The following is a 114,785-nucleotide window of genomic DNA, read 5'->3' on the forward strand; positions in this document are numbered from 1 at the left end:
GCACCCATACCGTGTAGTCTGTGACGGCGATGTTAACGAAATCATTGAGATAGTACGGGAGATAAGCCAGGACAAGGATGGTGGCGCGGCTCATTCTTCCTCCGATGAAGGGCGCGGCTCCCGGAGCCGGGCATAGACCTTGGCATAGTCGGCGATCATGCGCTCCACCGTGAACCGTTTGCGGCCCGAGGCAAAGGCGTTGGCCCCGAGCGCCCGGCAGCGGGCCGGGTCGGCCAGGAGCGCGGCCGCAGCCTCGACAAAGCCAGCCCGGTCGCCCGGCCCGACCAGCAGGCCGGTCGTGTCGTGGGCCACCTGCTCCGGCACCCCGCCCACGCCGTGGGCCACCACGGGCAACCCCTGGGCCATGGCCTCGAGGATGACCAGGGAGTGGTTATCGGCCAGGGTGGGATAGAGGAGGACATCGGCGGCGGCCATGAGCAGGGCCAGGCGTTCGCGCTCCACATAGGGCCAGATGACCAGATCTCCGTCGCGGCTCTCGCTGTCGCCGCCCACGGCAAAGCAAAGAGCCTGGGGCACCCGCGCCTTGATCCCCTGCCACAGGGAGCGCCAGGCGCTCCCTGCCTTGTAGGCCGCGCCGAGGCCCCCGTGGGCCGCGAACACGGCCACCCGTGCCGCCGGAAGAATGCCCAGCCGGACACGCGCCTCTCGGCGGGACATGGAGCGGGCGGGCCAGGGGATGCCGTTGGGAATGACGGCCACGGGCAGCCCGAGGTGCTCCCCGGCCAGCCGGGCCAGCCAGCGCGACGGCGCGACCAGGGTCGGACCGAGCCGACGCAGCGACAGGCGCTTGACCTGACGCACCCGGCGGCTGTGGGGAAATTTGCGGGGGCAAGGGTCGGCGCATTCCCGGTCCAGGGCCGGACAGTCCAGAGGATAGGGGCAGCCCCCGGTGAACAGCTCGCAGTCGTGCAGGGTGATTACCGCCCTGGCTCCCTCTGGAATGGCGTTGAGCAGACCGGGCCAGTCGCCGGTACAGTGGATGTGGGCCGTCTCGCCCGCAGCCAGTTGCGGGCCGAAGCCGCACGGCGCGACCATGGTCGCCGACAGGACCGAGGCCGCCTCCCCGTGCGGTCCGGGCTCGGCCACCTCGCAGGTCAGACGCACACCAGCGCCCGTTTCGGCCATTCCAGAGGCCAGCAGCCGGGCCACACGCGTGGCCCCGCCGGTCCACTCAAGGCCCGTGTGATGGACCGTGGCCGGGGCCGCCGTGGATTGCCCCGAAGCCTCGGGCAATGAATCGGACGACGATTCCGTCAGGCGCGGCACGGCCTACTCCTTGACCGTCTCCAGGTCCAGGACCATTTCCACCAAATCCTCGTCGTGGGGGTCCGGCGTGACCACAAAGCCAAACTTGCGGGCCAGCCCCTGCATGGCCTTGTTCTCGAGCATTGTCTGGCCCGTCAGACGGAGGGTGCCCCGGTCGCGGGTATAGCGGATACCCTTGTGGAAGAGCAGGCTGCCCAGGCCCTCGCCCTTCTGATCCGAACGGACCACTATGGCGAATTCGGCCTCGCTGTTGTCCGGCTTGGTGTTGGTACGCATGACGCCCAGGGTCTCGGGATCGCCGCGCAGATCAAGGGCCGTGGCGATGAAGGCCATCTCGCGGTCGTAGTCGATCTGGGTGAAGCGGGCGATGTCCTTGTGGTCGAAGTCGCGCTGGACCACCCCGAAAAAGCGCAGCCGAAGGTCCTCGTCCGTGAGGTTGGCCAGGAAGGCGCGATGGGTGGACTCGTCCTCGGGCCGGATGGGCCGGATGGTGACATGGCGGCCTCCCTTGAGGGTAACGCATTCCTCAAGCTCGCGGGGGTAGGGCCGGATGGCGAGGCGCCGCTCGCCCTCGCCCTCAAAGGGCGCGATGGTGATCTTGCCGCCCAGGGCGAGGACGCCCTCGCTGTCGGCGTACAGGGGGTTGATGTCGATGGACGCGATCTGGGGTACGTCCACGATGAGCTGGGATATCTGGATCAGCGTCAGGGAGAGGTCGTCGATGTCAGCGGGCGGGTGCGACGGCGTACCCCGGAGCAGGGTGGCGATGCGGGTACGGCCGATCAACTCGCGGGCCAGGCTCATGGACAAGGGCGGCAGGGCCAGGGCCGAGTCCTGGATCATCTCACGGGCCATGCCGCCGTGGCCGAAAAGCAGCACCGGGCCGAAGACCGGGTCCACCTCGGCCGAGATGGCCAGCTCGTGGGCACCGGGCCTGCGCCCCATCTTCTGGACCGTGAAGCCCTCGATATAGGCGTCGGGCCGTTCGCGGGTGGCCCTGGCCAGGATGGAGGCCGCCCCTTCCCAGACCCGTTCCGGGGTCTCCAGGTCGAGGAGCACCCCGCCCATGTCAAAGGGCTGGGGAATCTGGGGGCTTCTGAGCTTGATGGCCACCGGATAGCCCAGTTCGTCGGCCGCGATGACCGCCTCCTTGGCCGACTGCGCGATGCGCGTCTCCACCACCGGGATGCCGTAGGCGGCCAGGATGTCCTTGGCCTCGGGCTCGGTCAGTCCCGAACGCCCGGCATCCAGGGCCTTGCGCACGATCTCCCTGGCCCGGCTCGTGTCCGGGAAAAAGTCCGTGGGCAGGGAATCGGGGGTTTCGATGAGCATTTCCTGGTTGCGCTGGTATTCGGCCATGTAGAGGAAGGCGCGCACCGCATGGGTGGGCGTTTCATAGGTGGGCACTCCCGCCCGGCTGAAAATCTCCCGCGACTGCACTGCCGTGCCCGAGCCAAGCCACGCGGTCAGCACCATGCGGTGCGCCCGCTTCAGCGCCTCGCACAGGGCGGTGGCCACATCCAGGTCCGGCACGGCCGTCCAGGGCACGTGCATGACCAGAATGCCGTTGGAGCCCTTGTCCCTGAGCAGCAGTTTGACCACCTCGGCATAGGCCTTGCCGTCAGCGTTGTAGGGGATGCCCACAGGATTTGAACGCGACCAGTTCTCCTCGCCCAGCAGGGCGTCGATGGCGGCCACGGTCTCATCGGCCAACGGAGCCAGCTCGCCACCGCCCGCCAGCAACCTGTCCGCGGCCAGGATGCCCGCGCTGGTGCCGTTGGTCAGGATGGCCAGCTTGCGGCCGTAGACATGACGCAGGGTGCCCAGGGTCTGGGCGGCGTCGAAGAGTCCGTCGATGTTTTCCACCCGCAGCATGCCAGCGCGCCGGAAGGCCACATCGTAGACCGCGTCGCAGAGCCGGTGCGGGCCGTCTTCTCTCCGCCAGTGCTCGTCGTGCACGATATCCAGTGCCTGGCCCGGCCGCACCACCAGCACCGGCTTGTTGCGCGAGGCGGCCCTGGCAGCGGACATGAACTCGCGGGCGTCCTTGAGGGACTCCACATAGAGCATGATGGACCGGGTCTGCGGGTCCGAGGCGAGGTAGTCGAGGATGTCGGCAAAGGAAACATCGATGCGGCTGCCCAGAGCGATCATGTGCGAAAATCCAACGCCCTTGGCCTGGGCCCAGTCCAGGACCGTGGCAAAAAGCGAATCCGACTGGGAGACAAAGGCCACCTTGCCCGGCGCGGCTCCCACATGGGCCAGGGAGGCGTTGAGGTTGAGGGAGGGGACCATGAAGCCAAGCGACTTGGGCCCGAGAATGCGGATGTCCGGCGGGGTGGCGATCTTGAGGATGGTGGCCTTGATATCCTGTCTCTCCTCAAGGCTCATGCCCGAAAACCCCGAGCCCATGAGCACCGCCCCCCGGGTGCCGCCCTGCCGGAGGGAGTGGACGATCTCGGGCACCTCGTCCAGCGGCGAGCAGACCACGGCCAGGTCAGGCACCTTGGGCAGGGCCTTGACCGATGGATAGGTCAGCACCCCCGCAATGGCCTCGGCCGTGTCCGACACGGGCATGACCGGCCCGAGAAACCCGCCGGCCATGAGGTTGCGCATGACGATGTTGCCTGCGTTGCGCGGATCGTTGGTGGCGCCGATGACCGCGACGGAGCGGGGCTTGAAGAGATATTCCAGGTTGATGACGCTCATGGGGCTCCTTGCTTGGATGCAATGCGCTGGGTATGGGCCACGCTACCTTGTTTTGTCCCTGCGGCGCAACCGCCTTGTGCCGCCCTGTCGCCCTAAAGAAATGGCGCAAGACCGCCGATACGACCCATTGAAGAACCCGCTTTCACGCAAAGGAGACAGCCATGGTTATCGAACTCGGCATGATGCAGGGACAGGCACAGTTGTCCGAGGCTCTGGATATCCGCACCGCGCCCACACTGGAAAAGACAGCCGACGAACAGGCCCGGGCCGCCAAGACGCCGGAGCAGCAGGGCGACACCCTGACCCTCTCCCAGGAGGCCCGCGCCCTGGCCGCAACGGTCAAGAGCGAGGAGACGGAATCCGGGAGCGAGGACAGCGAGTCCCCCCAGGAGCAGATCGTCAACAACCTGAAAAAGCAGATCGAGAAGTTGGAGGAGGATATCGACGAGCTCGAAAAGTCGGACCTGCCGGAAAAACAGAAGCAGCAGCAGATTCAGGCCAAGCAGGAGCAGTTGATGCAGCTTAACGACCAGTTGCTCAAGGCGCAGGAGAAACTGCGCGGGGCGGGAGGTCAGGTGTCGGGCGGCACCAGAGCCGAAGTGGTCGGCAACAGCGTGGCCGATTTCTAGCCTTTGCCGGTGCAGCGCATGCCCAGGGCAGGGCTTCATGAAGCGCGGAGGACTGGAGTCCGCCGCGCTTTGTTGCGTCCATTCGCCGGGGCCGGGCCAGGAAAGATTGCCGTTCACCGGGCGGATTCGGACCGTTCACCTAAAAACGGTCACGATTGCCCGCCGGGTCCGATACATGGTAGCGCACAGACGTGACGCCACGGCCAGCGGGCCGCACGGGCCGTCACCTTTCGCCGCAGTTCAACAGGATAGTCAGGAGATGCACATGAGCGAAGAGAAAAAAATCGAGAGCTTGCAGAAGGAAGGACAGATTTTCCACCCCGACCCGGCCATGCAGCCCCGGGCCTGGATCAAGAGCATGGACGACTACCGGGCCGTCCACGAGCGCGCCCTCAACGACCCGGAAAGTTACTGGGGCGAGCGGGCGAAAGAACTGATCACCTGGTTCTCCGATTTCGACACCGTGCTTGAAACAGACTACGACACCCCGCAGTTCAAGTGGTTTTCCGGCGGCAGGACCAACGTCTCGTACAACTGCCTTGACCGCCACCTGACCAACGGCCGCCGCAACAAGGCCGCCATCATCTGGCAGGGCGAACCCGAGGCGGATGTCAAGGTCTACACCTATCAGATGCTCCACACCGAGGTCTGCCGCTTCGCCAACGTGCTCAAGAAGAAAGGCGTCAAGCGCGGGGACCGCGTGGCCCTGTACATGCCCATGATCCCGGAGCTGGCCATCGCCATGCTCGCCTGCACCCGGCTGGGCGCGGTCCATTCCATCGTCTTTGCCGGATTCTCGGCCATTGCCCTGCAATCGCGCATCAAGGACAGCGAGGCCAAGGTGCTGATCACGGCCGACGCCGTGCTGCGGGCCGGCAAGACCATCCCGCTGAAGCCCAATGCGGACGAGGCCCTCAAGGGGTGCCCCAGCGTGGAGCAGTGCATCGTGGTCCGGCGCGGCGGCAACGACATCGCCATGGTCGAGGGCCGCGATTCCTGGTGGCATGACGAGGTCGGCGCGGACGACATCACCGCCCATTGCCCCCATGAGGAGATGGAGGCCGAAGACCCCCTGTTCATCCTCTACACCTCCGGCTCCACGGGCAAGCCCAAGGGAGTGCTGCACACCACCGGAGGCTACCTGACCTACGCGGCCCACACCACCCAGTACGTTTTCGACGTCAAGGACGACGACGTGTACTGGTGTACGGCCGACGTGGGCTGGATCACCGGCCATTCCTACATCGTCTACGGCCCTCTGGCCCTGGGCGCCACCTCGGTCATGTTCGAGGGCGTGCCGAGCTATCCCAAGCCGGACCGCTTCTGGCGCGTGGTGGACAAGTTCAAGGTCAACATCTTTTACACCGCGCCCACGGTCATCCGCGCCCTGATGCGCGAGGGCGACGAGTGGGCCAGGCATTACGACCTCTCCTCCCTGCGTCTGCTCGGCAGCGTGGGCGAGCCCATCAATCCCGAGGCGTGGCTTTGGTATCACTCGATCATCGGCGGCGGCAGGCTGCCCATCGTCGATACTTGGTGGCAGACCGAAACCGGCGGCATCATGATTTCAGCCATGCCCTTTGCCACGCCGCTCAAGCCCGGCTCGGCCACCCTGCCCCTGCCCGGCGTCTCGGCCAGGATCGTGCGCCGCGACGGCACCCCGGCCGAACCCAACGAGGGCGGCCATCTGGTCATCGACAAGCCCTGGCCGGGCATGCTGCGCAACGTCTACGGCGACCCCGAACGCTACAAGACCACCTATTTCGCGGGATTCCCCGGCGCCTATGAAGCCGGCGACGGCGCACGCGTGGATGGCGACGGCTACTTCTGGATCATGGGCCGCCTGGACGACGTGATCAACGTCTCGGGCCACCGCATGGGCACCGCCGAGATCGAATCCGCCCTGGTGGCCCACCCGGACGTGACCGAGGCCGCCGTGGTCGGCATGCCCCACGAGGTCAAGGGGGAGACCATCTACGCCTATGTAACCCTCAAGGCCGGCATCGAACCCTCCGACGAGATCATGAAGGATCTCAAGGTCTGGGTGCGCAAGGAGATCGGCCCCATCGCCACACCCGAGTTCATCCAGTTCGCCGACGGCCTACCCAAGACGCGCTCGGGCAAGATCATGCGCCGCGTGCTGCGCAAGATCGTCGAAGGCTCCAGCGACTTCGGCGACACCTCCACCCTGGCCGATCCGGGCGTGGTCACCGATCTGGTGGAAGGCAACCGCGACCTGCGCCGCTGATTCACCGACGCCACGGCCTGAAAACTCACCGGCCCGCCGTCCCGATGGGGATGGCGGGCCGCTTTCGCCAAGTTTCACCATGGATGCGGGCCACCGAACCGGCACCGCAACTCCGACCACTTCCTCCTGTCGCCAGTGATAACGATAATGGCGTGACTGACCTGGGCAAGAAGAAATCAGGAGATCACAGCCCTATTCCGCCCATCGCGACCGCAGTATTTCCGGTCTCCGTTTGCCCCGGCTATTGCGCCTCCTAAGAAGAAAAGCTAGCCAAACGAGAATTGCGGCTCTTCGCCTTCTCTCCCTTGATCGGCCCACCCCACCGCCAGGAAGACATTCCCTGCCAAATCCGGTACACCCCGTTCATGGGCATGCTTTTCAAGATCATCGTCATCCTCGGGCTCATCTTCCTGATCGCCGGGCTGTTCACCAAGGGCAAGGCCGAGCGGGCCGCCCGGCGCAACCGGACCACCAACATCCTGCTGGCGGTGCTCATCGCCATGCTCGCCGTCTCCACCCTGATGGGCTTCCTCAACCGCTAGGCCAACCGACCATGACCCGGCCGCCCCATCCGCACATACCCTGGTCAGGCGGCCAGGGTGTAAGGCCCCTCCGGGTGCTCGGCATCAACCCGTGGATCACGGATTTCGCGGCCTTCAACCTGTGGTCGCGGCCGGTGGGGCTGCTGGCCTGCCTGTCCATGCTCCGTAGCGCAGGCGCGGCCGTGGCCCTGATGGACTGCCTGGACCCCACCTGGGACGGGGTGGCCTGGCCGCGGCCCGGCCGATACGGCACCGGGCACTATCCCAAGACCGAAATCGAGCCGCCCCCTGCCCTGGCCTTCACCGGCCGCCGATACAGCCGCTACGGCCTGGACCGGGACATGGTGCGCCAGGGGCTGGCCCGGCTTGATCCGCCGCCGGACGCCGTTCTGGTCTCGTCGGTCATGACCTACTGGTATCCGGGTGCCCTCGACGCCCTGGAGATGGCCGCCGGGCTGTGGCCTGACGCGACGCGCATCCTGGGCGGCCCCTACCCGACCCTGTGCGCGCAACACGCCGCCCGCCACGCCAGGGCGGACCTGCTGGTACACGGAGCGCTGGAAAGACCCGAAAACTGGACGAGACTGTGGCGCACCCTGGGCCGCGAGGTCCCGCCCTTGCCCGATGGGGCAGGGCTGCGTCTTGCCCTGGACCTTTACCCCGCGCCGGAGTTTGCCCCGGTGCTCGGCTCACGCGGCTGCCCCTTTGCCTGTGATTATTGCGCCAGCCGGGCACTGCACCCCGGCTTCATCCAGTCCGACCCCGGCCCGGTTCTGGCTTCCATGGAGGTCGAGCAGATGCGCGGGGTGCGCGACTTCGCCTTCTATGACGACGCCCTGTTGGTGGCCCCGCAACGCTGGCTGTGGCCCGTGCTCGACGCCGTGGCCACCCGGTGGCCCGAGGTGCGTCTGCACACGCCCAACGCCATGCACGTGCGCAGCCTCACGGCCGACACCTGCCGCCGTCTCAAGGCCGGTGGCCTGACCACCGTGCGCCTGGGGCTCGAAACCACGGACTTCGACCACCGCCACGACATCAAGCTGACCCGGCGCGAATGGGAGACCGGAGCCGCCAACCTCGTCAGCGCTGGCTTCGAGCTGGCCGACATCGGCGTGTACATCCTCTTTGGCTTGCCCGGCCAGGATCTGGCCCAAGTGGAACAGGCCGTGCGCCATGTGCACGATTTCGGCTTCCGGCCCCATCTGGCCCACTACACGCCCATCCCGGGCAGCCCCATGTTCAATGCTGCGTGTCTGGCCAGCCCCTATCCCATCGCCGAGGAGCCGTTGTTTCAAAACAACTCCATCTGGCCCTGCGTTCCCGGCGGTTTTGCCTGGGACAAAGCCGCCCGATGGAAGGCCCTGCTCCGGGGATGACCAACACCCGCGCCGCGACACCCCTGATCCGGCGGCACGGCCAACCCCGCCTGGGATGGCTGCTCAATCGCTGCCGGAGCAATTGGATTTAGATTAATTCTAGACTCTTCCCTGTCGGGTATGCTACTGGCACAGGCACGGAAGGACCAACGCAAGAGGGCGAATCAAATGATGAATGCTAAAAAAAACGGGATGATGCTCGCTGTCTGTCTGGCGGCAGCCCTGACCCTTGGCGGCTGCGCTCGGCAGCATATCGTTTCCTCGCCTCCGGCCGAACGGCCAACGGCGCGGGCCACGCCTCTGCCCGCCGAGCAGACGCCCGAGCCGTCGGCCACCAAGGGGCCGGAAGATGAGCGGCGCGAAAACGAAGGGGTCTATGTGGTGGATGCACCCGTCGCAGAGCAGGCCGGACGGAGCGTGGCCGAAAGCGAGCTGGGCGAGGAGCCTCTGCCCGCCGAGGCGGCGCCAGCCACGGCGGCGACTGGCCCGGTTGCGGCCGACGAAGCCTTCGACGCCCCGGCCGCAGCCCACGCCCCTCTTACCCACGAGACGCACCCCGGCGCCACGGCCGCGGCCCTGCCCGAGGTTGTCGAGGGCGGGAGCTTCTTTGTGCAGGTGGGCGCGTTCTCAGACCTTGAAAACGCGAACAGAGCCCTCGCACGCCTCATTGCCGACGGGTACAAGGGCTCCAGGCTGGACGCCACCGGAGACGGGTTGATCCGCGTCCAGGCCGGGGCCTTTGGCGACCACGGCTCTGCCGAGGCGGCCCTTGACCGGCTCCAAGCGGAATACCCCAAGGGGTTCGTGCTTAAGACGGATTAAGTTCCGAGCGGAACTTGCGGGACAGCCGGAACACGACCACCTTGCGCGGCGGCAGGGTGATGGTCTGGCTTGTCTGGGGATTGCGCCCCTTGCGCGCCCGCTTGTCGTAGGCCTCGAACTTGCCGAACCCGCTGATGAGCAGCGCGTGGTCCTTTTTGACCGCGCTTTTCATGATGTCGAGAATGGTTTCGACCAGATCCTTGATCTCGGCGCGGTTGCTTTCCGTGCGCTCATAGATGTAGTCAACGATGCCGGCCTTGGTGAGGGTACTCATTGGGTCGCCTCCGAAAAAAGGGTTTCAAAGCTTATTTCAGCAGGCCCGCGATGGTCTTCGCCAGGCCGCTCATCTCGTCGGGAGTCTTGTATCCCGACTGGGGCCACAAGGTCAGGCCATCGCCGGAATGCCTCGGAATGAGATGAAAATGCGCGTGGTGGACCAGTTGGCCCGCCGCTTCAAAATTGTTCTGCATCAGGTTGAGGCCGTCGGCGGCCGTGGCCTCCATCACCGCCCGACCCACCCTGGAGAGGGCGTCGGCCAGATCCGTCCCCAGCTCGGCCGGAATATCCATAAGCGTGGGGTAGTGCCCTTTGGGCACGACCAGAACATGGCCCGGATGCACGGGAGCGATGTCCAGAAAGGCAAGGATATGCTCCGTCTCAAAGACCCTGGCGCAGGGAATGGCCCCCTCCACGATCTTGCAGAAAATACAATCCTTGTCCCTTGGCCGCATCGCTCCCCTCTCGAATAAATGACCAGATTCGCCCGAAAAAGGGGCGTTATCCCGGCCTTGCGCCCGGCCTCCAGACCGGGCGCCGCCAAGGACGTAACCATTCCTAGCAGTATTACTAACCGCGAAACTCATTTAAATCAAGTCGGTTGACCTGATTTTCTCGAATAATCCACAAAGCACCCCGCCGACGAAGTCTAGATATCTTCTTGAAAATCGGCCGGTTGCCCGAAAACAGCACGGCTTTTGCCCCCATCCACGCGATCAATGCAAAGAAAACCGGCTAGTTGCCCTCCGGCGCATACTCGGGGACAAGGCGCTTGAGAATGGTCCTGATGGCCTCGCCGTCGTGGGCCTCGGCCGCCCGGCACAAGGCGTCCAGCTCGCTGTCCAGGTCCTTGGCCCGGACCGTGTCGGCCGACCCCACCACCAGGATCTTGTCGTGCTCGGTACGCACGATGCCCTCGCCCTCGGTGATCAGCTCCTCAAAGAGCTTCTCCCCCTCGCGCAGTCCGGTAAAGACGATCTCCACATCCACGTCCGGTTCCTTGCCCGAGAGGCGGATGAGGTCGCGGGCCATGTCCGCGATGCGTACGGGCACCCCCATGTCCAGGACAAAGACCTCGCCGCCGGTCCCTGCCTCGCCCATGCTGCCCGCCTGGAGAATGAGCTGCGTGGCCTCGGAGATGCTCATGAAGTAGCGGGTCACATCCGGGTGGGTCACGGTGACAGGCCCCCCCGAAGCGATCTGACGCCGGAACAGGGGCACCACCGAGCCGCTGGAGCCGACCACGTTGCCGAAACGCACAGCCATGAACCGGGTGGGCCCGCCGCTTAGGGCCTGCATCAGCAGCTCGGTCACGCGCTTGCTCGCGCCCATGACGTTGGTGGGCCGCACCGCCTTGTCCGTGGACACCACCACGAACCGCTCCACCCCGGCCCTCACGGCCGCCTGCATGACCGTGCGCGATCCTTCAATGTTGTTGCGAACGGCCTGCCACGGGTTGCGCTCCAGCATGGGGACATGCTTGTAGGCCGCAGCGTGGAAAACCGCTGAAGGCCGATGCTCCCGGAAAGTGCGTTCCATGAGCGGCGCATCGGCCACCGAGCCGAGTATGGTGGTGCAGCGGTCAAAGCCCAGGGCGTGGCGCAGCTCCATCTCGATTTCATACAGATTGTATTCGGAGGCATCCACCAGCACGAGACGGCCTGGCCGGTAGCGAACGATCTGGCGGCACAGCTCCGACCCGATGGAGCCCCCGCACCCGGTGATCAGCACGGTCTGATCGCAGAGATACTGCCTGATGCCGGCCGTGTCGAGGCTCACGGGGGAACGGCCCAAAAGGTCGAGATAGTCGATGTCGCGCAGCGTATTGACGGCCACCTTGCCGTCGATGATCTCGGCCATGGCGGGCAGGGTCTTGTAGGGAAGCCCCGTGGCCTTGCATGTTTCCACCATGCGCCGCATCTCCTCGGCCGTGGCCTCGGACACGGCCAGAAAAATCTCGTCCACCCCGAAGCGCTCGGCCACCTCGCCCAGGCTGGCCACCGGGCCGAGCACCGGCCTGCCGTGAATGGTCCGGCCCCTGAGGGCCGGGTCGTCATCCAAAAACCCGATGAGGTTGTGCTGGCCCTGGCTGGTGGTCAGCTCGCGCCCGATCTTCTCGGCCGCGTCCTTGGCCCCGACCACGAGCACGTCCTTGCGGCCCGGTGCGGAACGGGCCAGGGAGAGAGTGCGGGCGTAGAAGGCGCGGATCAAAAGCCGAAGCCCGCTGCACAGAACCAGGGTCAGCACCCAGTCGATGACAAAGATGGAGCGAGGCACTCCGACAAAGGAGAAGCGAAAGACCACAAAGGAGACCAGGATGAGGCTTTGCAGCGCCGTGACCCGCAAGAGCCGCCAGTAGTCGTCAAGGCTGGTGTACCGCCACATGCCCCGATACAGGCCGAAAAAAAGGAACAGCGCCACCTTGAAGGCGATCACGTACTTGAGCAGCCCCTGGTACTGGACCGCGAAAAAGTGCGGCACCTCGAAATCGAAGCGGAAAAGATAGGCCGCATACAGGGCCACGGCAAAGATGACCATGTCCGCCAGGAGCATGGCATAAAAGTTCAGGTTGCGGAAATTGGGCAGGCCAAGCTTCATGGGGTGCCCCTCCCGCCCCGAGGGGACGTGGCCGTCATGGCCGCGACTCTCCGGGCCACGCGATCCAGCTCCGCCTCGCTCATGGCCGTGCCCGAGGGCAGGCAAAGGCCGCGGCGGAAAAGCCCCTCGCTCACCGCACCGCCGGAGCAAGGCACGTCCCTGAACACGGGCTGCATGTGCATGGGCTTCCAGACCGGCCGGGACTCGATGTTCTCCGCCTCCAGGGCGAGGCGAACGTCCTCGGGGCCGGCCCCGAACTCCGCCTCGTCAAGGAGGATCACGGTCAGCCAGCGGTTTCCCAGGCCGTAGGCGGCCTCGGGCATGAAGGAAACCCCCGGCAGCCGACCGAGCGAGTCGACATACCAGTCGAAGATGGCCCTGCGCCGGGCCACGCGCTCGGCAAGCACGTCGAGCTGCCCCAGGCCGATGGCCGCGGCCACGTTGCTCATGCGGTAGTTGTAACCGATGGTGGAATGCTGATAGTGGGGGGCAGGATCGCGGGCCTGCTGGGAAAGCCTGCGGGCCTCGTCTATGAGCGCCTTGTCGTCGCTGGCCAGGAGCCCTCCCCCGCCTGTGGTGATGATCTTGTTGCCGTTGAAGGAATACACGGCCGCATCCCCGCCGCGTCCGGCGTGGCGATCCTTGTAGGCCGCGCCCACGGCCTCGGCCGCATCGACGAGCAGGGGGATTCCACGCGGATGGCACACGGCCAGCAGGGCGTCGTAGTCCGAACACTGGCCGTAAAGGTCGGTGGGGATCACCGCGCCCACCCGGCGGCCGTCGGCCTCGACTTGGTCCACGGCCTCGGCCAGCAGGGCCGGGTCCATGGTCCAGGTGGCCGCGTCGCAATCCACGAAGTGCAGGTCCGCGCCCAGGAACGTGGCCGGAGTGACCGAGCCGATGAAGGTCAGGGTGGAGGCGATGACCACATCGCCCGGGCCGACACCGAGCTGGCGCAGCCCCAGGTGGATGGCCGCTGTGCCGCTGGAAAGCCCCAGACAGTGGGCAAACCCGGTCAGCCGCGAAAACTCCGCCTCGAACTCGGCCAGCTGTGGTCCCAGGGGCGCAATGAAATTGGACTCGAAAGCCCGGTGGACGAAATCCAGTTCCGCGCCGCCCATGTGCGGGGGGGAAAGATAGAGTCTGTCGCTGGTCGGCATGGCTTCCTGCTATGTTCTCTCGCGGGCCGGAACGCCGACCACGGACCTGCCCGAAGGCACGTCGCGGACAACCGCCGCGCCCGCGCCCACCACGGCCCACTCGCCGATGGTCACACCCGGAATGGCACATGCGCCGATGCCCACAAAGGCACCCCGGCCCACACTCACGCCCCCGGCCAGGTTCACTCCGGGCGCGATGTGGGCGTGGTCCCCGATGCGGCAGTGATGATCCACGGTGCAGCCGGTATTGAGAATGACGTTTCGGCCTATGCTGCATCCCGGATTGACTACCACGCCGGCGCAGACCACGCAGCCAGCGCCGATGACCGCGTCCCGTGCGATGACGGCAGATGGGTGGATGGCCGAAGCCAGAACCTCGCCCTCGTCGGCCAGACTGTCGGCCACGGCCATGCGCGTCCGGTTGTCGCCAATGGCCACCACCACCGCATCATGCGGTACAGTGCCCAGGGACGCTATCCCGCCGTGCAGGGGAAGACCCGACTGGGCCACGGACCCGGAACCGGCATCCTTCTCCACGTGTCCCAGGGGGGCCATCCCTTCGGCGCAGGCCAGGATGTCGGCCACCACCAGGGCGTGGCCGCCGTTGCCCACTATCAGTACCCTCACAGGCAACACCCTGCCGCAAAGAGCGAGACGCTCCGGCGGATATTCTTGATTATCAAAGAGGTACCCATCCCCGTCATCTACCCCTTTGTGATTTTTACTGTCAACCACTGTGCGCCGATACGGACGGCCATGGCCGCCTTGACGCGGCTCGCCCGGGCGGGCTATCCCCTTTGCCAGCACGGCTTCGTGTCGCACGGGCACGAACGGGCTGCCACCCCAAGGAGACGACAATGACCAAGACAGCGATACTCTTTCCCGGACAGGGTTCCCAGGAGCAGGGCATGGGCCGCGACGTGGCCGAGGACGCGGCCGAGGCCATGGACCTGTGGATTCTTGCCGAAAAGGAATCCGGCCTGCCCCTGCGCGACATCTACTGGGACGGCGCCAGCGGCGACATGGCCGACACCCGCGCCCTGCAACCCGCCCTGACCGTGACCAACCTCACCCTGTGGCTGGCCGTGCGTGACCGGCTCGCTCCGGCGGCTGCCGCCGGGCACAGCCTGGGCGAATTCGCGGCCCTGGCCGCCAGCGGCGCACTGGACGGCCGCGACGCCATCCGGGCCGTGTGCCTGCGCGGCAGGCTCATGGCCGAGGCAGGAGGCGAGGGCCAGGGCATGGCCGCAGTGGTCAAACTCGATCAGGCCACGGTGGAGGGCATCGTGAAACAGGCCGTGGCCGGGGCCGGCGGGCAATTGCGCATCGCCAACTACAATTCGCCTGCCCAGTTCGTCATCAGCGGAGAGGGCGAGGCCCTGGCAAGGGCTTCGGCCCTGGTCAAGGAGGCCAAGGGCCGGGCCATCGCCCTGGCCGTGTCCGGCGCATTCCACAGCCCCCTGATCCGCGAGGCGGCCGACGAGTTTGCCGCCTTCCTGGCCGGGCTCAACTGGAAGGCCCCGGCCTTCCCGGTCTACCACAATGCCACGGCACTGCCCGAACCGGACCCCTCGGGCATCCTGCCGGTCATGCAGCGCCAGATGACCTCGTCGGTCCTCTGGGTCCAGACCCTTCAGGCCCTGTGGCTGGCCGGGGTACGCCACTTCGTGGAGATCGGGCCCAGGAACGTCCTGACCAAGCTCCTCGCGCCCAACCTCGCCGATCTTGCAGGAGACGGCGAGTGGACAGCGGCCAACGCGGGCAGCCTGGATCAGGCCAGAGCCCTGTGAGCCCGCAAGGCGCGACCATGACCGCCCGCCACGGCATCATCGGCTGGCCCCTGGGTCACACCCTGAGCCCGGCCCTGCACAACTGGGGATTCGCCAGCCTGGGCCTGGACGCCGACTATCAGGCGTGGCCCACCCGGCCCGACGAGCTTGCCGGATTCATCGACCGGGTTCGCGAACAGTCCATCCGGGGCGTGAGCGTGACCATCCCCCACAAGCGGACGGTCATGCCGCTGCTCGACCGGCTGACCCGGCGCGCCCAGGCCGTGGGCGCGGTCAACACCCTGTTCTGGTGCGACGGTCTGCTCTGGGGCGAGAACACGGACGTGACCGGCCTGGCCGCCCCTCTCAGAGCCCTGGAAAAGCTGCCGGACACGGCCCTGGTCCTGGGCGCGGGCGGCGCAGCGCGGGCGGCAGTGGCGGCCCTGGCCGAACTGGGCATGCCTGAAATCCTGGTGGCCAACCGCACCCCGGAAAAGGCCCACGAACTCGCCCGCGACCTGTCGGCACGGGCCGTGCCCTGGGAAACGCGGATGGATCAGGGCGCTGGGCTCGTCTGCAACACCACGCCCCTGGGCATGAGCGGCGAACTGCTCGACGCCACCCCGTGGGACGCCCTCCGCTTCACCCCCGGCATGATCGTCTACGACATCGTCTACAACCCCCTGCGCACCCGGCTCCTGCGCGAGGCCGAGGCCGCCGGATGCGTCACGGTGTCGGGCCTGGAGATGTTCCTGCATCAGGGGCTGGCCCAATTCCGCCTATGGACCGGACGCGAGCCTGACGAGGCCGGGGCCAGGGCGCTGCTCCTCAATCGGCTCGCAAGGCCCAACCGTTGATTCGCCGAGCCTTTTCCGGTAGGTTCGCCGTTCACGACATCAGGAAAAAGGGGAAGAACCATGCGCAAGATATCACTTCTTTTCGGAGCTCTGCTCCTGGCCTGCCTGCTGGTCCTGCCCTGCGGCGCCCAGGCCCAGGGAGGCCCCAACCCGGTGGTTATCTTCGAGACGACCCTGGGCCGGTTCATCGTCATGCTCTATCCGGGCGAGGCCCCGGCAACGGTGGAAAACTTCATGCGCTACGTGGACGAGGGGTTTTATGACGGCACCCTGTTTCACAGGGTGGTCACGGACAAGGACTTCCGGCAGAAGAGCCTAGCCGGGGGCAACCCCATCCCCTACAACATCATCCAAGGCGGCGGCTTCGAGATGGGCATGCGCTTGAAGCAGACGCATCCGCCCATCCCCAACGAGTCGTCCAGGGCCATGTCCAACAAGCAGGGCACCATCGCCATGGCTCGCGGAACAGCCCCGGACTCGGCCACGGCCCAGTTCTTCATCAACGTCAAGGACAACCCGGCCTTTGACTACAGGGACCAGAAGGACCCTCGGGATGAGACCAAGATCATCAGCCATCCGGGCTATACCGCGTTCGGCAAGGTGATCCGGGGCTGGGATGTGGTGGAGGCCATCAGCCGGGTGGAGACATCCAGAATGGGCCAGCACGAAAACGTGCCGGTCAAGCCGGTGTTCATCATCAAGGCGTACAGGCCGCAATAGGAGACCTCGGGGTCAGGCTTCGCGGCTTCGGATCAAACCCACGGGCCGGGAGCGTTTTCGGACGCTTCCGGCCTTTTTCGCTGCTACAGGGGGCAGGCGTCCTCGGCGCACTGCACGAACAGGTGCCGCACGGAGCGCAGCTCCTCCACCACGTTGGCACAGACCCGATCCACGATCTCGGCCGTCAGGCCCAGGCGCTGGATGACCGCCACGGACGGGACGTAGTTGAGGCCGTCCACGCCAAGTCCCACCCCGATCATCTTGGCCAGGGCGTTGCCGATGTGGACCAGATCGAGAACCGTGTCGATCTCCGGGGCCTTGTCGGGCCGCAGATGGTGGCGGACAGGGCCGGTAATTTCAGGGGGCAGCCCCCAGGATTCAAGCAGGATGCCACCCACTTCGGCGTGGTTGATGCCCAGCACGGCGTCTTCGGCCTGATCAAAACTCAGTCCCTCCTCCATGGCCAGATCCAGGATGGCCTTGGCATTGACCTGGACGTACACGCCCAGCAAAATCTTGCCTACACCGGAAAGCAATCCGGCAGTGAAGGTGTGATCCGGCGCATCCAGGCCGAGCGCCTTCCCCAGCTCCCTTGCGGCCATGGCCACTGTCACCGAGTGTTGCAGGTGCATGCTCGGGGCCAGATCATACCCGTCGATGCGGTGGACAAAGGAGGGGGCGACTCCGGTGGAGAGAATGAACTGAAGCACCTCCAGAGTCCCCAGGCGGCTTATGGCCTCGCCTGCGGTGCGCATGGGCTTGCCCCCGCCGAAAAAGGAGGCATTGACGATCTTGAGCAGGTTGGCGGTCAGACCGGGATCGTGCTCAATGATCCTGGCCAGCTCCGACATCTCGGCGGCCGGATCGCCGAGCAGGGCCGCCGCCTTGCCCGCGCAGGACGGGATGGCCACGACCCGGGACACGGTCTCGAGAATCTCTTGGCGTCTGATCATAGGTCTTTCTCCTCCCCCAGCGATCGGACCACAACGCGGCCGGTGTCGAGGTGCAAGAACATGGTTCGCGGAACAACGCCGCCCACATCCGAAGCCGCCAGGGTCACGGAGTTGCGCTCAAGCAATCTGCCCAGGGCCTCGAAGTTGCGCTCTCCGGTGTTGAAAAGATTGTCGCCGCGCATGTTGGCCCCGCCTGCTGCCTTGAAAACCAGACGCCGCTTCTCGGCTCCCCGGTCCATGAGCCTTCTGACCATCATGGCCACCCCGGTGTTGACGAACATGAAGGGATTGGCACGCGCCTTTTCCCTGGCCGCCCCGGCGTGGGGCAGCAGACAGTGGACCATGCCGCCCACCCCCGCCTTGGGGTCGTGGGCCGTGACCCCGAGGCAGGACCCGAGGGAATAGGTGACGATGACATCCTCCGACGCGCTTGAAAGCTTCATGTCGGATATGGTGACGATATGCAGGGTCATGGGCGGTCCGGGTGCGCAGGCGCGGCGTTGCCTACCGGATGGAGTCGTCGAACTGCATCTGGTAGAGGCGGTTGTAGAGCGGGCAGGAGGAGAGCAGATCCCTGTGGGAGCCTGTGGCGACCACCCTGCCGTGTTCCATGACCACGATGAGATCGGCCGTGAATATGGTGGAGAGGCGGTGGGCAATGACCAGGGAAGTGCGGCCGCGCATGAGGTTCTCCAGAGCGTCCTGGACCACGCGCTCGGACTCGGTGTCCAGGGCGCTGGTGGCCTCGTCGAGGATGAGCAGGGAGGGGTCCTTCATGATGGCCCTGGCAATGGTCAGCCGCTGTTTCTGGCCGCCCGAGATCTTTACGCCGCCCTCGCCCACCATCGTGTCATACCCGTGGGGCAGCTCCATGATGAAGTCGTGGGCATAGGCGCTGCGGGCGGCCCGCTCCACCTCCGCCTGATCGTACTCCTCGCGGCCGTAGGCGATGTTTTCGCGCACCGACAGGTTGAAGAGAAAGGTGTCCTGGGAGACCAGCCCAAGGCCCATGCGCAGACTGCTCAAGGTGTACTCGCTCACGGGAACGCCGTTGAGCAGGATGCGTCCCTGCTGCGGGTCGTAGAAACGGGGAATGAGGTTGACCAGCGTGGTCTTGCCCGAGCCGCTGGGGCCGACGATGGCCACCCGTTGCCCGGCCCTGATGGTCAGGGACACGCCGCCAAGGGCCGGAGTCGATCCGCCGGGATAGGTGAAGCGGACATCCTCCAGGCGCAGCTCCCGGAACGGGCCCTCAAAGACTGTTTTGCCCTCGTCCTCCACCGTGATTTCCGGGGAGTCGAAGATGTCGAAGACGCGCTCGGCGCCAGCCAGACCGGCCTGAATCTGGTGGTTGGACATGTTGATCTTCTTGACCGGCTCGTACAGCTGGACCAGACAGACCAGAAAGGCGGTCAGTTCGCCCGGGGTGATGACCCCGTCGATGACCCGGCTGCCCCCGATCCACAGCACCGCTGCACCGGCCCCGGCAGCCACGAAGTCCATGACCCTCGACGAACTCTCGTTGTAAAAGATCTGGCGGATGATGATCCGGCTCAGTTTCTCGTTTTCCGCCTTGAAGCGCAGCCCTTCGCGCACTTCGTTGGCAAAGGCCTTGATCACCTTGATGCCCGAGAAGCCCTCCTCAAGGGTGACGTTGATCCCGGAAAGCTCGGCCTGGATCTTGCGGCCGTACTTGCGCACCTTCCTGCCGAAAAAGACGATGGGGTACAGGGCGACGGGCATGACCACCAGGCTCCAGAAGGCGAGGGACGCATCCAGATAGATGACCGTGCCGATCAAGCCGAGCAGGGTGAATATCTGGCGCACGAACATGATGATGCTCGGCAGACTCTGACGCACGGCCACCACATCGTTGATTATCCGGCTCATGAGCATCCCCACCTCGCTTTCGGCGAAGAAGGAAATGGGCAGCCGCACTATCTTGGCGTAGAGGTCGCGGCGCATGTCCTTGAGCACCAGGATGCCGGTGGCGTTCATGATGTAGGTCTGGGTGAACTGGAACACGCCCTTGAGCACGATGAGCACCACCAGCCCGACGATGCACAGCTTGAGTGTGCCGAGATCCCTGGCCACCAGGACATCGTCGGTGATGTACTTGGTCAGCCAGGCCAGGGCCGGAGCGATGGGCGCGTACAGGAGCATGGCAACCACGGCAAGGAGCACCCGCCCCTTGTAGGGCGCGAAGTAGCCCAGGCTGCGTTTGAGCAGGTAGGCGTTGCCAAGATAATGCAGGTTTTCGGAACGGGCCAAGGCGTCTCCTCGTCACGGTTGGGACGGCGCTCCCCAGCGATGCGCCGTCACGCCCTCTGTATATGGTTGCCGCCCGCGAGTAAAGCGCGGGCTCGGCCGGAAAAACCTTGCCTCCGGAACGTTTTCCACCCAATCTCAGGGTATGGAAACCATGCCTCATCTCTCCGGCCAAAACACGGCGGTTGCCGTGCTGGCCGACATTCACGGCAATGCCGACGCCCTGCGGGCCGTGCTGGCGGACGCCGCCCGGCGCGGTGCGACCCGGTTCATCAACCTGGGCGACTCCTTCTATGGCCCGCTGGAACCGGCCGCCACCTGGCAACTGCTGCGCGACACGCCCATGGACACCGTGCTCGGCAACCAGGACCGCGTCCTGCTCGACCCGGCGTCGCCCATGGCAGGGCTGCCCGGCTTCCGGGCTGCCCGCGAGGGGCTGGGCCTTGAGGGGCTCCAATGGCTGGCCGGGCTTCCGGCCACCCGCACCGTGGACGGGGCGCTCTTCCTGTGCCACGGCACCCCGAAAAGCGATACCGCCTACCTGCTCGAAGACGTGACCTCGGGTCGTCCGCAGCCCCGCCCCTGCGAGGCGGTCGAGGAGGATCTGGCCGAAGTGCCGACAGGGTGCCCCGTGGTTCTGGCCGGGCACAGCCATTTTCCCGGCGTTGCCGTCTGCGGCCGGTTCACGGTGGTCAATCCCGGCAGCGTGGGCCTGCCCGCCTACGCCGACGACACTCCGCCCCACGCCATGGCCGCGGGCTCACCCCACGCCAGATACGCCCTGCTCACCCCGCCCTCCCGGCCGAACGCCCCCTTGAGCGCGCCGTGGACCGTGGAACTGATGGCCGTGGACTACGACTGGGACCGGGCCGCCCGGCTGGCCGAAGCCAACGGCCGACCGGACTGGGCCCGGTGGCTGGCCACCGGCCAGCCCTGATCCCCGCTCCGGCAAAGCGGAGGCGCCGCAGCAACAACAACACGATACGCGCCGAAATCACTGACAGTTTGCCAGCCATTGACTTCTCCGGCCAGGACAACCTCCCACAGCCCCTTTGGCCGGGACAAAGATTCGACAGGGAAACCGCATTATTCTCTGGACTTTTTTTAGATTATTCTGAACACTACGGAAACGCTGTGGCATCTCAACGCCCACGAAGCGCCTTATGGCGGCGCGTGTGGTTCTTCCTGCGGAAATCATCTGGAGAACGATGCGGCTCAAAACTATGGAATTGCAGGCAAAAAAATATCTTCCCCTTTGCCTTTCCGCGTTACTGGCGCTGGCAATGCTGCTGGCGTGTCCCGATCTCGGCGCAGCCTCCACGGCTCAGGCCCACTTCAACAAGGGCCATGCCGCGTTCCATGCGCTGATCAAGGACTCCAAGCGCGTCAAATTCCGGGCCAACTGGGAGAACGTCGAGCGCCACTTCAGCAACTGCCTGCGGGCAGACCCGGACGGTGCCTACGCGCCCAAAGCCCTCTACTACATCGGACGAGTCCACGAAGAGCTTGGGGTCCAAAGCGGCCGCAAATCCGATTTCCGCAAGGCCATCGACTACTTCGGGCGGGTCGTGGCCCGCTATCCCCGCCACGGCTGGGCCGACGACTGCCTCTTCCGCAGGGCCGAGATCCAGGCCCGGCGGCTGGGCGAGACCGAGGCGGCGCGCCTTGATCTGGCCCGCATCCTGGTGGAATACCCACGGGCAGACATGTACTCGCGGGCCGATGCCGCCCTGCGCAAGCTCGGCGGCTATGACGCGGCCGTGGCCAAGGTCTCGGGCAAGGCGGTCAGGCAATCCCTGGACGAAGTGGCCAAGCGGGTGGCAGAAAGCCCCAAACCCGCCCCGCAGGAGACCGTTGCCGACGAAACCGGCGAACGGCGCGTGGTGCCCAGGGACCCCTCCGGCCTCGCCCATCTGGACATGGTCCGCTACCGCTCGAGCGACGAGTACACCCGCGTGGTGCTGGAGCTGGACAGCCGCGTCACCTACCGCTACCAGGTTCTTGAGCCCAACCACGAGGTGGGGCGGCCCCACCGCCTCTATGTGGACCTCATCAACTCCCGTCTCGGTCACGACGTGACCGCGTCCACCTCGGTCTCGGACGGCATCCTGCGCTCCATCCGCACCGGCCAGTACAACAAGGACACCACCCGGGTGGTCCTCGACTTCCTGTCCATGCAGGAATACAAAATTTTCCCCCTGGACAACCCATTCCGCATCGTCATCGACGTGTATTCGCCCGACCAGGAGGTGGCCCAGGCCCAGGCCGAGGCACGGGCGGCGCGGGCCGCCCAGAAGGCCGGACATGCGGAGGCCCAGTCCAAGCAGATCACCTACCGCGCACCCGGAGGCGGCAAGCAGTCCGTGGGCGACCTGCTGGAGCAGCTGGGCCTGACGGTCAAGACCATCATGATCGACCCCGGCCACGGCGGCAAGGACCCCGGCGCAGTGGCCAACGGGCTGCGGGAGAAGGACATCAACCTCCGCTTCTCCACCATCCTGGGCAAAAAACTGGCTGAAAAAGGCTTTGCCGTACACTACACGCGCACCACGGATGTCTTCCTCCCCCTTGAGCAGCGCACGGCCATGGCCAACGTCAAAAAGGCCGACCTTTTCCTCTCCATCCACTGCAACGCCAACCACAGCACCCGGGTCAGCGGCCTGGAAACCTACAGCCTCAACCTGGCCAAAACCAACGACGCAGTACGCATCGCGGCCCGGGAAAACGCTGTGGACCCGCGAGCCATCTCGGACCTCCAGTTTATCCTGACCGACCTGATGGTCAACTCCAAGATCAAGGAAAGCCGCGATCTGGCCACCGACGTGCAGAACAACACCCTGGCCCATGTGCGGCGCAAGTGGCAGATACAGAACAACGGTGTGCGCGAGGCCCCCTTCTACGTACTCATGGGGGCCAAGATGCCCTCGATCCTCATCGAGCTTGGCTACATCACCAACCCCACCGAGGCCAAAAGGCTCAAGACCGACGCGTATCTGGAATATCTGGCGCGGGGGATCGTGGACGGTGTGCTCGCCTACAAGGGCAAGATCGAACGCTACGCCGAGCGCTGATCCCGGCCTCCTCCGGGCTCAGAGCAGCACGAATCCCGCGGAGTCCGCATAGCGGATCGCCCTTTGAGGCAATCCCAAGGCGGCGTATTCACCCCGCAGCTCGCCACCATGGCCGAACAGCTCCCCCTGATACCGCCGGGGCACGTTAAGCCGCATCGGCCTTTGGCCAAGGCGTTTCGCCGCATCCTCCACCAGCCCCAGCAGCGCCAGCCCGCGCACCGACTGCCCCAGGGCAGGATGCCACGGCCCGGCCAGGATATCCCGCTCCAACGCCCCCTCCGGGGCCAGTCCCACCCTGACGACCCGCACCCCTGCGGCCCAGAGGACGGGCAGGGCGGCGGCCAGCTCCCGGCGGGTCCGCTCCAGGGTCCAGGGCGCGTAGCGGCCACACTCCCACGCCGATGCCAGCCCGGTTCCCCGGATCACGAGGCAGGGATAGAGCCGGGCAATTTCCGGTGCCAGACCGGCAACGATCCCGGCGTCGCGGCGAAACACACCGGGCCGATCGCCGGGCAGACCCGGGAGCAGCTGGATACCCAGCGCCAGCCCGGCCTCGCGCACGGCCCGGCACCCCTGCCGGGCGGTCTCGCCGCCATAGCCCCGGCCCGAGGCCGCCAGGGCCTGATCATCAAAGGACTGGACGCCCAGCTCGACCATGTCCAGCCCAAGAGAGCGCAGCCGCGCCAGACTGGCCGGGTCCGCGCAGTCGGGTCGGGTGGAGCAGCGTACGCGGCTGATCAGCCCGGCGTCCCGAAAGCGTGCGGCCAGGGCCAGGAAGGTTTCGGGCCACGGCGCGGGCAGGGCGGTAAAGGTGCCGCCGTAAAAGGCCAGCTCATAGGGGCCGTGCCCGGCGGCCAGGGCGGATTCGAGATCGCGGACCAGACTGTCGCGGGCCTCGCGCAGGGTGGCAGCGTCGCGGCCGGTCTGCCTATCCTGAGCGCAGAACAGACAGCGATAGGGGCACCCGGCAAAGGGCAGGAACACGGGCCAGACGCGCCCTGTCCGGGGCAGCGGCTCGGGGTGGAGGAACTCGATCTGCCGGGACACGGCCGCCCTACCTGTTCATCCAGTTCCAGGCATGGCCGATGGTTTCGCGGATGTCCGTGAACTTCGGCTCCCAGCCCAGGGCCTTGCCCGCCAGGGCGCGATCGGCCACCAGCCGGGGCGGGTCGCCGGGACGACGCCGACCGTATATGGGATCTATGGGCAGGCCGGTCACGGCTTGGGCGGCCTCGATGATCTCGCGTACCGAGTTGCCTGTGCCGGTGCCGAGATTCACGGCCAGGGACGGGTTGTCGGCCAGATGGTCCAGGGCCAGGATGTGGGCATCGGCCAGATCGCAGACATGGATGTAGTCGCGGATGCAGGTGCCGTCGGGGGTGTCGTAATCGGTGCCGAACACGGTCACAGGCCGGTCCGGCTGCCTCGCGGCCCGCAGCACCAGGGGGATGAGGTGGGATTCGGGGTCGTGGCTCTCGCCGGTCTCGCCGTCCGGGTCGGCCCCGGCGGCGTTGAAGTAGCGCAGGGCGCAGTGGCGGATTCCGTGGGCGCGGCCAAAATCCTCAAGCATCCGCTCGACCATGAACTTGGACCAGCCGTATGGGCTGACCGGGCACTGGGGATGGTTCTCGGTAATGGGCACCTGCCTGGGCTCGCCGTAAACCGCGGCCGTGGACGAAAACACGATGCGTTCGCAGCCGTGGTCGCGCATGGCTTCGAGCACGGCCAGGGCCCCGGCCGCGTTGTTGCGGTAGAAGGCCCCGGGGTTGCGCACCGACTCGCCCACCTCGATGAAGGCCGCGAAATGGATGACTCCCTCGGGCCGATAGGTGTCGAACACCGTATCGAGCAGGACACGGTCCGCAATGTCGCCGCGCACCAGTGGCCCCCACTTGACGGCCCGCTCATGGCCGTTTGACAGGTCGTCGAGGGCAACGGGCATGTAGCCGCGCAGGGCCAGTTCCTTGCAGGTGTGGGAGCCGATGTATCCGGCCCCGCCAGTGACGAGGATGGTCTTGGTCATGGGTTTTCCTGTTCGACGAAAGGTGGCTTGATCCTCGCGACCGGAAGACCGCAGCCGATCTTCGCCGCCCTGACTGTGCATGATGGAAGACCTCCTGTCCAGCTGCGACATGCCCAGACGAAACCAGAGTTCTGCCCATTGACCGTTTCATTCCTGGAGGATCGACGCGCCGGGCCCGCCACCCTGGTTCGAAGTTTGCATAAAATACTCGCTGTCAACGATTCGCCGACATTCCCGCTTCGTGCAACATTTTTTTGGTGAACAAATTATGCCACAGCCCTTAAGCTTTTTGGCTTTTTCCCCGAATAATTGTATACTCGGAGAGCGCTGGCAAACCTCGCGCACCATACCCAGACTCCTAAGGGCCACCGCACCAACCAGCACTTTTTCCGGCACATCGTGACCCTGTAACGGTCTAGGATTTTCTGGACACAGCTTTAAAATTCTCAAAGAATGCTAAACTTGCCACTATTAAGGCGGGTTTTAACCCTCCCAAGCTGAGACAAAAAGGTGTATCGCCATGAAAGTATTAGTCTGCAAGCAATCCACTTCATTTATCGAGCCATGTTGCGCACAGCCAACAAACATCAAACCATCATTATATGTTTTTTCAAGCGATGTATGGGCTATATATGCCTTGTTGCGAAAGCATTCCATACAGTCCGATTATGTTGAGCTCGAGCCGCTTCATGAGAGTGATGATTTCTCTATATTTGAAAGCTATAGTCATATTATCTACTTCACTCCTTTCCCAAGAACGGTTGACCAATTACAATACATGCGTTCAATTACCGAGAAGGCGAAAAAGCATGCCAATGTTGTCGTTATTGCACGGGACATGGGCTTTGGTTGCGCCATGCTGTCGCAAGGACATATTGCCTGCGATGTGCTCGTGACCGCATTTGATACTTCCGCCGCTGTCTCCGCACTGATGGAAGAGGGATTTTTCGCCAAGAAAAATGATAGCCCTCAGCGACTGCTGGGTAACGAAGACATCCGAACCTTCGACTTTACGCACGAAGCGGCGAGCTTTCTGGATGTGCTCGAAGATGTCGAGAGGTATGACTACCGAAGTCTGCCAGCCATGGAAAAGCAGCGTTCCCTGTCCGCGGGTTCAGGTTGCTCCCATGGCTGCACCTACTGCTTGAGCAGGTGCACCCCTTGGAGGGTTGTCAAGCCCGCCCAGTTGGCAAAGGAGATTGCATATTGGGACTCTATGCCGCTTTACCTTTTTCATAACGAACTCTTCCACAAACGCGATTGGCTGGAAGAATTTATTCACGAAATGTCACATTTTCAGCCCAATAAAAGGATGCTCTCATTAGGTCGGATCGATTCGATGTATCGTTGCATTGATTTGCTTCCCGATTTGGCCAATCTTGGGCTCAAGTCGTATTCAATTGGCCTTGAAAGCGCAAATGAAAAAATATTGAAGTCAATGAAGAAAAGCAAGAATGAGATTTGGAAGCTCAATAAGCTTTTCGAGGAAGCAGACAGGCTTGGGATTGAGCTGAACTGTAATATTCTTTTAGGCATGCCTGATGAAGACAATACGTCCATGCTTGAAACATTTGAATTTGTAAAGAACTATAAAAAAACACTCAACATCACCTTGCTGATGCCGCTTCCAACTACACCTGTCTATGAAGAGTTGTTGCAACTCGGCATTCTAGGAGCAGAGAGCATGGATGTGTATCGTTTTGTATCCACATTCCAAAACATAAATGATAACGTCCCGCACGTTAGAACAAAGCACCTCTCTTGTGACGAAGTCATGGAATGGCACAGAATGTTCATGAAAGTTCGTAACAGCTATGCTCCAAAATTTCAAAAACTCAATGCGTAAATCAAAGAGTAACTATATTTCAGGTTCGTCCAGCTCAATCGTTCTTTTGAAAAATGAAAGAACATGGCGTCCAACCTATGATAACAACCTGCGAATGTTGTTTATCAACTAAAGCAAGTGGTTAAAAAGCATATGGGTTAGTCATTTTTTAAAGTCATCCGGGACGGCAAAACCGCGGGCAACCTGGGTTCATCTTCAGAAAAGCCGCCTGACGCAACGGGATGCTGTTCCGAGCTTGCAGGAGGATCAATGCAGCAAACGATCGACAGGGCCGGAGACCTGGCCGGGGGGGCTAGGTTGATCTCCATCGTGATACCGAGCTACAACCACGCCCAATACATTGAGGCGTGCCTCGACTCCGTTTATTTCCAGGACTATCTGAACCTTGAGATAATCATCGTGGATGATTGCTCCCAAGACGGTTCGGGTGAGGTTATCGAGAAGTGGCTTGAGGGAGTCGGGACTCACACGGCGTCGTACCTTTCCAATTATAACGAGGAAACAGGCGAGTTGGTTCGCACCACCCACAAGCGCTACGACCGGCAACGGTCCATCTCTTTCCTGCGGAACGAGAAGAACCTTGGATCCACCAGAACCTACAACCGGGGCTTCCGCGAGGCGACAGGGGAGTACTGCTCCTTCGTGGTCTCGGATGACATCTGCCACCCTCAGATGCTCTCCACCTTGGCCAAACCCCTCGACGAGGACCGCGCTGACTTCGTCTATTCCGACATGTTCATCATTGACGACGCCTACCGCGTACTCAAGGAGTTCCGCCTACCCGACTATGATTTCGAAAAATCTTTCTGTAACTGGTATTTGTGTGGCGTGGCCACTCTTTACCGACGCTCCCTGCACCTTGATTTCGGCTATTACGACGAAACGGCCATGGCCGACGATCATGAGTGCTACCTGCGTTTTGCTATGAACGGGGCGCGGTTTCTGCACATCCCGAGGATTCTATACAGCGTCCGCAGCCACGAGAATCGGCAGGAGGGGCTGCACTCCACGACGCGCTTCAACGCCCTGCTCGACCATTCCAAATCGCTGGTCCAGAAGGCTCGCCGCTGGCGAAAGGAAAACAGCTAGGTTTTTACAGGGCTCGCAGCAGCGCGTCCGCAAGGGCTGTGAACTTTTGGCCGCCATGGATGTTCAGGTGCGAGGTGTCGTAGAAGTCCTGATCGATGAAGCCGGTCATTTCGTATCCGTTCAGGGTCCGGCAGCCGTATTTGCGCTCAAGCCCGGCCACGAACTCGAAGCACTCGTCGGCCAGTTCGGTACGGATTGGATAGGATGCCGGGAATGGGATAAAGGTCAGGATAGGCGTGATGCCATTCTCCAACAAGAGTTGAACGAATGCCTTGAGGATACCCTTGTTTTCGGCCACGGTCCCGGGATACCACTTATTCCCGTCGGTCCGGGCTTGTAGTTGAGTCGCGTCCGACCCGCCGAAATCGAACGTCCCCGTGTTGTCCAGGACCAGGCTTCTATGCTCCTCGCGAGCCAGGTTGTCCAACACGGTTGAGGGCAGGCTGTCGGCCACGGCAACCGAGTCGAAGCGGTTCAGGTAGTATTCTTTCCGTGTCTCTTCCAGATGGTGGTAGCCAAACAAGTCCTTGTAATAGAAGACGCACGGCCAGGTCTTCGACAAGCTCATGTCGTAGTGCAACGAGTAGTAGGTTAGCCCGAGCAGCCACGCCGCGGGACGATCCACGCCCGTGCCGAGCATTGCTCTGGCAATGGCCAGGTCGAAGTACAGATCCTGCGAAGTCGAGGCGGCGTTGAAGATGCTGAATTCCGAGAGCTCGGGGACCACTGCCTGACGGTGGTAGGACATGCCCGTGACGCAGGCGCGCACCCCCGCGCTTTTCCCATAGCAGCGGATACGGTGGGTCATGTTGTTGGTCAGCAGGGTCCGTGGGACGATCTTGTCTGTCGGGACGCCGAGTTCGAGCAGCGTTTTGCAGATGGCCTCTTCGTAGACGGTAGCAGAGGCGATGATCAGACGATCGAAGTCGTGGCGGGAAACATTTTTGGGCGCATCCACGGGCACTCCGCCCAGGACTCTGCCCTGCTTGGCCGGATCGCCGTCGAAATAGACCACGGCCCGGCATCCGGTGCCATCCAGGCAGCGCCGGATCAACTCGCCGCCACTGCCCGCTCCGTAGATGGCCACCTGTAGCTCATTCGGCATGGCACCCTCCCTCTTGATCTGTCTTGGGCCAAGCCTCCTCGGGTTCGACGTGCTCATAGAGGCAGAAATTCGTGTTTCGGTTGACCCCGCCGGAGGCCAACCGCAGGATGGTCGTCATGGTCCCGCCCCGGACGATGGCTTCGTAGAAATAGCCGCTTGATGCACCGAGTCTTGGCGCCGCGTGCGCCCAAGGTAGGCAGCTGTGTCCAGCTACAGCCAAACCGTCCAGTGCGATGAAGTGTATCCCGGCGAAATCGCAAACCACCACTCCCTGCGCAAGCACGGACACACCCATGGGGCGGTCCAGCATGGCCGTGACCGCCAGGACCGCGCCGTCCGGGTGTAGCCAGAGCAGACCGCCACCCTGGTTGTTTGGCGGGGTGCTCTCTGAAAGCAGTACGCCGCCCCGGTATCCGACGAGATCGTGGACAACCATGGCGCCGGGCAGATGGATGTCGGCCTGGATCTCCAGGTCCGGGGTCAGAAAGAGGACCTTACGGGCGTCGGGCAGGGCCACGGCGAGCAGGTCCCTGACCGCGGTGATTCGCGATCCCAGGGCCAGGGTGATGTTCAGTTCGTCGGCTCCTCTCCGGAAGGCCGGCACGAGGTCGTCGTCCAGCAGGACAATCTGTTGGTTCTTGGCAGACAGTCCTGCAAAGCCTGTTCTGGTGGCCGTCAGGGCGGAGAGCCCGAATGACACGGGTGCGGGCGAAAACCCCTTCGCCATATCGGCGATGGTAAGTTGCTGGCCGCAGACCTCCACGCCAAGAAGCTTTCCGTTCCGCCACGGCGTCAGGTCGCGGAAGCCCGTATGGGGCGGGGCGATCAGGCTCCGACCGGGTTTCAACCCCGGTGCGGCCAAAACGGCGACATCCCGCGTCGGAAGACAGGCACTGACGTCCCGATACAAATCCGACAACGACTCGGAATTGCGTTGAAATCCGGCAAGAGCCCTCAGACAGAGCTGCTTCACAGCGAGATGCTGCATGCGTTTTTCGGCGTCGAGCCGTCTTGCGTTCATCGCGCTCCTCCCGAAGTCCTTTCGGCCGACAGCCGAACCTGCGCATTGTAACGCAACATATCCAACGGACTCTGGATTATGCAGGCGCGGCCCAGATCATAGCCGCGAACACCGCCCGTAGCCAGACGCCCGGAGAGCTCCTGAAGCTGCGCGGCCGTGCCCACGAACAGGCTGGGGTCGACTCGGTATACGGATGGGAAGCACTGGCGGCCTGACAGTCTGTGTCCGTCCGCTCCTCGCTGGGTTTTGGCACACCAATTCTCCCGGTTCGGGGAGAACGGACTCTCCTGATTGTAGAGGCCTTCCTCCATTGAGTGCTGCACCGTATAGGCGAAGCCCGTGATCGCCTCGTCGAAGTCTCCAGCGTGGATTGGCTCATGGTCCAGAGGGACCAAAAGGGCCGCCTCCGGGACCAGCCCCTTGCGGGAGAATGGCACCAGACGCACGGCCGCGTTGCCACGCCCCAGGCCATGCACTAAATATTTGCCATCCGACAAGGACAGATATGGCGAGTCCTCCCCGGCAACAAAACCGCATGCCCCGGGCTGTAGGTCGCGGGTCACTGCGACCCGGGCCGAATCCGGGCCATCCTTGACCCAGACCACCGCATCCTCCCCGGCTTTATCCGGCCTCGCCGGGACCAAACGGTCGCCACGAACCCGAAACAGCATGCCGGGCGCATCCTCGCCAGCCGCCGCCCAGTCAAAAGGAAACGACGAGGACACGGTTCGCCCTTCGAGCCCCCTCACAGACGGCGGGTTCAGCTCGACCAGGTGGATGAGCCCAGTCTCCTCGACAGTGTACAGGGTGCGCAACTGCACTGGATGGTCCTTCGGGACTGTGATCGAAACCACTGGTGACACGGCATTCTTCAAATACAGGTCCGCGGCCTCGCACATGGCGAAGGCAGTCAGCAGCGGGTTACGTTGGTCCAGGAGGAGCAGCGGCTCATCCGTGCCAAGGCGCTCCTTGATCAGGTCGGCCAATGCCTCGCGGGTCCAGGTCTTGTCAGCGGGTGCCCAAAACTCGACCTGGCCGACGCAGACCCCCTGGAGCTGACTTGCCAGCGGCGAGGAGTCGACGAGCACCCAGGACTCGTGTTCTGGGGCCAGGCAAGACATCTCGCGGACCAAGCGCCGGAGCATCCCCAGAAACGGTTCGCGCTCCCAATCCATTCCGGCGCAGCCCGCCATGATCGGCAACAATACTTTCATAGCTCAAAGTCGTACAGGCCCCGGGCGATTACCTCTTCGGCCAGATAAAAGTCTTCCCATTCGTCGATGTCGATATACTCGATTTCATCGGTCAGCACTCTGGCGTAACGGGGCACAGGCTCGAACAGGTTGGAGCGGACCAGGACCGAACCGTAAAAACGGTAATAGGCTCCGCCGCCGAATCGCTTGCTGTCCAGCAGGGGTTTGAGCCTTGCTTCCTCGTCCTTGACGAAATAGCCGTCGCCCTGAAGGTCAATTTTTCGGACAGTGGTCGCCGTGTAATATCGGCCCTCGAATAGGGTGCGGACCATGTCGTCCACCAACGAGACCTTGCGAAACAAATGTGACGGGTAGAGTAGCACATACGCGTCGGAACGGTAGCCCTCCTTGTCGAACAAGGTCTGCATGGTGTGATTGACGCATTCAAAAATTTCGGCGGAGTCCGTGGCCATGTCTGCGGGGCGCAGGAACGGCACTTCTGCGCCGTACTCGCGGGCCACTGCTGCGATTTCTTCGTCGTCGGTGGAGACCACCACCCGGTCAATGGTCCGAGCGGCCAGGGCGGTTTCAATGGAATAGGCGATCAGTGGCTTGCCGCAAAGGAGGCGGATATTCTTGTGCGGAATACCCTTGGAGCCGCCTCGCGCCGGGATGATGGCCAGGGTTTCCTTGCCGGTTGTCGTCTTTTTGTCCATGCCCACCCTCTCTCTACCCTCAACGCAGAGAATACAGGGTATATCTGCCGTTATGCCCGACCAATTCGGCCTCGGCCAGGGCGGCCTGGGTCGGCTTGGGCAGCTTGCCGCACTGGTCGTTGACCGCGACCACCGTGTTGACCCCGTACTCGGACCGTATGAAGTCGAAGTCGAACTCCAGGGCCTCGTAGTGCCTGAATGCCCGCTTCATGTAGCTAAATCCGTCGATGCGGCTGGTGACAAAGTAGAGCAGATAGCGGATTCCCGCATCCCTCGGTGTCAGGGCGGCCAAACGGAAGGCGTACTTGGTAGGTATCACCAGCACCTTGGGTTCCTCCACCGGCAGACCGCGGATGCGCTCGACGATGTCCAGGTCCTCGGGGTCCGCCTCCGAGGCCCGGAAGGCCTTGAGATACTCGAAGCGGTGCTTGAAGAAGAGGATGCAGAAGACCACGGTCACCTGGTACAGGACCAGGCTCATGGCTCCGGCCGGACCCAGCCTGCCTGTTTCCAGAAGAGGGATCATGAGCAAGCAGGAAAAGGGGAAGGCGTACTCGAAATACCGCTCGGCTTCGCCCAGGAAACGGAAATACCGGGTCGAGGTGACCACGAAAAGGATGAACGAGGCGAGCAGGATCAGAGCATAGTATGTGTAGGCCGGATCGGAGGCCACCAAGCTGGCGAACGCGCCGTCCGTGGCCAGGAAACAGGCCAGGACCAGGAAGGTCGGCAGGGAGTAGAGTGCAATGATAACGCTCTGGGTCATAAACAGGTGGTAGAGGATGACATTGTAGCGCCGTTCGTTGCGCAGCTCGCGCCAAAGTCCCCTGAAGTCGTTGCGGCCATTCGCCGTCGTGCCCGCGTAGCTGTCGAAGTACCACATGTAGTGGTTGATCTTGTGGTGGACGACTTCTTTCAGGCCGAGACCGGGGATGAAATAGGCAATGATCACCGGGACCACGGCGGCCAGAAGCGGAGCTGGCGTCAGATAAAAAATGGACAAGCAAAGGGAAAAAAAGACGACAACCTGCATGGCGAAGGCCGCGCAGAGTACGGACAGGATAGCGAGGACGCCGCACACGGCGTAGTAGCCGGGATGTGCGTAGAGCAAGGCCTGCTCCAGGGCGAGCAAGTACAGGAAGGCGATCAGGCCGCCCAGGGTGCGCGCCTTGACCCCGGTCAGCCGGGCCGTGGGCGGCAAAAGAATGGGGGCCGAGGCGTATAACGCCCCCACCAGCAGAGCGGCGATCCCGGTGTTGCCCTCGGCCATACCCCGGGCCAGGCCGTAGAGCATGGCCATCACCATCAAATCGTAGGCGATGTTCAAAAAATTACCGGCAGCTGTGCGGTATTTGCCCGGAAACAGGCTGACCAGGTAGTATTGCAGTTTGGGCGAGGCCACCACGCCGTCCACCAGGGAGTTGTAGGCACGGTGATTGAGCCAGGGCTTGGTCTGGTTGTTGATGTTGTACCAGACCAGCCAATTGTCCGAGGCTCCCGCGCTGAGCGGCAACACTCTGGCGATAAAGGCGAAGACGAGTAACAAAACGAATTCCATAACGAGATCTCTAGTTCCCAGTTTCCTGCCAGGTTACGTTGCGCCGAGATACTGCTTCGGCACGTCCACGCCGAGAGTCCGGGCGTATTCTTGAAATCGTTTGTTGTCGTGGTGAAAATAGGCCTCAAGCTCCCGCCGTTTTTCCTTACACACGTCTCCGTCGAAATAGGCGATCCTGTCGAGACCGCGTTTCATCAGGCTCCTCCAGCTCAGACTCATGCGTATGGAGTCTGCAAAGGACAATTTCGGATATCCTGCCGGTCGGATCTCCTCGCCGTCGCGCAGGAATCGCTCGCCCCAGTAAGGCTCGACGGGAAGGGACGAAAGCTCCTCGAATCCTGCGGGAATGCCGTCCTCGCCGAAAAAGAAGATAGGCCGATGCACAAGCCTTTTTTCCAGGCCGAGCTTGCGGAGCATCCGGTAGCGCCATAGCGAAAGATTGATGGCCAGAGCAGAATATCCCCGGTTGGGGATGGTACCCTGGTCCCGTATCTCCGGTTCTCCCTCAAGGCCCAGCACACTGTACATCTCCCTGACGGCCCCGACCTTGTCCGCAGTGAATCGCTCGAAGAATGACACATGGACGTGCCTGCTACCGAACCGTTCGCAATATGTTCGGAGAATGCCGGTCCAGTCGAGTGTTCGGTAGTCGGCATGAGCGAAACCGTTGTCTGCTATGCCGGGGGAGGTGTTGAGAAATTCTGACAAGGTCTGGAAATGGTGCTCATGCACGGTCTCGCGATAGCAGGATACGATCCACTCCGGCTGAAAACGAAAAGCCAGCAGGATCTCCGCTTCCTCAAAGGCTCTCGACAGCCGCGAGATCGTCTCCTCGTAATCCTTGTAGAAACTGAACAAATCACCGGACATGATTTCGCGGGACATGAGCACATCCCTGCTCTCGCGCTGCAGCTTGGCTTTTTCGGCAGCAATGGCGTCAATAACCATGTCAACGTCCTCGGGAGCAGCCTTCATCAGGTCGCATACGAGTTGGGTCAGCTTGGCCGGGTTGTAATTGATCCGCTCCCCAGGAAGGAAGGGAAACACCCTGTGCTGAAAGAATTTAGTGGCGGTTTTATGCAAACCGACATGCAGATAGTATTTCATATCAATCAGCCAGTGCTTGTGACAGTTCTTCCTGGGCGGGAAAATTCACCAGGACGCCCATGCCCTTCTTTTGCAACACAACCATGCTGCCGAGCCCCACGGCCGAGGCCTTCCCGCGTTTTACGGCCTCCCCAATGTGTTTGACGCATCCGGCTCCTCCGTGAGCGATAACCGGAATGGACACTGCGTCGCTTACCGCACGAACCAGATCGAGATCGAACCCTTCCCAGGTCCCCTCCCGATCTATGTTTGTCAATAAGATCTCCCCTGCACCAAGCTCCTCGACCCTGCGAGCCCAGGACACCGGGTCCTCGCCGGTATTCTTCCTGCCTCCATTCCGAAAAACCTTGGGGCTACCCCAAAAAGACTTGCGGACATCCATGGATGCAATGACGGCCTGGGAACCGAAGTGACCGGCGATTTGGGAAATGATCCGAGGATCCCTGAAGCAGGCCGTGTTGAGCGCGACCTTCTCGATGCCGATGTCGAAGACCTGTTTGGCCTGTGCAAAGGAATGAATGCCTCCGCCGTAGGAGATGGGCATGAAACACTCCATGGCAACCTCGGCGAGCAGCCTGAAGTTGGGCCCGGAGCCTCGCCGGGAAGCCAGAATATCCAAAATGATGAGTTCGTCCACCTCCAGCTCATTGAAAATCCGTATCGTATTGCACGGATCGCCAATGTATACAAACTTGCCGAACCTGGTGGTCTTGACCAGGCTTTCGTCGTGCAGCAGCAGGATAGGAATAACGCGAGCGAGCAGCATCATATCTCCGCAAACCATGAAAAAAGGCGCATCCCGAACTTGTGGCTCTTTTCGGGGTGGAATTGAAACCCGTAAATGTTGCCGTGATGTATGCCCGAGTCGAACGTCAGGCCGTAACGGGTCTTGAACAGGGAGTCAGCCTCGTTCGCCACTTGCACATAGTACGAGTGAACGAAGTAGAAGCGCTGCTCTTCCCGAGGGGGCAAGGCCCAAGGGCAATCGCCGACACACTCCACGGTATTCCAGCCTATGTGTGGGACCTTGAATTCCTCGCCCTTGGGAAACCGCTTGGCTTCCGCGTCGATCCAACCGAGGCCGGGCCGGACGCCCTCCTCGCTACCCCTTGTCAACAGCTGCATACCCAAACAGATGCCCAGGGTCGGGGTCCTCTCTACCAGAGCTTTCTGGGCAAGGATTTCGGTCAGTCCGGTCTCGCTCAATGTCTTCATGGCCGCATCGAACGCCCCCACTCCCGGAAGGATCAGCTTCTCAGCCCGGGCCACCACAGCGGGATCGCCGGTAATGACCGATGAAACGCCGATGCGACTGAACATGTTGCGGATAGAGCCGAGATTCCCCATACCGTAATCCACGATGATGATCATCGGCTTCCCTCCGAAAAGCAGTACTTCAGATAGAAGCTGTGGGGCACAAGGCCACGCCTTAGCAGAAAGGCGAAGAGCGGCCGCAAATGTTCAAACCGCTTCTTGTAGGTAGGAAATTCGGTCCACGAACGGCTTGGCGCACGCATGATGGCCTCAAACTCATCCTCGGAAAATCCCAACCGTTTGCAGAAATAGGAGACAAGGCCCGCTTCCGTGTTGCGAGGGGCGTTGTATCGGTCCCACGCTTCCTCCCGAGACAGCTTTCCCTGACGGGCGAGGGCGGCCAGGGTGTTGTTGCGGAAGTCCACATTGAACTTGCCTGGGAGATATACGTTGTGCGCGAAGGCGGTCATGCGGTTCTCCAAGTGGTGGCCCCCATAGTATTCCCAGCCGTACTTCTCCTTGAGCAGTTCCATTGCGCCCTCTTTGGAGTAATGAATGTACCAGTACGGCCGGACACGCTGCACCCGACGGACAACGGCCCACCAGAGAAAACGGGAAAAGGTCATCAGCGGGTAGGTTTTCATGGGCCGGCTGCCGTATCTCGCATGGATGGCGGCGATGTACTTGCCGTCGAAATAATTGCTTCCCAGCGGGGTGATGCCCTCAGTAACGAACGAGTGCCCTTCCAGAGCGTAGCGAATGCCCCATTTTGCCGCCGCCCGGTACATGACCTCGGCTAGAGCCAGATCGGTGGAGGCCTCAATCTCGGGTACGCCTGCAAGAAAGAAGGCGCGGAAGATGTCGTCCGCCTCCTTGTTGTCGATCACGTGGGTGTAAAGATCCACATCCAGAGCAGCGAGCATCTTGCGGATGTTCTGTGTCGAGACGGCAGTGTTCCAGGTGTTATCGTAGTGCACGGCCAGCGGACGCAGACCCCGCTCCTTGGCTAAGTGGAGCATGTAGGAGGAATCTGTCCCGCCGCTTACGCCGACCACGCAGTCATACCTTCGTCCCTGGCCGTGCCGTTTTATCTCCTCGACGATACGGTCGAATTTGTTCTCGCCCTTGCTTTGCCCCGTTCCATAATACTCCATGAGTTCGTCTTGCCGGTGGCAATAGCTGCACACTCCGTTCCCGTCGAACGAAATGCCGTCCACGCGCTCGTCGTAGATGCAACGCGAGCAGACCTGAAACTCGACGTTACTCAAGTCAGAGTTGATCCTGGCCATGCCTATCCTTCCTCTCGATCGTACTTGAGCGAAACCTGCTCGCCGTCGATCTCCACCCTGCCCACAGGACGAGCCGGGGTTCCGGCCACGATGGTCCGGGGAGGGATATCGCGGTTGACGAAGGAGTGGGCCGCGACCACGCAGTGGTCGCCAATGGTCACGCCCGCCTTGACGATGGAGTGGGGGCCGATGAAGGTGCATCGGCCGATGGCGACCGGGGCGTGGTGCAGTGGGGCCTTGCGCCCGGACAGGGCGTGGGCCACGCTGTCGTGGGTATAAAGATGCACACCGGCCGAGATGCTGCAACAGGGGCCGATGGACAACCCGCCGCCGGTACCGTCCAGGATGGTGAACGGCCCGATCCATACGTTCTCGCCCACCGAGATTTCACCAAAAACCAGCGATGAGTCGTAAATGCTCGATCCCTTGCCGAAGCCAAGCAGCTCGGCCCGTTCCCAGCGGTCAAAAATGGCGTCCGCGAAGGGCAGGCTGCGCTGGAACTTCCGGCGCATGCGCATGTCCGCAGCCAGGTAGCACTGCTTCAGTTTCGTCAAGAGCGTATCCGTATCCGACATCACCACATCCCTATTGAAGGTATTGCCCCATCCACTCGTCCACGTTGATCAGGGACCAGACGAGCAGTCGGCGGTTGGATTGGCCGCTCAGGTGCTCCATGACCAGCTCCCGGACGCTTGAACGATCGAGATAACGGTATATGCGGGCATCGTTCTTGATCAGCCGATCGCCCACAAACTTGATGGACTCTCCCCGGAACCAACTGGCGTCTGGAGCGGAAAAGCCCTGCTTGGCCGCGGTCGATATGTCCGGAGGAACGAATCGCTCCGCAACCTTGCGCAGAATGAGCTTGCCATCCCTGGTCTTGCGGAAATACTTGTTTGCCTTTGAGCTGGTCTCGTTCTCGTTGATGCGGATGGCCTCTCGCAGATTGCCGAGCTTGGTGTTCACCGGAAGCCGCATGGCGAAATCCACCAAGTCGTTGTCCAGAAACGGCACCCGTGTCTCCAAAGAGTGGGCCATGGACAATTTGTCCTTGACCGTGAGCAGCCCATGCAGAAAAGTCTTGGCCTCAAAATATAAGGAATTATTGACGAACTGTTCTGGAGAACTCGGGGCGTCGCGTCGCTCGCCGAACACGTTGCTAAAGATGTCGCGAGTCCAAACGTCCCGCACTTCGTCCCATATGGGCGCGAAGACGCGCTTGATCAGCCGGTTGGGGATCAAGCGCTGCCAGAATACGTAGTACTCGTCGATATAGTGCTCGAAACTGGAACAACTCGCGGCCCTATAGTAGCGCCAGGGGTAGCCGCCGAAGAGTTCGTCGCCGCCCGCCCCGCCCAAGACGACCTTGACGAATTTGGAGGCCAGCTTGGCGATGTAGTAGTTTGGATAGCTCTGCCCGACCCTTGGCTCCTCCAAGTGGTACGCCAGCGCAGGCAGACAGCGTTCCATGTCGCCCGCCTTGAGAACCATCTCATAGTGTTCGGTCTTAAAAAGGTAGGACATCAGCTCGGCCCGCTCGCGTTCGTCAAACCCGGCTTCCAGTCCGGTGGAGGAGTGCAGGTCAAATCCGCAGGTGAAGCTCTTCATATACGGATTGGACCGGGCGGCCAGAGCCGAGATGCAGCCCGAATCGATGCCGCCTGAAAGATATGCCCCCACCTCCACATCGCTGACCATTTGGCGGCTCACGGCCTGTTCCAAGAGCATGGACAGCTCCTCCTGATACTCGGCATCGCTCAGGCAGACTTCCGGCTCGCGGAAATCGAAGTCCCAGTAGCGCGTAAGCTTCAGCCGTTTTTCCGTCAGCGCTATGACCGCCGTACACCCAGTCGGGAAAGTCTTGATGTCCTTGAGCAGTGTGCGGTCAGTGAAAATGTTCTGGAAGGTGAAGTATTCGAGCATGGCTTTTGGGTCGAGCTTGCGGCGAGCGGCAGGGTGGGCCAGGATGGCCTTCTGCTCGGAGCCGAAGAGGAACGTGTCGCCAAAGAACGCGTAATACAGCGGCTTGATGCCGTAGCGGTCGCGGGCCAGAAAGAGCTCACCCTTGAGCGTGTCCCATATGCCCAGTGCGAACATTCCGTTGAAACGCTTGGCGCAGCCCCGGCCCCAGGCGGCATAGGCGGCAAGGACCACTTCCGTGTCCGAGGAAGACCGGAAGCGGCAGCCCAGTTGTTCGAGCTCGGTGCGCAGCTCGCGGTAGTTGTAGACTTCTCCGTTGTAAGTGATGTGGTAACGGCCGTTGGCGTAGGGCATCGGTTGAGCCCCGCCTTCGGACAGGTCGATAATCGCGAGTCGCCGATGCCCCAGCCCCACGGGGCCCTCCACGAAACTGCCATTGCCATCGGGACCCCGGTGGCGGATGGCGTCGGCCATAGCGGCCACAGCGTTTTCCTGGGCGCGCTCTCCTGAAAAACTCAACACACCGCAGATACCACACATTTATGGCAAAACCTCCTTCAGGGTTTCGCCCACTTCGGTCTGCTCAGCCTCGGTCATGCCGGGGTAGAGGGGCAAGGCCAGTGAGTGCTCAAAGGCGTAACGGCTTCCCTCCATGGCGCTCGCGAACCGACAGGCCGGATTGTTGGCGAAAGCAGGGTGCATGTGCAGGGCGTAGGTCCCGATCTGAACCTCGATTCCCCGGGAGCGCATGGCCTCCATGACACGGTCCCGTTCCTTGACGAAAACGCAGCAGGTCTGCCAGGAATGTTCACCATTTTGAGTGATTTCAGGAAGACCAATCCGTTCGTCGTCGGCAAAAAAGGCCCTATAAAATGCCGCCAAACCCCGCCGTTCCGTCAATAATCCTTCCATGTGCCTGATTTGTGCAACCCCTATGCCAGCCAACACATCACTCAGTTTATAATTGGTTCCGATTCGATAAAACTCGCAGCTCAGACGGGAGTCGGCGCGGCGCAGACCGAAGTGTTTGTAGGAGACCATCCACTCGGCCCACTCGGCGTTATTCGTCGTCACGGTGCCGCCCTCGCCAGTGGTGATGAACTTTCGTGGATGGTGGCTGAAAACCGAGATGTCGGCCAGGGAGCCTGTCATGGCCCCTCTGTGAGACGAACCAAGGGCGCAGGCCGCATCCTCGACGATGAAGATGTCGGTGCGCTCCCTGATCTCCCTCAGTCGGTCCCAGTCGAGAGGGTTGCCGAACAGTGAGACCGGAATGACCGCTCTGGTTTTCGGGCTGATCTCCGCTTTCAGGGCGTCATAGTCGATGAGCATGGTTCTGGGGTCAACGTCAACCACGACGCATTCGGCCCCAATGATGTTCACCACCATGGCTGTGGCAGGGTAGGTATAATCCGGGACAATGACTTCGTCGCCCAGCCCGATGCCCAGTGCACGCAGGGCCATTTCAAGCCCTGTGGTGCAGGAGGTCGCGGCCACACAGTGGGTGGCCCCGACCTTCTCGGCAACGGCCTGCTCGAATTCACGGGTCACAGGCCCTTCGGTCAGGAAGCCGGATTTGAGGACTGCGCGGACTCTGTCCATGATGTCCTCAGTCATGAACGGCTTGCTCAGGGGAATACGGTACATGTTTCAGCCTCGTTTATCATAGGTGCGCCCGAGGTATCCGGCGTTCATATAGTACATCTTCCAGTGGTCGCAACCGACACACGGGGTCACGCCATCGAACGCTCCACAGCGGTGTGCCTCTCGCAGCCGGGCATAGGCTTCGCCCCGCCATACATTGGCGATACCCAATTCGGCTACGTTGCCGAGCGGTGTGCCGTCCACCAACCGGGTCCAGTCGTGGTTGCAGCAAGCCGTCTGCCCGTTCCAGTAGACGACCATATCCGTGAAGGGCTTATGGCAGGGAAGCCGTTCCTCGAACTCGGGCAAAGGCTCGTCGATGCTTCCGGGGTGCCCGTCCGAGGAGTGTTCAGCATAGATACGCACCCGGTCCACTTTGTCGCGCCAAAACTCGACGAAAGCATCCATGCCTGGCCGGTGCAGATCGGTTTCCACCGCGCTGACCTGGACACGGGTCGGGACCCCGAGTTTGTCACGCAGTTCCAAAAAATCCAAAACATTGTTCATCACCAGGTGATAATCCGATCCCCGGCGGCTTGATTCGTAGAGGGCTGGATCCAGGGTGTCGAGCGAGAAGGAGATGAAGGACAAGCCGAGATCGAGGACGCGCTCACTTTTTTTGCGGTCGAGGAGCGAGGCGTTGGTGGTGAACTGGATTTCCCCGACTTGCAACTCCTGGATGAGCTTGAGACTCTCGTACCATTGCGGGTGAAGCAAGCTTTCACCCCGAAAAAACGGAACCACGGTCACCGGGGCGTGGTCGGCCATCTCGCGGATGAGCTCCTGAGCCAGACCGAAATCGAGAAAGCCGCGCTCTTTCTCCATATATCGTCTTGGGCAGAAGGTGCAGTTTAAGTTGCATTGGTTGGTCAGTTCCAATGTCACCCGCTTCGGGAAGGAGCCTGGATCTCCGGGCAGCCCCCTGGTCATGCTTCGTCCCCCCTGACCTTCAGCCCGGTGTCACCTTGGTCAAACCGCGTCCCGCACTCAATGCAGGTCAGATCCTCGGGCAGACGGGCGCCGCAGCGGCAGACCCAGCCCTTCTGCACGGCGGAGTTGCCTACCACCAACGCATAGTCCGGCACATTGCGGGTGACCACAGCACCCGCCCCGACAAAGGCGTAGCGGCCGACGACGTTGCCGCAGACAATGGTGCAGTTGGCTCCAAGCGTCGCCCCCCGGCGCACCAGGGTGGGTTTGAGCTCTTTTCGCCGGGAGATATGGCTGCGTGGGTTGAAGACGTTGGTGAAGACCATGGACGGACCGCAGAATACTCCGTCCTCAAGAGTCACTCCTTCGTAGACCGATACGTTGTTCTGAATCTTGCAGCCTTCGCCCACGCTGACGTTGGGCCCGATGACTACGTTCTGGCCGATGTTGCAGTTGGCACCCACAGTGGTGCCGCTCAGAATGTGGCTGAAATGCCAGATGCGCGTGCCCGCTCCAATGGCCGTGTCGTCGTCAACATAGGCCGTCGGGTGGATGGTCGGCCCATTCTCCCCGGCCACGTTTCGCGGAGCCGGAAAAACTCTCTGGCCGTGGCGGTCCAGGGATTTCTGGGCGTTGTTCAGGACACCCAAGACCCGCCGCGCCTCTTCGCCGTCGGTCAGAGGCCTCGTGCCCTTGACCACACATTCGAGGAAATGGGCGCATTCGAGTTTGAGGGGCTCGTCCTGGGGGACGACGACCTTGCGGGCCTCGGCCTCGGCCGGTACCGGGATGTTGTTGGTCCACTTGATGCCGTGGGGATAGAGCAGGAGCTTTTCCTCCCATGGCCGGGTGTCGTCGAACAGGGCCATATTCTTGTCGCCAACCACGACCAGCTTTTGTTCTTTGTAGGGATGCAGCCAAGAGACGAAGACATGGGCCTGCATGCCCGAGGGGAAGGTTAGGTGGGTGGTGGTCACGTCTGCGATTTCGTGGTGCAAAAAGTTGCCACCCGTGGCCATGACCGAATCGGGCTCCTCCCCGGCCAGGGAGAGAATCATGGAGATGTCGTGGGGGGCGAAGGACCACAGAATGTTCTCCTCACGACGAATCTTGCCCAAATTCAAACGGTTGGAATAGATGTAGTTGATACGCCCGAGCTCGCCGTCGGCAGCCAGTTGCTTGAGTGCGCGGAAGACGGGATGATACTGGAGCAGGTGGCCGACCATAAGCGTCAGGCCCCGTTTCCTGGCCAGGTCGATGAGCACGGTGACATCGCCTTCGCGCAGGGCCATGGGCTTCTCCACAAAAACATGCTTGCCCGCCAGAAGCGCGTCGCGAGCCTGCTCGAAATGGAACTGGGCCGGGGTGGCGATAGCCACGGCGTCAATGTCATCCCTGGAGAGGGCCTCACGCACGGCGTGGCAGGTCTCCACGTCGGGATACTGCTCGCGGAAGCGGGCCAACAACTCCTCGCTGCGGTCGCAGATCAGGTCGAGGCAACCGAGGCCGTGAAAATTGCGAACGAGGTTCTTGCCCCAGTAGCCTGCTCCGATCAGCGCGAGTCGAGGGCTCTCCTTGCTCATTGCTTCACCTTCATCGCTAATATTTCTGAATTGTTGCGAGCTTCCCATAGAAACTGCTCCCTAGTGGGAGGGGCTACCGAAACCGGATTGCCCTCCGTCAGCATTCCGGCGCATCCTGACGACATTCAAAAATAATGCCGATGATTGACTTTCGTAGTCCCATTCTGTATCAAATTCAAGTTGGTATTTCCCGCGCAGGCCAGCCAGCAGCCCCATACGGGAACACAAAACGACCCTTTTCGGGACGGACATGTGGAGCTTCCAACTCAGCGAGGTTACGCTCATTTCCCCCTGCAAGGTCAGCATCGTCATCCCCCTGTACAACAGAGTCGAGTTAACAGGACCCTGCTGGAAATCCATCCTGAGCTTGACGCCCCGGACCCTCGCCTGGGAGACCGTCTTTGTCGACAACGCTTCCTCTGACGCCACCACCTCTCTCATAGCCGAGCTGGCCAGCGCCCACCCCGGGCTGGTCAGGAGCATACACAACGAGGAAAACCTCGGCTTCGCATGCGCCTGCAACCAGGGGGCGCAGGCTGCGCAAGGCGAATACATCGTCTTTTTGAACAACGACACCCTGGTCCATCCCGGCTGGCTCGAGCCGCTGGTCGAGGAGTTGGATTCCCATCCAGAGACCGGCGTGGTCGGGGCCCGCCTGCTCTATCCCAATGGGATTGTCCAGCACGCAGGCGTGGTCATCGCCCGGACGCGTATCCCATACCACATCTTCCTCGACGCAAAGGCAGACGCCCCCCTGGTCTCGTGCCGTCGTGCATTCCGCATGGTCACTGCCGCGTGCATGGCCTTGCGGCGTACCGAGTTTCTCGCCCACGGAGGTTTTGACGAGGAGTACGTCAATGGCCACGAGGACGTAGACCTCTGCCTGCGTTATTGGGAGGCCGGACAGTGGTCAGCGTATCGCCCCGAGAGCGTGGTCACCCATTTGGAGAGCCAATCCGAGGGTCGCTTCACCCACTGCCAGGCCAACACTGAACGCACCCTGCTGAAATGGTACGGCAAGCTCGTCCAGGACGATTATAATTACCAATTCATCGAATCAGAGCGGCGCAAGGCCGAGCGTCCGTTGACCGTGGTTTTCAAGGTTCCTGCCTCTAACCGACGGGCCGCGCCGGGTCTGGCCGTGCTTCGAGCCGAAGAACTGGCCCGCGAGCTTTGCCGCAGGGGTCACGCCTGTCGCATCGACTTCTCCGACGACTGGGGGCTTAAGGACCTGGACGCCGACGCGACCGTGGTTATCCCTGGTCAAACCCCCTACGTGGTCAAGCCGTGGTCCCGCTCCGTGCTTTGGCCTCTTGCGGACGGAGCCCTTCCCGACTGGGTGAATCCTGACGACTTCCTGCTCATCCTCGCCCCGGAGATCGACGATTATGACAGCCTGGAGGCCCGCCTGGTTAAACTGGCCGGGACTCTGGTCCCGCAGTGTGCGCCCGCCCCCGCTGCAGGCACTGTTTCCGTGCTCATGGCCACCCATGATCGGCGAGAGTTCATCGGCGCGGCCATCAGGTCGGTTCTCGCCCAGACCGTGGCCGATTGGGAGCTGGTTATCGTCAACGACGGCGGGGAGTCCGTGTCCGAGGTCATTGAGGCCTTCAACGACCCGCGTATTCGCTATTTCGACGCCCCCCACCGCTCCAAGGGACACGCGATCAACATGGCTTTCGCCCATTCCCTTGGGGCGTATGTCGCCTACCTCGACGACGACGACGTTTGGCTGCCCGACCACCTCGAACAAGCCCTGCTCACCCTGGGCTCCCTGCCCGGTGTGCAAATGACCTACTCAGACATGATAGAGACCACCCTTGAACGCTCGGGGGCGGGCTGGAAGACCGTGCGCCGCCGCCCCCTGCCCGCACCTCAAGCCGTGCTGGCCGACCTGTTGGAATGCAACTGCATCCCCGGCATCACCGTGGTCCACGAGCGTAAGCTCTTCGAACTGGTTGGAGGCATGGATCCGGACCTGGAGGTATTGGTGGATTTCGACCTGTGGCGTCGTCTGGCCGTACACTGCGACCCCTACCACATCCCAGCCCTGACCGCCGAACGGTTTTTTCGGCGGGAGGCAGGCAGCGGGGAGCAGATCACCGACATGAGCACGACGAACCGTCAGCGCTACCTGCTCAACCACTGCCGCATCCTGCGCAAGAAACTGCCGGACGTTGTTCCCGCCGTGATCCGGGAGGAGCTCGACGGGGTGCGGCGCAAGGTTGAAGCCCTGTTCTTGGACGCCCGGGCCGAGCACCACGCGGCCCGGGGCGATTCTCGCCGGGCCGCCGCCTGTCGAAACTTGGCTGCAAAAATCGCCTTGAACCTGAGCCGTGATCTTATGCGCAGACTCTATCATGCCGATAAATAAGATGGCCCGTGAGCGCCAGCGGCCTGACCGGGAACGCGAATGAACATACTGATTGTCGTCTGGAACCTGACCCTGGGCCGGGGGGGCCGCCAGCGGGCCGGGGCCGCCCTCGCCTCCGAAATGGCCCGCCGGGGCCATAGCATCACTGTGCTGGTCAACGACGCCGCATCCAATCCGCCATTGTTCCCTCTGGATCCGACCGTGCGCTTGGTACGCCTGAACACTGACGCCCATCTGGAATACCGCAAGAAGCTCCTGCGCCACCGAAACGACCCCGCTTTCCACGCCCAGGCTCGGGCCCTTGTCAAAACAGCTGCCCCTGACTTGGTCATGGTCATGAGTTCGAGCCGCGAGATCCTCATGTGGCCGCTCATCCTCGACGGTACATCCATCCCCCTGGTCCTGGCCGAGCGGACCGATCCGAGCTTCATGGCCAACCTTTGCTGGGAGACCCCGCAGGAGCGTTTGGCCGTGCTCACCGCCGCCGACATCATCCTTTTACAGATGGAGGGCTTCCGGTCCTATTACCCGACGCATCTGCAGGACCGATTGAGGATAACGCCCAATCAAGTTGCACCCGCCACGCTTCAGGCCGATCCGGCGGGCCGCTCGCGGGACGTCAAAACGATCATCAACATTGCCCGCCTGGACATGCACAAGCACCAGCCGCTGCTTGCGCATGCGTTCGGCTTGGTGTCTGCCGAGTTCCCGGACTGGGATCTGCATTTTTGGGGTGGGGACGGAATCCTGGCCGCCGAGCTGCGGGAAACCATCCTCTGCTGCGGAGTCGAGGGACGGGCCCATGTCCATCAAACCACGGCGGATGTGGAGTCTAGGCTGGCGGAGGCCCACATATTCGCTTTTCCCTCGGAGTTCGAAGGCTGCCCCAACGCCTTGCTCGAAGCCCAAGCGCACGGACTCCCCTCCATCGGTTATCGAGGGTGCGGCGGTACTAACGAGATCATTCGCCACGACGAGAATGGACTGCTCTTCGACATCCTGCAACCGGCCTCATTGGCCGCCTCCCTGCGCACTCTTATGAACGACTCCGACCTGCGCGAACGCATGGGGAGAGCCGCGAAACAAAACGCCGCACGTTTCGCCCCCGAGCGTGTCTACGACCTTTTCGAGCAGACTTTTCTGGAGGCGGCGGCCTTCAAGGGTCGGCCCCGCCGTGATGCCTCCCCCACAAGCGAGGCCGAAAAAGCAGCGCGAAGCTGCCTGGCCGAAATCTACACGAGAGACTGGATATGACAGACGAGAGAAAAACACTGTCTTCGGCGCAGGAGGAGCCAGGGAACATCTGCTTGACCATTTGCGACCAAGTACAGAGGTCGTGGGTTTTCTGAACCAAGTGAAATTCAGAATTCTGCGGACTTCCCGTGCTCCCGCCCCACCTCGACTTGTGACTACGACAATGTGCAGCCTGCTCTGCTTTCCACCCCCAGACCGTACATCAGCTGACCGGCAAGTTGAGCTTATGTGAGTCCGCCTGCGTGGGAGCAAGGCGGCGCTCTTCACCGTACCCGGCCATAGCGCGTACCCGACCCGAATCTCCAAAGGCATTGAAACGGCATTCCTAGAGATCGTCCGCGGTCGGGTTCCTTTCCGAGACATGCTCCGCGCAGCCAAGTGCGCCGACGTATACGACTACGAGGACTCGCACCTGAACAAGGATGGCGGCGCACTCTTCGCGGCCATGATGAGTGACTCTCTTCTCACTCCCGTCTGGCCGAGGCCCGGTTGCTACCAATTGCGCTTTGGCGTATCTACACTCCATGAAAATCGGTGTGCTCCAGCTCAACCCCATTGTGGGCGACATCGACGGCAATTGCGCGGCCATCCGGCAGGGCATGGCCGAGGCCAGGGCCATGGGCGCGGACCTGTGCCTGACCCCGGAGCTGGCCGTGACCGGCTACCCGCCACGCGACCTGCTGCTGTATGACAGGTTCGTGCGCCGGGCCAGGGAGGCCGCGGACGCGCTGGCCCGCAACCTGGAGACGGATGCGCCCGGCGGGCCGCCCCTGCTCCTGGGCGGGGTGGAGCCAAACCCCTGCAACCTGGGCAAGCCGGTCTTCAACTGCGCCTTCTGGTGCGAGGGCGGCGCGGTGCGCCGCGTGTTTCGCAAGACCCTGCTGCCCACCTATGATGTCTTTGACGAGGCCCGCTACTTCGAACCCGCGCCCGCCCAACGCCCCGATGACGGGGAGCCGGGTGCCAACATCATGACGCACCGGGGCCGGACCATCGCCGTGACCATCTGCGAGGACGCCTGGAACGACAAGGACTACTGGGAGACCCGCGCCTACCCGCGCGATCCGCTGGAGGAGGCCGCTGCCCACGGGCCGGACCTCATCGTCAATCTCTCGGCCTCGCCGCTGTTTCTGGGCAAGCAGCGGCTTCGCGAGGACATGCTCGGGGCCGTGGCCCGCAAGTACCGCGTGCCCCTGGTCTATGCCAACCAGACCGGCGGCAACGACGACCTGATCTTTGACGGCCGTTCCTGCGCCTTTGGCCCGGACGGCAGGCTCGCGGGGCGGGCTCCGGGCTTTGCGCCCGCCGTGGCTGTGTTCGATCTCGATGCGCCCCGGCCCGACGCCATCGCGCCCGACGACTTCGGCCGCGAGGCAGAGACCTGGTGCGCCCTGGTCATGGGCACCCGCGACTATGTGCGCAAGAGCGGCTTTTCCTCGGCCCTGCTCGGCCTTTCCGGCGGCATCGACTCGGCCGTGACCGCGGCCGTGGCCGTCGAGGCCCTGGGAGCGGAAAACGTCATCGGCGTACTCATGCCCTCGCCCTATTCCAGCCGGGGCAGCGTGGACGACTCCCTGGCCCTGGCCGCCAACCTGGGCATCGACACCCTGACCCTGCCCATCGCGCCCATCATGGACGCCTTTGCCAAGACCCTGGCCACCCCCTTTGCCGGGCTGCCCGAGGACACCACCGAGGAGAACATCCAGTCGCGCATCCGGGGCAACCTGCTCATGGCCCTGTCCAACAAGCGCGGGGCCATGCTCCTGACCACGGGCAACAAGAGCGAGCTGGCCGTGGGCTACTGCACCATCTACGGCGACATGTCCGGCGGCTTCGCGGTCATCTCGGACGTGGACAAGAGCGGGGTCTTTGCCCTGGCCCGCTGGCACAACGCCCACATCCGCCCGGCCATCCCCGAGGCGACCATCACCAAGCCCCCTTCGGCCGAGCTGCGGCCGGACCAGAAGGACCAGGACTCCCTGCCGCCCTACGACGTGCTCGACGCCATCCTGGCCCTGCACATCGAGCGCCATCGATCGGCCCGCCAGATCGTGGAGGCCGGATTCGACCCGGCCACCGTGGACCGGGTGCTGCGGCTGGTCCGCTCGGCCGAGTTCAAGCGCCGCCAGGCCGCGCCGGGCATCAAGCTGACCCCGCGCTCCTTTGGCACGGGCTGGCGCATGCCCCTGGCCTGTCGCCGCGACATCTGAAAGGGATGATTGGCACTCGCCTCGTCGGGCAAGGGGTGCAGGAATGCTTGGCGATCGCCTGCGGGTGCGGGATTGTTTCGCCGGGCGGACCAACCCGGCCGACACATCACATGGTGTTGATCAGGGAGCGGCCCTGGCCCTTGCCGTCGTCAACGATGCCGTAGGCCTTGATGTCCTTGTCGAGCTTGTCCAGCACGGCCGAGACAATGTCCGCCCGCCGGGCGCGCCGGGTGGGAGCCGAAACCGAGCCCCCGTCGGCCATGGCCATGCGCACCGAAAAGATCAGCTCGGTGGTGTCGGTGACTGCGCGGTAGGGGTCCTGAAGGGTGATCTCAATGGTCACGTTGGCCAGCCGGGAGTCGTGCCGCCTGATGAACTCCATGATCCGCTCGCGCTCCCCGGCCGTGAAATCCTTGCGGCTCAGGTCTCCGGCAAAGGTGAGCTTGCGGTCGGCGGCGCGTTCGAACACGGTCTCGCCCTCAGGAAGCATGTCGAGGTTGAAAAAGATCGCCACAACGATGCCGGCCAGAAGCACAAGAAGAAAATTCCTTGTCTTTTCCCTGCTCTTTTCCCGGCTCTGGCGACTGTGCATGACTTCTCCGATGGTTGCGGTCCTTTCCGATCCGACGATCCATGCACATACTATGATTTCGCCGTTTAGCAAAGCGGCGTCCCAGCCCTTGCGCGACATGCTGCGCCCGGTGTACGACACAGGGCGAACTCCCGGAGATACAGACCATGCGACACGATGTCATCATCTGCGGCTGCGGCCCGGCCGGGGCGACCGCCGGGCTGGCCCTGGCCCGGTCAGGGCGCTCGGTGCTCATGCTCGACAAGACGGACTTCCCGCGACCCAAGCTGTGCGGCGGACTGCTCACCTGGAAGACGGCCCGGCTCGTCGAGACCGTGTTCGGCGAAACCATGGCCGATCTGACCGCCGCCGGGATCGTCACCAATGCCTCAGACCGCTTCGTCATCCGCTCGTCCCGGGGCGTACTGGCCCAGGGAGCACTGCTCCATCCCTTCCATTTCGCGGACCGGGCCAGGTTTGACGCCCGGCTGCTGGAACACGCCCAGCGGGCCGGAGCGCAAATCAAGACCAAATCCCGAGTGACCGCCTGCGATCCGGGCAAGGCAGGGGACGACACCCACCCCGCCCGCGTCACCCTGGCCGACGGCACGGTCCTCGAAGCGGATACCCTCATCGGCGCGGACGGGGCCAACTCCGTGGTACGCAACAGCTTCCCAGGGATCGACAAGGCTCGTTTCGCCCGGAACATGGCCCCGGCCATCGAAGTGGCCCTGGCCCCGTCCGCCCTGCCCGAGCCGGTGGACTGCCCGCAACTGCACGTGGGCCTGCTTGAGGCCGGGTACGGCTGGGTCTTTCCGGCAGGAGAGAGCGTCCTGGTGGGCATCTGCGGCCTACGGCGCAACAATGTCAACTTTTCCAGCTTGTTTAGAGATTTTATTGACTATCTCAAGATCGACCCTGCGGTGGTTCCGCCCTTGAGGGGCCACCCGCTGCCCTATGGCAACGCCCTGGACGACCCGACCTGCGGCCGCGCCCTGCTGGCGGGCGACGCGGGCGGTTTCGTGGAACCGCTCTTTGGCGAGGGCATCTTCTACGCCCTGTGTACCGGCCTCTATGCCGGGCAGGCCGTGGCAGAGGCCTCGGGTCGCGCCTCCAGCCCGCTGTACATTGACCGACTGCGCCGCGACATCCTCCCCGAGCTGCGTTGGTCCGACAGGCTGCGCTGGCTCCTCTTCCGGTCCATGCAGCTGGCCGGGCCGCGCTCCCTGGGCCTGTTCGTCAACTCAGGGCCGTCCCGACTGGCCGAGATGGTCCACGGCCTCCGCTCCTTTGCCTGGCTGCGCCGCAAGCGCTGGAGTTTTCTGGAACAATGACAACACAGAGCCACCGCGCCACGGACGCGACAGCGCCCCTGACGGGATGTCCGTCAGGGGCGCTTGGCAACAGGAGTTACGAGAGTGTGCGGGTCGTAACTATTCGTTGAGGGCTTCGTACACCTTGCCCACCAACCCCTCGCCCGGGGTCAGGGTCTTGCCGCCCGGAGTCCACTTGGCCGGGCAGGCCTGCTCGGGATGGTCCATGAGGTAGGCGTTGGCCTCCATCTTGCGCACCAGCTCGTCGGCGTTGCGGCCCACATTGAAGAAGTTGACCTCCGAAGAGACGAGGACGCCTTCGGGGTTGATGATGAAGGTGCCGCGCAGGGCCAGTCCGCTGGCATAATCCCAGACATCAAAGAAGCGGGAGACCTCGCCCGTGGTGTCGGCGGCCATCTTGAACTTCACATCTGCCAGCAGCCGCTCGTCGTTCTTCCAGGCCAGGTGGGTGTATTTGGTGTCCGTGGACACGGAGATCACCTCGGCTCCCAGCGCGGCCAGCTTCTCGTGCTTGGCGGCCAGATCGGCCAGTTCGGTGGGGCAGACAAAGGTGAAGTCCGCCGGGTAGAAGAACAGGATGGTCCACTTGCCCTGCTCGCGCAGGGCCCCGAGGTCCACCTCGCAGAAGCCTCCCTCGGCCGGATCAAAGGCCTCCATGGCAAAGGCGGGCACCTTCTGCCCGACAGTGGCCATTTCCGGGATCATCTCATCGTGGTCGTGTTCGCAATCGCAGCTCATGGTATTTCTCCATATGGTCAAAAGGTTGTGTCAATGTTATGAATGATTCCTATTTTCAGTCAAACTATGCGTCCGGCCCGGCTTCGTCAAGTCTTTTTTGTGGCCATTGCGCACTTTGCCCCTCGGGGTCTTGTGGTGTATAGGCATGGACTGCCGCAGCGAATAAAGCGCGGCCCCCGCGCCCCGGCGCACGCATCCGGCCGCCGAAGGCCGGCAATCGACAACCCAGAGAGAGCACACATAATGAGTCACGGTTTCACCAAGGTCAGGGAGCTTGAAATCCCGGAGATGGCGTCCGTCGCCCACCTGTATCGCCACGACCGGACCGGCGCCCGGGTCCTGTCCATCGTCAACGACGACGAGAACAAGGTCTTTGGCATCACCTTCCGCACCCCGCCAAAAGACTCCACGGGCGTGGCCCACATCCTGGAGCACTCGGTGCTCTGCGGGTCCGAGAAGTACCCGGTGCGCGAGCCCTTTGTCGAGCTGCTCAAGGGCTCGCTGCAGACCTTTCTCAACGCCCTGACCTTCCCGGACAAGACCTGCTACCCGGTGGCCAGCGCCAACGAAAGCGACTTCTACAACCTGGTGGATGTGTATCTCGACGCGGTCTTCTTCCCCCGGCTGACCGAGAACACCCTGAAGCAGGAAGGCTGGCACCTGGAGCTGGCCGGGCACGACAAGCCCCTGACCTACAAGGGCGTGGTCTACAACGAGATGAAGGGCGCCTATTCCTCGCCGGACTCCCTGCTGCACGAGCACTCCCAGCAGTCCCTTTTCCCGGACGTGACCTACGGCCTGGACTCAGGCGGCGACCCGGCGGCCATCCCGGACCTGACCTTTGCGCGGTTCATGGCCTTCCACCGCGACCACTACCACCCCTCCAACGCCTACGCCTATTTCTACGGCGACGACGACCCGGACACGCGCCTCGCCATCCTCGACGCCGTGTTCTCGCGCTTTGACCCGCGTGACGTGACCGCCAGCCGGGTGCCGCTGCAGCCCCGGTTCACCGAGACCCGCGCCCTGCGCAAGCCCTATCCGGCCTCGGAGCGGCTGGACAAGGCCATGTTCACGGTCAACTGGCTGCTGGCCGAGACGGCGGACCCCAACCTCAACCTCGCCCTGCACATCCTGGAGCACATCCTGGTGGGCCTGCCCTCATCGCCGCTGCGCAAGGCGCTGCTGGAGTCGGGCCTGGGCGACGACCTGGCCGGGGTGGGCCTGGAGGCGGACATCCGCCAGATGTTCTTCTCGGTGGGCCTCAAGGGCATCCATCCCTCCAACGCCGTCAAGGTGGAGGCCATCGTCTTCAACACCGTCAAGGAGCTGGCAGAGGGCGGCATTGATCCCAGGGACATTGAGGCGGCGGTCAACTCCGTGGAGTTCGACCTGCGCGAAAACAACACGGGGTCCTATCCCCGCGGCCTCTCCCTGATGTTCCAGGCCCTGTCCACCTGGCTCTATGACGACGAGGACCGCGAAGGCGACCCGCTGCTGCTCCTGCCCTTTGAGGAACCCCTCGGGAACATCAGGCGGTGGCTCGCCTCGGACGAGAGGATTTTCGAAGAGCTGCTGGCCCGGCTCTTCCTGCACAACCCGCACCGTACCACTGTGCTGCTGGAGCCGGACCGGAAGATGGCCCGGCGCGTGGCCGCCGAGGAATCGGCCCGGCTCACGGCCGTCAAGGAATCCATGACCCCGTCCGACCTCGACCGGATCATGGCGGAGGCCGAGGAGCTTTCCCGGCTCCAGGCCGAGCCCGACGCACCCGAAGCCCTGGCGAGCATCCCGCGCCTGTCCCTTGCCGACCTGCCCGCAGAGCACAAGGCCATCCCCACCGAGGAGCGCTCCCTCGGCGCAACGCCGCTGCTCTTCCACGACCTGACCACCAACGGCATCGCCTATGTGGACCTCGCCTTTGACCTCGCCGTGGTACCCGACGAGCTGCTCCCCCTGGTGCCCATCCTTGGCCGCGCCCTGACCGAGACAGGCACGGCCAAGCGAGACTATGTGGACCTCTCCCAGTGGATCGCCCGCACCTCGGGCGGCATCTGGGCCCAGTCCTTCACCGCTCCGGTCCTCGAATCGGACCGGGCCGAGGCGCGGCTCCTGGTCCGGGCCAAGGCCACGACCGACAAATTTGCCGAAACCGCCGAGATCCTGACCGAGATCCTGACCTCAGCCCGGCTGGACAGCCGGGAGCGCGTGGGCCGCATCGTGTCCGAGGCCCGCGCCAGGGCCGAACAGCGGCTGGTGCCCTCGGGCCATCAGGTGGTGGCCACCCGGCTGCGCGCCCGTACCCACGCGGCCCACGCCATGGAGGAGCGCATGTCCGGCGTGACCGGGCTGCTCTTCCTGCGCGACCTCGAAGCGCGGGTGGACACGGATTTCGACACCGTGGCCCGCGACCTGGAACGGCTGCGCGGACTGCTGATCGCCCGCCCCGGACTGGTCGTCAACGCCACCATGGACGCCGACCTCCTGGCCCGGTGCGAATCCGCCCTGGTCCCTGTGGTTGACGCCCTGCCCGACACGCGGGCGGCCGAGGCCGAACGCGGGCCCCTGACCCTGTCCGGCCGCGAAGGGCTGGCCATTCCGGCCCAGGTCAACTACGTGGGCAAGGGCGTGAGCGTGACCGGGCACGGCCTGTCCTTCTCCGGCGCGGCCCTGGCCGTGAACAAGCTGCTGCGCACCGGCTACCTCTGGGAGAAGGTCCGCGTGCAGGGAGGGGCCTACGGCGCCTTCTCCCTCATTGACCGGGTGGGCGGCGGCATTGCCTTTGTCTCCTACCGCGACCCCAACCTCGCGGCCACTCTGGACGCCTTTGACGCTGCCGCCGACTACCTGGAGCGCCTCGACCTCTCCAGGGACGAATTGGAAAAAACCATTGTCGGGGCCATCGGCGAGCTGGACGCCTACCAGCTGCCCGATGCCAAGGGCTTCACCGCACTGGTCCGCCACCTGACCGGCCAGACCGACGCCTACCTTCAAACCCTGCGCGAGCAGACCCTGGGCACATCGCTCCGGGATTTCACCGAATTCGCCAAGGCGGTGCGTACCAACGCCGCCCACGGCGCTGTCTGCGTCCTGGGCGACGAGGAAGCCATGGCCGCCTCGGGCCTGAACCTGGACATCACCCGGGTGCTGTAGCCCCGGGGCTCACAAAAAAAACAACGGCCCGGCGCACTCTGGTGCGCCGGGCCGTCTTCTGTCGGATTCGCCCGACAACGGATCAATACCGCTCGAACCCGCCGTCCTCCCCTGCCGGACCGGGCAGCGCCCGGGGTCGCGCCGGACGCTGGCCGCCACTGCCCCGATCAACGCGGAAAAAGGCCACGGACTGCTGCAACTGCACTGCCTCGGCGGCAAGACTCTCCGAGGTGGAGGAAACCTCCTCGGATGCGGCCGCGTTCTGCTGAATGACCATGTCGAGCTGCTGCACGGCCGCACTGATCTGGGCCATGCCCGCATTCTGCTCATTGCTGGCCACGGCGATGTTCTCGATGAGCCGGGCGGTCTCGCGAATGTCGGGCACGAGCTTGTCGAGCTTGGTTCCCGCGTCGCGGGCCACGCGGGCAGTGGCGGTGGAAAGCTCGCTGATCTCGGCCGCGGCCTGTCCGCTACGCTCGGCCAGCTTGCGCACCTCTGCCGCCACCACGGCGAACCCCTTGCCGTGCTCCCCGGCCCTGGCTGCCTCAATGGCCGCGTTGAGCGCCAGCAGGTTGGTCTGCCGGGCTATCTCCTCGATGACGGAAATCTTCTCGGCGATGTCGGTCATGGCTCCCATGGCCTGAGCCACGGCCTGCCCGCTCTCCTCAGCGTCCCGCGCCGCCCTGGTGGCCATCTCGCGGGTGTTTGCCGCGCTCTCCGCGTTGCCCTGCACATTGGCCGCCATCTGTTCCATGGAGGCGGCCACCTCCTCCACGGCGCTGGCCTGCTCCGTGGCCCCCTGGGACAGGTTCTGGGACGAGGCCGAAAGCTCCTCGCTGCCTGTGGCCACGTTGTTCGTGGCCGCCAGGACGCTGCCTATGACCTCGCGCAACCGGCCCGACATGGTCCGCAGGGCGTCGGCCAGTTTGCCCACCTCGTCCTTCTGGTACACGTTCATCTCGCGGGTCAGGTCGCCCCCGGCCAGACTCATGGCGAATTCGATGCCCTGGGCCACCGGGCGGGTGATGATGTTGGCGATCACATAGAGCACCACGAAGAGTATGACCATGGCCGCCACGCCGATGCCCGCGCTGGTCCAGGCGATGGCGTTGGCCTCGGCCCGCACCGTGTCCAGAGGCACGGTCACGGCCAGGCTCCACGGCGTGGTCGTCCTGCCGATGCGAATGGGCTGGTAGGAGTAGTAGCTTTCCGCGCCAGTGGCGGCCGAAAGCTTGACATCGGAGAAGGGGCGACCGCTTCTGATGGCGTCCAGCAACTTCTGACGAACTTCCGGCGTCTGGAAATCGCCTATATTCTTGCCAATATAGTCCCTGTTTCGATGGGCGAGAAAGGTGCCGTCATTAGCCAGCAAAAAGGCGTAGCCCGTTTCGAACACCCGGATGGACTCGACCATCTTCTGAAGATCGGTCAGGTAGAAATCCACGCCCACCACACCAATGTTGGTGCCGCCCTTTTTCACCGGATGGCCGGTGGAACTGAGCCAGAAGGTGCTGCCGTCGGCCTCCCAGGGATAGGGCTTGGTGATGGTCTCCACATTGCCCGCCATGGGGATGTCGAACCAGTCGCCGCTGATGCCTTCGGTCCCGACGAAGCTATCGCGCACCTGCCCGTCCACGATATGGTACCAGTTGCGGTAGGCGCCCTTGTACACGTCGGCGTACTCTTCCTCCCGATCATCGAACCGGCCGGGCAAAAAGGTGCACCACGCCCCGGACAGCTCCGGGTTGGCGGTGAGCGTTTTCTTGAGCACCCCGTCGAGATACTCCCGGTCAGGGATGGTCGGATAGTTGGCCCCCTCCTCAAACATGGCGGCCAGGGTCCGGGTCACGTCCATGGCCCGGCCCAGGGTCTGGCCCACGTCCAGGCTGTAGCTACGGGCCATGTTCCCGGCCAGGGCCTCGGCCTGCTCCACGGCCAGGGAGCGCGACTTGTCAGTCATTATCCAGGTGCTGACGGTCAGCACCAGGGCAACAATCAGAAATGTGGGCAACAGTATCTTGAGCTTGAGGCTCCAGTCCTGAAAACGCATGACTTCCCTCCTGTGTGGACCTTGGGGGCGGGAAAGGTCGGCCCGCCCGACAGCGCAGGTGTAGCGCATCCGCTCCGACGCGAACAGTATAAATCATGTCACGGCTGACAATCGTCGCCCATTCGCCACACCCGTACGGCCCCGGAGTCCGCGGGAAGGGGCTGGGGTCAGATCAGTCCGGCTTTGTCGAGCAGGGGCAGGAGGGCGCCCACGTCCGGGGCGATGAACTCAGGCTCCATGGCGGCAAAGGCATCGGCCCCCTGGCGGCCGCTGGTCACGGCGGCGCACAGGGCGCCAGCGCGTCGGCCTGTCTCCACATCCATGGGGTGGTCGCCCACCATCAGGGTCCGGGCCGGATTCGCGCCCAGCCGCTCAAGGGCCTGCATCAGATGGGCCGGGTCCGGCTTGACGCGCACCGCCGCCTCACGGGCCAGGAAGACCCCGACCTCGGTCTCGATCTCCGGGAACACGAGGCGCACTGCGGCAGAGATGTTGCGGGTGATGACTCCGGTGGCCACGCCCCGATCGCGCAGCAGGGCCAGGGCGGGACGGGTGAATGGAAAGAGCCGCCCCTCGCGGGCCGCGTCCAGCTCCATGGCCGCCAGGACCAGCCTGCCGCGGGAGGCGAACTCCAGCCCCTCGTCACGGTCCATCGCCATGGTCCGGGCCACCAGTTGATCGAGCCACTCCAGGGCGGGGGTGCCGTCCGGCTCGGGCCGCTCGCCGAGGAACACCTCGCCCAGGGCCGCGATCTTGCGCTTCATCAGGTCGAAATCAAGGGTCAGCTCGGCCAGGGTGCCGTCAAAGTCAAAGACGATGGCCTCCAGCCGGCTCATGGCCGCCCCCCGTCGCCCCCGGCCAGTCCGCGCAGGATGGCAAGGTTGCGCACGTCGTCGGCCAGATCCGTTTCCTTGGGCGTTTCCAGCACCTTGGACACCGAGGCAAAACGGGGATCACGCATGAGCAGGCCGAAACCCGCAAGACCGATCTCCCCCTGTCCGATGTGTTCGTGCCGGTCCTTGCGCTCGCCCAGGCCGGTCCGGGTGTCATTGAGGTGAAAGAACCTGATCCGGTCAAGCCCGATGACCCGGTCGAAATGATCGAAGGTGGCAGCGTATGCCTCGGGAGTGCGGATGTCGTAGCCCGCGGCAAAGGTATGGCAGGTGTCGTAACACACGCCGAGCCGATTCGCATGGCCCGAGCGCTCCATGATCCGGGCCAGCTCCTCGAAGCTCGCCCCGAGGTTGGTGCCCTGGCCGGCCGTGGTCTCCAGCAGGACCATGGCCCGGCTCGTGGCCGAACGCTCCAAGGCCCGGTCCAGGGCCTCGGCGTATCGGGCGATGCCCGTCTCCACACCCTGGCCCAGGTGGGAGCCGGGATGGGTGACGAGATACGGTATCCGCAGGGTTTCCACGCGCCGCAGCTCCTCGGCAAAGGCGACCAGGGAGCGCTCCTGCAGTTCCGGGTCTGGCGAGGCCAGGTTGATCAGGTAGGAGTCGTGGGCGGCAACGGGATACTCCCCCCACTGGGCCCATGCCTCGGCAAAGAGGGCCGCGTCAAGGGCCGAAAGCTCGGGGATGCGCCACTGGCGCTGATTGCGGGTGAACAGCTGCAGGGCCGTCCCGCCCACGGCCCCGATGTGGACAAAGGCCATGTGCAGCCCCCCGGCGATGGACATGTGCGCCCCCAGCGGGCCGCCGGGCTGCGCCGAAGCGCCGTCGGTCAGAGTCTGCATCGTCATCCGCCGGGGGACTCCGGTCTGCCCGGCTAGTCGATCCAGGCGCTCAAGGCCTCGACGATCTTCTGGGCCTGGGCCTGGCTGGAAATGTTGAACTTGGACTTGGGCCGGTAGGAGCCGTCCACCTTCTGGTAGCGGCGGATGGAGAATTTCTCCGGGCCGTATTCGCCCTTGGCGCGGTTGAATTCCTGGTAGCGGAAAACGATGGTGGCCCAGGCGCCCTTGGACAGGACAACCTTGTCCAGCTCCTTGACGATGAGCTGGTTATCCTCGGAATAATTGATGGTGATCTCTTCAACGGTGGATGCCATGCACTGCTCCTTGCGATGGTGCTCGCCCCTGGGGGCGGCAGGGGTCTACCTCTACATAGGTAATGGGCAAAGGGCAAGGGGCGCCCCGCAGTGCCCAACCGGCCGCCATAACCGGAAAGAACCGCTGGAAAAACGGGAATTGGGTTGACGAAATTTCCGCCCTGGCGTAACGGCAGAATTACTCGTGCGCCCACCGCTGCGCCTTGGGCGGACCGAAAGCATGAGCTGGCATTGGCGCGGGGCGGCCGCCCGCCGGGCAATCCCGGCGGGCGAGCCTCACCGCCGGATTCCCATTTCATTTGGAGCCTCTTGCAATGAAAAGCATTTATGTCGGCAACATTCCCTTCAGCGTTACCGAGAACGACATCCGCGACCTCTTCGGTGCCCATGGCCGCGTCGTGTCCGTAAAACTGGTGGAGGACCGCGAGACCGGCCGGTTCCGGGGCTTCGGCTTCGTGGAGATGGACGACGCCGACGCTCTGGCGGCCATTGAGGCCCTGGACGGCAAGGACATGGGCGGACGGACCCTTAAGGTCAACGAAGCGCGGCCCAGAGAACCCCGCCCCCGCCGCTAGCCGCGCACCGGCTTCCGCCCGGTTCGCACCCCGCCCCAGGAGGCGGCTTCCGGCCCACGGACCGGGTCTTCAGTTGCGCCGAGCGTACAGTGCAACCATTCCCGCACATTCCGCCGCCTCCCCCGCCCGCCAAGGACGCAACCCCGTCAATCGGCCAGGGCCAGACGCACGCCAAACCCGACAAAAAGCGCACCCACCGCCCGCTTGATCCAGACGCCGAAGCGCCCGCCGCCGCCGAGCATGGTGGAGAGCCGGGCCGCGGACCACGCCCAGAGCAGGTTGACGAGTGTGCCATTGACCGTGAAAATCACGCCCAGCAGCAAAAAGGCCAGGGGCCTGGACCCGGCCCCGGCATCCACGAACTGGGGCAGGAAGGCCAGAAAGAAGAGGGCCACCTTGGGATTGAGGGCGTTGGTCAGAAACCCCTGGGTGAAGACCTTGCGGGCAGAGGCCCGGGCCAGCCTGGCGCTTCCGCGGGCCTGGCCGCCTGCAGCGCTCCGGCCGTTGCCCCGGCCAAGGAGCATGCCAGCGCCGATCCACACCAGATAGGCCGCGCCAGCCAGCTTGACCACCAGAAAGGCCGTGGCCGAGGTGGCCAGGATGGCCGACAGCCCGAGGGCGGCCGCAAACACATGGACAAAACACCCGGCCCCGATGCCCAGAGCGGCCACGCTCCCGTCGCGCAACCCGTGGGCCGCGCTGCGGCTGACGATATAGGCCACATCCTGGCCCGGAGTGATGTTCAGCAACAGGCCGGAGACGATGAAAAGCGCAAGATCGTGAACGCCCAGCATGGATGCCCCTTGTGACGGTTTGCCGCCCCTGCCGTCAGGCGCGGTCACTCCGGGCTACGCCCGGGCAGGGGCGCAAGTCAAGACCCTGGACAGAAGGCGCAAACAAATGGCGGCATGTCTCCCTCGCCCCCTGACGGCAACCCTCACCCTTCACCGGCAACGGCACCGCATTCATTGACAAGTCCACCTGAAACCCATATTTTTTCCAAAACCACCACCAAGGAGACTTGATGTTTACGCATTTGGATTCTGTGCGTTATGCTTAGCAAGGGCTATTGCATAAAAACGTAACCTCTCTGCAATAGCTCTTGCTCAATCCTGATTCAACAACAGGAGGAGCATAATGAGCTATAAAAAAGCAGTCGACATCCTGCCGCACAATCTTTTGAGTGCTGTGCAGCAGTATATAGACGGTGAATATATTTACATCCCGCGCAAGGAAGAAAACAAGCTGTCGTGGGGTGCAAATACGCAGACAAGAGAGACACTGCGGGCACGAAACAGAGAAATTCTGTCCAGACGATTGGCTGGTTGCACTGTTGCCCAATTGGCCGAGCATTTCCTCTTGTCAGAAAAGGCTATATACAAAATCATCAATGCCGAAAAAACCGGCTAACCCATGGCGCCCCGACTTTGATCGGGGCGCTTTTTCTTTTCTGAACCAAAGAAGAGCATGCACACTGCGCCTGCGCGTAGTATCGTCACACACGATTGGCCGATTCCCCCGTATATACGGAAACAGTGTCTGCCTCTTCGGCTGATTGCGGCTCTTGGCAGAGCGTGTTCCCAAGGATCTTTCGGCACAAGGGCGGCATTTCGAAAAAGGCGATTCAAACAACAACCCTCAACAGGAGCTTCTGCATTGGACATCCCACGCATCTTCACCATCAGCGAGAGCGCACACCGCATCCACAACCCGTTCACGCCGGAAAAACTCGCCACACTCGGCGCGGCGTTGCGCCTGGAGCCGGGGATTCGTCTGCTCGACCTCGGCAGCGGCTCGGGCGAGATGCTGTGCACCTGGGCACGCGATCACGGAATCAGCGGCGTCGGCATCGACCTGAGCCGATTGTTCTCCGGGCAAGCGAAACTGCGCGCTGAAGAACTCGGGGTCGCCGATCGGGTTGAGTTCATTCACGGCGACGCCGCCGGCTACGTTGCGGACCATAAGGTCGGAGTGGCAGCCTGTCTGGGTGCCACATGGATCGGGGGGGGAGTCGCCGGAACCATAGAGCTTCTGGCCAAGAGCCTCTGCGCCGGGGGAATCATCCTCATCGGCGAACCCTACTGGCTGCGAATGCCGCCGACGGATGAATTTGCCAAGAGGTGTGATGCCGGGGCTCTTGCCGACTTTCTCATGCTTCCCGACCTGCTCGCGTCTTTCGACGGCCTTGGCTATGATGTTGTGGAAATGGTTCTGGCAGACCAGGACGGCTGGGACAGGTACGAGGCGGCCAAATGGCTTACCATGCGCCGATGGCTTGACGCAAACCCAGGCGACGACTTTGCCAATGACGTTCGGGCCAAACTGACCTCGGAACCAAAACGCTACGCCGCCTACACCCGCGAATACCTCGGGTGGGGCGTGTTCGCGCTGATGGCCCGCTGATTGCCCAATGATAGCCGGATGATGCGGGGCGGCGGCGGGAGAACCTCTCCTTGACGAAACCGCCGCCCCATCGTTGAGGATGCGATTTCGCACATCCGCCCCGCCCAGCCTCCCCTGACGCAATCCAGCCCCCTCCCTGCCCGGCTTCCCACTATCCGACAGCGGACACAGAAGCCATGTTTTTTCTTGACACTCAACAAAAAATTATTGATTAACGACAATACAACATCGTTAAACAGCAAGGAGGTGGTTGTGAACACCATTCAAAGACCAAGCAAACGATTCGCTCTGCTCTTTCGCGCTCTCTTCATCCTGTATCCGATAGGCGTCTTGGCCGTGTGGCTGGTCGCCGATCCCGGAGCAGGGGGCCAATGGCTGGAGCTGGATGCCTTCAAAAGGGCCGGGCTTGTTTCGGCGGACGCCCCTCTGGGAACATGGCAGCGGCTGGCCTGCTTTGGCGCGGCCATGCTGCCCGGTGCGGCGGTCATGTATGCGTATCGGTCCCTGTGGCGGCTTTTCGACCTCTACGCTGCCGGAGCCTTCTTTGAAAAGACGAACGTCGCCCGCCTTCGCGATATCGGCTGGGCGCTCATGGCGCAGCAGATACTGGCCCTGCCCGCCGGAGCCCTGCAGACCCTGGCCCTGACCGCGCACAATCCTGAGGGCGAGCGCATGGTCACACTCGCCATCGAAGACAGCAACGTGACCCTGATCGTGGTCGGCCTGATGATCATCCTCATCTCCAAGGTCATGGATGAGGGCCGAAAACTTCAGGAAGAGCAACGCCTGACGGTCTAGGAAGTCATGACCATACACATCAATCTCGACGTGATGCTGGCAAGGCGGAAGATGTCTTCCAAGGAGCTGGCGACCACCGTGGGCATCACCCAGCAGAACCTGTCCATCCTCAAGACGGGCAAGGCCAGGGCCGTGCGCTTCTCCACCCTGGACGCCATCTGCCGCGCCCTGGACTGCCAGCCGGGAGACATCCTGACCTTTGAGGATGACGCGGGCAAGGCCGGGTAGTCCGCCCAGCCCAGCCTATCCCTGGCGGTCCATGCTCCGGTAGTTGATGGCCTCGGCCAGATGGGCCGGGCCGATCCAGGCGGCCGCCTCCAGGTCGGCGATGGTCCGGGCGATGCGCAGAATCCGCACATAGGCCCGGGCCGAAAGACCCAGGGTCTCCACCGCCCGCTTGAGAAAGGCGTGCTCGGTCTCGCCCAGGCGGCACCACTCCTCCAGGGCTGTGCCGGTCAACTCGGAATTGAGGGCAATGGGCTGTTCCGCGTAGCGCACGGCCTGAATCTCCCGGGCCGCCAGAATGCGGCCGCGCATGGTGGCCGAGTCGATGTCTCCCCGGGTCTGCTTGAGGTCGTCATAGGGCACGGCCGGCACCTCCACCTGCAAGTCGATACGGTCCAGCAGCGGGCCGGACAGGCGTGAGCGGTAGCGCTGCACGGCCAGGGGCGAGCAGGTGCAGGGGTGGGTGTCGTCGGTCAGATAGCCGCAAGGGCAGGGGTTCATGGCCGCCACCAGCATGATGTCCGCCGGATACCTGAGGGACACCAGCGAGCGGGAGATGGTCACTTCTCCGTCCTCCAGCGGCTGGCGCAACACCTCCAGCACCGACTTCTTGAACTCGGGCATCTCATCAAGGAAGAGCACGCCCCGATGGGCCAGGGAGGTTTCGCCCGGCTGGGGGTAGCGGCCCCCGCCGATGAGGCCCACATCGGAAATGGTGTGGTGGGGGGTCCGAAAAGGACGCGTGACCATCAGCGCCTGGCCGCTGGGAAGTTGCCCGGCCACGGAATAGATCTTGGTCACCTCCAGCGCCTCCTCGAAACGCAGGGGCGGGAGCACGGTGGGGATGCGCTTGGCAAGCATGGTCTTGCCCGAACCGGGCGGACCGATGAAAAGTAGGTTGTGCCCCCCGGCAGCCGCGATCTCGATGGCCCGCTTGGCGTGCTCCTGGCCCTTGACCTCGGCGAAGTCGCTCAGGAAGGTCCGACGCTCGGCCCACAGGGTGTCGATGTCCACGGCCGCGGGCTCCACCGCCTCCTCGCCCAGCAACAGCCGAACCACCTGGCCCAGGTCCGCGGCCCCGATGACCGGGATGTCCTTGACCACCGCGCCTTCGCGGCCGTTGGCTCCGGGCACGATGATGCCCCGCCCCCGCCCGGCGCGGGCGGCCAGGGCCAGGGGCAGCACCCCGGGCACGGGCTTGAGCCCCCCGGTGAGGGACAGCTCGCCCGCCATGTACCACCCCTCCACCGCCTTGAGGGGAACAACCCCCATGGCGCAGAGGATACCCACGGCCAGGGGCAGGTCATAGGCGCTGCCCTCCTTGCGCACGTCGGCCGGGGCCAGGTTCACGGTGATCCGCGCGGGCGGCACCTTGAACCCGCAGTTTTTCAGCGCAGAAAAGACACGCTCCTTGGCCTCGCGCACCGCGCCTTCGGCCAGCCCGACCATGGTGAAGCAGGGCATGCCGGAACGGGACAGATCCACCTCAAGCTCCACCTTGAAGGCATCAATGCCCATGAGGGCGGCGCAGGCGACTTTGGCTATCATGCAATTCCTGAACAGACCCGGAGCAAGGGACGCGCCATTGACCTAGGCATTATTGATGGCACAGGGAAACTCTGCGGAAAAATCGGCCCCTTCGATTCTTTCGCCGCGGATATAATTATACACATTCATATCATGCACGATCTGCATCCAGAGCGGCTTTGTCTCGGCCTGAACGACCGGGGACACATCATGAATCGACGGATGGTCCACCCAGAACACGGTACGAGGATTCGCGCTACGCTCCACCAGGCTGACAAATGCGTTGGTAACATCCTTAAAATCGTAATAAATCCCGTCATGCAGCTGGAGGCCGTTGGGGAAATTTATATACAGCGTATCGGCAGGCTTGAGATTGTCTTCTCCCAGTGACCTCACTATCTCCTGCAGGCAGTGGACAAAGCCAATCGACAGTGCGTCGTCATTGTCCAATCGGGTTGTCACAAACCATTCCGCGTCCGGCGCAAGCGCTTTCATACGCTCCGCAACAGTTGGCAGGATCGTGTTATACGCACCGCAATAGACCGGGACAAAATTCTGATATTTTGCGTACGTCCCAATAATCTTTCGGATGTGTGCCGGAGTCTTCTCGTCAAACAGAACCAACCAGGTAAAGCCCTGTTCCTGCTGGGCGAACACGGTGGGAAAACAATATCTCTGGAACAGGTCGAGCCTCAGGGAAAGCCATGTGTTCTCAAGGCGCTTGGGAAAATCGATGGGATATATGTTCACATTGAAACGCGTAATTATGAAATGATGAAAATTCACAGACCCCCCGCTGTTGCCAGACCGTAAGCAAACACATTGCGCCAGACCACATCCGGCTCAGACGGCAACGCCTTTGACGAGCAAAAAAACCATTGCCATGCAAGTTCCCACGCGGACAGGCCGCTCCCGGCCAGCGACGCGGACCGCCCTGACTGTCACCCGCAACCTCTTGAATTATCAATGTCCGAATGATGTATATAGCCCAAGGGGATTTGTAAAGACCCGCCCGGCCTGTAAATCGGGCCGTCTCCAGAGTTTAGACTTTTTCCCAAGTCTGTGCTACGAACGTGCCGTCACGTCAGTCCATGCCCAGCCCTTTTTCGGAGGATACATGCGGACCCTGTTTCTGACCCTGCTGCTCCTGCTCGCCACGGCCTCCGGCGCCCTCGCCCTGGACACGTACGACGACGCACCGGCTCCGGCATCCCTGCAACAGGACCTGGAGCCTGCCGGACACGACGAAAGCGACGAGGCCGCCGCCCGCCAGGACGAGCCGCAACCCGACACCGGGCAAACCAGCGACACGGACCCGGACCGGATGCGCGAGGCAGCCGAGGGCTTTGATCCCGACCAGGAGCCTGCCCCCGCCCGCTCGGGATACGTCAGCGTCATCAAGGACGACCTGCGCCTGGAGCCCCTGGGCACCATGACCCTGCGCGACGGAACGATTTTGGAGATCATGGACTTCGTCAAGCTCGGCAAGTTCTACATCTACCTCTCGGGCAAGCTCAACAGCCGCTCCAGCACCGTGGTCAGCTTCACGCGATTAAGCGACCTGCAGATGTGGGCCTCCATCACCTTCCGCGACCAGCACACCCTGACCGTGGTGGATAGGGGCCGCAAGGAGATGTTCTTCACCGAGGCCCGGCTCTATCTCGGCACGGACAGCCCGAACACCTTTACCTTCACCACCCTCAACCGCAACAACTTCCAGCCCGAAACCGCTGTGGTCTACAAGCGGGACGTGGCATCCATCACCATCAACTGACCGCCAAGGAGAAACCATGCCCCCCATTACCCGCGCCGTGGCCACGGCCCTGCTCCTGGTCACCCTCCTGGGCTCCGCCGGATGCGGCGCCATTCTTCTGGGCGGCGCCGCAGCCGCCGGCACCTATGTCTATTTCGACGGACAGGCGAAAAACACCTACAACGCTTCCTTCCAAAAGGCCTACGACGCCTCCCTGGCCGCCTGCCGGGAGCTGACCATTCCTGTGACCAGCGAGACCAGGGACGGCACTTCGGGCAAGATCACGGGCAAGCTCTCCGGCGACACGGTGATCATCTCTCTGAAACTGGTGGGCGACAACCTGACCGAGATCACGGTACGCGTCGGCCTTATCGGCAACGAGTCCGCCTCTCGCAGGATACACGCCACCATCTCCCGCCACCTCTAGCGGATCGCGAAAAGCGTCCGATTGCGTCGTTGCTTCAAACAGGGCAGCCCCTCGCGCAGGAGAACCACGCTTCGGGCTTGCCCTGTTTCCGCGCCTTGCACTCGAACACTTTTTCGCAACCCGCTTCTTCCTGGAGCGCTTCGGATGGATGCGGCCAGAGGCCGAGAGGCATCCAGGCAGCACGCCCGGCGCAGCAGGGCTGCCGATTCTTCGACGCAGGGCGCTTCCAACACCCGCTCCCGATCCCGATCCATGAAAATTCCCTGAAAATCTGTTGGCCCGTTGACCTCTAGACAATTTCGGGATAATGGTTCGATAAGTTGCCACACGCTGTTTTACAGTGACCGATAAGGGTGACGATTGGTGACGATGAAATTACGGGGAGGTCTTGTGAAGGTACGACTTGCGATGGCCCCCACCCCCTTGAACGTGGTTGTCCGGCTCGGCCGGACCTGGCCCCGGACGTTGCTCCGGGGCACTGGCGCGGTCTCCTGCGTCTGGAGCCGCAAGCTGCGCATCCGCCCCAGGCGGCTGCGCCTCATGGACCCTGCCCCCGGGCGGGAAGCCCCGCCCGCACGGGGCATCGGCGGAAACAATGGAAGAAGCGTACACGCATAAGGATCTTGCCGCCCTCTGCAAGGTCTCGGAAACGACCATCAAGAGCTACCGGCGCAAGTTCCCGGGGTTCATCCCTGTGCTCACCCACGGCAAGCCCATCCGGTTCAGAAAGGAGGCGGCTGATGTCTGCCTCAGGATTCGCGACTGCTTTGACAAGGGCATGTCTGTCAACGAGACGCGGAAAACCCTCAAGGAACACTTTAGGGAGTCTCCTGCCGAACGCAGACGGGTTGCCCAGCCGTCCCGGTCGGAGGACGCATCCCCGGAGGTCGCGGGGGCTGGCGTGGTTTCCCAGGAATACCTGGACAAATTCTTCGCCACCGCCGGGCAGATGATGCAGGGCATGGCCGGACTGGCCACGGCCCAGGCCAAGGCCGGACAGCGGCTGCAGGCCCTTGAGACCGCCATGCAGCGCCTCATCGAGGTGCAGCAGCGCAACAACGAGACGTTTACCCTTCTCCTGGAACGCACCACCCCGGCATCGGACACTCTCGCGGCGTCCTCCTCGACCGATGCCGGGGGCGGTGCCGGTCCCAAGGCCGACAGCGGCGGGCCAACCACCCCGCCACCTGTCCGGGCCAGAAAGGTCGTCAATGTCACCTCCCCGGGCGGGGGTGTGAAGTCCTACACCCTGGAAAAATCCGAAGCCCCCGGCGCAACGAACTCGGGACGCACGGCTCTGGAGCGGCCCTCGGACGCCTTCCTGAACACGCCCATCGTCATCCGCAACGATCAGGGCGAATTCCTGGGCGTACCGGGGCGCATGTCCCTGGGGAACTTCGTGGAGGTGATGGTGCGCGAGGCCGAGGAAAGCGGCGCCTCCCTGTCCGACTGGCACCGGGACGAGGACACCTGGATCTTCACCATGCAGACTCCGGGCGGCGATGCCCACGCCCTGCACTTCGTCTCCACCACCACGCCTCGCGGCAATCTGGTGGTGCTGCTCGACCGCCTTGATGTCAACGGCGAGCAGACATCGCCCCGCTTTCTCCAGGAGTTTTTCCGGCAGGTGAAGGACAAGATCTGATCCGGTGGGGCCAAAGCCTCCCCTACTCCAAATCCCAGACCTTGCGGACATGGTCGATGACCGCCCGCATGACCGGGTCCTGGTCGCGCCGCCGAAGACAGACGAAATGCAGGTCGATGGTCAGCTCGTCAAAGGGCACGGCGTGGACCACGCCGATGCGGTTGGCCGCCTTGATCTCGTTCTCGCGCAGCAGAGACACGCCCTTGCCAGCAGCCACCAGCACACGGATGACCTCGTCGCCGTCCACCTCCATCTCGTAGCAGGGCTTGAGGTTGCGCGAGGCGAAGAACGGCCCGATGATCGGCTGAAGCGGATTGTCGCCCGGGTCCATGATCCAGGGCAGCTCGACCAGGGCCGCGAGCCCCCCTGCGATGCGATCCTTCCAGATGTCGGGCACGGCCACGAAAAAGCGGGTGGCCTCCAGCCGCAGGGCCAGAAGGTCTGCATTGCGCGGCGGGCCGAAGATGAATCCGCAGTCGAGCTTGTCCTGGGCGATGAGGCCCTGCACCGCGGTGCTGGCGCTTTGCAGAATCTGAAGCGTTATCTTGGGATGGCGCTCGCCCAGGGAATTGAGCAGGGGCACGATGCGCAGGTATTCGGCGTCGGTGTTCAACCCTATGGAGAGCTCGCCCACCAGCTCGCCGCCCATGTTCCTTGCCTCGATCCGCAGCTCCCGCGCAGCCCGCAGCACCTCCTCGGCCTTGCGGCGCAAGCGCCCGCCCGCCTCGGTCAGGCGCATCCCCTTGGGCGTGCGGATGAAGAGCCGGGTCGCAAGCTCCTCCTCCAGCGCCTTGATGTGGGCGCTGACCGTGGGCTGGCTGGCATGCAGCCGTTCGGCGGCCCGCGTCAGGTGCCCCTCCTCGGCCACCACCACAAAGGTCTTGAGCTGGTAAAGTTCCATGTCTCCTTCTCCGGCACACTGCCACAAATGTCAATCACCCTGGCCGATACACATTCGTCACCTTGATCAGGAAAACCGAACAAGGGCATCGAACAATACAATTGGATTGGTTTCAAGGGTTTCCGTAGATATGCAGGTATGGAAAACCGCCCGTTTGGTGGCACCCCGCTTCCGGGGCAAGGAAAAGGAGACACCCATGAGCATGGAATGCGATACCCGTCTGGCAATGATGGCCATGCAGCGCCGTGCTGAAAACAGCGCCCGCGCCGCCCATATCTCCCGTCGCCGCCGCACCCGGATCCGCCGGGCCGGAGAGGCCGTGTCCGCCGGAGTAGCCGCCTTTGCGCTGACTCTCTTCACACGCGGATTCTGATCTTTCGGGGCCAAGGCCCCATACACCATGCGGGTTGGAGCCGCCCTTGCCCGGATTTCATCCTTTCCTCCGGGCAGGGGCGGCTCTTCATATGACAGTCAGACACAGCGTTCAAGCCGTTTGTCTTCAGATAAAAATCACAGCTTTTCAGCTGCTTATGTCTATATAGTAATTATTCTCATTTTTTGCTTGCGGAGCGATTCGGGGTTGCGGTACAGTGCTTTCAGACACAACGGGTAGTTCATTCTATCCATTCAACCAACGACAAGGAGCAACCATGAGCAAGACCCTGAAGAATCTGAAGGAAGCCTTTGCCGGCGAATCCCAGGCCAACCGCAAATACCTCGCCTATGCCGAGAAGGCCGACGCCGACGGCAAGCCCGGTGTGGCCAAGCTCTTCCGCGCCGCCGCGGCCGCCGAGACCATCCACGCACACGCCCATCTGCGCCTGATGAAAGGCATCGGCTCCACCGAGGAAAATCTCAAGGACGCCATTGAGGGCGAAACCTACGAATTCAAGTCCATGTACCCGGACATGATGGTCGAGGCCAAGGCCGAGGGTGAAAACGCCGCCCTGCGCTATTTCGGATTTGCCAACGAGGCCGAGAAGATCCACGCCGCCCTCTACACCCAGGCCCTTGAGGCCGACTCCGACGTGTTCGCGGACGCCGAGTTCTACATCTGTTCCGTCTGCGGGCACACCACCGATGGAAAGCCCGAGGACAAGTGCCCCATCTGCAACGCCGCACCCAAAGCCTACCAGAAGGTCGACTAGTGTGGCGTTCCGGAATAAAACACATGAAAAACAGCGTAGAATATAACGACATTTTAATGGTTTATGGAAACGATAGGCCTGTGCCAATTTCGCGAACGTGACACTAGCCTTTCACGCCAGCCGAAAAAATGGCCCCGTCGCTTGAGGCGTTATCCATAAAAATGGAATAATTAGAGCCCCTAAATGATACTAGGGGCTCTTCTTTTTCTATCGAAATCCGTATGGTTCCTCGTACTTACAAACCGAAGACAATCGTTTTTGGTTGATATTTGATATTGCCAACAATTGGGACGGTGTAAGATTTTCTTGGATACCGCCCCACATGCTTGCGGCTTGTTACAGGTATTGGTTTCGCCAGTCTACATTCGCAATAAGTATTGGCTCTGGCAGCACAATCTCATTGGGCAGTGCAGAATAACTGATGGCATCGCCAACTTCGTCGCTTAAACGAATTCTCCCATTAGAGAACACGCGCAACTTTCCTGCATCATATAACCTATGAATATCGATGCGGAGGCAAAAGCCATTACCAACTTCATCCTTACCTCCATGGCCAACAGGAATTATATGCGCCGCTTCAAGCACGTTTGGGATCGTCTCGCCTGTCAATAAACAGTGACCTTGTGCCGCGCCCAAAACATCCCGACGGAATTTCCACTGCCCAGGGCGTGCCATTGCTTGCATCGTCACTCTTTTCCTTTCTATCAGCACAGGGAAAACCGAGGCACGGGATGCTGCAATCTCATCTTCAACTTTGTCGTCGTCTTCTAAGAAAGAACCCCGGGTCTCAATCTCGACAACATCATATAGTAATTCATCAAGGACAAATCGCTGGTCATATGTGTTCTGAGCGGGAGTAACTCTACAAATGTCAAAATTCTCAAGGAATAATAAAAATTCCCTCGCCAAGCGTTTGTCGTTCGCAGCAGGGGCACAGTCTGGCCAACCTGCCATATTTAGGCCATGGCGAAATCGATAAACATTATGTGCGATCACCCCAACAGACTCCTTGGCCCCTGCGAGTGGAATCACTATCTTAATCAATTCATTTGGGGTTAAGTATGCCTCTGTGAGCCCTCGTGAGTTTCCCAAGGTGCTCATTGTCGCAAGAATCAACTCAAAGGGCTTAATCCGAAGATCAACGTCTCTCCATTTACTGATCTCGTCTTGGGTGTATGTCCTTGGGTTTGGCAACACGGTGTTGCGAATCATTAGTGCCGCAAATTCGTCATGGGTTATCACGCCGCTTGCAACCCTTTGTCCAAGGTTTGTTAACCGGATTTCTCCCGGGACTAGTTCAAGCAGCCCAGTTCCTCTCCAGTATTGCCCAGAATTGCGAAAAATGTTGCGGTCGGGATCTCTTGCCAAGGAGACAGTCGTACCCGTTTCTTCTTTAACCTGCTGCAGTCTATTTCGAAGGCTTCTCGAACTGTATGCTTCCCCTTCATGCTGCTGAAGAGCCCGGAGCACACCAAGAAAGACAGGGGCTTTGAGGAGGCCTTCTGTCGGTTGTACGCTTAACCATCTCCACTTGTAAGTATCAAACGGCTTGATCGGGGGAATCATACTGCCTCAGCAATTCTTACGCGTGACTTTTCCTCAACAGCGTTGAGCATCCGACCTATCGCTTGCCCTAATTTTGGCGGGACTGCGTTAGCAATTTGCCTGTAGGCGGATGTCCTGGTTCCTTCAAACACAAAGTCATCCGGAAAGGACTGAACGGTAGCAAGTTCCCTTGCAGACATCCGTCTATGATTATTAGGATGATGTAGTACAACAACCCCACCCTTGTCATCTCCTCTTCCAGTCACTGTGGGAGCAGGTTGGTTGGGGTCAATATACCTATGTCCCAAATGTCCATTAAATCTCAATTTGTACTTTGAGTAATCGTGGTTTGGTATGTCAGGGGCATCGTCAGGTTCCGGGTAATGCGCTAAAGCCTCCCCTACGGTTACCCAGGGCAATAGTTGTCCAAGTGATCCCTTACCAGGCTCAACGTGTGTTGGCTTTGGCGGAAAGGGGACCTCCTCCACGAAAATATCCTCCCTAACACCTAACATCACGAATCTCATGCGCTTTTGTGGAACGCCAAAGTCCGCAGAGTTCAGGACCTTCCAATACGTTTTGTACCCCGTAGACCTGAAGTCTCCAATAATACGCTTAAGCACTTCTCCCTTCCCCAAGGAAACAATGCCTTTCACATTCTCCGCGATAAAGAAACGGGGGCGCTTATCGCGAATAACTCGCACCATTTCTCGATAAAGTTTGTTTCGTTTATCGCCGGTTGTCCTGTTCCAGTTCGCCACGGAAAATCCCTGGCAAGGGAATCCACCAACAACAACATCTCCGTCTGGAATATCTGATGAAGATATATTGTAAATGTCTTTAACATCAACATGGTTGCCAATGTTCCGCCTGTATGTCGCTACAGCATCTTCATAGATGTCGTTAGCCCACACAATTCGGTGCCCAGCCTGTATCAAACCAAGATCGAGGCCTCCTGCGCCGCTAAACAGAGATATGACGTCCATTACGCGGCCCTCCTAAGTATAGACAATTGCTGCAATTGATTGCCAAGATGGCGAGCGAACAAGACAGGGACGGCGTTGCCCACTTGTCGATAACAAGAATTCAACTTTCCGCAAAAATGAAAGTCCAAAGGAAATGTTTGTATCAAAGCCTGTTCGCGTACAGACATACGTCTGTGATTTCGGGGATGTTGGATTGCACAGACCCCCCCTTTTCCATTTCCGCGAGCCAAAATAGTAGGGGAAGGCTTATCTGGGTCGGTGATTCTGTGTCCTGTAAAGTTGCGGTTCGTCACTTTATATTGGGAACATATGTGGTTTAGCAGGTTGTGATGTGATTCAGGCTCTGGGATTTCAGCCAAGACCTCATTAATAGTTACCCAACGGGGTAAACCATCAGCCCCAGTTTTTGCATGCGTTGGTGTTGGGTACACATAGTCTAAACTTATAGGCAAATCAGCCCTTGTCCCTGCGATAATAACTCTCTGCCGAGTCTGTGGGACACCATAGTTTGCCGTGTTAAATAGTTTTTTCTGGACCCGGAAACCCGCATCGGTAAAGTCTTTCTCTATGCGATTAATCGCATTACCTTTTGCAAGGCTCAATATCCCCCGCACGTTTTCTGCTAAAAACCATTTTGGCTGTTTTTCTTTAACGATTCTAAGAAATTCTAAGTAAAGTCGATTCCGATCATCTTCTTCAAAGCGAAGAAGGTTGGCCTGAGAGAAGCCTTGGCATGGAAATCCTCCAACAACGACATCCGCATTTGGGATTTGTTTCGTGGGGATATTTTCGATTGGCCCTAAGACGATATGATCGCCAATATTCTTCCTATAAGTTTTGACACAATCTGGATCGAAGTCGTTAGCCCACACAATTCGGTGCCCAGCCTGCATCAAGCCAAGGTCCAGACCTCCTGCGCCGCTAAACAGAGAGACGATTTTCATTTAATACCTATAAACCTAGATGGTTGATATGCCTTGTTGCCTCAGGGGACCAGCGTCAAAGAAGCGTCAGAGTTCGATCTCAAGACAATCTCTACACAATCATCTCCTTGCATTCAAGGTGCTGACAACCCTTCTGCTGATTCAGGGAGTAAGGTCTTCGTGTACAGAAATAGTATTCACGTGACACCGCCCCCCCCCGGCGGGCGGGCAGACGCTCCCGGCGCCGCGCCAGACATCGGCCACCACCGCGGCCAGGGCGCGGACCAGAGGGTCCCCTTCCCGGCATCGGGCGGTGACGAAATTGACGTTCAGGGAGAGACGCGGCCCTGTGTCGCAGATTACGGCAGTGCCTTCGCGGGCCAGGGCCTCGGCGTCGGCCTGCTTGAGAATGGAAATGCCCCTGCCTGTGGCCACCAGCCTGCGGATGACCTCTTCGCTGTCCACTTCCACATACTCCTTCAGCTCCACGCTGGCGCTGGAAAAGAGCTGACCAAAGGCGACCATGAACGGGCAGCCCATGTCCGGCTTGATCCAGGGCAGGGAGGCCAGCTGATCCAGGGTCTTGCCCCGGATGCGGTCGCTCCAGGCGGCCGGGGCCACCACGCGCACCGGAATTTCGGCCAGCTTGACCGACTCCACCTCGGCGTAGCAGTTGTCGAAAAATGAAAACCCTGCGTCCAGCCTGCGGTCGCGCACATCCTTGAGGATGTTGCCCGAGGTGCTCTGCGCCAGCTTGAGCCTCAGGCGCGGATGGGCCTCGGCCATGCGCCCGGTCAGGTCAGCAACGCGCAGAAACTCGGGGTCCGTGTTCAGCCCGATGCTCACGGCGCCGGTCAGGTCGCGGCTGAGCCCCCTGGCCAGGTTGAGCATGTCCTCGGCGGCCCGGACAACCGCCTCGGCCCTGCCCTTGAGCTCGCGGCCCGCGTCGGTCAGCACCATGCCCCGCGGGGTACGCACGAACAGGACCACGTTCAACTCGCCCTCAAGGGCCTTGATATGGGCGCTTACCGCTGGTTGGCTGGCGTGGATGCGTTCGGCCGCCTTGGTCAGGTTGCCCTCGTCGGCCACGGCGATAAACGTCCTCAGCTGATAGAGTTCCATCCCGCTCTCCTAGAACCTTTTGCCACCCAAGGCAATCCGGTTTGCTTATGCCTCGGTTCACGCATTGCGATTGGACGGTGCCGGAGCCCCTGCCTATGAAGGGACCATGGAAAACCCCTGGCCCGAGGAGGCAACATGATCCGCAAGACCACGCCCTTTGACTGGAAATATCTCCTGCGCCCCGAAAACGGGGAGAACGAGCCTTCGGGGCGGCTGGCCGGAGTCTGCAAGGCTGCCATCTGGCTTGGCATTTCCATCCTGCTCGGTGTCGGCATGGGCCAACTGTGCTGACCGGCAAAAAAGATCTCCCGGATCACTCCTTGGGCAGCCAGCGGTCGGACCACGCCTGGAACATGAGCAGAGCCCACAGGCGGGACTGATTCTCGCGTCTGCCGCTCTGGTGCTCCGCCCATTGCCGGGCCACGGCATCGGCATCAAAGAGCCCCTGGCGGCGCAGTCGGTCCGGGGCCAGCAGCTCGGAGGCCCACCCCTTGAGCGGCCCGCGCAGCCACCGTGCCAGGGGCACGTCAAATCCCGCCTTGGGCCGATCCACCAGATGGCGCGGCACATGCTTCTCAAGCACCCGCCGCAGGATGCCCTTGCCCCTTCCGCCAGCCACCAGCATGGACACCGGCAGCCGCCACGCCAACTCCACCACCCGGTGATCAAGATAGGGGGCTCGCGACTCAAGGGACGCGGCCATGGTCGCCCGATCCACCTTCTGCAGCACCCCCGGCAGATAGATCGCGCTGTCCGCATACTGCATAAACCGCACGAAATCCTTCAGTTTCGGTGGCTCCAGCCTGATACGCCCCTCCAGGCCGCGCCCATGGCCCGACAGCACTCCGGACGGGTCAGGCCATGTGGAGACCAACCGCCAGTACAGATCCTCGCGATCCCTGGCGGGCAGGGCGTCAGCCAGCTTGTGGACCTTGAGTCCGGGGGTACGCACCCGGCCCAGCCGGGGCGCCGCCCGGCCCGCGGCCCGAAACAGGGCGTCGTACCCTTCCGGCGACAGCCAGCGCAGGGCCGAGGCCACCCCGCGCCGCACCGGAACCGGCAGGCGGCCACAACGAGCCCAGAGGGCCGGGCCGCTCACATGGCGGTTGTATCCCGCAAAGACCTCGTCGCCCCCGTCCCCGGTAAGACACACCGTAACGTGCTCGCGGGTCAGTCGCGAGACCAGACAGGTGGGCAACTGCGAGGCATCGGAAAAGGGCTCGTCATACACCTCGGGCAGACTCTCCACCAGCCCCAGCGCATCCTCGGGCGTGGCCGTCAGGGTTGTGTGCGCCGTGCCCAGGTGGGCGGCCACCCGCGCCGCGTCCGCTGACTCGTCGAAATTACGGTCCGAAAACCCGATGGTGAAGCTCCGCACCGGCCGGGCCGACTGGGCCTGCATCAACGCCGTGACCAGCGCTGAGTCCACCCCCCCCGACAGCAGCACTCCCAGAGGCACATCCGAGACCCTCTGCCCGGCCACCACCTCGCGCAACAGGCCCTCAAGCCGGTCCCCGGCTTCGTCCGCGCTGCCGAGAAAGGGGTCTTCCATGGCCCGCAGAGCCATTCCGGCCAGACTCCAATACGCCTCGGGCTCGGGCAGCCCGCCGCCCACCCCCACCGAGAGCAGACATCCGGGCGGCAGCTTGTGCGCGTCCCGATAGATGCAGCGCGGCGCTGGCACATATTGATGACGCAAAAACAGGGCCAGGGACTCCATGTCCAGGGCAGCCTCAAAACCCGGATGAACCCGCAGCGCCTTCAGCTCCGAGGCAAAGACAAAGGCGTTCCCCGCCCGGCCATAGTACAGCGGCTTCTCGCCCATGCGGTCACGAGCCAGGGTCAATTTCCTCTGCTGCGAATCCCACAAGGCAAAGGCGAACATGCCTACTGCCCGCTCAAGAGCCCCGCGCACCCCCCATCTCTGACACGCGGCCAGCAGCACCTCGGTGTCCGAATCACCCCGCCAGGGCAGATGCGGTCCGCCCGCCTCCTCAAGCTCGCGGCGCAGGGCGCGGTAATTGTACAGCTCGCCGTTGTAGGTGAGCGCCAGACGGCCGCAACGGCTGACCATGGGCTGCGCTCCGGTCTCGCCCAGCTCGATGATCGCCAGCCGCCGATGCCCGAGCCCAAGCCCCACGGCCGGGTCCGCATACTCGCCAGAACCGTCCGGTCCGCGATGGGCCAGCGTTTGCGCCATGCGCCGGGCCAGCCCGCGCACACCAGCGTCGTCGCCCGCCAGACCGGGATCAAGAAAACCGGAAATTCCGCACATGCCAAGTCTCTACCAGCCCGCCGCCCCCCTGGGCAATTCCTTTTGGGAGGGACATCCGGCGAACCGAGCGAAACCTTTCCCAAGGTCTTTCCCCCGGATTATCCTACTCCTGTCCCATCCCGGCCAACTCTTCCAACAACCGGGCCGTGGTGGCCGCCCCGTCGAGATTGATGGGAGCGGGCTCGGCAGAGCGGGTCAGGGCTTGGGCGATGCACAGGGCGAGGCGTTCGGGGTCGAGGTCGGCAGGGGTCAGCAGCCCGACGGCGTGACGTTGTTCGAGGCGGCTGGTTCGCATGGACTGTTCTCGGTTTTGGGCAAAGGGAAGGACAAGGCCGTATGTCTTGGCGGCCAGAAGGTTCATGGTGGTGTTGTACCCGCCCAGCGACAGGGAAAGGTCGGCCGCGTCGAGGTAGGCGGGAAAGCGGCTGGTAAAGCGGCGCACGCAGATATGCGGATGGCCGGCGGCCAGGGTCTGGCAGCGCTGGTGGTCGGCATCCGTGGCATAAGGCCCGGTGAAGGCCATGAGAGTGTGGGGCCGCGTTGTGGCCAGGAGGATGGAGGAGTGGATGGCGGCCCGGACAAGTTCGTTGCCCACTTGGCCGCCGCCCGCGCTGGCGATGACCAGGGGGGTGTGGCCAAGGCCGAGTTCCTGGCGCAGAGCCGCGCCTGAGCCGGGTTCGGGCCGGGCCGCCACATAGCCGGTGTAGCGCACGGGCGCAACGATGTCGGCCACGGCGGGAAAGGTCTCGTCCAGGGTGACAAGGGCCGGGTCCGCGTGAACAAGGACAAGGTCGAAATGGGGATTAAGCATGTCGAGGACGCGACGGGCGTATTTTGCTGGATCAGGCTTTTCCACCAGAATGTCGCGAAGACTGCATGCTGTTTTACACTTCCCCCACTCCCCTGCCCTGATGCCTTGGAGCACGGGCAGCAGCTCGAACCGGAATGCTCGGCGGCCAAAGGGGAAGAGCTCCAGGAGCAGGATGTCCGGCCGGTAGCGGTCCATGAGGGCTCGCATGCGCTCGATGCGCCGGGTGCGAACCTCCTCGGCATCGGCCCCTGGCTCGGTGGGGATGAAGGTCTTGAAATCCGGGGACATCATCAGACCGGGAAGGCGCTCAAGGCGCATGTTGGCCGGGGGGGAGATGTCGATCTCCGCGCCGCCCGCGACCATGACCACCTCATGGCCGGACAGGGCGCGGACGATCTCCAGGGAGCGGAAGACATGGCCCACGCCGAGCACATGCTGGCAGTAGAAAAGAACGCGCATCAGCGCTCCTGACGTTCCAGTTCTCCCTTGTCCGGATTAAGCGGGTCCGGTTCGGGGATGTCCAGCGCGGCCAGATCCCGGACCGCAGCGGCCAATGCGTCGAACTCCAGATTCATCCGGGCCGGGGCCAGCTCGTTGTCCAGGCACTCGATGCGGTGCAGCCGGTAGGGTTCGATGGGCAGGGGATCGCCGGGCAGGTAGTCGAGGCCGGACAGGGCGTAGGCCAGGCACTTGAGCACCCCGTGGTGGGTGACGACCAGGACCGAGGCGCCGGGATGGGCGGGGGCAAAGGCGATGAGGGCGTCGCAGGTACGCATGAGCACGGTATCGCGGCTCTCGCCGCCGGGCGGGGTGAATCCGAAGCCGCGTTTTTCCTGAGCCGCGACTTTGGCCCGCTGCGCCTTGAGTTCAGCCTTGGTCAGCCCGGTCCACAGGCCCCAGTCCTGCTCGACCAGACCGGGTTCGCTATGCAGGGGCAGGTCAAGGCGCTCGTTGAGGATGCGGGCGGTTTCCACGGCACGGGCCAGAGGGCTGGTCAGAATCATGTCGAACGCGCCTTCGGAAAACGATTGCGCCCAGACACGGGCCATCTCCCTGCCCGTTTCGGACAAGACGGTGTCGGTACGGCCCTGGATGCGCGATTGGCGGTTCCAGTCGGTCTGGCCGTGGCGCATGCAGTAGAATGTTGTCATTGTCCGGGTCTCCTCGTGGCGGTGATACGTTCCATTGTCCGCGCCATTTCCAGATAATTGACGGACAGGCTGTGATGTATGCCCACATGGGCTGGGGCCTGGCTTCCGAGCCGGGCGCGCATGTCCGCGTCCCTGACCAGGGTGGCGACGCCCTGGGCAAAGTCGGCCTCGGAAGCGGACGTGATCAGGCCGGACACCTCGTGGGCGACCACATGGGGCGCCCCTTCGTCGTCAGTGGCCACCACGGGCAGACCGCAGTGCTGGGCTTCCAGGTAGACCATGCCCACGCTTTCCTTTAGGCCCGGAAAGGCGAAGAGATCGCCTGCGCTGAACACGCCGGGCAGATCGGTCCTGTCCACCCTGCCCAGGAAACGGACCCCTTCGCCCAGGGCGGCCCTGGCCATGACTTCCAGCTCGGTCCGCATGGGTCCGTCGCCAGCCACCACCAGCAGCAGGTCGCGCCCCTTGTCCATGGTGCGGGCCGCGGCCGCGCATGCCCGGATGGTCCACTGCACGCCGACAGCCTTGACCCCTGGGCGCATCATGGCCGCACAGACCGCCACCACGGTGTCCGGCCCGGCTCCCCATCCAGCCCGATGGCGCTGTCTGGCGGCCTCGTCGCGGCCGAAGAGTCCGTCGGGCAGACCGGGACTGACATGGCTGTAGCGCTCGCCGGGCAGAATTTTGGCGCACCCGGCCAGATCGTTGATCCGGTTGCAAAAGACATGATCAGCGCGGAGCATCGCCCGCTTGTTGAGGGCGTAGCCTGGCCAAGTGGCGATATGCCGGGCGCGGTTGCGGGCATAGGATGCCTGAAAGAGGAAATAGGGGATGGACAGCCGGGCCGAGGCGGTGGGGCCGAAGATGTCGGGCACCTTGTAATAGCTGCCGTGGGTGAGCCAGCAATCGGCGTCCTGCGCAGCCTCGACCATGCGGCCCAGGGCGCGGGCCGCGGCGGGCCAGCTCCAGGGCCTGCGGTATATCTCCCTGGCCGGGTAGAACGGCAACGGTTCCACCCTGTGTCCGAAGTCGCGCAGGGTGGCAAGCAGGTCGCGGGCAATGGTCACATCGCCCGAGACGTTCGGGTGATCCACGGGCTTGAAGGGAGTGCAAAAGGCTATCTTCAACGGTTGCTCGCTGGTTGGAACCTGATCTGGCATTCCATTACACGAAAGACGAACAGGGACCAAGCGGGAATGAGCGGCCAAAATGGCTCAGGAGGCGGACGGCAGGGTGAAGATGAAGACCGAGCCCTTGCCCGGCGTACTCCTGGCGGTGATGGTGCCGCCGTAATGCTCCACGATACGGCGGCAGATGGCCAGCCCCATGCCGCTGCCGCGCAGGACGCAGCCGTTCACGGTGTTGTCGCGGACCTGATAGAAGGTCTCGAAGACCCGGGCCAGCTCTTCTGGCGGAATGCCGACGCCGCTGTCGGAAACAGCCACCCGCAGCCAGCCCGAATCCGTGGCCGAAGCCGACAGGCGCACCGTGCCCTGCCGGGTGAATTTGGCCCCGTTGCCTACCAGATTGCTGACGACCTGGAGCAATCTGTCCGGGTCCGCGACCACCTCGGGCAACGGTCCGGCCAGATCTACCTCGAAAACCACCCCGCTGTCCGCGAAATACCCCTGAAGTACGGGCGTCGCCTCCCTGATGAGCCGGGCCGGGTCACAGCGCACGTCGTGCCAGAGCGAGTTGCCGGACTCGATTCTGGACAGGTCGAGGAAGTCGTTGACCAGCCTCGTAAGCCGCTCTCCCTCGTACTCGATGATGGCCAGATTGTCGCGAATGCGGGCAGCTCTGTCCCCGAGAGCCCCGGCCGTGCTGTCGGGAGCCTCGACCAGCGGAATAAAATACTTATTGAAATCCCTGCCGATAAGCTTGCAGAACCCGAGTACAGACGTGAGCGGGGTGCGCAGGTCGTGGGACACCGTGTTGAGTACGGCGGTCTTGAGTTCGTCGAGTTTGGTCAACTCCGCATTTGCCCGTTCGAGTTCCCGTGAGCGCTCGGTAAGCTGTGCGGTGCGCTCTTCCACCAACTCCTCCAACCCCCGATTGAGGCGGGCCAGTTCGGTCTCGGCGCGTCTGCGGGCGCGCACGGCGACCAGCAGCAGTCCGATGGACACCAGCATGACCGCCATGACAACGGCCACGGCCGAGATTTCCAGGGCGTAACGGCCAAGTAGGGATTGCGGCACATTGACCAGAATGGCCCCGGCTGGCAGGCGGCCAGGATCAAGGCCGTACCGTTGCATGGCCGCCTGATCGAACATGAGCCGGTTGGCCTACTGCGATACGGGCATGATGCTCTCGGCCCGCTCTCCGGCCATGATCCGCCCGGCCATGTCCGCAGCCAGCCAGCCCTGGTGCCGACCCGAGGCGAGCACTCCGCCTACGATACCCAACACATTGCCCCGACTCAGCAAAAAATCCCAGAATCCATAGACCGGAACCGTAGATGCGCGACTTATGCGCTCGATTGCCTCGTCGTAGGCATACCATCGGCCGAGCCTGTCGCGGTTGTAGCTGATGAACAGGCAGGCATCCTCCGGGGGCAGGGCAGCAACAACGGCTTCCAGTTCGGGCAGGGAGGTCTCCCCTATCCAGGCGAAGCGGGTGTGTCCTGCAAACCGGGGCAGGACCGCCCCGGCGGCGGCCCGGTTGATCCTGCCGGTAGTGGTCTCGTCGCTGATCAGATGGATGGTTCCCACGCCGGGTTGCAGGGACAGGATGGTTGCAATGGTCCCTTCGATGTCCACGGCCTCGTAGACTCCGGTAACGCCGCCCCGGCTTCCCTCTTGCAAAAAGTCCGCATCGTTGACACCGCAGAAAACCATTGGCGCTCCGCCGAACAGTGTCGCCCGGTACTTGAGGGCAAAGCGGGCCGCGTTATCGTCCGAGGCGATGATCACGTCAAAGCGGATGTCTCGATACTTGAGCCGGTATTGCGAGGCCAGCAGGTCAAGATACTCCTCGGTATATATGTTTTTTGTGTCCATGAACTCCACATGGAGGCGAACAGGATGGTCCAGGGTGGCCAGCCCCTGTTCCACCCCGCGTGTGATGTCCGCTGTCCAGGAGAGTGTATGGCTATAGGAATTGAGCAGAAGCACACGGTATTCGTGGTGTGCCCTGGCCGGGGCGGACCACAGTGCCGGGCTCAGAAGCAGGAGCGCGGCCGCGAGTAGCCGCCAGGAAGCCGTTCCAAGTGATCTGGTCTGCCGCATATCCCTGTTCCACTGTCGGACGTGTGCCGATCTTGCCACCGCCATAACACGAAACAGGGATTCAAGGCTATCCCTTGCTGCCTGGTCGGCCGGTCTGGCCGGGAAATCGATTCATCGCTCGTCCGGGGGCGGCACAAAGGAGTCGTCAGAGTCGTCGTGGTCCGGTCCGTCTGAGGGGTCCGGGTCCAGTGCCGGGAGCGGTCTGCCACTGCCTCCGGGCATGTTGGCCAGTCTGGCGTCCACCACCTTGGGATTGGGGTAGGTGGCCTGGATGGAGCGCAGCAGTTCGCGGGCCTTGGCGTAGTCGCGCTCGCTCTCGTGGATGTCTGCCAGGAGAAACACGCCCAGAACCCTGGTTTCCTCGTCCGCATCGGGCAGGGCCAGCAGGTCTTTCAAGGCCCGGCGGGCCTGACTGGAGTTGCCGATGAAGCTGTAGCTCTGGGCCAGCTCATAAAGGCAGCGGGCCTTGCCGTGGCCGTCCGTTGCCGAGTCTGCGCAGTTCTCCAGGGTCATTGCCACAAGGTCGTAATTGCCCATGGCCCGGTGCAGCCGGGCCATGCGCAGCAGGGTGGCAAAGGTGCGCCGGGGCGAACCCTCGGCGTGGGCCAGACATTTTTCCAGGGCTTCTATGGCCTTGGACTGGTTACCAAGCTGGGCGTACACATCGCCGAGCTGAAACATGATCTGCCAGGCCGCTCCCTGGTCCATGCCCAGCTCCAGGTACATGGCTTCAAGCAGGACCACGGCACGGTCCATGTCCCCCTTGATGGTCACGGCGATCTCGCTGAGGCGGTCCCATGCCTCCCTGCGGAACTCGCCCTGGGGCTCGGCCTGAAGGTAACGCTCATAGTCCTTTTCGGCCTCGAGGAAAAACCCCTTGGAATAGGACTCGCGGGCGCGCCGGATGTCCTCGTCGCCCGCGGAGCGTTCTTGGGAGCAGGCCACGGCGAAGATCATCGCCGTGGCCAACAGGATCAGCATCAGAATACGCTGCATGGAGTTCCTAGGAGACCACGTCCTTGAGTTCCTCGTCCCCTTCCATGACCAGCTCGAAGCCGATGACGGCGGTGTCGGCGTCCATGCGTACCAGCCGCACGCCCTGGGTGGCGCGGCCACGCGTCAGACTCACCTCGGAGACGGACATGCGGATGATCTTGTTGGCCGAGGTCAGCAGGATCACGTCGTCATTTTCGCTGACCATGCGTGCGCCCACGACCTTGCCGGTCTTGTTGGTCAGGCGCATGTTCAGGATGCCCTTGCCGCCACGCGACTGCTGCCGGTACTGGTCGATGCCGGTGCGCTTGCCGAATCCGCCTCCCGAGACAGTCAGCAGCTGATCGCGCTCCGGGTCTCCGGTGACAACGCAGGCCACCACCTCGTCCTCGCCGCGCAGGGCCACGCCCTTGACTCCGGCCGTTGCCCGGCCCAGCGGCCGCGCATCGTTGATGTTGAAGCGGATGGCCGAGCCGTCACGCGTGACCAGGATGCAGTCCACGTCCGGCTCTATCTCGCGGACCATCATCAGCTCGTCGCCGTCGCGCAGGTTGACGGCCCGGATGCCGGTAGACCGGCAATTGCCGTACAGCCCGATGCTGGAACGCTTGATCATGCCCTTTTTGGTCACGAAGAGGAAGAAGCGGTCGTCGGCGAACTCGCGCAGGGACAGGGCGGTGGTGATATGCTCGTCCTTGTCCAGCGGCAGCAGATTGGCCACATGGCCGCCCTTGGCGTAGCGGCTGCCCTCGGGCACCTGATGCGCCTTGATTTTGAACATCTTGCCCTGGTTGGTGAAAAGAACCAGATGCTGATGGTTGGTGGTCAGCATGAAGGTGTGGATGAAGTCGCCGTCGCCGGTCTGCACACCCGCGATGCCCTTGCCTCCCCGGCGCTGGGCCGTGTAGTTGGAAAGAGGGGTGCGCTTGATATACCCGCGCTGGGACAGGGTGATGACGGTCTCCTCGTCGGGAATCAGGTCTTCGATGTCAATGGAGTCCGGGTTGGCCATCAGCAGCTCGGAACGGCGCGCAGTGGCGTAGTTCTCCCTGATTTCCTTCAGCTCGTCGCGGATCACGGTCTTGAGCACCTCCTCGTTGTTGAGGATGGAGGTGAAGTATTCGATCTTCTTGAGCAGGTCGGCCAGTTCTTCCAGAAGCTTGTCATGCTCCAGGCCGGTGAGCTTTTGCAGGCGCATGTCCAGGATCGCCCGGGCCTGGATCTCGGTCAGGCCGAAGCGGCCGATGAGGGCATCGCGGGCATCGTCGGGCGACTTGGACGCCCGGATGAGCTTGACCACTTCGTCGATGTTGTCCAGCGCGATGCGCAGACCCTCGAGAATGTGGACGCGCTTTTCGCACTTGTCGAGGTCGAACCGGGTGCGGCGGATGACCACCTCGCGCCGATGATCCAGGAAGTGGTCGAGAACGCTTTTGAGATTGAGCAGCATGGGCCGCTTGCCGACAACGGCCATCATGTTGATGCCAAAGCTCGTCTCAAGCGGCGTGTACTTGTACAGGGCGTTGATGATGATGTCGGCGATGGCCCCGCGCTTGAGATCGAGAACGATGCGGATACCGCGCCGGTCGGACTCGTCGCGCAGATCGGCCACGCCGTCGATGCGCTTTTCGTGAACCAGGGCCGCGATCTTTTCCACCAGGGTGGACTTGTTCAACGCGTAGGGAATCTCCCTGATGACGATGGCGTCCTTCTTGCCCCGGCCGGCCTCCTCCACCTCGACCACGCCGCGGATACGGATGGAACCCCGGCCTGTGGTGTAGGCATCAAGGAGTCCCTGGCCGCCATAAACCATCCCTCCGGTGGGGAAATCCGGGCCCTTGACCAGGGTCATCAGGTCCTGAACCGTGCAGCCCGGATTATCCAGCAGATGGACGCAGCCGTCGATGAGTTCGCCCAGGTTGTGGGGGGGAATGTTGGTGGCCATGCCCACCGCGATGCCCGTGGTGCCGTTTAGGAGCAGGTTGGGCACCTTGGTTGGGAGCACTGACGGCTCCTGCATGGTGTTGTCGTAGTTGGGCCGGAAATCCACGGTCTGCTTCTCGATATCCCCCAGGAACTCCGAGCAGAGCCGGGCCATGCGTACTTCGGTGTAACGCATGGCTGCCGCGGCGTCGCCGTCGATGGACCCGAAGTTGCCCTGGCCGTCCACCAGGGTATCGCGCATGGAAAATTCCTGGGCCATTCGCACCAGGGCGTCATACACCGCGGAATCGCCGTGGGGATGGTATTTACCGATGACATCACCGACCACGCGGGCGGATTTCTTGTATGACCTGTTGTGGTAGTTGCCCAGGTCGTGCATGGCGTAGAGAATGCGCCTGTGCACCGGCTTGAGGCCGTCCCTGACATCAGGGATGGCGCGCCCGATGATGACACTCAGGCTGTACTCAAGATAGCTTTTCTTAAGTTCACTTTCGATGGTAATCGTGTCGCTCATTCTGCCTCCGGTTATGCCCTTGGCCACACGGCCTCGGGCGCTCCGACATCCCCGCAAGGGCGGGCCGTCGGCAATCTTCCAATATCATGGCGCTCCGGCGCCGGGAGAACGCGGGCCTTGCGCCCGGGCAAGGATCCTCCTTACGCCCGGGTCCGCACCCTAGATGTCCAGCTCCTGCACGGCCAGGGCGTTTTTCTCGATAAAGGCCCGGCGCGGTTCCACGTTATCGCCCATGAGGTCCATGAAGATGTCGTTGGCCGCAGCCGCGTCCTCTATGGTCACCTGGAGCATGGTCCGTTTTTCCGGGTGCATGGTGGTTTCCCACAACTGTTCCGGGTTCATCTCGCCAAGACCCTTGTAGCGCTGGATCTGCCAGCCGCGCTGGGCTTCGTCGATAACCGCGTCGTAAAGGGCGAAAATGCCTGTCACGGGTTTCTCGGCGTCCTTGAGAACCAGGGCGAAGTCAAACCCTTCACACGTCTGCCTGAGGTCGTTGTAGGTCTTGTACGCCTGCTTGTAGAGCTTGGAGTGGAAGAACTCCATGGCCAGACGGATGCGGTGGCCGTTGGTGTTCTCGAAGGTGACGTAGGTGCGGTCCTTGTTCATTTCCTGATCGTGTTCAGTCTCGATGAACGCCTTGTATCCCCGAGCTTCGAAACTGGCCTTGAAGGCCTCGTGGTCGTGGGTCTCGAAGTGGGTGAAACTGATGCGCTCGTCATGATTCATGAGCGCCTGGAAAAGGCCGGGCTCCACTCCCACGGTCTCTGCCTCGGAGAACTTCTGCCGCACGAAGCGGATGGAGGCCATCATATCCATGAGCTGTGACTCGATGAACCGTTTGCCGGACTGGGCCTTGACGATGACATCGGTACCCACCTTCTCCATGAGGAAGGTCTCAAGCTCTATGTCGTCCTTGATGAACTTTTCGAACTTGCCCTTGTGCGCCCGGTACAGCGGCGGCTGGGCGATGAAGAGGTTGCCCCGGGTGATCAGCTCCTCGTACTGCCGGAAGAAGAAGGTCAGGAGCAGGGTGCGGATGTGAGATCCGTCCACGTCGGCGTCGGTCATGATCACGACCTTGTGGTAGCGCAACCGCTCGTAATCCTTTTCATCCTCCTCGTGGCCGATGCCCACACCCAGGGCCGTGATCAGGGCCCTGATCTCCTTGTTGCCGAGCATCTTGTCCATGCGGGTCTTCTCGACATTGAGAATCTTGCCGCGCAGGGGAAGGATGGCCTGATTCTTGGGGTCTCGGCCCTGCTTGGCCGAGCCGCCTGCCGAGTCGCCCTCAACGATGAATATCTCCGAGTCCTCGGGCCGCTTGGACTGGCAGTCAGCCAGTTTGCCGGGCAGGGAGTTGTCCGAGAGGGCGCCCTTGCGCCGAACCAGATCACGCGCCTTTCGCGCCGCCTCTCTGGCCCGGGCCGCGTCCACCACCTTTTCGATGATGAAACGGGCTTCCTTGGGGTTTTCCTCGAAAAAGACGTTAAGCTTCTCGTAGATGACGCCCGCCACCAGACCGCTGGCCTCGGAGTTGCCAAGCTTGGTCTTGGTCTGTCCCTCGAACTGCGGGTCGGGCAGCTTGACCGAGATAACCGAGGTCAGGCCCTCGCGCACGTCGTCGCCGGTCAGCTTCTTGATGAGTTTCTTGGGCAGGTCGCCGTTTTGCACATAGTTGTTGATGGCCCGTGTCAGGGCGGTCTTGTAACCGGCCAGATGCGTGCCGCCCTCGATGGTGCGGATGTTGTTGGCGAAGGTGTAGGTGTTTTCCTTGTAGCCCGAGGTGTATTGCAGGGCGAATTCCACGATCATGTTTTCGGATTCGCCCTCGCCGTAGACGATCTCGCCGATGATATTCTGACCGGAGTTGAGATCCTTGACGTACTGCCGGATGCCGCCGTCGAACTTGAATTTCTCGCTCTCGCCGCTGCGCTCGTCCTTGAACTCGATCTCAAGGCCGGAGTTGAGGTAGGCCAGTTCCTTGAAACGCTTGCGCAGGGTATCGTAGTCGAACTGGTTGACCTCGAAGATGTCCTCATCGGGGCGGAAGCGCTGGGTTGTCCCGGTGGAGTCGGCCGGGCCGACCTCCTCAAGCTCCTGGACAACGGCGCCGCGCTCGAACTTGATGCGCCAGGTCTTGCCTTCGCGCTTGACCGTGGTTTCCATGAACTCGGAAAGGGCGTTGACGCAGGACACGCCAACGCCGTGCAGACCGCCGGAAACCTTGTAGGAATCATTGTCGAACTTGCCGCCCGCATGGAGCATGGTCATGGCCATCTGCACGGCCGGGATGCCTTCCTTGGGGTGGATGTCCACCGGAATGCCGCGGCCGTTGTCGGTCACGGTGCAGGAGTTGTCCATGTGCAGGGTGACTTTGATGGTGTCGCAGTGCCCTGCCATGGCCTCGTCGATGGAGTTGTCGATGACCTCGTAGACGAGATGGTGCAGGCCGCGGATATCGGTGGACCCGATGTACATGGCCGGACGCTTGCGCACGGCCTCGAGCCCTTCGAGCAGGGTTATGGATTCGGCGGTGTACTGTTTTTCGCTCATCTAGACGTTTTCCTCGGTGTAGTAGGTCTCTTCCTGAATCATCATGGGCATGACGATCACGTTGTAATCGCGGTCGTCGGCGCCGCTCAGGCCGCAGGGGGCCTCGGTGCCTGTCAGCGTGAACTTGACGGTCGGGGAATTGAAATGGTTAAGGATTTCTATGAGATTCCTGGTGGGAAAGGCAACGCGCTTCATGTCTCCCGAAAAGGCGGCTTCCAGCGATTCTCGCGCCGTGCCCGTTTCCTGTCCCTGGGCCGAGACCGTTACCTCTCCCTCACCGAAAGTAAAGTAGGCGCAGCGATTGGAGTCGGTGTTGAAGAGCGCCACGCGGGACAGGGCGTCCACCATTTCCAGCCGGTTCACCTCCAGGGTCGAGACGTTCTCGTCGCCAAGTTTTGCAAGAAAATTGTGATAGTTGGGATACTGGTAGTAGGACAGCGGCAGGGTGAAGGTCTCGCGCTGGTCCCCGGTGCGGAAGAATAGACGCTTCTGGCTGATGGCCAGTTCGATCTCGTCGGCCGTGAGCCATTTCTTGAGTTCGCCAAGATACTTTTTCTGGATGAGCACCCCCTCTTCGGGGAGCATGGCGTGGATGTCGTCGTTGACAAAGTTGAACATGGCGAACTGATGACCGTTGAGGCCGCACACCTCGACCTTCTTGACTCCCATGACTTCCCGCGGGACAAAATAGATGCAGGCGATGGCCTCCATGGAATCCTCATCCGAGATGCAGAAGGCGATCTTGTCAATGACCTCGTGCAGGAAATCGCCGGACCAGAAGACCGTGCCGTTTTCCGGGAAGCTTGAAAACTTCTGGAACCACTCGGGGTCGTTGACCGGAAACTTGTATTTCCTGGCCCGCTGCTCCACCAGCACGTTCTGGCCGGCCTCGTCGGTGCTCAGGACCATCTCGCCCTGGTCGTTTCGCAGCTGCTTGACCAGATCGTAAAAGGCCCGCCCCTGGACTCCGGCCAGCCCGTCCTTGTCGATGGCTGCAGGATACGAACCCATGAACTCCAGGTTGGAGTCCGTGCTCATGATGTTCAGGTTTCCGTTCTCGCACTGCAACCAGATGGTGCGCAGGAAGGCGGCCCCGGTTTTGGCAGGGATGATGCTGGCCGACTTCTGCAATCCCTCGATGATTTCATCTCTGTTCACTTTCAGAAACATAAATAATATCTCCTTGATTGAGATTTATTGTCTCGGTTCCTTTGTTCGTAATCAATGCAAACCGACGGAATGGAAATATTTTTTGGGCACATGGCAAGGCACACTTCAGGAACCGAATGTGCCTCAAACCACGGGTTTCGCCCTTGGGTCATGTTTGGCGACACTTATTCTTCAGCGTTTTCAACAGTTGTTTCAATTCAAAGTCATCATCTTGCATTTGTTCGATTTTTTTAACAGAGTAGAGGACAGTGGAGTGGTCCTTGCCCCCAAAGGCGCGACCCAGTGCAGGGTAGGAGGTGTTGAGCATTTGCCGGCACAGGAACATGGCCACCTGTCGGGCCTGGGCTATGTTCTGATGCCGTTTGGTGCCGGTCAGCTCCTTGATGTTGACGTTGAAATGCTCGCAGACCACACCCATGATCTTCTTGGGCGTCAGATCATCGCTGGCCTTTTCCTCGGTGTTGGCCAGGATGTGTTCGAAATCGCGCTGGGTCAGTTCCTTCTTGACCAGCTCCTTGAAGGCGAAGAGCTTGAGCAATACGCCCTGAAGGTAGCGAAAATCAGAGAAATGCTGGGCCAGGGTCAGGGTCTGCTCCTTGTTCAAGCTCAGGCGCTTGAGTCGGCACTGGCGCTGGATGTAGCCCACACGAATTTCAAGATCCGGCTCCTTGAGGGTGACGATCAGCCCCCAGCCCAGGCGCGATTGCAGGCTGTCGTCAAGAAAGTCGCAATTGGCGAGTTTTTCGCGGCTGCCGATGACCATCTGCTTCTTGTTGTCGTAGAAGTGGTTGAAAAGATTGACCACTTCCTGCTGGAAATGGGGATATTCCCTGATCTTCTGGAAATCGTCGATGAACAGGAAATCATAATCCAAAAGGTGGTTTCTGGCCCGGAACGGGTCGCCCCTGAAGCGGATCGTGTACATGGAGTGCAACTCGTCCATGGAGCCCAGAAACAGGGACGAGTGCTCATGCTTCTTGCTGATTTCGTTGGCCACCGAACGAATCAGGTGGGTCTTGCCAGAACCGCCCGGACCGCAGATGATGAACGGGTTGAAGAGGGAGGCAGACTGCTTGGCCACCTCCCTGGCCGAGGCGATGGGAAAGTAGTTTTTTTTGTTGATCAGGAAGGTGTCAAAGGTAAACTCCTGGCCAAAGGGGAAGTCGATACGCTTGACCACCTCGTTGCGGGCGTCGTTGCGGGATCGGTCCGGGGTGCCGTTGTCGCGGTAGCTGACCACATAGCCGTTGCCCAGAAACATGTTCAGTTGGGCTTCGAACCGATCCTGGACCTCGTTCTCGAACCATTTGGCGAAAAAGGCGTGGGGAAAGCCGACCACGACCCGTTTGCTTTCCTCCTCATACACTAGGTGCAGCGGGTCGAACCAGCGTTTGAGTTCCGTGTCGGTGCTGGTCTGAAGCAGATGTTGGCGCAGGGAGTGTTTCACTATGGATTTTTGTTGTTGGGGACGGTTGTGGAACGTATTGAAAACATTATTTAAAAAAGACCCGTTTCAGGGTCTTGAAAATATCCCGAAATTTCTTCGATTCTATACCTCAAAACAGCGGCGAAGCCAAGCGTTCCGGGGCTGTTTTCAGGGATAAATCCATTGATTTGCGGGCATATTTCGGACATGATGCGATTCCTGTTGAAAACACGGTGAAATTTGGCTGAAACGAGTTCGGAGGGACCATGGCCCAGCATCAGGTGAACAAGACGATCCAGGAGATTAACGAGCGCATCCGCAAGGGCAAGGCCGTGGTGGTCAACGCCCAGGAGATGATCGGGATCGTCCGCAAGCAGGGCAAGGTGGCCGCCGCCCGGGAGGTGGACGTGGTCACCACCGGCACCTTCTCGCCCATGTGCTCGTCGGGCCTGCTTTTCAACATCGGCCAGCAGCCTCCGGTGATGAAGGTTTCCAAGCTTTGGCTCAACAATGTTCCCTGCTACAGCGGCATTGCCGCTGTGGACGCCTACCTGGGCTGCACCGAACCCAGCGAGGACGACCCGCTGAACAAGGTCCACCCTGGCCGGTTCGTCTACGGCGGCGGGCATGTGATGGAGGACCTGCTGCGCGGCAAGGCCGTGCATCTGCGGGCCGAGGCCTACGGCACGGACTGCTATCCGCGCCGCGAGCTGGACAAGGACATCACCCTGGCCGACCTGCCCAGCGCGGTGATGCTCAACCCGCGCAACTGCTACCAGAACTACAACTGCGCCGTGAACCTGACCAGCCGGACCATCTACACCTACATGGGACCCCTCAAGTCCAACTGCGCCAATGCCAACTACGCCACCGCGGGCCAGCTCTCGCCCCTGTTCAACGATCCCTTTCTCAAGACCATCGGCCTTGGCACACGTATTTTCCTTGGCGGCGGCATCGGCTACGTCATCGGCGCGGGCACCCAGCATGTGGCCAAGCCCCAGCGAAACGAGCGCGGCCTGCCCGAGAATCCTTCGGGAACCCTGATGCTCAAGGGTGATTTCAAGCAGATGAACGCCCGCTATGTCCGGGCACAGTCCCTGCTGGGCTACGGGGTTTCCCTGGCCGTGGGCGTGGGCATTCCCATCCCCATGCTCAACGAGGAAATGGCCTTCTTCACCGGCGTGTGCGATGCGGACATCACCATGCCGGTCAAGGATTACGGCTATGACTATCCCAACGGCATCTCACGCCAGCTGACCCGCGTGACCTTTGAGGAACTGCGCAGCGGCGAGATCGCGGTCAATGGCAAAAAGACAACGGCCATTCCCCTGACCAGCTACGCCATGTCCCTTGAGGTGGCCGACGAGCTCAAGTCCTGGATCCAGGGCGGAGAGTTCCGGTTGACAGAAAAAGTCGAAGATATTCCAAGCTTTTAAGCTGTTCAAACGCCACAATCAAGGCCGTCGGAGCGCTCCGGCGGCCTTGTCGTTTCTTTCGGGTCCGGCGCTTTTGATCCGCGGTCAGAGCGGTGCTTCAAGCACCAGTTCCGAGACATCGCGGCAGGTATCCTCGTCGGGCACAAAGGCCACCTCGCCGATGGAGACCACGGGTCGCATGCCGATGAGGGCGTTGAGGATGTAGGCGTGTTCGTACTCGGCCAGGGAGTCCAGGGGCAGGGGCTTGGGCGCTATCTGCACCGTGGTCCGCGCCAGCCACAGGCTGGTGGAGGCGAGTCGATACGGGGAATCGGTTTCGAAAAATTCGTCGCCCCGGCGCAGCAGCAGCGCACCAGTGGCCGTTTCCAGAAGCCGGTCTGAAAAATCAAGCAGCACCGCGTCGTCAAAGCCGCGCTGCGCGGCCCTGGCCCTGGCCAGGTGGAAGAACATGGCGTTGGTTGTCTTGTAGGCGTTCAGGGACGAAACGTGTCTGTCCTCGCACAGGCACAGCCGGTACGCCTTGAACGGCTTGGGCTCATAGGGCGCTGCCATGACCACCGGGTGGGCCGGGGATTCCATGGGATAGAAGATGTTGACCCGGGCCGGAACGCCCTCCAGGCCGTTGCGGTTGACCGTCTCCAGGATTACCGATTCGAAATCCACGCTTTCGTACTCGGCTCCGTAGGCGCGCAGGGCGTGGAGGAGGCGGTCCAGGTGCAGGTCCAGATGGCAGGGCTTGCGGCCGTTATAGAAAATGGTTTCGTAGAACCCCGCACCGTACCGGAAGGCGGGCGCGGCCGGGTCCATGGGCACGCCCTGGTGGGTGAATTCGCCCTTGCGGAAGTGGATCATGGTGCCTCCGGGGTCAGAAATTTGTCCGCCTTGGCCATTGTCTCCTGATACTCGCTTGCCGGGTCCGAGTCCACCACGATGCCGCTTCCGGCCCAGAACTCCAGTATTCCGGTCTGCATGTCGCACACCGCAGTGCGAATGGCCACGGACGAATCCATGTCGCGCTCCCCACGCACCAGCAGCATGGAACCGCAGTACACTCCGCGGGAGTGCGGCTCCAACTGGTCGATGACGGCCATGGCACTCGCCTTGGGACACCCGGTCACCGACCCTCCCGGAAAGGCCTCGAAAAAGAGGTCCAGGCAGTCCCTGTCCGTCCGTAGCACTCCGCTGACATCGCTGTACATCTGGAGCAGCCTGTCCACCTGGAACACGGATTTGTGCGCCGCCACGCGCACCGACCCCACTTCGCAGTGGGCCGAGATGTCGTTGCGGATCAGGTCAACGATCATGGACAATTCCGCGTCTTCCTTGGCCGAGCCGGTCAGCCTTGCGGCCAGACCCTGGGCGTTTTCACCGTCTTCAAGACGCAGGGTGCCCTTGATGGGCTGGGAGAGCACCTCCTTGCCGCGCACACGCAAAAAACGCTCCGGGGAGGTGGAAACCACCCGCCTCGTCCCGGACGCGAACCAGGCGTAAAAGGGCGCAGGCCGTCTGCTCCACAGGTTCAGGAAAAACCCTGCCGGGTCCAGCTCCGGCCGTTTAACCCTGAACCGCGTCGAAAGGTTGAGCTGGTAGACATCACCGGCCCTGATCCGGGCCAGGGTCTCGCGCACACCGGCCTCGTACTCCTTGCGCGGCAACGACAGCTCCGGCCCTTCCTGCGGCCCCGCCGACAGCGGGAGCGGCCAATCCGCATCCGGCGGATTCCGCTCAATCCGGGCAAGGCGCTTGCGCAAGCCGTCCATGGCCCGGGCCTCGCCGCTCATTGTCACCGTGCCGGTTGCCTCGTCGTACCCGGCTGTGGCCGCGTATTTCCTGAGGTGCCCCAGGGGAAAATCCAGCGGTTTTGCCGAGGTGACGCCGCGCAGGAGCATTCCATAGGTATAGCTGACAAATCCAAAGGCTGCTCCGGGCGAGCCGAAGCAGAACTCCCTGACCTCCTCGGGCGTTGTCTCCGCTGAGAAGACCAGCTCGTCGCCGCGGCCTGCGCCGATGAACGGGGTGGTGGCCGCAGGGTGGCCGGGCACCGACAAAAGCACATCCGCCCCTTGGTCAAGACAGTTGTCCGTCTCGCGCACCAGCTCCGCGGCCAGGGCGTCGAAGACCCGGCGCTCAACGCAGGCCGAGAAAGTCGAGGGCATGGACAACGAATATCCCTCCTTCGGGAGTCATGAAGGATTCCGGGTGAAACTGGTAGCCGAGCAGACCATGCGTCCGCGAACCCAGGGCCATGATTACCCCGGCATCGTTGCGGGCCAGCACCGCAAGGCCGCGTCCTGCCTCGGTGACGTGCAGGGAGTGGTAGCGGGCCACTTGGCGTCGCTGTCCGTTCCAGTCGATGACCTCTGCCCGGCCATGGATGCAGCCCGGCAGCATGGCGGTTCGCCCGCCCCGCCACTGGTTGATGATCTGCATCCCGAGGCAGACGCCCAGCACCGGCCGCCCCACCTCGAACACCCGGGCATAGGCCGGGTAGTCTTCCGGCCTGCCCGGACCCGGAGAGATGACCACCAGGTCAAAGTCCGCAGGGTCGGCTTCTGCCAAACCGACATACGGGATCACGCCCACGTCCGCCCCGGACACGGTCGCCAGCAGCAGATGCTCCAGATTGCGGGTGAAGCTGTCCGCGTTGTCCACCAGCAGGATGCGCATCAACGACCTGCCAGCCGTCGCCCTACAGTGTTGCGGCGGCCTTCTCCACCGAGGCCTTGAATCCGTCGCGTGCCTGTCTGATCCTGTCTGCCACGCCCTCGTCGGTCAGCGCGATGATCTGGGCCGCCAGCCAGGCCGCGTTCTGCGCACCCACCTTGTCCAGGGCCAGGGTGCCCACCGGGAAGCCCGGAGGCATCTGCACCGTGGCCAGCAGGGCGTCCATGCCGCCTAAGGCCGACGCGGACAAGGGTACGCCCAGCACCGGACGGATGGTCTTGGCCGCAACCGCGCCCGCCAGATGCGCCGCCAGACCGGCCGCGCAGATGAACACCTTGCACCCGGCCGCTTCGTACTCGGCCACCAGCCGGGCCGTGCGCTCGGGCGTACGGTGCGCCGACGAGACCGTGAATACGTGATCAATGCCCAACTCCTTGAGCAGATCCGAACACGGACGCATCTTCTCCTCATCCGAAATGGAACCCATGAAAATCACAACCTGCGGCATATCACGCTCCTTTGTGGGCGGTGTGGTATGGTGTGCCTCCGGCGGCCAGGGGGGAAGGGGAGAGGGGAAACCTTTCGGAAAAGGTTTCCCCTCTCCCCTTCCCCCCTGGAACCCCCATCCCCTCTCCCCTTCTAAACCTTTTGGTTGGGGGGCGGGGTTCGCCAGGGGCAGGCCAAGAAAACATTTCAACTGAGAGGGATGATTGGGGCTTTGGTGCGGCCCTCTCCGCCGCTGTCCGGGTTTTGGTTCTCCCGGTCCCGCCTTGCGGCGGAGAGCCAAAAAGTTCTGGAAGGGGGAGGCCGGAGGCACCCCCCGTGCATCAGCTCAGCCGCTTCAGGCCTTTGTCGGCGATGTCGCGGCGGTGGTAGCTGTAGTCGAAGTGTATCTTGTCCACGGCTTGGTAGGCGCGTTCCTTGGCCTGGGCCAGGGTGTCGCCCAGGGCGGTGACGCAGAGCACCCGGCCGCCGCTGGTCACTGTCTTGCCTTTGTCGAGCCGGGTTCCGGCCTGGAAGACCTTGATTCCGTCCATGGCGTCGGCCTCGTCGAGGCCGGTAATCTCCATTCCCTTGGGATACGCACCGGGGTAGCCCTTGGCGGCCATGACCACGCCGCAGGCGGTCTGCGGGGTGGAGCGCACCTCGATGGTGTCGAGCTTGCCGTCGATGCAGGCGAACATGATGGTCAGCAGGTCGGTTTCAAGACGCATGAGCAGGGGCTGGCATTCGGGATCGCCGAAGCGGACGTTGTATTCGAGCACCTGGGGGCCGTCTTCGGTGTACATGAGCCCGGCGTAGAGGACGCCCTTGAAGGGTTCGCCCTTGGCGGCCAGATGCTTGAGGATGGGCTTGATGCACAGCTCTGCGGTCTCGGCGTATTTTTCCTCGGGCAGGACCGGCGCAGGGGAATAGGCACCCATGCCGCCGGTATTGGGGCCGGTGTCGCCCTCGCCCACGGCCTTGTGGTCCTGGCTCGACGGTAGCAGGGCGTAGTTGTGGCCGTCGCAGAAGGCGAGAAAGGATGCCTCCTCTCCCTGAAGCGTTTCCTCCACCACCACCCGTGCACCGGCCGTCCCGAAGCTGCGTTTGACCATCATGTCGGTGAGGGCGTCCACGGCCTCGTCCACGGTGGAGGCCACGACCACGCCTTTGCCCGCGGCCAGTCCATCGGCCTTGACCACGATGGGCGCACCCTTCTTGCGCACAAAGGCCACGGCCTCGTCGTATTCGTCGAAGACGCGGAAGGGCGCGGTAGGCACGCCCGCTTCGTGCATGAGGTTTTTGGAGAAAGCCTTGGAGCCTTCGAGATTGGCGGCGTAGGCGCAGGGGCCGAAGCAGGGGATGCCCTCGCTATCCAGGGCGTTGACCAGTCCGAGGACCAGGGGCAGCTCGGGACCGGCCACCACCAGATCCACCTCGCGGTCGCGGGCCAGGGCCACCAGTCCGGGGATGTCGTCGTCCTTGACCGGAACATTCTCGCCCAGCCGTGCCGTGCCGCCGTTGCCGGGCGCACACAGGATCGCATCCACCTTCGGATTTTGGGAAAGCTTCCAGCACAGGGCGTGCTCGCGCCCGCCGCTTCCGACCACCAGTATCTTCATGCCTGCCACCTCTGCGTTGTTGGGATGCTCACGGTGTAAGGAAAATCAGGGGAATTATCAAGATCGGCCCGATCCTAGCGGATGGCGTCGCCCAGGGTTCCGCTGAGGGTGTAGGGGATGCTGCGCTTGCCCAGGGTCAGTTCGCCCGAAAGGTCGAAGGCGGTGCGGTAGACATCCGTTGGATCGATGATCCCTCGTCCGGCCGTGCGGATGGCCAGCGGGCTGCCCATGGAAAAGTCGCGCACGATCATGTCGCGGCCGCGGATTTCGGCGGTGAAGGCGAGATCGCCCACGGTCTTGCCGTCGGGCAGCACCAGTTGCTGTGAGCGGATGTCGAGCCAGCCGCTCTGGGGCAGGGTGGCCCCTGCGGGCAGAAACACGCTGCCCGCCACATGGATGGAGCCCTTGAAATCCGTGTCGCCCAGCAGGGAGGTCAGATTGAAGTCGCCTTCGAGTTCCATGGTTCCGTCCCGATATAGTTCCAGTTCGCACTGCGAACCGCCGGTATTGAGCCGGACCAGGGCCAGAGGCGAGAGCCCCATACGTACATAGGCGCGGCTGAAGGCGAAACTGCCCGGCGTGTCGGCCATGGCCACACGCAACCCGTTGACGCGAAAACCCAGGGGCCCGTCGCGGTCGATGCTTTCCCAGCGCAGGCGCATGGTCGGCATCCGCTCGTCGAGCCCCACCAGCAGGCTGGTCCACAGCTTGTTCCAGGGCATGAACAGGGCCACGCCCGCAGCAAAGCCCAGGAGCATAAGAAACATCCGGGCCAGGATGCGGCCGGGCAGGGAAGAGGGTCTTTTGCGTCCGGTTGCCACGGCTTTTCCTATCTGGCCAGGACGAGATGCGCATCGCTCAGGCGCGGGTCGTCCGGGTTTCTGGTCAGGGCGCAGTCGCGCACCTGGAGTCCTGCCCGGTCGCGCAGGGCTGCCAGCAGCCGGGCCAGGGTGTTCAGGGGCAGGCCGGTCAGCGTCATCTGGAGGGACGCCTCATCCTGGCTCGCGCCGGTCTCGCGCAGGGACATCAGGTTTTGCTCGATGGCCAGATCGTCGATGATCCGCCAAACCGCCTCGTCAAGGGGCAGGCGGAGCAGATCGCCCTGCCGGGCCTGCAGGGCGCGGATCTCCTCCACCAGCGGAACCACGCGGGAATACTGCGCCTTGCTCTCCTCGATCTGCACCGCAGCCGTACCCGTGAGCAGGCGCAAGCCGATGAACAGACACAGGCCCACGGCCACCAGCGCCCTGGGGGCTACCCGAAACAGTCGCTGCCGCGACATGTCGGGCCAGTTGCTCCAGAAGTATCCGCCACCGCTCATAAGGGCTCCACCGTCAGGCTGAACTCGATACCGCCAAACACATCCTCGCGTCTTTCAAGGGCGAAATGAAACTGTCCGTCTGCAGCCAACGCCTTGACATAGCCATCAAATCCATCCACGGCAGGGCCGAAGAACCCGCGGACCCGTCCGGTCCTTCCGGTGATGGACAGTCCTTCAAGCCGCAAGCTCTCCACGGCCGGGCGGCTCAGGGCCGCCAAGACGCTCAGGGGGTCAAGGCCGATGCGCCGACCCGCCGCCAGCTTGCCATGCTCGAACTGCAAGCGGCCAAAGGGCGATTGGCCGATGTCGGGCCCCAGGACCGAAACGTACAAGGCGTCGGTCTGCTCGCGAATCTCGCTCAACTGGGCCTGATACAGCCCATAGCGTACCGTCTGGCCGGCAACGAACAACCCACAGATCACGCACAACCAGACCATTTTGCGCACAAACCGCTCGGACTCGCGGTCGCGAACAGGCCGCGCAACAGCAGACCCGCTGCCAGAGGCGGCTCCGACAGGGGGGCGGGCCTTTGGCCCAAGAGGTTGTCTTGAAGTGGTCTTGCCCATGATCCTCTCCCCACCAGATACGCGAAACACCCGCAACCGTCCACATACGCGGAGCCAGCGGGCTGAGGAGCCATGAGCATGTCCGCCCCGGAAGGCTGATGAAAGAACAACCCACCCCGCGCTCAAGGCGCGGGGTGGGCACAGAGGAATCCGCCCGCCTGGGCTCATGGGGCTTAAAATCGTTCAAATTCCTGATCCGGCTCCACGCCCATGCCCTTGGCGGACAGCGCAGCCGATCGCTGTCCCGAAGCCGGGAGAGATCTTGCCGCCGGGACGGCCCGGGCATCGGACGCCCGCACTCCCGCCTCGTCTGAATCGACGACAAAGAAGGACATTGCCTTCTGCAGCCGCTGCCCCTGGGTGGAAAGCTCCTCCGAGGTGGAGGCCATCTCTTCTGACGCAGAAGCGTTGAGCTGAATGACTTGATCAAGCTGTGACATGGCCCTGCTTATCTGGTTTGCCCCAGCCGTCATCTCGTCGCTCGACGAGGAGATGTCCTGCACCAGCTCGGCCGTGCGTCTGATGTCCGGCAAAAGCTGCTGCAGCATTCTGCCCGCCTTGTCGGCCACGGAGACGGTGGAGGCGGACAGCTCGCTGATCTCGCTGGCCGCCACGCCGCTACGTTCGGCGAGCTTGCGAACCTCTGCCGCGACCACGGCGAAGCCCTTGCCGTGCTCCCCGGCCCTGGCCGCCTCAATGGCGGCATTGAGCGCAAGCAGGTTGGTCTGCCGGGCGATTTCCTCTATGACGGTGATCTTTTCGGCGATGTGCCTCATGGCTGCCATGGCCTTATCCACAGCCTCGCCGCTGGCCTCTGCATCGCGGGACACCTTTTCGGCGAGCCCTTCGGTCTCGCGCGCGTTGTCGGCGTTTCTTTGAATGTTTGACGCCATTTCTTCCATGGACGACGACACCTCCTCCACGCTTGCCGCCTGCTCGGTGGCTCCCTGGGAGAGGGAAAACGCCGTGGCCGAAAGCTCCTCGGAGCCGGAGGCGACATTTTCCGTGGCGGTCTGCACCTGGGCGACCACCTCGCGCAAACGGCCGACCATCTCATTGAGGGCTGTGGCCAAAGTGCCGACCTCGTCCCGCTGGCTGATCTCGAGTGTACGCGTGAAATCGCCCTGGCTCATGCTTCTGGCAAAACTCACCCCCAGGAGAACGGGGCGGGTGATGGACCGCGTGATGACAATGGCGGCGACGATGCCAAGGAGCAGGCTCAGGAGGGAAACGCTGACGAGCATCGTGTTGGCAAAGCCCATTTCGGAGAGCATCAGGGCATGCTGGCTCTCGCGTGCGGCCTCGCACTGGGCCTGGGCGTTTCTGGCGGCGGCGATCATTCTGTCGTCGGCAATTTTCTCTGCGGTCAGGGCGTTTTCGTATCCGGCCAGGGTGTTTCTGAACCGCTCCACCCCAGACTCCAGATCCGAGCTGCCCAGGCCCCTGGCCAGGGCAAGCGCCTCGCCCACATGCTCCATGGCCAGGGCGAGATCCGTTTCGCTGCGCGACAGGAAATAGGCCCTTGCCTCCATCTGGGCAACATCCATCATCCGGGTGAAGTCGTATACGGCCCGCAAGGCCCGGCTGTCATCCCCTACATACAGGCCGTCGCTGGAAGCAATCAATTCATGCCCCACTCTCTCGACATCCTTGCGGATGGCGACCTGGTTGCCGATGGCCGTTACCATGGCGTCAAACGCCTGGCCGTATTCGTTGACCGACGAGACCACCTCGTCCATCTGCGCCTGATTGACCGGGTTCTCGAATTTGAGCCTGGCCTCTTTCGCCTGGCTGACGAGGGAGCCGACGATGCTGTGGACGCGATCAATGTAGACCTGATCGCCGCGGATGATGAAATTCTTTTCATGACGCCTGCTCTCCAGAATGTGCTGGACCAGCTCTCCTACATCGTCGGCCTTGTCCACCCGATCAACAACCGACAGCATCCCGCGCCAGCCGGTCAAGCCGACCACCAGCGTGAGAGCGAGAACCACGGCAAAACTGAGACCGAGCTTCACTGCCAACCTGAGATTCTTCAACATGAAAAACTCCTTGTTTGACGCTTCGTCGCATGGCGTTTCTTTTGGCGTTTCCTTCTGCACACGCCATGCCATCAATCGAGCAAGGCGACATGCGCAACCACCCGGCCGCCTTGGCACAAAATCTCGCAAGTCGCGCAATGCCGTCTCCGGCTCCAAGGGGTGAAGGACTGTGGAGCGGCCTGTGAGCCAATGGCATCCTCCTTGCTGATGCACATTGCGCAGTTGGGCGGCATTGCCCGATGTCTGCCCGCATCCCGCAGTGTGCGAAACCATCAACCCGCGTCAGCGGACAGGAAACACGGGGGGCACGGAATGAAGGCGGCCAAAGCGACCATTGAGGCCTTATTGAACGCGACCGAAGACTCCTGCATTCTCATCGACCCGGAAGGACGCTTTGTCGCCCTGAACAAGGAGGCGGCCCGTCGGAGGGGCTCCAGCGTCGAAGCCCTGATCGGCAAAAATGTTTTCGATTTTCTGGACCCGGCCATTGCCGGACAGCGCCGCGCCTGTGTTGCCGAGGTTGTTCGAACCGGAAGACCGCTCTGCGCCCACGAGGAAATCAACAACCGGCATTATCGCGTGAGCTTCTATCCGGTCATCGATGAATCAGGCGCGGTGACAGGGGTGGCGAGTTACTCTCGGGACTGTACCGAAGCAAGGGAGCACGAGGAGGAACTGCTCCGGGCCAAGGAGATGGCCGAATCGGCCAGCATGGCCAAGTCACAGTTTCTTTCCAACATGAGCCATGAGCTGAGGACGCCTCTCAATGGTATTCTGGGCATATCCCAGCTCGCTCTGGACGAGACTCTGGACCTGGAGACGCGCAATAATTTCGAGATGATACAGGAAAGCGGGCAACGTCTGCTCATCCTTCTGAACAATCTTCTGGACCTGGCGGCCATTGAGCGACGCTCCATCGAACCCCTGGTTCGCGATTTCGACCTCTTTGAGCTGTTGGAGTCGCTTCGCAAGTCCTTTGCGCTCAAGGCCAATCTGCACCGGGTTGACCTCGAAATCCATATGTCGGCAAAAATGCCCAGATGCTGGTCCGGCGATGAGTTCAGGCTTGGTCAGATCCTTTCGAATCTCATCGCCAACGCCCTGCAATGCACGGAAGATGGATATGTCAGGGTCGCGGTGGGGCCAGGGAGCGCCTGTTCGGACAGGGCTGACAACCGGGCAAGCTGGCAGGACCTGCGTTTTGTGGTCAAGGACAGCGGCCCGGGCATTGACGAAAAAGACATCGGCTCTCTCTTTGACAGCTTCACCATTGCCGAAAATTTCATGACCAAGCGGTACAGCGGAGCCGGAATCGGCCTGAGCATCGTCAGGGCCCTGGTCGAGATGCTGGGCGGATCGATCCGGGTCAGATCCGGCAAGGGCCAGGGAACGGCCATCTCCTTCACCATTCCTTTCATCCCGGCTGGCGCTCCGTGCGCCGACCCCGGCCAGATATCGGTTCTTCCCCTGTCCGGGCCGGAGGCAAGGCGCACCATTCTAGTGGTCGAGGATGATCCCATTGCCCTGTTCGCCACCACGCGAAGCCTCACCAGGGTCGGATTCGATGTCCGTGAGGCAGCCAACGGCGCCGAGGCGCTTGACCTCCTGCGGCATCACGCCGTCAACCTTGTCCTCATGGACCTGCACATGCCCGTCATGGACGGGCTCCAGACAACGATACACATCCGCAACGGCGAAGTCCCCGGAGTTTCCCGGAACATTCCCATCATCGCCATGACCTCCCATGCGGGTCAGCGCAACAGGGACCGCCTTGCCCGGGCCGGTGTTACCGATACCATGATCAAGCCGGTCTGCGCCGCCCAGATAGACAAGGTTCTCGTGCCCCATCTTCAGCGTCATTGATCGCTGATCCTTTGCGCGACCACAAGGGGCCGGATTGTGTTTGCGCAACAAGATGCGAGATTTTTATCCATGATTACAGGGAATAAGGGTTTTGTTCGGATGTGTTTCGGACTGGAATGGTTGTTGCTATTACTTGTTATCTAGCAGGATCGCGCCCAGCCGACAGCCCAGAATCCCGGAGGTGACCGCCATGGTTGACAAGAAATATTCCGTTCTCCGCTGGAAGATCATCGGCGGGACCATGGCCTTTTCGCTCATTCCTCTCTTTGCCATCGGGCTGTTCGTGTACAACGATTTCCAGACAGCCTACCATACCAAGATCACGAAGAACCTTTCCACCATGGTGGGGGACAAGCAGCAGGCCCTGGACATGTTCCTGGATGAGCGCACGGCCCAGTTGCGGACCATGCTCTACTCCCACTCCCCGGAAAACCTCGCCGACAAGGTGTACCTGCAAAAACTTTTCAATGCCACGCAGACCAGCGCCCAATCCTTTGTGGACATGGGGTTCATCGACCAGTCCGGGGCGCATGTCGCCTATGTCGGCCCCTTCGCTCTGGGCGAAGTCAACTACAAGGATGCGGACTGGTTTCAGAAAACCCTGCACAAGGGCCATTTCATCAGCGACGTGTTCATGGGATTTCGCCGGTTTCCCCACTTCATCATCGCCGTATCGCGCAATGTCAGCGGAAAGACCTGGGTGCTGCGGGCCACCGTTGATTCCGACGTGTTCGACAGCTTGGTCCAGGCTGTCCAGGTGGGGCGGCGCGGCGACGCTTTTCTGGTCAACCACAACAACATAATGCAGACCCACTCCCGCTTTCACGGTCCGATCCTCGAGCCGGTCTCGCTGCCGAACCATCGGTCGTTCAAGGGGGTCCGGGTCGAGCAGACAGATATTTCCGGGCGCAAGATGTTTCTTGGCACCACCTGGCTCGACAGCCTCCGCTGGCGGCTGGTCATCCTGGAGGATCCTTCCGAAGAACTTTCCGCCTTGTGGCGCACCACCTGGCTTCTGGCCGTGGCCTGTCTGATCGGCATACTCGTTATCACCCTGGGCGCAGTGCTTATGGCCCAGGCCATTGTGCGCAAAGTGATGCTCGCTGATCGGGAAAAGTCGATACTCGACGCCTCCCTCATGCAATCAAGCAAGATGGCGGCGCTGGGCAAGCTCGCGGCCGGGGTGGCCCACGAGGTGAACAACCCGTTGACCCTTATTCGCGAGGGCGCGGGCTGGCTCAAGGACATGCTCGACGACGAAAGCCCGGAGACAATGAAAAACTATGAGGAATTCGCCCGCAGTCTCGACATGATCGAACTCCATGTGGACCGGGCCCGCGAGGTCACGCACCGCATGCTCGGATTTGGCCGGCGCATGGAGCCCCTGCATGAAAACGTGGACCTCAATGTCCTGGCCGAGCAGACCATCCGGTTTTTGCGCCAGGAGGCCCTGCACCGCAATATCCATATCGACACGGAGCTGGCCCCGGACCTGCCCAGAGTGACGACGGACGGCAACCAGCTGCAACAGGTGATCCTGAACATACTCGACAACGCCCTGGACGCCGTGGGCCAGGACGGCCAGATATGGGTCAGCACGGCGTCCGACGAATGCGGCGAGGTGCTGCTGACCATCCGCGACGATGGGCCGGGCATGTCCTCGGAGACCCTCAACCACATCTTCGAACCCTTTTATACCACCAAATCCGTGGGCGAGGGAACGGGGCTCGGGCTCTCCATCTGCTTCAGCATCATCGAGAAACTCGGCGGGCGCATCGAGGTTCGGAGTGCGCCGGGCGAGGGATCGGTATTCACCATTCGTCTGCCCAGACCGCAGGCGTGACTCCGGGGAGGGAGCGATGGACAGCAAGATCACGGTACTGGCCGTTGACGACGAATCATATTTCCTCGAATTGTTCGCCAACCGTTTCCGGCTGCGCGGGCTTGAAGTGCTGACCGCCTCCAGTGGCAGGGCCGCCTTGGAAATCCTTGCCCGGCAGCATGTGGATGTGGTGGTCCTTGATGTGCTCATGCCGGGCATGGACGGCATCGAGACCCTCAAGGAGATCAAGAAGCGGCATCCTCAGCTCGAAGTGATCATGCTCACCGGGCACAGCTCTGCCGACATGGGGCTCAAGGGCATGCGGCACGGAGCCTACGATTATGTCATGAAGCCGTTTCAGATCGAGGATCTGCTGGGCCGCATCAGGCGTGCCCACGAGCGCCGCCGCCTCAGCCAGGGCTATGCAGGGGACGAGGCATGAACCCCCTGCGCGCCCTGGCCCTTGCCCCGCATCCCAAGGTCGGCCTGCCCCGGCTGGGCATGGCGGCCCTGGCCTCGGGTCTGGCCCTGGGCGCAGCCGCCACGGACGGGCCCCTGGCCCTGGGTGCGGCCCTGGGCGCCGCTGTTACGGCGTTTGGCGCGGCTCTGCCCTGGTCAGGAAAACAGTCCCCCGGTCAGGCCAGGGACATGGACGATCTGCTGATTCATTCCCAGAAGATGTCCGTCCTGGGCGAGCTGTCGTCCGGCATTGCCCACGAGATCAACACCCCGCTGGGCATCATCGGTCAGGAGACCGAGCTTCTGCAGCTCATCGCCTCGCGGCCGGAGTTCGCTGCCCTTAAAGCCAGCCCCGAGCTGCTGGAGCGCATCGACCAGATCTCGACCCAGGTGGAGCGCTGCGGTGACATCACCCATCAACTGCTCGATTTCGCCCGCAAGACCAAAGCCGTGTTGCAGACCGTCAACCTCGGTGAACTGGTGGAGGACATGACCCGGCTGGTTGAGCGCGAGGCGGGATACCAGAACATCACCATCACCCGGCGGTACCGGGACGGAAAGCGGCTCATCTCCACAGACCCTTCCCTGGTGCGTCAGGTGGTGCTCAACCTGCTGCAGAATGCTGTTCAGGCTGTGGAGAGCGACGGCATGGTCACGGTCAGCACGAGGATTTCCGGGCAGCAGGCGGAGATAGAGGTGGCGGATACCGGCTCCGGAATCCCGCCCGAGAACCTGCAGCGGATTTTCGATCCGTTTTTCACCACCAAACCGCCTGGCCAGGGCACGGGGCTTGGCCTCTCCATCTGCATGAAGATCATGCACCGGCTGGGCGGACATATCAGGGTCAGGAGCAATCCGGGTCAGGGGGCCGTGTTCACCCTGCTGCTGCCGGTGGCCGGACCCGAATCTGCGCAAACATCCGACAACCCAGCCAGTGGCAACCAAGGAGATCGCCATGAGTGAGAAGACAACGGTTCTGGTCGTGGACGACGAAGAGCGCTTTGCCAGCAACATGGTCACGCTGCTTGAGGGGCATGACCTGATCGCCAAGGCGGTGTACTCCGGGGAGGAGGCCCTGGACTTGCTGCAGCGGGAGGATTTCGACGTGATTCTGCTTGATGTGAAGATGCCCGGCCTTTCAGGCATCGGCACCCTGGAGAAGATGAACCGGATGGGCGTTGACAGCAAGGTGGTTGTCCTTACCGGACATGCTTCTGTGGACGATGCCGTGACCCTGCTTGACCTGGGGGCGATGGACTATCTGCTCAAACCCTCCAAGACCCATCGGGTTCTGGAGATGATCCGGCTGGCCAAGGAGGCCCGGGAGTTGCAGAAGCAGGCCGGAGCCTGACGACCGTTCCGTCAGTCGGCGGACCAGCGGCCGCCGACTGACGGCATCCAGTCGTGGCTGAAATCGCCTTCGAGAAAGCCCCGGGCCAGCCTCTCGACGCTTGTCTCGTCCGTCATCAGCATGTCCATCTGGCGGGTGTAGATGAGCAGTCGGCCCAGATCCTCAAGCCGGGAGGCGATCTCCTCGCCCGGGTACTTGGCGAACCGCGCCTTGACCATGTCCGCCTCCACCTCCACCCGGAATCCGATCCCCTCGAGCATGAGCCCGATGGCCCGGACGCGCCGGTTGCGCCGGACATCGTCGGCGGCCCCGCCCTTGAACTGGAAATTGATGTAGTTGCTGTTCACGGTCTTGCCGCAGTAGGCGTCGAGCACGCCGTAATGATAGCCCACCCGCGAGCTGAAGTTGAGGTACTTGTCCGTGATGATGGCGTAGCTCTTCTCCCCGAACCGTTCCCGCTCGGTGGAGAACATCTGCCGGGTCATGACCGAAAGGAACCCGCTCATGTCCACTGGCCGGGGTTCGCACGGCCTGAGCCGCTCGTCCAGCATCCCCCTGAGCAGTGCGGCAAAGGGAGCGGACACAACCTGATGCACTGCGGCGATGCGCGATGCGCTGTCCGCTTCGAGCCCCCCGCCCAGGTCGATGACGTGGAGGTCAAGGGGAAGCCGGGCGTTGAGCTTGCGGGCCACCTCGCCCTGGGAGCTGGCCAGGTCGCTGATGGCGAACATGGACTCATAGCATCTCTCGTGCACAAAACGCATGACATCGTGCACCGTGCGGCAGTTTCCGGCCCGAAAATCCGGTGACTTGGGATCGGTCAGGTTCAGGGGGAGCACCAATGCCCCGAGGGCGCGCAGGGCTTCGTACACCGGCGTTCCCTTCATGAGCGTGCCGGTGTCGTCGGTCCGCAGGGCCAGAAGCGGCTCCACGCTCCCCTCAAGCACCCGGCCGAGCCAGGCGTCAACGGTCACTTCCCGGCCGTTTTCCAGGACGCGCATGGCCCCCTTGGCACCCAGCAGGGCTGGCAGTTGGTATTCCCGGGCCAGGGACGCCATGTGTCCGGTGACGCTGCCGTGCTCTGTGACCACGGCAGCCGCCCTGGTCATGACCAGCGAATAGGTGGGCGAGGAGTGCTCGGCCACCAGCACGGCACCTCTCGGGAACCCTGCCAGATCATCCTCGGTGAGCACCCTGTACACGGGGCCGCTTCCCACGCCCGGACAGGCCACCTCCGCCCCCTCGAGCAGTACCGGGGCCTCCACCTGGGGCAGGTCCGGCGGCACAAAGGCCGCCCCGGATACCTGCAGCGGGCGGCACTGGAGAAAAAGCAGCCGCCCCGAGCGATCAAGGGCCCACTCCACGTCCTGGGGCGCTCCGAAGTGCTCTTCAAGCCGCACAATGCTCCGGGCCAGATGCCCGATCTGTTCTTCGTTCAGGCAGGGCGCGCCCCGGTCTTTCTCCGGGACCGGGCGCTCCTCCACGCCTCCGCCGGGCCGCATGACGAGCATGACCTCCTTGGGCGCGGCCTCGCTGGAGAGAACATCCTGCGGGTTGGTGCGCGAGACGCGGTACTTGTCGGGATCGACGCGCCCGTCCACGGCGTAGGTGCCCAGCCCCCAGACCGCGTTGATGACCATCTCCGGCCGCCCCGGAGCCAGCGGATCGCGGGAGTAGGCCACGCCGCTGGCCAGGGGGTCCACCATTTCCAGGCAGACCACGGCCATGGCCGTTTCCTCGGAGAGGATGCCGTTGGCCAGCCTGTAGGCTATGGCCCTGGGCGAGAAGAGGCTGGCCAGCACCAGCTTGTAGCTCTCGACCAGCCGCGCCGGGACCAGTCCGAGAATGGACTTGTACTGCCCGGCAAAGGAAAGCTCGCCGTCCTCGCCGATGGCGCTCGAACGCATGGCCAACCTCAGGGTTTCGTCCTGGCCAAAGACTTCGGCCAGGCAGTCGTGCATGGCCTTTTCCAGGGCGGGCGGCATCTCCCCCTGCAAGAACAGGGTCTGGATGATCTGGCTGGCCTCCATAAGGGTCTCTGGCGCCTCGGGGTCCACCGCCCGCTGGGCCTTGTCGATCTCGGGGCCAAGCTGGTTGTGGTCCAGAAAGAGCTGATAGGCGGCTGTGGTCAAGGCAAAGCCCCGTGGCACCGTAAGGCCCACCGCGCCGGCCATCTCGCCCAGGTTGGCGTTCTTGCCGCCCACGCTGTCGATCATCGTCCGGCCGACGCGCACATGAGGCAACACCAGATCGGGTACCGGCGGCCGGTGGCCGACCTCGCCGAGGACTTCGCCAATTTTCAGATGCAGCGCTTCCAGGGTTTCGTGCAGACGGGGCTGGGCGCGCCCGGAGAGCCGTTCATAGGATCGGACCATCCTGGCGGCGTAGAACAGCGCCCGAGCCCCCTGGGAGCGCACGTAGGCCATGCCGAAAAGGGTCCTCCCTTCGAGCATTCGGTCCATGGAGGAGAGCAGGCGCAGCAGCTCGGAGTTGGCGTCGAGGATCGCCTTGAAGTTGGTGTAGCGGTCCTTGAAGAGATCGTCGACCCTGGTGTCGCGGCGGCGTGAGAAGAGCCGTCCAAGAAATTCGAACATGATGCCTCCGCGTCAATTGGCGGCGGTAGCGCCCGTTGGCAGCAATTCGTATCGGGTGGCCGGGCCGCTGCCAACCTTGACCAGACAGCCCTTTCTGACCAGGTCGTTGAGGTCGTAGATGGCGGTGCGCGAGGCCAGGCCGCCGCCGACAAAGTCCTGATATTCGCTGCGGGTGATGCTGCCTCGGGCCATGAGCAGCGGATAGACCTTGCGCTGGCGGTCGTTAAGACGCAGCCCGGTGGGTACGCGGGAGGGGGCGGGGTTTTCCATACCGGCCACGGCCAGACCCGCTGCGGGAGGGGTGGCCGGTTCGGGTGGCTGGGCCCCGCCATCCGCAGCCGGTGCGCTCCGGGACAGCGAGAGGGACAGGGGATTCCAGTCGGAGAGCCGCTCTTCCTCCAGCTGGATGTCGTTGGCCTGGATCACCTCGTTTTCCACCATGACCGCGGCGCGGGTGATGCAGTTGACCAGTTCGCGGATGTTGCCGGGCCAGTCATAGGCGTTCATCTTCTCGATGGCCCCCCGCGACAGGGCAAGGCCCACCTTGCCCACCAGCGACTCGGCCTGCCTGAGATAGTAGAGCGCCAGGCTGGGGATGGACTCCTTGTGCTCGCGTAAAGGGGGAACATTGATGGTCAGCACCCTGAGACGGTAATACAGGTCCTCGCGGAAGGTCCTGTCCTCTATCATGGTCGTCAGGTCCACGTTGGTGGCGGCGATGAGGCGCACATCCACATCCAGTTCCTTGTCGCTGCCCAGTGGCTTGATCTTGCGCATGGCAATGGCCCGGAGCAGGGCCTGCTGCCCCATGAGCGAGGTGGACTGGATCTCGTCCAGAAAGAGGGTGCCGCCGTTGGCCTGGAGAAAGGCGCCCTTGCGATCGTCCTTGGCCTCGGTGAAGGCGCCTTTGGTGTGTCCGAACAAGGTGTCCAAAAGCAGGTTTTCGTCCAGTGCGCCGCAGTTGATGGAGATGAACGGCTTGCCGGCGCGGGAGCTGTGGTTATGGATCGCCTCGGCGGCCAGCTGCTTGCCCGTGCCCGTTTCGCCGACGATCAACACGTCCACATCCACACGGGCGGCCTTGAGGATGTCTCCCTTCATCTGCGCGATTTTCAGGCCCGAGCCGATGATTTCCGGCAATGGCGAGATCCCGTCCGCCTCATGGGGCGAGTCGTCCAGGCTGGCCCGTTCCTGCATGCTCACCAGGAGCAGTTCCTGGTCCTTTCTCCAGACCTGTTCCATCTGATCGCGCAATCGCGCAACAAGGGTGTTGACCGCGGCCTTGAGGTGGTTGGTCTCGAATCCGGCCGAGGGAAGGTCCACCTCTTCGGGGTGGGCCAGGTCCATATCGCGGACAGCCCTGGCCAGCAGGAAGATGGGTTGCGTGATATAGCGGGAGAGCAGGTAGACCAGCAGCACCATTATCCCAATGGTGGTCAGGGTAATCAGGAACATGACATCCAGATGGCGGTATCCGGCGATGAGGGTCAGCTGGCTGCGGTCCACGAAGGCGATGCCGCCAACGATCCTCTCGGAACCGTCCGTGCCCCCCCTGAACCGGACCGGGGCATAGGCGAGGAAGTGCGAGTTGACCTGGTTCTGGTTTTTGTCGCGGTCCTCCAGGAGCAGGCAGTTGGCCCTGCCCGCCCGGATGTCGGCGATCATCTCCCAGTAGTCGGCGTCGGCGTTGAAGGGGCGAAAGGCCGAGGGCAGGCCCGGTTTGCCCAGAGTGCCGTCGTGGCCGCTGCGGGCAAGCATGGTGGAGATTTCCGATCCCGGATGCTCGATCATGTCGGACTGGAAGAGCATCCAGCCGTCCGTGTCCACCATGTAGGAGTAGCGGAGTTCGTCGCTGCGGGAAAAGGCGTAGAGCGGCGAGCGCGAGGAGTTGAAGACCGAGAGGATGTTGCGAAGCTCCCTGGCCTCGAAACTGAGGAACAGAAAGCCGCGCCGACCCTCCCCGCCCAAGGGCACCACCGTGGCCATGCGAAAGACCGGAGCCTGAATCCTGTTGTTGGCGTTGGCCTCAAGGGGGAAGGGGAGCTCGGCCTCCTCCACCGGAAAGAGCATGACATCTCCGGGCGAGAGGTGGGTCAGTTCCTCGAAGTGCAAAAAGGGGTTGGGCTTGACCGTGGCGATCATCTGCTCGGGCACCTCGAACATCTCGTCGCCGCAGACAACCATATAGACATGGCCGGTCAGCTCGGGCGCGAAAAACGCCAATTCCCTCACGGCCGTCCCCCCGGCGACACGTTTTCTTGCGAGATGATCGCGCAAAGCCTGCGCATCAAGCGGGCCATGCGAGATAAAGAGGAGCTCCCGGCGGTATTCGTTCAGACGGCCTTCCACGTCGTGGGCCATGGCCAGGGCCTGGAGGCGGGCTGTGCGCTCAAGGCCGATCTGCGTATATCGGTTGGAAATTTTGTAGTTGAGATAGCCGGTGATCAGCAGGATGCCCATCAGCGTGGGCAACAGCGAGAAGAGCAGCTTCTTTTTCAGGCTTAAGGAGAGAAACCATCTGAAAAATCCGAACCCGGGCATCGGGTGGTATTGCGGCATAGCCTCCTCCACTCCAACGATCTTGACCCGAGATCACACTCTCATGATCGCGCAAGCAGGGTCAACAAAAAATAAATCCAAATATTTCAGTTCGCGGGTCCCGGCTTTTGCGCGATTAAGCTGGCACACGCCTTGCTATAGGAAGGGGAGCCAAAGACTTGAAGGGGTTAGGACGAGACAGAGGAACCTTTAACAGCGAGGGCTAAGACCATGATCATTATGGTAGCTATGGACGATTCGGGCTTTGCCAGGGCGGCGCTCGATCAGGCGCTGAAAATGGCCGCTGCGGTCAAGGCAGAGGTGGTGGCAGTCAGTGTGGTCCCCCACCTCGGGTTGGTGGAAGGAATGCAGGACAGCATGATCGCCCGCCTGGAAAGCGAGGCCGCGAGCCTGATGGAGGAGGCTGCCTCTGCGGGAAGCAAGCAGGGGGTGACGGTCAAGACGAGGGTGGCAAGCGGTGTTTCGCCTGCCGATTCCATCATTGACGTTGCCAGGGAAATCAAGGCTGACCTCATAGTGGTCGGGCATCGGGGCAAGAGCAATCTGGAAAAATTTCTCATCGGCAGCGTGACCAACGCGCTGGTGACGTACGCTCCCTGCTCGGTCCTGGTGGTCAAGTAACAACTCACAACGGAGGAAACCCAATGCGTAAACTGCTGAAGATCGGAGCCCTGCTTTCGGGTTTGCTGGCTCTGATTCCCCAATTGGCCCAGGCTGCGGGCGAGAAGGCCGACGAGCTGATCGTCGTGGCCGACACGCGTGTCCTTGATAACAGCATCATGCTGTACTTCGCCGACCTCTACAATACCAATATCCTGCTTTTCGCCATCTGGGCCGTGGCCCTTACGGCGGTCTATGGCGTGTTTTTGGGTGTTCTGATGGACTTCATCATGGCCAGGACCGGCCTTGACCTTTCAAAGCGCAAGATCATCGAGCACTAGGAGGAAATGAGTCATGGAAATGTTTGGCGATTCCAGCTGGCTGTACATGTACATGCCCATTGCGGGCGTGACGATCTTCTGGCCCGGCCTGGTGCTCATCGGCTTCTCGGTGGGCGTCATCGGCGGCTTCTTCGGCATGGGCGGTGCCTGGATGGTTACCCCCGGCCTCAACATTCTCGGTTTCCCCATGGCCTTTGCCATCGGCACTGACATTGCCCATATCGCGGGCAAGTCCATGGTCTCCACCATGCGCCACTCCAAGTTCGGCAATGTGGACTACAAACTTGGCATAGTCATGATCATAGGAACCATGTTCGGCATCGAAATCGGCGCCCAGCTCATCATGTACCTTGAACGCATGGGTACTGTCGGCTCCGTGGTGCGCTGGGTCTATGTCGTCTTCCTGCTCCTGATCTCCTTCATGGTCTTCTACGACTACTACAAGGCGGTCAACAAGAAGAAGCATGGCGAGGGAGAAGGCGATCGCGGCACCGAGGGCATCACCTGGTACAAGACCCTGCACAAGATCCGCATTCCCCCCATGATGCACTTTGAGAAGGCCGGCTTCACCTGTTCGGCCTGGCTGCCCATCGTGGTCAGCTTCGTCACCGGCATCCTGGCCGGCTTCCTGGGCATCGGCGGCGGCCTGCTGCGCATGCCCGCCCTGATCTACCTCATCGGCTGCCCGACCCACATCGCGGTTGGCACCGACCTCTTTGAGGTCATGATCTCCGGCCTGTACGGCGCCTTCACCTACACCCTGAAGGGCCGCATCGAGCTGGTGGCCGTGTTCGTCATGCTGACCGGCGCCGCCATCGGTGCCCAGATCGGCACCGTGGCCACCAAGTACGCCAAGGGCTACGGCATCCGCATTGCCTTCGGCATCGCCGTGCTCTGCTGCATGATCTCCATCATCCTCAAGGAATACGGCTACGCGATGATGTCCGCGGCGCTCATCCTGGGCACCATCTCGTTGATTTGCCTGTATATCATGAAGATCATGTTTGTTGGCGCGGCCCAGGAGCTTCGCGACAAGAAGCAGGCCCAGGGGTAGACCCCAAGACTCAAACAGCAAGGAACAAACGCTATGCGAAACATCAAGACCATTCTCCTGACTGCGGCGCTGCTGGTGCTTCTGGCCAGCGCCTCGGCCTGGGCGGCGAGCGTGGCTCAGGGAGCCTGCGTCTCCTACGACGAGACCACCAATATCCTCGTTATCGACGAATATGACTTGAATTTCTCTCCGGAGTTCAGGTACGGACAGCCCACTGGTGTGCTGACCGAGTTCGACACGAGCACAGCCAAGATCGGGATGCGCATTGAGGTGGGCGACGTGATCCGCCTTTCCTACAATCCCGTTGGCGACAAGAATGTCGCCCTGAAGATCATGAACGTGTCCAAGCAGGATTTGATGGGCAAGTAACGAACCCTACCACCCCTGCGCGGTCCGCCCGTTTCCGCCCCATTGGTGCGGGCGGGCCGCACAGGGAACAGGAGCCGATATGCGAAACAGACAGCCCCTGACCAATGCACAGCGCGCCGTGGTCGTCGTCATGGACATTCTCCTGCTCGTGGAGCTGTCCCTGTGCATGTACTGGAGCAGTGCCAATCCCGAGACCATGGTGACTTCCTTCATGAAGACTTTCCTGCCCATCGCCTCGATCACGCTTTTTGCCGCGTGGTTTACCATCAAGCGACTGGCCCCTGCCAACGAGGAACCGGCC

The 114,785-nt window shown here is 62.4% G+C and carries 104 protein-coding genes (2 of these 104 only partly in view); 41 read left to right on the top strand and 63 right to left on the bottom strand.

Translation table 11 applies throughout. The features are described from left to right. The 3 genes in view from GKC30_RS07640 to GKC30_RS07650 are tightly spaced (at most 3 nt apart) and all read right to left on the bottom strand, a layout consistent with a single transcriptional unit that may run on beyond the window. A protein-coding gene (locus tag GKC30_RS07640; RefSeq protein ID WP_155933708.1) for a CPBP family intramembrane glutamic endopeptidase crosses the window boundary here: on the bottom strand, positions 1-94 show its start. Its footprint begins 524 nt before the window's first position; 94 of the gene's 618 nt are visible here — the first part of the coding sequence; its start codon is at positions 92-94; its stop codon lies off the left edge, out of view. Then, positions 91-1,287 carry a glycosyltransferase gene (locus GKC30_RS07645; protein ID WP_367614029.1) on the bottom strand — a complete coding sequence of 399 codons (1,197 nt, stop codon included), beginning with the start codon at positions 1,285-1,287 and terminating at the stop codon, positions 91-93. Before GKC30_RS07645 ends, GKC30_RS07640 begins: the two co-directional genes overlap by 4 nt. Before the next feature lie 3 nt (positions 1,288-1,290). Beyond that, positions 1,291-3,996, bottom strand: coding sequence for a bifunctional acetate--CoA ligase family protein/GNAT family N-acetyltransferase (locus GKC30_RS07650; RefSeq protein ID WP_155933710.1), 2,706 nt, complete (start codon positions 3,994-3,996; stop codon positions 1,291-1,293). 161 nt (positions 3,997-4,157) lie between these two features. Here GKC30_RS07650 and GKC30_RS07655 point away from each other — a divergent pair, with 161 nt between their 5' ends. From GKC30_RS07655 to GKC30_RS07670, 5 genes are all read left to right on the top strand, one after another. Continuing rightward, positions 4,158-4,625, top strand: coding sequence for a hypothetical protein (locus tag GKC30_RS07655; RefSeq protein ID WP_155933712.1), 468 nt, complete (start codon positions 4,158-4,160; stop codon positions 4,623-4,625). A 265-nt stretch (positions 4,626-4,890) separates the two neighbouring features. Beyond that, positions 4,891-6,873, top strand: a complete 1,983-nt coding sequence (gene acs, locus GKC30_RS07660) for an acetate--CoA ligase (RefSeq protein WP_155933714.1) — start codon at positions 4,891-4,893, stop codon at positions 6,871-6,873. 365 nt (positions 6,874-7,238) lie between these two features. Continuing rightward, positions 7,239-7,415, top strand: a complete 177-nt coding sequence (locus GKC30_RS14895; protein ID WP_196772836.1) for a hypothetical protein — start codon at positions 7,239-7,241, stop codon at positions 7,413-7,415. Between the two features lie 11 nt (positions 7,416-7,426). Then, entirely contained in the window at positions 7,427-8,791 is a 1,365-nt protein-coding gene (locus tag GKC30_RS07665; RefSeq protein ID WP_155933716.1) for a B12-binding domain-containing radical SAM protein, read from the top strand. Between the two features lie 168 nt (positions 8,792-8,959). Further along, positions 8,960-9,613, top strand: a complete 654-nt coding sequence (locus GKC30_RS07670) for an SPOR domain-containing protein (RefSeq protein ID WP_196772837.1) — start codon at positions 8,960-8,962, stop codon at positions 9,611-9,613. Here the strand turns inward: GKC30_RS07670 and GKC30_RS07675 are convergent. The 5 genes from GKC30_RS07675 to GKC30_RS07695 form a co-directional block, all read right to left on the bottom strand. Beyond that, positions 9,600-9,887, bottom strand: a complete 288-nt coding sequence (locus GKC30_RS07675) for an integration host factor subunit alpha (protein WP_155933720.1) — start codon at positions 9,885-9,887, stop codon at positions 9,600-9,602. The two genes, GKC30_RS07670 and GKC30_RS07675, sit on opposite strands and share 14 nt — an antisense overlap. A gap of 31 nt (positions 9,888-9,918) precedes the next feature. Then, positions 9,919-10,344, bottom strand: coding sequence for an HIT family protein (locus GKC30_RS07680; RefSeq protein ID WP_155933722.1), 426 nt, complete (start codon positions 10,342-10,344; stop codon positions 9,919-9,921). A gap of 280 nt (positions 10,345-10,624) precedes the next feature. Further along, positions 10,625-12,487, bottom strand: a complete 1,863-nt coding sequence (locus GKC30_RS07685; protein ID WP_155933724.1) for a polysaccharide biosynthesis protein — start codon at positions 12,485-12,487, stop codon at positions 10,625-10,627. Continuing rightward, on the bottom strand, positions 12,484-13,647 hold the full coding sequence (locus tag GKC30_RS07690) for a DegT/DnrJ/EryC1/StrS family aminotransferase (RefSeq protein ID WP_155933726.1): 1,164 nt from the start codon (positions 13,645-13,647) through the stop codon (positions 12,484-12,486). Before GKC30_RS07690 ends, GKC30_RS07685 begins: the two co-directional genes overlap by 4 nt. A 9-nt stretch (positions 13,648-13,656) precedes the next feature. Next, positions 13,657-14,274, bottom strand: a complete 618-nt coding sequence (locus GKC30_RS07695; RefSeq protein ID WP_367614030.1) for a NeuD/PglB/VioB family sugar acetyltransferase — start codon at positions 14,272-14,274, stop codon at positions 13,657-13,659. Positions 14,275-14,504: 230 nt separating this feature from the next. Between GKC30_RS07695 and GKC30_RS07700 the strand changes: the two genes are divergently transcribed. The 3 genes from GKC30_RS07700 to GKC30_RS07710 are packed head-to-tail and all read left to right on the top strand — an operon-like array spanning position 14,505 to position 16,993. Then, positions 14,505-15,437, top strand: a complete 933-nt coding sequence (locus GKC30_RS07700) for an ACP S-malonyltransferase (protein WP_155933730.1) — start codon at positions 14,505-14,507, stop codon at positions 15,435-15,437. A gap of 17 nt (positions 15,438-15,454) precedes the next feature. Next, the gene (gene aroE / locus GKC30_RS07705) at positions 15,455-16,273 is read left to right on the top strand and encodes a shikimate dehydrogenase (RefSeq protein ID WP_155933732.1); all 819 of its coding nucleotides are present in this window, start codon (positions 15,455-15,457) and stop codon (positions 16,271-16,273) included. A 60-nt stretch (positions 16,274-16,333) separates the two neighbouring features. Beyond that, positions 16,334-16,993: a peptidylprolyl isomerase gene (locus tag GKC30_RS07710; RefSeq protein ID WP_155933735.1), complete on the top strand. Its 660-nt coding sequence runs from the start codon at positions 16,334-16,336 to the stop codon at positions 16,991-16,993. An 83-nt stretch (positions 16,994-17,076) separates the two neighbouring features. On the opposite strand, the gene GKC30_RS07715 is transcribed toward GKC30_RS07710, so the two are convergent. Genes GKC30_RS07715 through GKC30_RS07725 form a run of 3 tightly spaced genes read right to left on the bottom strand, consistent with a single transcriptional unit; the run spans position 17,077 to position 20,217 of the window. After that, on the bottom strand, positions 17,077-17,946 hold the full coding sequence (locus tag GKC30_RS07715; RefSeq protein WP_155933737.1) for an HDOD domain-containing protein: 870 nt from the start codon (positions 17,944-17,946) through the stop codon (positions 17,077-17,079). Beyond that, positions 17,943-18,419, bottom strand: coding sequence for a chemotaxis protein CheD (locus tag GKC30_RS07720; RefSeq protein WP_155933739.1), 477 nt, complete (start codon positions 18,417-18,419; stop codon positions 17,943-17,945). Before GKC30_RS07720 ends, GKC30_RS07715 begins: the two co-directional genes overlap by 4 nt. A gap of 31 nt (positions 18,420-18,450) precedes the next feature. After that, positions 18,451-20,217: an ABC transporter ATP-binding protein gene (locus GKC30_RS07725; RefSeq protein ID WP_155933741.1), complete on the bottom strand. Its 1,767-nt coding sequence runs from the start codon at positions 20,215-20,217 to the stop codon at positions 18,451-18,453. Positions 20,218-20,359: 142 nt separating this feature from the next. Between GKC30_RS07725 and GKC30_RS07730 the strand changes: the two genes are divergently transcribed. Together GKC30_RS07730 and GKC30_RS07735 are read left to right on the top strand one after the other, a co-directional pair. Then, positions 20,360-21,151 (top strand): metallophosphoesterase family protein, encoded by a 792-nt coding sequence (locus GKC30_RS07730; RefSeq protein ID WP_155933743.1) that lies wholly within the window; start codon positions 20,360-20,362, stop codon positions 21,149-21,151. A gap of 271 nt (positions 21,152-21,422) precedes the next feature. After that, positions 21,423-23,285, top strand: a complete 1,863-nt coding sequence (locus tag GKC30_RS07735) for an N-acetylmuramoyl-L-alanine amidase (protein WP_231117082.1) — start codon at positions 21,423-21,425, stop codon at positions 23,283-23,285. An 18-nt stretch (positions 23,286-23,303) separates the two neighbouring features. On the opposite strand, the gene GKC30_RS07740 is transcribed toward GKC30_RS07735, so the two are convergent. Next, positions 23,304-24,332: an elongator complex protein 3 gene (locus GKC30_RS07740; RefSeq protein WP_367614031.1), complete on the bottom strand. Its 1,029-nt coding sequence runs from the start codon at positions 24,330-24,332 to the stop codon at positions 23,304-23,306. 7 nt (positions 24,333-24,339) lie between these two features. After that, the gene (galE, locus tag GKC30_RS07745) at positions 24,340-25,308 is read right to left on the bottom strand and encodes a UDP-glucose 4-epimerase GalE (protein ID WP_155933745.1); all 969 of its coding nucleotides are present in this window, start codon (positions 25,306-25,308) and stop codon (positions 24,340-24,342) included. 520 nt (positions 25,309-25,828) lie between these two features. On the opposite strand from galE, the gene GKC30_RS07750 reads away from it, so the two are divergent. Beyond that, positions 25,829-27,154, top strand: coding sequence for a B12-binding domain-containing radical SAM protein (locus tag GKC30_RS07750; protein WP_155933747.1), 1,326 nt, complete (start codon positions 25,829-25,831; stop codon positions 27,152-27,154). 249 nt (positions 27,155-27,403) lie between these two features. Then, positions 27,404-28,243: a glycosyltransferase family 2 protein gene (locus tag GKC30_RS07755; protein WP_155933749.1), complete on the top strand. Its 840-nt coding sequence runs from the start codon at positions 27,404-27,406 to the stop codon at positions 28,241-28,243. A 4-nt stretch (positions 28,244-28,247) separates the two neighbouring features. Here GKC30_RS07755 and GKC30_RS07760 read toward each other — a convergent pair whose 3' ends face one another. Genes GKC30_RS07760 through GKC30_RS15140 form a run of 14 tightly spaced genes read right to left on the bottom strand, consistent with a single transcriptional unit; the run spans position 28,248 to position 43,563 of the window. Next, on the bottom strand, positions 28,248-29,348 hold the full coding sequence (locus GKC30_RS07760; protein ID WP_155933751.1) for a nucleoside-diphosphate sugar epimerase/dehydratase: 1,101 nt from the start codon (positions 29,346-29,348) through the stop codon (positions 28,248-28,250). Then, positions 29,338-30,369, bottom strand: coding sequence for a hypothetical protein (locus GKC30_RS07765; RefSeq protein WP_155933754.1), 1,032 nt, complete (start codon positions 30,367-30,369; stop codon positions 29,338-29,340). The genes GKC30_RS07760 and GKC30_RS07765 overlap by 11 nt, the downstream gene beginning before the upstream one ends. Further along, entirely contained in the window at positions 30,366-31,583 is a 1,218-nt protein-coding gene (locus GKC30_RS07770; protein WP_155933756.1) for a hypothetical protein, read from the bottom strand. Before GKC30_RS07770 ends, GKC30_RS07765 begins: the two co-directional genes overlap by 4 nt. Beyond that, a complete protein-coding gene (locus GKC30_RS07775; RefSeq protein ID WP_155933758.1) occupies positions 31,580-32,278 on the bottom strand; it encodes an acylneuraminate cytidylyltransferase family protein in 699 nt (232 codons plus the stop codon). The genes GKC30_RS07770 and GKC30_RS07775 overlap by 4 nt, the downstream gene beginning before the upstream one ends. Positions 32,279-32,297: 19 nt before the next feature. Next, positions 32,298-33,836, bottom strand: coding sequence for a hypothetical protein (locus GKC30_RS07780; RefSeq protein ID WP_155933759.1), 1,539 nt, complete (start codon positions 33,834-33,836; stop codon positions 32,298-32,300). Positions 33,837-33,869: 33 nt separating this feature from the next. Next, a complete protein-coding gene (locus tag GKC30_RS07785) occupies positions 33,870-34,943 on the bottom strand; it encodes a hypothetical protein (protein ID WP_155933761.1) in 1,074 nt (357 codons plus the stop codon). A gap of 1 nt (position 34,944) precedes the next feature. Then, positions 34,945-35,709 (bottom strand): AglZ/HisF2 family acetamidino modification protein, encoded by a 765-nt coding sequence (locus tag GKC30_RS07790; RefSeq protein ID WP_155934041.1) that lies wholly within the window; start codon positions 35,707-35,709, stop codon positions 34,945-34,947. Then, positions 35,709-36,314 carry an imidazole glycerol phosphate synthase subunit HisH gene (hisH, locus tag GKC30_RS07795; RefSeq protein ID WP_155933763.1) on the bottom strand — a complete coding sequence of 202 codons (606 nt, stop codon included), beginning with the start codon at positions 36,312-36,314 and terminating at the stop codon, positions 35,709-35,711. The genes GKC30_RS07790 and hisH overlap by 1 nt, the downstream gene beginning before the upstream one ends. Then, entirely contained in the window at positions 36,311-37,486 is a 1,176-nt protein-coding gene (locus GKC30_RS07800; protein WP_155933765.1) for an N-acetyl sugar amidotransferase, read from the bottom strand. The genes hisH and GKC30_RS07800 overlap by 4 nt, the downstream gene beginning before the upstream one ends. A gap of 2 nt (positions 37,487-37,488) precedes the next feature. Next, positions 37,489-38,040 carry an acyltransferase gene (locus GKC30_RS07805; RefSeq protein ID WP_196772838.1) on the bottom strand — a complete coding sequence of 184 codons (552 nt, stop codon included), beginning with the start codon at positions 38,038-38,040 and terminating at the stop codon, positions 37,489-37,491. A gap of 31 nt (positions 38,041-38,071) precedes the next feature. Further along, positions 38,072-39,946 (bottom strand): asparagine synthase (glutamine-hydrolyzing), encoded by a 1,875-nt coding sequence (gene asnB / locus GKC30_RS07810; protein WP_155933767.1) that lies wholly within the window; start codon positions 39,944-39,946, stop codon positions 38,072-38,074. Beyond that, a complete protein-coding gene (locus GKC30_RS07815; protein WP_155933769.1) occupies positions 39,947-41,053 on the bottom strand; it encodes a DegT/DnrJ/EryC1/StrS family aminotransferase in 1,107 nt (368 codons plus the stop codon). Between the two features lie 3 nt (positions 41,054-41,056). Then, the gene (locus GKC30_RS07820) at positions 41,057-41,980 is read right to left on the bottom strand and encodes a radical SAM/SPASM domain-containing protein (protein ID WP_155933771.1); all 924 of its coding nucleotides are present in this window, start codon (positions 41,978-41,980) and stop codon (positions 41,057-41,059) included. Beyond that, a complete protein-coding gene (locus GKC30_RS15140) occupies positions 41,977-43,563 on the bottom strand; it encodes a Gfo/Idh/MocA family oxidoreductase (protein ID WP_155933773.1) in 1,587 nt (528 codons plus the stop codon). Before GKC30_RS15140 ends, GKC30_RS07820 begins: the two co-directional genes overlap by 4 nt. A 250-nt stretch (positions 43,564-43,813) precedes the next feature. Here GKC30_RS15140 and GKC30_RS07830 point away from each other — a divergent pair, with 250 nt between their 5' ends. From GKC30_RS07830 to GKC30_RS07840, 3 genes are all read left to right on the top strand, one after another. Continuing rightward, positions 43,814-45,937 carry a glycosyltransferase family 2 protein gene (locus GKC30_RS07830; RefSeq protein ID WP_155933775.1) on the top strand — a complete coding sequence of 708 codons (2,124 nt, stop codon included), beginning with the start codon at positions 43,814-43,816 and terminating at the stop codon, positions 45,935-45,937. Positions 45,938-45,976: 39 nt separating this feature from the next. After that, positions 45,977-47,191: a glycosyltransferase gene (locus GKC30_RS07835; protein WP_155933777.1), complete on the top strand. Its 1,215-nt coding sequence runs from the start codon at positions 45,977-45,979 to the stop codon at positions 47,189-47,191. Between the two features lie 524 nt (positions 47,192-47,715). After that, a complete protein-coding gene (locus GKC30_RS07840; protein ID WP_155933779.1) occupies positions 47,716-49,401 on the top strand; it encodes an NAD+ synthase in 1,686 nt (561 codons plus the stop codon). 106 nt (positions 49,402-49,507) lie between these two features. Here the strand turns inward: GKC30_RS07840 and GKC30_RS07845 are convergent, their stop codons facing one another. Next, positions 49,508-49,993 (bottom strand): hypothetical protein, encoded by a 486-nt coding sequence (locus GKC30_RS07845; protein ID WP_155933781.1) that lies wholly within the window; start codon positions 49,991-49,993, stop codon positions 49,508-49,510. 146 nt (positions 49,994-50,139) lie between these two features. On the opposite strand from GKC30_RS07845, the gene GKC30_RS07850 reads away from it, so the two are divergent. Continuing rightward, on the top strand, positions 50,140-51,306 hold the full coding sequence (locus GKC30_RS07850; protein ID WP_155933783.1) for a geranylgeranyl reductase family protein: 1,167 nt from the start codon (positions 50,140-50,142) through the stop codon (positions 51,304-51,306). A 99-nt stretch (positions 51,307-51,405) separates the two neighbouring features. Here the strand turns inward: GKC30_RS07850 and GKC30_RS07855 are convergent, their stop codons facing one another. Continuing rightward, on the bottom strand, positions 51,406-52,044 hold the full coding sequence (locus GKC30_RS07855) for a peroxiredoxin (RefSeq protein WP_155933785.1): 639 nt from the start codon (positions 52,042-52,044) through the stop codon (positions 51,406-51,408). A 243-nt stretch (positions 52,045-52,287) separates the two neighbouring features. On the opposite strand from GKC30_RS07855, the gene GKC30_RS07860 reads away from it, so the two are divergent. After that, a complete protein-coding gene (locus tag GKC30_RS07860; protein ID WP_155933787.1) occupies positions 52,288-55,197 on the top strand; it encodes an insulinase family protein in 2,910 nt (969 codons plus the stop codon). 82 nt (positions 55,198-55,279) lie between these two features. Here GKC30_RS07860 and GKC30_RS07865 read toward each other — a convergent pair whose 3' ends face one another. From GKC30_RS07865 to GKC30_RS07880, 4 genes are all read right to left on the bottom strand, one after another. Continuing rightward, positions 55,280-57,247 carry a methyl-accepting chemotaxis protein gene (locus GKC30_RS07865; RefSeq protein WP_155933789.1) on the bottom strand — a complete coding sequence of 656 codons (1,968 nt, stop codon included), beginning with the start codon at positions 57,245-57,247 and terminating at the stop codon, positions 55,280-55,282. Between the two features lie 167 nt (positions 57,248-57,414). Beyond that, positions 57,415-58,083: an HAD family hydrolase gene (locus GKC30_RS07870; protein WP_155933791.1), complete on the bottom strand. Its 669-nt coding sequence runs from the start codon at positions 58,081-58,083 to the stop codon at positions 57,415-57,417. After that, complete coding sequence (locus GKC30_RS07875; RefSeq protein WP_231117085.1) at positions 58,080-58,988, bottom strand: deoxyribonuclease IV; 909 nt, start codon at positions 58,986-58,988, stop codon at positions 58,080-58,082. The genes GKC30_RS07870 and GKC30_RS07875 overlap by 4 nt, the downstream gene beginning before the upstream one ends. A gap of 26 nt (positions 58,989-59,014) precedes the next feature. Next, on the bottom strand, positions 59,015-59,296 hold the full coding sequence (locus GKC30_RS07880) for a hypothetical protein (protein WP_155933793.1): 282 nt from the start codon (positions 59,294-59,296) through the stop codon (positions 59,015-59,017). A 314-nt stretch (positions 59,297-59,610) separates the two neighbouring features. On the opposite strand from GKC30_RS07880, the gene rbp reads away from it, so the two are divergent. After that, positions 59,611-59,871, top strand: a complete 261-nt coding sequence (gene rbp, locus GKC30_RS07885; RefSeq protein WP_155933795.1) for an RNA-binding regulator — start codon at positions 59,611-59,613, stop codon at positions 59,869-59,871. Between the two features lie 146 nt (positions 59,872-60,017). Here the strand turns inward: rbp and GKC30_RS07890 are convergent, their stop codons facing one another. Beyond that, the gene (locus GKC30_RS07890; RefSeq protein ID WP_155933797.1) at positions 60,018-60,665 is read right to left on the bottom strand and encodes a LysE family translocator; all 648 of its coding nucleotides are present in this window, start codon (positions 60,663-60,665) and stop codon (positions 60,018-60,020) included. Between the two features lie 343 nt (positions 60,666-61,008). Between GKC30_RS07890 and GKC30_RS07895 the strand changes: the two genes are divergently transcribed. The 4 genes from GKC30_RS07895 (at position 61,009) to GKC30_RS07910 (ending at position 63,300) form a co-directional block, all read left to right on the top strand. Next, positions 61,009-61,281, top strand: coding sequence for a CD3324 family protein (locus GKC30_RS07895; protein WP_155933799.1), 273 nt, complete (start codon positions 61,009-61,011; stop codon positions 61,279-61,281). 246 nt (positions 61,282-61,527) lie between these two features. Then, positions 61,528-62,274: an SAM-dependent methyltransferase gene (locus GKC30_RS07900; protein WP_155933801.1), complete on the top strand. Its 747-nt coding sequence runs from the start codon at positions 61,528-61,530 to the stop codon at positions 62,272-62,274. Between the two features lie 252 nt (positions 62,275-62,526). Next, on the top strand, positions 62,527-63,072 hold the full coding sequence (locus GKC30_RS15010; protein WP_155933803.1) for a DUF2975 domain-containing protein: 546 nt from the start codon (positions 62,527-62,529) through the stop codon (positions 63,070-63,072). Positions 63,073-63,078: 6 nt separating this feature from the next. Next, the gene (locus GKC30_RS07910; protein ID WP_155933804.1) at positions 63,079-63,300 is read left to right on the top strand and encodes a helix-turn-helix domain-containing protein; all 222 of its coding nucleotides are present in this window, start codon (positions 63,079-63,081) and stop codon (positions 63,298-63,300) included. A 15-nt stretch (positions 63,301-63,315) separates the two neighbouring features. On the opposite strand, the gene GKC30_RS07915 is transcribed toward GKC30_RS07910, so the two are convergent. After that, positions 63,316-64,845 carry a YifB family Mg chelatase-like AAA ATPase gene (locus GKC30_RS07915; protein WP_155933806.1) on the bottom strand — a complete coding sequence of 510 codons (1,530 nt, stop codon included), beginning with the start codon at positions 64,843-64,845 and terminating at the stop codon, positions 63,316-63,318. Positions 64,846-64,887: 42 nt separating this feature from the next. Next, positions 64,888-65,574, bottom strand: coding sequence for a glycosyltransferase (locus tag GKC30_RS07920; protein ID WP_367614032.1), 687 nt, complete (start codon positions 65,572-65,574; stop codon positions 64,888-64,890). Positions 65,575-65,941: 367 nt separating this feature from the next. Between GKC30_RS07920 and GKC30_RS07925 the strand changes: the two genes are divergently transcribed. The 4 genes from GKC30_RS07925 (at position 65,942) to GKC30_RS07940 (ending at position 68,649) form a co-directional block, all read left to right on the top strand. Next, the gene (locus tag GKC30_RS07925) at positions 65,942-66,598 is read left to right on the top strand and encodes a hypothetical protein (RefSeq protein ID WP_155933810.1); all 657 of its coding nucleotides are present in this window, start codon (positions 65,942-65,944) and stop codon (positions 66,596-66,598) included. Positions 66,599-66,614: 16 nt separating this feature from the next. Continuing rightward, a complete protein-coding gene (locus GKC30_RS07930) occupies positions 66,615-67,004 on the top strand; it encodes a DUF3568 family protein (protein WP_155933812.1) in 390 nt (129 codons plus the stop codon). A gap of 390 nt (positions 67,005-67,394) precedes the next feature. Continuing rightward, positions 67,395-67,622, top strand: coding sequence for a hypothetical protein (locus GKC30_RS07935; RefSeq protein ID WP_155933814.1), 228 nt, complete (start codon positions 67,395-67,397; stop codon positions 67,620-67,622). After that, complete coding sequence (locus GKC30_RS07940; protein ID WP_155933816.1) at positions 67,600-68,649, top strand: MerR family transcriptional regulator; 1,050 nt, start codon at positions 67,600-67,602, stop codon at positions 68,647-68,649. Before GKC30_RS07935 ends, GKC30_RS07940 begins: the two co-directional genes overlap by 23 nt. 22 nt (positions 68,650-68,671) lie before the next feature. Here GKC30_RS07940 and GKC30_RS07945 read toward each other — a convergent pair whose 3' ends face one another. Continuing rightward, positions 68,672-69,550 carry a LysR family transcriptional regulator gene (locus GKC30_RS07945; protein WP_155933818.1) on the bottom strand — a complete coding sequence of 293 codons (879 nt, stop codon included), beginning with the start codon at positions 69,548-69,550 and terminating at the stop codon, positions 68,672-68,674. 196 nt (positions 69,551-69,746) lie between these two features. On the opposite strand from GKC30_RS07945, the gene GKC30_RS07950 reads away from it, so the two are divergent. Both GKC30_RS07950 and GKC30_RS07955 read left to right on the top strand, forming a co-directional pair. After that, positions 69,747-69,923 (top strand): hypothetical protein, encoded by a 177-nt coding sequence (locus GKC30_RS07950; protein WP_155933820.1) that lies wholly within the window; start codon positions 69,747-69,749, stop codon positions 69,921-69,923. A gap of 277 nt (positions 69,924-70,200) precedes the next feature. Next, positions 70,201-70,698 (top strand): rubrerythrin family protein, encoded by a 498-nt coding sequence (locus GKC30_RS07955; protein ID WP_155933822.1) that lies wholly within the window; start codon positions 70,201-70,203, stop codon positions 70,696-70,698. A gap of 336 nt (positions 70,699-71,034) precedes the next feature. Here GKC30_RS07955 and GKC30_RS07960 read toward each other — a convergent pair whose 3' ends face one another. The 4 genes from GKC30_RS07960 to GKC30_RS07975 form a co-directional block, all read right to left on the bottom strand. Beyond that, positions 71,035-72,264, bottom strand: coding sequence for an HNH endonuclease (locus GKC30_RS07960; protein ID WP_155933824.1), 1,230 nt, complete (start codon positions 72,262-72,264; stop codon positions 71,035-71,037). Then, positions 72,261-73,229: a DNA cytosine methyltransferase gene (locus GKC30_RS07965; protein WP_155933826.1), complete on the bottom strand. Its 969-nt coding sequence runs from the start codon at positions 73,227-73,229 to the stop codon at positions 72,261-72,263. Before GKC30_RS07965 ends, GKC30_RS07960 begins: the two co-directional genes overlap by 4 nt. Further along, on the bottom strand, positions 73,229-74,173 hold the full coding sequence (locus GKC30_RS07970; RefSeq protein WP_155933828.1) for a DNA cytosine methyltransferase: 945 nt from the start codon (positions 74,171-74,173) through the stop codon (positions 73,229-73,231). Before GKC30_RS07970 ends, GKC30_RS07965 begins: the two co-directional genes overlap by 1 nt. Before the next feature lie 141 nt (positions 74,174-74,314). Then, a complete protein-coding gene (locus GKC30_RS07975; RefSeq protein WP_155933830.1) occupies positions 74,315-75,274 on the bottom strand; it encodes a LysR family transcriptional regulator in 960 nt (319 codons plus the stop codon). A gap of 135 nt (positions 75,275-75,409) precedes the next feature. On the opposite strand from GKC30_RS07975, the gene GKC30_RS07980 reads away from it, so the two are divergent. Then, complete coding sequence (locus tag GKC30_RS07980) at positions 75,410-75,565, top strand: hypothetical protein (protein ID WP_155933832.1); 156 nt, start codon at positions 75,410-75,412, stop codon at positions 75,563-75,565. Between the two features lie 22 nt (positions 75,566-75,587). Here GKC30_RS07980 and asnB (GKC30_RS07985) read toward each other — a convergent pair whose 3' ends face one another. From asnB (GKC30_RS07985) to GKC30_RS08035, 11 genes are all read right to left on the bottom strand, one after another. Further along, positions 75,588-77,549: an asparagine synthase (glutamine-hydrolyzing) gene (asnB, locus tag GKC30_RS07985; protein ID WP_155933834.1), complete on the bottom strand. Its 1,962-nt coding sequence runs from the start codon at positions 77,547-77,549 to the stop codon at positions 75,588-75,590. 103 nt (positions 77,550-77,652) lie between these two features. Next, positions 77,653-78,819, bottom strand: coding sequence for a glycosyltransferase family protein (locus tag GKC30_RS07990; RefSeq protein ID WP_155933836.1), 1,167 nt, complete (start codon positions 78,817-78,819; stop codon positions 77,653-77,655). Next, the gene (locus GKC30_RS07995; RefSeq protein WP_155933838.1) at positions 78,819-79,511 is read right to left on the bottom strand and encodes a histidine phosphatase family protein; all 693 of its coding nucleotides are present in this window, start codon (positions 79,509-79,511) and stop codon (positions 78,819-78,821) included. Before GKC30_RS07995 ends, GKC30_RS07990 begins: the two co-directional genes overlap by 1 nt. Continuing rightward, positions 79,508-80,605, bottom strand: coding sequence for a glycosyltransferase family 4 protein (locus tag GKC30_RS08000; protein ID WP_367614035.1), 1,098 nt, complete (start codon positions 80,603-80,605; stop codon positions 79,508-79,510). Before GKC30_RS08000 ends, GKC30_RS07995 begins: the two co-directional genes overlap by 4 nt. Positions 80,606-80,725: 120 nt before the next feature. Further along, complete coding sequence (locus GKC30_RS08005; protein WP_155933840.1) at positions 80,726-81,784, bottom strand: sensor histidine kinase; 1,059 nt, start codon at positions 81,782-81,784, stop codon at positions 80,726-80,728. Positions 81,785-81,796: 12 nt separating this feature from the next. Then, positions 81,797-82,738: an ABC transporter substrate-binding protein gene (locus GKC30_RS08010; protein ID WP_155933842.1), complete on the bottom strand. Its 942-nt coding sequence runs from the start codon at positions 82,736-82,738 to the stop codon at positions 81,797-81,799. A 111-nt stretch (positions 82,739-82,849) separates the two neighbouring features. Beyond that, the gene (locus tag GKC30_RS08015) at positions 82,850-83,734 is read right to left on the bottom strand and encodes a tetratricopeptide repeat protein (RefSeq protein ID WP_155933844.1); all 885 of its coding nucleotides are present in this window, start codon (positions 83,732-83,734) and stop codon (positions 82,850-82,852) included. Positions 83,735-83,741: 7 nt separating this feature from the next. Further along, positions 83,742-86,189: a DNA gyrase subunit A gene (gene gyrA / locus GKC30_RS08020; RefSeq protein ID WP_155933846.1), complete on the bottom strand. Its 2,448-nt coding sequence runs from the start codon at positions 86,187-86,189 to the stop codon at positions 83,742-83,744. A 159-nt stretch (positions 86,190-86,348) separates the two neighbouring features. After that, positions 86,349-88,742, bottom strand: coding sequence for a DNA topoisomerase (ATP-hydrolyzing) subunit B (gyrB, locus tag GKC30_RS08025; RefSeq protein ID WP_155933848.1), 2,394 nt, complete (start codon positions 88,740-88,742; stop codon positions 86,349-86,351). Then, a complete protein-coding gene (dnaN, locus tag GKC30_RS08030) occupies positions 88,743-89,912 on the bottom strand; it encodes a DNA polymerase III subunit beta (protein ID WP_155933850.1) in 1,170 nt (389 codons plus the stop codon). 148 nt (positions 89,913-90,060) lie between these two features. Beyond that, positions 90,061-91,359 (bottom strand): DnaA ATPase domain-containing protein, encoded by a 1,299-nt coding sequence (locus tag GKC30_RS08035; protein ID WP_367614036.1) that lies wholly within the window; start codon positions 91,357-91,359, stop codon positions 90,061-90,063. A gap of 74 nt (positions 91,360-91,433) precedes the next feature. On the opposite strand from GKC30_RS08035, the gene GKC30_RS08040 reads away from it, so the two are divergent. Both GKC30_RS08040 and GKC30_RS08045 read left to right on the top strand, forming a co-directional pair. After that, positions 91,434-91,586: a hypothetical protein gene (locus GKC30_RS08040; RefSeq protein ID WP_155933852.1), complete on the top strand. Its 153-nt coding sequence runs from the start codon at positions 91,434-91,436 to the stop codon at positions 91,584-91,586. 18 nt (positions 91,587-91,604) lie between these two features. Then, positions 91,605-92,774: a homocysteine biosynthesis protein gene (locus GKC30_RS08045; RefSeq protein ID WP_155933854.1), complete on the top strand. Its 1,170-nt coding sequence runs from the start codon at positions 91,605-91,607 to the stop codon at positions 92,772-92,774. A gap of 84 nt (positions 92,775-92,858) precedes the next feature. Here GKC30_RS08045 and GKC30_RS08050 read toward each other — a convergent pair whose 3' ends face one another. From GKC30_RS08050 to GKC30_RS08090, 9 genes are all read right to left on the bottom strand, one after another. Next, positions 92,859-93,626 carry an aminotransferase class IV gene (locus tag GKC30_RS08050; RefSeq protein ID WP_155933856.1) on the bottom strand — a complete coding sequence of 256 codons (768 nt, stop codon included), beginning with the start codon at positions 93,624-93,626 and terminating at the stop codon, positions 92,859-92,861. Beyond that, a complete protein-coding gene (locus GKC30_RS08055) occupies positions 93,623-94,930 on the bottom strand; it encodes a chorismate-binding protein (protein ID WP_155933858.1) in 1,308 nt (435 codons plus the stop codon). Before GKC30_RS08055 ends, GKC30_RS08050 begins: the two co-directional genes overlap by 4 nt. Beyond that, complete coding sequence (locus GKC30_RS08060) at positions 94,902-95,441, bottom strand: aminodeoxychorismate/anthranilate synthase component II (protein WP_155933860.1); 540 nt, start codon at positions 95,439-95,441, stop codon at positions 94,902-94,904. Before GKC30_RS08060 ends, GKC30_RS08055 begins: the two co-directional genes overlap by 29 nt. Positions 95,442-95,463: 22 nt before the next feature. Continuing rightward, on the bottom strand, positions 95,464-95,946 hold the full coding sequence (purE, locus tag GKC30_RS08065; RefSeq protein WP_155933862.1) for a 5-(carboxyamino)imidazole ribonucleotide mutase: 483 nt from the start codon (positions 95,944-95,946) through the stop codon (positions 95,464-95,466). A 319-nt stretch (positions 95,947-96,265) separates the two neighbouring features. Beyond that, complete coding sequence (purD, locus tag GKC30_RS08070) at positions 96,266-97,543, bottom strand: phosphoribosylamine--glycine ligase (protein WP_155933864.1); 1,278 nt, start codon at positions 97,541-97,543, stop codon at positions 96,266-96,268. A gap of 74 nt (positions 97,544-97,617) precedes the next feature. Next, the gene (locus tag GKC30_RS08075; RefSeq protein WP_367614038.1) at positions 97,618-98,364 is read right to left on the bottom strand and encodes a hypothetical protein; all 747 of its coding nucleotides are present in this window, start codon (positions 98,362-98,364) and stop codon (positions 97,618-97,620) included. An 8-nt stretch (positions 98,365-98,372) separates the two neighbouring features. Then, positions 98,373-98,864 (bottom strand): type II secretion system protein GspM, encoded by a 492-nt coding sequence (locus GKC30_RS08080; RefSeq protein WP_155933866.1) that lies wholly within the window; start codon positions 98,862-98,864, stop codon positions 98,373-98,375. After that, complete coding sequence (locus GKC30_RS08085) at positions 98,861-99,430, bottom strand: hypothetical protein (RefSeq protein ID WP_231117087.1); 570 nt, start codon at positions 99,428-99,430, stop codon at positions 98,861-98,863. The genes GKC30_RS08080 and GKC30_RS08085 overlap by 4 nt, the downstream gene beginning before the upstream one ends. Positions 99,431-99,603: 173 nt before the next feature. Further along, positions 99,604-101,472: a HAMP domain-containing methyl-accepting chemotaxis protein gene (locus GKC30_RS08090; protein WP_231117088.1), complete on the bottom strand. Its 1,869-nt coding sequence runs from the start codon at positions 101,470-101,472 to the stop codon at positions 99,604-99,606. A 312-nt stretch (positions 101,473-101,784) separates the two neighbouring features. On the opposite strand from GKC30_RS08090, the gene GKC30_RS08095 reads away from it, so the two are divergent. From GKC30_RS08095 to GKC30_RS08115, 5 genes are all read left to right on the top strand, one after another. Then, on the top strand, positions 101,785-103,335 hold the full coding sequence (locus GKC30_RS08095; RefSeq protein ID WP_196772840.1) for a PAS domain-containing sensor histidine kinase: 1,551 nt from the start codon (positions 101,785-101,787) through the stop codon (positions 103,333-103,335). Between the two features lie 190 nt (positions 103,336-103,525). Next, entirely contained in the window at positions 103,526-105,178 is a 1,653-nt protein-coding gene (locus GKC30_RS08100; RefSeq protein ID WP_155933872.1) for a sensor histidine kinase, read from the top strand. Between the two features lie 16 nt (positions 105,179-105,194). After that, positions 105,195-105,599, top strand: coding sequence for a response regulator (locus tag GKC30_RS08105; RefSeq protein WP_155933874.1), 405 nt, complete (start codon positions 105,195-105,197; stop codon positions 105,597-105,599). Continuing rightward, positions 105,596-106,579 (top strand): sensor histidine kinase, encoded by a 984-nt coding sequence (locus GKC30_RS08110; RefSeq protein WP_155933876.1) that lies wholly within the window; start codon positions 105,596-105,598, stop codon positions 106,577-106,579. Before GKC30_RS08105 ends, GKC30_RS08110 begins: the two co-directional genes overlap by 4 nt. Then, positions 106,572-106,967, top strand: coding sequence for a response regulator (locus GKC30_RS08115; protein ID WP_155933878.1), 396 nt, complete (start codon positions 106,572-106,574; stop codon positions 106,965-106,967). Before GKC30_RS08110 ends, GKC30_RS08115 begins: the two co-directional genes overlap by 8 nt. A gap of 11 nt (positions 106,968-106,978) precedes the next feature. Here the strand turns inward: GKC30_RS08115 and GKC30_RS08120 are convergent, their stop codons facing one another. Together GKC30_RS08120 and GKC30_RS08125 are read right to left on the bottom strand one after the other, a co-directional pair. Beyond that, entirely contained in the window at positions 106,979-109,561 is a 2,583-nt protein-coding gene (locus GKC30_RS08120) for a PEP/pyruvate-binding domain-containing protein (protein WP_155933880.1), read from the bottom strand. 12 nt (positions 109,562-109,573) lie between these two features. Next, the gene (locus GKC30_RS08125; RefSeq protein WP_155933882.1) at positions 109,574-112,120 is read right to left on the bottom strand and encodes a sigma 54-interacting transcriptional regulator; all 2,547 of its coding nucleotides are present in this window, start codon (positions 112,118-112,120) and stop codon (positions 109,574-109,576) included. A gap of 210 nt (positions 112,121-112,330) precedes the next feature. Between GKC30_RS08125 and GKC30_RS08130 the strand changes: the two genes are divergently transcribed. The 5 genes from GKC30_RS08130 to GKC30_RS08150 form a co-directional block, all read left to right on the top strand. Further along, complete coding sequence (locus GKC30_RS08130) at positions 112,331-112,741, top strand: universal stress protein (RefSeq protein WP_155933884.1); 411 nt, start codon at positions 112,331-112,333, stop codon at positions 112,739-112,741. Positions 112,742-112,764: 23 nt separating this feature from the next. Further along, positions 112,765-113,061, top strand: coding sequence for a DVU0150 family protein (locus GKC30_RS08135; protein ID WP_155933886.1), 297 nt, complete (start codon positions 112,765-112,767; stop codon positions 113,059-113,061). 13 nt (positions 113,062-113,074) lie between these two features. Then, positions 113,075-114,115, top strand: coding sequence for a sulfite exporter TauE/SafE family protein (locus GKC30_RS08140; protein WP_155933888.1), 1,041 nt, complete (start codon positions 113,075-113,077; stop codon positions 114,113-114,115). A gap of 33 nt (positions 114,116-114,148) precedes the next feature. After that, a complete protein-coding gene (locus GKC30_RS08145) occupies positions 114,149-114,484 on the top strand; it encodes a hypothetical protein (protein ID WP_155933890.1) in 336 nt (111 codons plus the stop codon). Between the two features lie 79 nt (positions 114,485-114,563). After that, positions 114,564-114,785, top strand: partial view of a hypothetical protein gene (locus tag GKC30_RS08150; RefSeq protein WP_155933892.1) — the 5' portion only. Its footprint extends 18 nt past the window's final position; the window shows 222 of its 240 coding nt (coding positions 1-222); it begins with the start codon at positions 114,564-114,566; the stop codon falls past the right edge of the window.

Source organism: Pseudodesulfovibrio alkaliphilus (assembly GCF_009729555.1).
GTDB classification, from domain to species: Bacteria; Desulfobacterota; Desulfovibrionia; order Desulfovibrionales; family Desulfovibrionaceae; genus Pseudodesulfovibrio; species Pseudodesulfovibrio alkaliphilus.

Bases quoted from the DNA above. Each gene is read 5' to 3' on its own strand.
- GKC30_RS07650 (WP_155933710.1), bottom strand. From the start codon at position 3,996: ATGAGCGTCATCAACCTGGAATATCTCTTCAAGCCCCGCTCCGTCGCG.
- GKC30_RS07655 (WP_155933712.1), top strand. From the start codon at position 4,158: ATGGTTATCGAACTCGGCATGATGCAGGGACAGGCACAGTTGTCCGAG.
- acs (WP_155933714.1), top strand. From the start codon at position 4,891: ATGAGCGAAGAGAAAAAAATCGAGAGCTTGCAGAAGGAAGGACAGATT.
- GKC30_RS14895 (WP_196772836.1), top strand. From the start codon at position 7,239: ATGGGCATGCTTTTCAAGATCATCGTCATCCTCGGGCTCATCTTCCTG.
- GKC30_RS07665 (WP_155933716.1), top strand. From the start codon at position 7,427: ATGACCCGGCCGCCCCATCCGCACATACCCTGGTCAGGCGGCCAGGGT.
- GKC30_RS07670 (WP_196772837.1), top strand. From the start codon at position 8,960: ATGATGAATGCTAAAAAAAACGGGATGATGCTCGCTGTCTGTCTGGCG.
- GKC30_RS07675 (WP_155933720.1), bottom strand. From the start codon at position 9,887: ATGAGTACCCTCACCAAGGCCGGCATCGTTGACTACATCTATGAGCGC.
- GKC30_RS07680 (WP_155933722.1), bottom strand. From the start codon at position 10,344: ATGCGGCCAAGGGACAAGGATTGTATTTTCTGCAAGATCGTGGAGGGG.
- GKC30_RS07685 (WP_155933724.1), bottom strand. From the start codon at position 12,487: ATGAAGCTTGGCCTGCCCAATTTCCGCAACCTGAACTTTTATGCCATG.
- GKC30_RS07690 (WP_155933726.1), bottom strand. From the start codon at position 13,647: ATGCCGACCAGCGACAGACTCTATCTTTCCCCCCCGCACATGGGCGGC.
- GKC30_RS07700 (WP_155933730.1), top strand. From the start codon at position 14,505: ATGACCAAGACAGCGATACTCTTTCCCGGACAGGGTTCCCAGGAGCAG.
- aroE (WP_155933732.1), top strand. From the start codon at position 15,455: ATGACCGCCCGCCACGGCATCATCGGCTGGCCCCTGGGTCACACCCTG.
- GKC30_RS07710 (WP_155933735.1), top strand. From the start codon at position 16,334: ATGCGCAAGATATCACTTCTTTTCGGAGCTCTGCTCCTGGCCTGCCTG.
- GKC30_RS07715 (WP_155933737.1), bottom strand. From the start codon at position 17,946: ATGATCAGACGCCAAGAGATTCTCGAGACCGTGTCCCGGGTCGTGGCC.
- GKC30_RS07720 (WP_155933739.1), bottom strand. From the start codon at position 18,419: ATGACCCTGCATATCGTCACCATATCCGACATGAAGCTTTCAAGCGCG.
- GKC30_RS07730 (WP_155933743.1), top strand. From the start codon at position 20,360: ATGGAAACCATGCCTCATCTCTCCGGCCAAAACACGGCGGTTGCCGTG.
- GKC30_RS07735 (WP_231117082.1), top strand. From the start codon at position 21,423: ATGCGGCTCAAAACTATGGAATTGCAGGCAAAAAAATATCTTCCCCTT.
- galE (WP_155933745.1), bottom strand. From the start codon at position 25,308: ATGACCAAGACCATCCTCGTCACTGGCGGGGCCGGATACATCGGCTCC.
- GKC30_RS07750 (WP_155933747.1), top strand. From the start codon at position 25,829: ATGAAAGTATTAGTCTGCAAGCAATCCACTTCATTTATCGAGCCATGT.
- GKC30_RS07755 (WP_155933749.1), top strand. From the start codon at position 27,404: ATGCAGCAAACGATCGACAGGGCCGGAGACCTGGCCGGGGGGGCTAGG.
- GKC30_RS07760 (WP_155933751.1), bottom strand. From the start codon at position 29,348: ATGCCGAATGAGCTACAGGTGGCCATCTACGGAGCGGGCAGTGGCGGC.
- GKC30_RS07765 (WP_155933754.1), bottom strand. From the start codon at position 30,369: ATGAACGCAAGACGGCTCGACGCCGAAAAACGCATGCAGCATCTCGCT.
- GKC30_RS07770 (WP_155933756.1), bottom strand. From the start codon at position 31,583: ATGAAAGTATTGTTGCCGATCATGGCGGGCTGCGCCGGAATGGATTGG.
- GKC30_RS07775 (WP_155933758.1), bottom strand. From the start codon at position 32,278: ATGGACAAAAAGACGACAACCGGCAAGGAAACCCTGGCCATCATCCCG.
- GKC30_RS07780 (WP_155933759.1), bottom strand. From the start codon at position 33,836: ATGGAATTCGTTTTGTTACTCGTCTTCGCCTTTATCGCCAGAGTGTTG.
- GKC30_RS07785 (WP_155933761.1), bottom strand. From the start codon at position 34,943: ATGAAATACTATCTGCATGTCGGTTTGCATAAAACCGCCACTAAATTC.
- GKC30_RS07790 (WP_155934041.1), bottom strand. From the start codon at position 35,709: ATGCTGCTCGCTCGCGTTATTCCTATCCTGCTGCTGCACGACGAAAGC.
- hisH (WP_155933763.1), bottom strand. From the start codon at position 36,314: ATGATCATCATCGTGGATTACGGTATGGGGAATCTCGGCTCTATCCGC.
- GKC30_RS07800 (WP_155933765.1), bottom strand. From the start codon at position 37,486: ATGGCCAGGATCAACTCTGACTTGAGTAACGTCGAGTTTCAGGTCTGC.
- asnB (WP_155933767.1), bottom strand. From the start codon at position 39,946: ATGTGTGGTATCTGCGGTGTGTTGAGTTTTTCAGGAGAGCGCGCCCAG.
- GKC30_RS07815 (WP_155933769.1), bottom strand. From the start codon at position 41,053: ATGTACCGTATTCCCCTGAGCAAGCCGTTCATGACTGAGGACATCATG.
- GKC30_RS07820 (WP_155933771.1), bottom strand. From the start codon at position 41,980: ATGACCAGGGGGCTGCCCGGAGATCCAGGCTCCTTCCCGAAGCGGGTG.
- GKC30_RS15140 (WP_155933773.1), bottom strand. From the start codon at position 43,563: ATGAGCAAGGAGAGCCCTCGACTCGCGCTGATCGGAGCAGGCTACTGG.
- GKC30_RS07830 (WP_155933775.1), top strand. From the start codon at position 43,814: ATGTGGAGCTTCCAACTCAGCGAGGTTACGCTCATTTCCCCCTGCAAG.
- GKC30_RS07835 (WP_155933777.1), top strand. From the start codon at position 45,977: ATGAACATACTGATTGTCGTCTGGAACCTGACCCTGGGCCGGGGGGGC.
- GKC30_RS07840 (WP_155933779.1), top strand. From the start codon at position 47,716: ATGAAAATCGGTGTGCTCCAGCTCAACCCCATTGTGGGCGACATCGAC.
- GKC30_RS07845 (WP_155933781.1), bottom strand. From the start codon at position 49,993: ATGCACAGTCGCCAGAGCCGGGAAAAGAGCAGGGAAAAGACAAGGAAT.
- GKC30_RS07850 (WP_155933783.1), top strand. From the start codon at position 50,140: ATGCGACACGATGTCATCATCTGCGGCTGCGGCCCGGCCGGGGCGACC.
- GKC30_RS07855 (WP_155933785.1), bottom strand. From the start codon at position 52,044: ATGAGCTGCGATTGCGAACACGACCACGATGAGATGATCCCGGAAATG.
- GKC30_RS07860 (WP_155933787.1), top strand. From the start codon at position 52,288: ATGAGTCACGGTTTCACCAAGGTCAGGGAGCTTGAAATCCCGGAGATG.
- GKC30_RS07865 (WP_155933789.1), bottom strand. From the start codon at position 57,247: ATGCGTTTTCAGGACTGGAGCCTCAAGCTCAAGATACTGTTGCCCACA.
- GKC30_RS07870 (WP_155933791.1), bottom strand. From the start codon at position 58,083: ATGAGCCGGCTGGAGGCCATCGTCTTTGACTTTGACGGCACCCTGGCC.
- GKC30_RS07875 (WP_231117085.1), bottom strand. From the start codon at position 58,988: ATGACGATGCAGACTCTGACCGACGGCGCTTCGGCGCAGCCCGGCGGC.
- GKC30_RS07880 (WP_155933793.1), bottom strand. From the start codon at position 59,296: ATGGCATCCACCGTTGAAGAGATCACCATCAATTATTCCGAGGATAAC.
- rbp (WP_155933795.1), top strand. From the start codon at position 59,611: ATGAAAAGCATTTATGTCGGCAACATTCCCTTCAGCGTTACCGAGAAC.
- GKC30_RS07890 (WP_155933797.1), bottom strand. From the start codon at position 60,665: ATGCTGGGCGTTCACGATCTTGCGCTTTTCATCGTCTCCGGCCTGTTG.
- GKC30_RS07895 (WP_155933799.1), top strand. From the start codon at position 61,009: ATGAGCTATAAAAAAGCAGTCGACATCCTGCCGCACAATCTTTTGAGT.
- GKC30_RS07910 (WP_155933804.1), top strand. From the start codon at position 63,079: ATGACCATACACATCAATCTCGACGTGATGCTGGCAAGGCGGAAGATG.
- GKC30_RS07915 (WP_155933806.1), bottom strand. From the start codon at position 64,845: ATGATAGCCAAAGTCGCCTGCGCCGCCCTCATGGGCATTGATGCCTTC.
- GKC30_RS07925 (WP_155933810.1), top strand. From the start codon at position 65,942: ATGCGGACCCTGTTTCTGACCCTGCTGCTCCTGCTCGCCACGGCCTCC.
- GKC30_RS07930 (WP_155933812.1), top strand. From the start codon at position 66,615: ATGCCCCCCATTACCCGCGCCGTGGCCACGGCCCTGCTCCTGGTCACC.
- GKC30_RS07940 (WP_155933816.1), top strand. From the start codon at position 67,600: ATGGAAGAAGCGTACACGCATAAGGATCTTGCCGCCCTCTGCAAGGTC.
- GKC30_RS07945 (WP_155933818.1), bottom strand. From the start codon at position 69,550: ATGGAACTTTACCAGCTCAAGACCTTTGTGGTGGTGGCCGAGGAGGGG.
- GKC30_RS07950 (WP_155933820.1), top strand. From the start codon at position 69,747: ATGAGCATGGAATGCGATACCCGTCTGGCAATGATGGCCATGCAGCGC.
- GKC30_RS07955 (WP_155933822.1), top strand. From the start codon at position 70,201: ATGAGCAAGACCCTGAAGAATCTGAAGGAAGCCTTTGCCGGCGAATCC.
- GKC30_RS07960 (WP_155933824.1), bottom strand. From the start codon at position 72,264: ATGATTCCCCCGATCAAGCCGTTTGATACTTACAAGTGGAGATGGTTA.
- GKC30_RS07965 (WP_155933826.1), bottom strand. From the start codon at position 73,229: ATGGACGTCATATCTCTGTTTAGCGGCGCAGGAGGCCTCGATCTTGGT.
- GKC30_RS07970 (WP_155933828.1), bottom strand. From the start codon at position 74,173: ATGAAAATCGTCTCTCTGTTTAGCGGCGCAGGAGGTCTGGACCTTGGC.
- GKC30_RS07975 (WP_155933830.1), bottom strand. From the start codon at position 75,274: ATGGAACTCTATCAGCTGAGGACGTTTATCGCCGTGGCCGACGAGGGC.
- GKC30_RS07980 (WP_155933832.1), top strand. From the start codon at position 75,410: ATGATCCGCAAGACCACGCCCTTTGACTGGAAATATCTCCTGCGCCCC.
- asnB (WP_155933834.1), bottom strand. From the start codon at position 77,549: ATGTGCGGAATTTCCGGTTTTCTTGATCCCGGTCTGGCGGGCGACGAC.
- GKC30_RS07990 (WP_155933836.1), bottom strand. From the start codon at position 78,819: ATGCGCGTTCTTTTCTACTGCCAGCATGTGCTCGGCGTGGGCCATGTC.
- GKC30_RS07995 (WP_155933838.1), bottom strand. From the start codon at position 79,511: ATGACAACATTCTACTGCATGCGCCACGGCCAGACCGACTGGAACCGC.
- GKC30_RS08005 (WP_155933840.1), bottom strand. From the start codon at position 81,784: ATGTTCGATCAGGCGGCCATGCAACGGTACGGCCTTGATCCTGGCCGC.
- GKC30_RS08010 (WP_155933842.1), bottom strand. From the start codon at position 82,738: ATGCGGCAGACCAGATCACTTGGAACGGCTTCCTGGCGGCTACTCGCG.
- GKC30_RS08015 (WP_155933844.1), bottom strand. From the start codon at position 83,734: ATGCAGCGTATTCTGATGCTGATCCTGTTGGCCACGGCGATGATCTTC.
- gyrA (WP_155933846.1), bottom strand. From the start codon at position 86,189: ATGAGCGACACGATTACCATCGAAAGTGAACTTAAGAAAAGCTATCTT.
- gyrB (WP_155933848.1), bottom strand. From the start codon at position 88,742: ATGAGCGAAAAACAGTACACCGCCGAATCCATAACCCTGCTCGAAGGG.
- dnaN (WP_155933850.1), bottom strand. From the start codon at position 89,912: ATGTTTCTGAAAGTGAACAGAGATGAAATCATCGAGGGATTGCAGAAG.
- GKC30_RS08045 (WP_155933854.1), top strand. From the start codon at position 91,605: ATGGCCCAGCATCAGGTGAACAAGACGATCCAGGAGATTAACGAGCGC.
- GKC30_RS08050 (WP_155933856.1), bottom strand. From the start codon at position 93,626: ATGATCCACTTCCGCAAGGGCGAATTCACCCACCAGGGCGTGCCCATG.
- GKC30_RS08055 (WP_155933858.1), bottom strand. From the start codon at position 94,930: ATGCCCTCGACTTTCTCGGCCTGCGTTGAGCGCCGGGTCTTCGACGCC.
- GKC30_RS08060 (WP_155933860.1), bottom strand. From the start codon at position 95,441: ATGCGCATCCTGCTGGTGGACAACGCGGACAGCTTCACCCGCAATCTG.
- purE (WP_155933862.1), bottom strand. From the start codon at position 95,946: ATGCCGCAGGTTGTGATTTTCATGGGTTCCATTTCGGATGAGGAGAAG.
- purD (WP_155933864.1), bottom strand. From the start codon at position 97,543: ATGAAGATACTGGTGGTCGGAAGCGGCGGGCGCGAGCACGCCCTGTGC.
- GKC30_RS08080 (WP_155933866.1), bottom strand. From the start codon at position 98,864: ATGAGCGGTGGCGGATACTTCTGGAGCAACTGGCCCGACATGTCGCGG.
- GKC30_RS08085 (WP_231117087.1), bottom strand. From the start codon at position 99,430: ATGGGCAAGACCACTTCAAGACAACCTCTTGGGCCAAAGGCCCGCCCC.
- GKC30_RS08090 (WP_231117088.1), bottom strand. From the start codon at position 101,472: ATGTTGAAGAATCTCAGGTTGGCAGTGAAGCTCGGTCTCAGTTTTGCC.
- GKC30_RS08095 (WP_196772840.1), top strand. From the start codon at position 101,785: ATGAAGGCGGCCAAAGCGACCATTGAGGCCTTATTGAACGCGACCGAA.
- GKC30_RS08100 (WP_155933872.1), top strand. From the start codon at position 103,526: ATGGTTGACAAGAAATATTCCGTTCTCCGCTGGAAGATCATCGGCGGG.
- GKC30_RS08105 (WP_155933874.1), top strand. From the start codon at position 105,195: ATGGACAGCAAGATCACGGTACTGGCCGTTGACGACGAATCATATTTC.
- GKC30_RS08110 (WP_155933876.1), top strand. From the start codon at position 105,596: ATGAACCCCCTGCGCGCCCTGGCCCTTGCCCCGCATCCCAAGGTCGGC.
- GKC30_RS08115 (WP_155933878.1), top strand. From the start codon at position 106,572: ATGAGTGAGAAGACAACGGTTCTGGTCGTGGACGACGAAGAGCGCTTT.
- GKC30_RS08120 (WP_155933880.1), bottom strand. From the start codon at position 109,561: ATGTTCGAATTTCTTGGACGGCTCTTCTCACGCCGCCGCGACACCAGG.
- GKC30_RS08125 (WP_155933882.1), bottom strand. From the start codon at position 112,120: ATGCCGCAATACCACCCGATGCCCGGGTTCGGATTTTTCAGATGGTTT.
- GKC30_RS08130 (WP_155933884.1), top strand. From the start codon at position 112,331: ATGATCATTATGGTAGCTATGGACGATTCGGGCTTTGCCAGGGCGGCG.
- GKC30_RS08135 (WP_155933886.1), top strand. From the start codon at position 112,765: ATGCGTAAACTGCTGAAGATCGGAGCCCTGCTTTCGGGTTTGCTGGCT.
- GKC30_RS08140 (WP_155933888.1), top strand. From the start codon at position 113,075: ATGGAAATGTTTGGCGATTCCAGCTGGCTGTACATGTACATGCCCATT.
- GKC30_RS08145 (WP_155933890.1), top strand. From the start codon at position 114,149: ATGCGAAACATCAAGACCATTCTCCTGACTGCGGCGCTGCTGGTGCTT.